At 73.5% G+C, this 82,852-nt stretch carries 69 protein-coding genes and 1 tRNA gene; 50 read left to right on the top strand and 20 right to left on the bottom strand.

Annotated features, from left to right (window positions below; all coding sequences use genetic code 11):
* Positions 1 to 72: 72 nt before the first annotated feature.
* A complete protein-coding gene (locus HCN08_RS20280) occupies positions 73 to 702 on the bottom strand; it encodes an ANTAR domain-containing response regulator (RefSeq protein WP_167984590.1) in 630 nt (209 codons plus the stop codon).
* A 159-nt stretch (positions 703 to 861) separates the two neighbouring features.
* Between HCN08_RS20280 and HCN08_RS20275 the strand changes: the two genes are divergently transcribed.
* Both HCN08_RS20275 and HCN08_RS20270 read left to right on the top strand, forming a co-directional pair.
* Positions 862 to 934 (top strand) — tRNA-Leu (locus HCN08_RS20275).
* Between the two features lie 110 nt (positions 935 to 1,044).
* On the top strand, positions 1,045 to 1,794 hold the full coding sequence (locus HCN08_RS20270) for a helix-turn-helix domain-containing protein (protein WP_167984571.1): 750 nt from the start codon (positions 1,045 to 1,047) through the stop codon (positions 1,792 to 1,794).
* A 10-nt stretch (positions 1,795 to 1,804) separates the two neighbouring features.
* Here HCN08_RS20270 and HCN08_RS20265 read toward each other — a convergent pair whose 3' ends face one another.
* Together HCN08_RS20265 and HCN08_RS20260 are read right to left on the bottom strand one after the other, a co-directional pair.
* Positions 1,805 to 2,278: a PaaI family thioesterase gene (locus HCN08_RS20265; protein WP_167984570.1), complete on the bottom strand. Its 474-nt coding sequence runs from the start codon at positions 2,276 to 2,278 to the stop codon at positions 1,805 to 1,807.
* Between the two features lie 132 nt (positions 2,279 to 2,410).
* Entirely contained in the window at positions 2,411 to 4,726 is a 2,316-nt protein-coding gene (locus HCN08_RS20260; RefSeq protein ID WP_167984569.1) for an FdhF/YdeP family oxidoreductase, read from the bottom strand.
* Positions 4,727 to 4,862: 136 nt separating this feature from the next.
* Here HCN08_RS20260 and polA point away from each other — a divergent pair, with 136 nt between their 5' ends.
* Entirely contained in the window at positions 4,863 to 7,532 is a 2,670-nt protein-coding gene (gene polA / locus HCN08_RS20255) for a DNA polymerase I (RefSeq protein WP_167984589.1), read from the top strand.
* Positions 7,533 to 7,768: 236 nt separating this feature from the next.
* Positions 7,769 to 9,016 (top strand): lytic transglycosylase domain-containing protein, encoded by a 1,248-nt coding sequence (locus HCN08_RS20250; RefSeq protein WP_167984568.1) that lies wholly within the window; start codon positions 7,769 to 7,771, stop codon positions 9,014 to 9,016.
* 40 nt (positions 9,017 to 9,056) lie between these two features.
* On the opposite strand, the gene HCN08_RS20245 is transcribed toward HCN08_RS20250, so the two are convergent.
* Together HCN08_RS20245 and HCN08_RS20240 are read right to left on the bottom strand one after the other, a co-directional pair.
* Entirely contained in the window at positions 9,057 to 11,666 is a 2,610-nt protein-coding gene (locus HCN08_RS20245; protein WP_206319012.1) for an ATP-dependent RNA helicase, read from the bottom strand.
* A gap of 157 nt (positions 11,667 to 11,823) precedes the next feature.
* Positions 11,824 to 12,654: a class I SAM-dependent methyltransferase gene (locus HCN08_RS20240; RefSeq protein WP_167984566.1), complete on the bottom strand. Its 831-nt coding sequence runs from the start codon at positions 12,652 to 12,654 to the stop codon at positions 11,824 to 11,826.
* A 287-nt stretch (positions 12,655 to 12,941) separates the two neighbouring features.
* On the opposite strand from HCN08_RS20240, the gene rpsA reads away from it, so the two are divergent.
* The 4 genes from rpsA to HCN08_RS20220 all read left to right on the top strand — a co-directional run bounded on the left by rpsA (position 12,942) and on the right by HCN08_RS20220 (position 16,700).
* The gene (gene rpsA, locus HCN08_RS20235) at positions 12,942 to 14,444 is read left to right on the top strand and encodes a 30S ribosomal protein S1 (RefSeq protein ID WP_167984565.1); all 1,503 of its coding nucleotides are present in this window, start codon (positions 12,942 to 12,944) and stop codon (positions 14,442 to 14,444) included.
* Positions 14,445 to 14,592: 148 nt separating this feature from the next.
* Positions 14,593 to 15,531 carry a proteasome assembly chaperone family protein gene (locus HCN08_RS20230; protein WP_167984564.1) on the top strand — a complete coding sequence of 313 codons (939 nt, stop codon included), beginning with the start codon at positions 14,593 to 14,595 and terminating at the stop codon, positions 15,529 to 15,531.
* A 50-nt stretch (positions 15,532 to 15,581) separates the two neighbouring features.
* The gene (coaE, locus tag HCN08_RS20225; RefSeq protein ID WP_167984563.1) at positions 15,582 to 16,199 is read left to right on the top strand and encodes a dephospho-CoA kinase; all 618 of its coding nucleotides are present in this window, start codon (positions 15,582 to 15,584) and stop codon (positions 16,197 to 16,199) included.
* 138 nt (positions 16,200 to 16,337) lie between these two features.
* The gene (locus HCN08_RS20220) at positions 16,338 to 16,700 is read left to right on the top strand and encodes a tetratricopeptide repeat protein (RefSeq protein WP_167984562.1); all 363 of its coding nucleotides are present in this window, start codon (positions 16,338 to 16,340) and stop codon (positions 16,698 to 16,700) included.
* Between the two features lie 22 nt (positions 16,701 to 16,722).
* On the opposite strand, the gene HCN08_RS20215 is transcribed toward HCN08_RS20220, so the two are convergent.
* Positions 16,723 to 17,253: a methylated-DNA--[protein]-cysteine S-methyltransferase gene (locus HCN08_RS20215; RefSeq protein WP_167984561.1), complete on the bottom strand. Its 531-nt coding sequence runs from the start codon at positions 17,251 to 17,253 to the stop codon at positions 16,723 to 16,725.
* Between the two features lie 88 nt (positions 17,254 to 17,341).
* Between HCN08_RS20215 and uvrB the strand changes: the two genes are divergently transcribed.
* From uvrB to HCN08_RS20190, 5 genes are all read left to right on the top strand, one after another.
* Complete coding sequence (gene uvrB, locus HCN08_RS20210; RefSeq protein ID WP_167984560.1) at positions 17,342 to 19,444, top strand: excinuclease ABC subunit UvrB; 2,103 nt, start codon at positions 17,342 to 17,344, stop codon at positions 19,442 to 19,444.
* A 175-nt stretch (positions 19,445 to 19,619) separates the two neighbouring features.
* Entirely contained in the window at positions 19,620 to 20,198 is a 579-nt protein-coding gene (locus HCN08_RS20205; RefSeq protein WP_167984559.1) for a TerD family protein, read from the top strand.
* 76 nt (positions 20,199 to 20,274) lie between these two features.
* Entirely contained in the window at positions 20,275 to 22,305 is a 2,031-nt protein-coding gene (locus HCN08_RS20200; RefSeq protein ID WP_167984558.1) for a TerD family protein, read from the top strand.
* Between the two features lie 105 nt (positions 22,306 to 22,410).
* Positions 22,411 to 23,430 (top strand): TerC family protein, encoded by a 1,020-nt coding sequence (locus HCN08_RS20195; RefSeq protein ID WP_167984557.1) that lies wholly within the window; start codon positions 22,411 to 22,413, stop codon positions 23,428 to 23,430.
* Between the two features lie 114 nt (positions 23,431 to 23,544).
* On the top strand, positions 23,545 to 24,582 hold the full coding sequence (locus tag HCN08_RS20190) for a cytochrome c oxidase assembly protein (protein ID WP_167984556.1): 1,038 nt from the start codon (positions 23,545 to 23,547) through the stop codon (positions 24,580 to 24,582).
* Positions 24,583 to 24,603: 21 nt separating this feature from the next.
* Here the strand turns inward: HCN08_RS20190 and HCN08_RS20185 are convergent, their stop codons facing one another.
* Complete coding sequence (locus HCN08_RS20185) at positions 24,604 to 25,554, bottom strand: helix-turn-helix transcriptional regulator (protein ID WP_167984555.1); 951 nt, start codon at positions 25,552 to 25,554, stop codon at positions 24,604 to 24,606.
* Between the two features lie 113 nt (positions 25,555 to 25,667).
* On the opposite strand from HCN08_RS20185, the gene HCN08_RS20180 reads away from it, so the two are divergent.
* Positions 25,668 to 26,120: a hypothetical protein gene (locus HCN08_RS20180; RefSeq protein WP_167984554.1), complete on the top strand. Its 453-nt coding sequence runs from the start codon at positions 25,668 to 25,670 to the stop codon at positions 26,118 to 26,120.
* 27 nt (positions 26,121 to 26,147) lie between these two features.
* Here the strand turns inward: HCN08_RS20180 and HCN08_RS20175 are convergent, their stop codons facing one another.
* Positions 26,148 to 26,804, bottom strand: coding sequence for an MBL fold metallo-hydrolase (locus HCN08_RS20175; RefSeq protein WP_167984553.1), 657 nt, complete (start codon positions 26,802 to 26,804; stop codon positions 26,148 to 26,150).
* A 4-nt stretch (positions 26,805 to 26,808) separates the two neighbouring features.
* Positions 26,809 to 27,543, bottom strand: coding sequence for a maleylpyruvate isomerase family mycothiol-dependent enzyme (locus HCN08_RS20170; protein ID WP_167984552.1), 735 nt, complete (start codon positions 27,541 to 27,543; stop codon positions 26,809 to 26,811).
* A 235-nt stretch (positions 27,544 to 27,778) separates the two neighbouring features.
* Between HCN08_RS20170 and uvrA the strand changes: the two genes are divergently transcribed.
* The 11 genes from uvrA to HCN08_RS20115 all read left to right on the top strand — a co-directional run bounded on the left by uvrA (position 27,779) and on the right by HCN08_RS20115 (position 40,724).
* The gene (uvrA, locus tag HCN08_RS20165; RefSeq protein WP_167984551.1) at positions 27,779 to 30,778 is read left to right on the top strand and encodes an excinuclease ABC subunit UvrA; all 3,000 of its coding nucleotides are present in this window, start codon (positions 27,779 to 27,781) and stop codon (positions 30,776 to 30,778) included.
* Positions 30,779 to 30,789: 11 nt separating this feature from the next.
* Positions 30,790 to 31,209, top strand: coding sequence for a Rieske (2Fe-2S) protein (locus tag HCN08_RS20160; protein WP_167984550.1), 420 nt, complete (start codon positions 30,790 to 30,792; stop codon positions 31,207 to 31,209).
* A 96-nt stretch (positions 31,210 to 31,305) separates the two neighbouring features.
* Complete coding sequence (uvrC, locus tag HCN08_RS20155; protein WP_167984549.1) at positions 31,306 to 33,453, top strand: excinuclease ABC subunit UvrC; 2,148 nt, start codon at positions 31,306 to 31,308, stop codon at positions 33,451 to 33,453.
* The gene (gene rapZ, locus HCN08_RS20150) at positions 33,450 to 34,511 is read left to right on the top strand and encodes an RNase adapter RapZ (RefSeq protein ID WP_240970253.1); all 1,062 of its coding nucleotides are present in this window, start codon (positions 33,450 to 33,452) and stop codon (positions 34,509 to 34,511) included. The genes uvrC and rapZ overlap by 4 nt, the downstream gene beginning before the upstream one ends.
* Positions 34,508 to 35,533, top strand: coding sequence for a gluconeogenesis factor YvcK family protein (locus HCN08_RS20145; RefSeq protein WP_167984548.1), 1,026 nt, complete (start codon positions 34,508 to 34,510; stop codon positions 35,531 to 35,533). The genes rapZ and HCN08_RS20145 overlap by 4 nt, the downstream gene beginning before the upstream one ends.
* Positions 35,524 to 36,501, top strand: coding sequence for a DNA-binding protein WhiA (whiA, locus tag HCN08_RS20140; RefSeq protein ID WP_167984547.1), 978 nt, complete (start codon positions 35,524 to 35,526; stop codon positions 36,499 to 36,501). Before HCN08_RS20145 ends, whiA begins: the two co-directional genes overlap by 10 nt.
* Before the next feature lie 165 nt (positions 36,502 to 36,666).
* A complete protein-coding gene (gene gap, locus HCN08_RS20135) occupies positions 36,667 to 37,671 on the top strand; it encodes a type I glyceraldehyde-3-phosphate dehydrogenase (protein WP_167984546.1) in 1,005 nt (334 codons plus the stop codon).
* A gap of 158 nt (positions 37,672 to 37,829) precedes the next feature.
* The gene (locus tag HCN08_RS20130; RefSeq protein WP_167984587.1) at positions 37,830 to 39,044 is read left to right on the top strand and encodes a phosphoglycerate kinase; all 1,215 of its coding nucleotides are present in this window, start codon (positions 37,830 to 37,832) and stop codon (positions 39,042 to 39,044) included.
* Between the two features lie 34 nt (positions 39,045 to 39,078).
* Positions 39,079 to 39,861: a triose-phosphate isomerase gene (gene tpiA / locus HCN08_RS20125; protein ID WP_167984545.1), complete on the top strand. Its 783-nt coding sequence runs from the start codon at positions 39,079 to 39,081 to the stop codon at positions 39,859 to 39,861.
* Between the two features lie 105 nt (positions 39,862 to 39,966).
* On the top strand, positions 39,967 to 40,194 hold the full coding sequence (gene secG / locus HCN08_RS20120; RefSeq protein WP_322974577.1) for a preprotein translocase subunit SecG: 228 nt from the start codon (positions 39,967 to 39,969) through the stop codon (positions 40,192 to 40,194).
* Positions 40,195 to 40,388: 194 nt separating this feature from the next.
* Positions 40,389 to 40,724, top strand: a complete 336-nt coding sequence (locus HCN08_RS20115) for an RNA polymerase-binding protein RbpA (RefSeq protein ID WP_078862516.1) — start codon at positions 40,389 to 40,391, stop codon at positions 40,722 to 40,724.
* A gap of 43 nt (positions 40,725 to 40,767) precedes the next feature.
* On the opposite strand, the gene HCN08_RS20110 is transcribed toward HCN08_RS20115, so the two are convergent.
* Positions 40,768 to 41,637 carry a MurR/RpiR family transcriptional regulator gene (locus HCN08_RS20110; RefSeq protein WP_167984543.1) on the bottom strand — a complete coding sequence of 290 codons (870 nt, stop codon included), beginning with the start codon at positions 41,635 to 41,637 and terminating at the stop codon, positions 40,768 to 40,770.
* 72 nt (positions 41,638 to 41,709) lie between these two features.
* Between HCN08_RS20110 and HCN08_RS20105 the strand changes: the two genes are divergently transcribed.
* The 3 genes from HCN08_RS20105 to pgi all read left to right on the top strand — a co-directional run bounded on the left by HCN08_RS20105 (position 41,710) and on the right by pgi (position 45,357).
* Complete coding sequence (locus tag HCN08_RS20105) at positions 41,710 to 42,729, top strand: N-acetylglucosamine kinase (protein WP_167984542.1); 1,020 nt, start codon at positions 41,710 to 41,712, stop codon at positions 42,727 to 42,729.
* Between the two features lie 108 nt (positions 42,730 to 42,837).
* The gene (locus HCN08_RS20100) at positions 42,838 to 43,602 is read left to right on the top strand and encodes a sugar isomerase domain-containing protein (protein ID WP_167984541.1); all 765 of its coding nucleotides are present in this window, start codon (positions 42,838 to 42,840) and stop codon (positions 43,600 to 43,602) included.
* 96 nt (positions 43,603 to 43,698) lie between these two features.
* Positions 43,699 to 45,357, top strand: a complete 1,659-nt coding sequence (pgi, locus tag HCN08_RS20095) for a glucose-6-phosphate isomerase (RefSeq protein ID WP_167984540.1) — start codon at positions 43,699 to 43,701, stop codon at positions 45,355 to 45,357.
* 92 nt (positions 45,358 to 45,449) lie between these two features.
* Here pgi and HCN08_RS20090 read toward each other — a convergent pair whose 3' ends face one another.
* Positions 45,450 to 46,394, bottom strand: coding sequence for a heme o synthase (locus tag HCN08_RS20090; protein WP_167984539.1), 945 nt, complete (start codon positions 46,392 to 46,394; stop codon positions 45,450 to 45,452).
* A 318-nt stretch (positions 46,395 to 46,712) separates the two neighbouring features.
* On the opposite strand from HCN08_RS20090, the gene tkt reads away from it, so the two are divergent.
* The 7 genes from tkt (at position 46,713) to HCN08_RS20055 (ending at position 54,895) form a co-directional block, all read left to right on the top strand.
* On the top strand, positions 46,713 to 48,800 hold the full coding sequence (gene tkt, locus HCN08_RS20085; protein WP_167984538.1) for a transketolase: 2,088 nt from the start codon (positions 46,713 to 46,715) through the stop codon (positions 48,798 to 48,800).
* Between the two features lie 36 nt (positions 48,801 to 48,836).
* Positions 48,837 to 49,955, top strand: a complete 1,119-nt coding sequence (tal, locus tag HCN08_RS20080) for a transaldolase (protein ID WP_167984537.1) — start codon at positions 48,837 to 48,839, stop codon at positions 49,953 to 49,955.
* A 1-nt stretch (position 49,956) separates the two neighbouring features.
* Positions 49,957 to 51,498, top strand: coding sequence for a glucose-6-phosphate dehydrogenase (gene zwf / locus HCN08_RS20075; RefSeq protein WP_322974576.1), 1,542 nt, complete (start codon positions 49,957 to 49,959; stop codon positions 51,496 to 51,498).
* Complete coding sequence (gene opcA, locus HCN08_RS20070) at positions 51,495 to 52,601, top strand: glucose-6-phosphate dehydrogenase assembly protein OpcA (RefSeq protein WP_167984536.1); 1,107 nt, start codon at positions 51,495 to 51,497, stop codon at positions 52,599 to 52,601. Before zwf ends, opcA begins: the two co-directional genes overlap by 4 nt.
* Entirely contained in the window at positions 52,598 to 53,377 is a 780-nt protein-coding gene (gene pgl, locus HCN08_RS20065) for a 6-phosphogluconolactonase (RefSeq protein WP_167984535.1), read from the top strand. The genes opcA and pgl overlap by 4 nt, the downstream gene beginning before the upstream one ends.
* 114 nt (positions 53,378 to 53,491) lie before the next feature.
* Positions 53,492 to 53,800 carry a hypothetical protein gene (locus HCN08_RS20060; protein ID WP_167984534.1) on the top strand — a complete coding sequence of 103 codons (309 nt, stop codon included), beginning with the start codon at positions 53,492 to 53,494 and terminating at the stop codon, positions 53,798 to 53,800.
* A 57-nt stretch (positions 53,801 to 53,857) separates the two neighbouring features.
* Positions 53,858 to 54,895: an amidohydrolase gene (locus HCN08_RS20055; protein ID WP_167984533.1), complete on the top strand. Its 1,038-nt coding sequence runs from the start codon at positions 53,858 to 53,860 to the stop codon at positions 54,893 to 54,895.
* A gap of 23 nt (positions 54,896 to 54,918) precedes the next feature.
* Here HCN08_RS20055 and HCN08_RS20050 read toward each other — a convergent pair whose 3' ends face one another.
* The 3 genes from HCN08_RS20050 to HCN08_RS20040 all read right to left on the bottom strand — a co-directional run bounded on the left by HCN08_RS20050 (position 54,919) and on the right by HCN08_RS20040 (position 57,766).
* Positions 54,919 to 55,926 carry a COX15/CtaA family protein gene (locus HCN08_RS20050; protein WP_322974575.1) on the bottom strand — a complete coding sequence of 336 codons (1,008 nt, stop codon included), beginning with the start codon at positions 55,924 to 55,926 and terminating at the stop codon, positions 54,919 to 54,921.
* Between the two features lie 116 nt (positions 55,927 to 56,042).
* Positions 56,043 to 56,843: an ABC transporter permease gene (locus HCN08_RS20045; RefSeq protein ID WP_167984532.1), complete on the bottom strand. Its 801-nt coding sequence runs from the start codon at positions 56,841 to 56,843 to the stop codon at positions 56,043 to 56,045.
* Entirely contained in the window at positions 56,840 to 57,766 is a 927-nt protein-coding gene (locus HCN08_RS20040; RefSeq protein ID WP_167984531.1) for an ABC transporter ATP-binding protein, read from the bottom strand. Before HCN08_RS20040 ends, HCN08_RS20045 begins: the two co-directional genes overlap by 4 nt.
* A 134-nt stretch (positions 57,767 to 57,900) precedes the next feature.
* Between HCN08_RS20040 and HCN08_RS20035 the strand changes: the two genes are divergently transcribed.
* From HCN08_RS20035 to HCN08_RS19995, 9 genes are all read left to right on the top strand, one after another.
* Complete coding sequence (locus HCN08_RS20035) at positions 57,901 to 58,746, top strand: helix-turn-helix transcriptional regulator (protein ID WP_322974574.1); 846 nt, start codon at positions 57,901 to 57,903, stop codon at positions 58,744 to 58,746.
* Positions 58,743 to 60,164, top strand: a complete 1,422-nt coding sequence (gene sufB / locus HCN08_RS20030) for a Fe-S cluster assembly protein SufB (RefSeq protein ID WP_167984529.1) — start codon at positions 58,743 to 58,745, stop codon at positions 60,162 to 60,164. Before HCN08_RS20035 ends, sufB begins: the two co-directional genes overlap by 4 nt.
* 68 nt (positions 60,165 to 60,232) lie before the next feature.
* A complete protein-coding gene (sufD, locus tag HCN08_RS20025) occupies positions 60,233 to 61,402 on the top strand; it encodes a Fe-S cluster assembly protein SufD (RefSeq protein WP_167984528.1) in 1,170 nt (389 codons plus the stop codon).
* Positions 61,399 to 61,728 carry a non-heme iron oxygenase ferredoxin subunit gene (locus tag HCN08_RS20020; protein ID WP_167984527.1) on the top strand — a complete coding sequence of 110 codons (330 nt, stop codon included), beginning with the start codon at positions 61,399 to 61,401 and terminating at the stop codon, positions 61,726 to 61,728. The genes sufD and HCN08_RS20020 overlap by 4 nt, the downstream gene beginning before the upstream one ends.
* 7 nt (positions 61,729 to 61,735) lie before the next feature.
* On the top strand, positions 61,736 to 62,500 hold the full coding sequence (sufC, locus tag HCN08_RS20015) for a Fe-S cluster assembly ATPase SufC (protein WP_167984526.1): 765 nt from the start codon (positions 61,736 to 61,738) through the stop codon (positions 62,498 to 62,500).
* 26 nt (positions 62,501 to 62,526) lie between these two features.
* Positions 62,527 to 63,774, top strand: a complete 1,248-nt coding sequence (locus tag HCN08_RS20010; RefSeq protein ID WP_167984584.1) for a cysteine desulfurase — start codon at positions 62,527 to 62,529, stop codon at positions 63,772 to 63,774.
* 13 nt (positions 63,775 to 63,787) lie between these two features.
* Positions 63,788 to 64,270: a Fe-S cluster assembly sulfur transfer protein SufU gene (gene sufU, locus HCN08_RS20005; protein WP_167984525.1), complete on the top strand. Its 483-nt coding sequence runs from the start codon at positions 63,788 to 63,790 to the stop codon at positions 64,268 to 64,270.
* Positions 64,267 to 64,605, top strand: coding sequence for a metal-sulfur cluster assembly factor (locus HCN08_RS20000; protein ID WP_167984524.1), 339 nt, complete (start codon positions 64,267 to 64,269; stop codon positions 64,603 to 64,605). The genes sufU and HCN08_RS20000 overlap by 4 nt, the downstream gene beginning before the upstream one ends.
* Before the next feature lie 101 nt (positions 64,606 to 64,706).
* Entirely contained in the window at positions 64,707 to 66,002 is a 1,296-nt protein-coding gene (locus tag HCN08_RS19995) for a hypothetical protein (protein ID WP_322974573.1), read from the top strand.
* A 33-nt stretch (positions 66,003 to 66,035) separates the two neighbouring features.
* Here the strand turns inward: HCN08_RS19995 and dapD are convergent, their stop codons facing one another.
* Positions 66,036 to 67,016 carry a 2,3,4,5-tetrahydropyridine-2,6-dicarboxylate N-succinyltransferase gene (gene dapD / locus HCN08_RS19990; protein WP_167984523.1) on the bottom strand — a complete coding sequence of 327 codons (981 nt, stop codon included), beginning with the start codon at positions 67,014 to 67,016 and terminating at the stop codon, positions 66,036 to 66,038.
* 178 nt (positions 67,017 to 67,194) lie between these two features.
* Between dapD and HCN08_RS19985 the strand changes: the two genes are divergently transcribed.
* The 6 genes from HCN08_RS19985 to HCN08_RS19960 all read left to right on the top strand — a co-directional run bounded on the left by HCN08_RS19985 (position 67,195) and on the right by HCN08_RS19960 (position 75,905).
* Positions 67,195 to 68,391 carry an Hsp70 family protein gene (locus tag HCN08_RS19985; RefSeq protein WP_167984522.1) on the top strand — a complete coding sequence of 399 codons (1,197 nt, stop codon included), beginning with the start codon at positions 67,195 to 67,197 and terminating at the stop codon, positions 68,389 to 68,391.
* A gap of 129 nt (positions 68,392 to 68,520) precedes the next feature.
* Positions 68,521 to 69,417, top strand: a complete 897-nt coding sequence (locus tag HCN08_RS19980; RefSeq protein WP_167984521.1) for a TRAFAC clade GTPase domain-containing protein — start codon at positions 68,521 to 68,523, stop codon at positions 69,415 to 69,417.
* Between the two features lie 101 nt (positions 69,418 to 69,518).
* The gene (locus tag HCN08_RS19975; protein WP_167984520.1) at positions 69,519 to 70,574 is read left to right on the top strand and encodes a hypothetical protein; all 1,056 of its coding nucleotides are present in this window, start codon (positions 69,519 to 69,521) and stop codon (positions 70,572 to 70,574) included.
* A gap of 5 nt (positions 70,575 to 70,579) precedes the next feature.
* Complete coding sequence (locus HCN08_RS19970) at positions 70,580 to 72,433, top strand: hypothetical protein (RefSeq protein WP_167984519.1); 1,854 nt, start codon at positions 70,580 to 70,582, stop codon at positions 72,431 to 72,433.
* Positions 72,430 to 74,391, top strand: coding sequence for a dynamin family protein (locus tag HCN08_RS36250; protein WP_167984518.1), 1,962 nt, complete (start codon positions 72,430 to 72,432; stop codon positions 74,389 to 74,391). Before HCN08_RS19970 ends, HCN08_RS36250 begins: the two co-directional genes overlap by 4 nt.
* Entirely contained in the window at positions 74,388 to 75,905 is a 1,518-nt protein-coding gene (locus tag HCN08_RS19960; RefSeq protein WP_167984517.1) for a GTPase, read from the top strand. The genes HCN08_RS36250 and HCN08_RS19960 overlap by 4 nt, the downstream gene beginning before the upstream one ends.
* A gap of 232 nt (positions 75,906 to 76,137) precedes the next feature.
* Here HCN08_RS19960 and HCN08_RS19955 read toward each other — a convergent pair whose 3' ends face one another.
* From HCN08_RS19955 to HCN08_RS19935, 5 genes are all read right to left on the bottom strand, one after another.
* Complete coding sequence (locus HCN08_RS19955; protein ID WP_167984516.1) at positions 76,138 to 78,093, bottom strand: dynamin family protein; 1,956 nt, start codon at positions 78,091 to 78,093, stop codon at positions 76,138 to 76,140.
* Positions 78,094 to 78,167: 74 nt separating this feature from the next.
* Positions 78,168 to 79,301: a hypothetical protein gene (locus HCN08_RS19950; protein WP_167984515.1), complete on the bottom strand. Its 1,134-nt coding sequence runs from the start codon at positions 79,299 to 79,301 to the stop codon at positions 78,168 to 78,170.
* On the bottom strand, positions 79,298 to 79,987 hold the full coding sequence (locus tag HCN08_RS19945; protein ID WP_167984514.1) for a Crp/Fnr family transcriptional regulator: 690 nt from the start codon (positions 79,985 to 79,987) through the stop codon (positions 79,298 to 79,300). The genes HCN08_RS19950 and HCN08_RS19945 overlap by 4 nt, the downstream gene beginning before the upstream one ends.
* A 170-nt stretch (positions 79,988 to 80,157) precedes the next feature.
* The gene (locus HCN08_RS19940; RefSeq protein WP_167984513.1) at positions 80,158 to 80,814 is read right to left on the bottom strand and encodes an RNA polymerase sigma factor; all 657 of its coding nucleotides are present in this window, start codon (positions 80,812 to 80,814) and stop codon (positions 80,158 to 80,160) included.
* Positions 80,815 to 80,994: 180 nt separating this feature from the next.
* Entirely contained in the window at positions 80,995 to 82,815 is a 1,821-nt protein-coding gene (locus tag HCN08_RS19935) for a DUF2264 domain-containing protein (RefSeq protein ID WP_167984512.1), read from the bottom strand.
* Between the last annotated feature and the right edge of the window lie 37 nt (positions 82,816 to 82,852).

Raw genomic sequence — 82,852 nt, 5'->3', positions numbered from 1 at the left:
CCTTCCGGGGGCGGCCCCTTCCGTACCGGCACCGTGCGGCACCAGTGCGGCGCCCGTGCGGCGCCGGGCGGGCTACTCGCCCGCGACCTCCTCGATCACGGCCTGCGCGACCGCCTGCATCGACATCCGGCGGTCCATCGACGTCTTCTGGATCCACCGGAACGCCGCCGGCTCCGTCAGCCCGTACTTCGTCTGCAGCACGCTCTTGGCCCGGTCCACCAGCTTGCGCGTCTCCAGCCGCTGCGACAGGTCCGCGATCTCCGCCTCCAGCGCCCGCAGCTCCTGGAACCGGCTCACCGCCATCTCGATCGCCGGCACCAGGTCGCTCTTGCTGAACGGCTTGACCAGATACGCCATCGCGCCCGCGTCCCTGGCCCGCTCCACCAGCTCGCGCTGCGAGAACGCGGTCAGCATCAGCACCGGCGCGAGCTTCTCGCCCGCGATCCGCTCCGCGGCGGAGATCCCGTCCAGCACCGGCATCTTCACGTCCAGGATCACCAGGTCCGGCCGGTGCTCCTCGGCGAGCTTGACCGCCGCCTCACCGTCCCCCGCCTCGCCGACGACCGCGTAGCCCTCCTCCTCCAGCATCTCCTTGAGGTCCAGCCGGATCAGCGCCTCGTCCTCGGCGATGACGACCCGGGTGGTCTGCGGAGGTACGTGCGACGGTGCGTCGGCCTGCTGCGCAGACCGCTCGTCGGGCATGTCGTTCGGCTCGCCGGACTGCGCGGCGGACTGCTCGGCGGACTCGTCGGGGGCGCTCACGGTGCTCCTCGGTTCAGGCGGGGGGCTGCTACTAGAGCCTATCCGGCTCCGCTAAGGTTGGACCACGGAGCCCCGCCACGGGCCTCCGTTTCGAAGGAAGCCCCGGTAGCCCAGCGGAAGAGGCAGTGCTCTCAAACAGCATCCAGCGTGGGTTCGAATCCCACCCGGGGTACTTGACCTTCGAATCGAAGTGAAAAGCTTCCTTTCGCAAGATCACTGCACGGAGTGAATCCTCGGCTGATCGCTCGCCCGCAGTCGAGGCGATCACCGATCCTCGGTCGTATGTACGACCTCGCGACCCGTCAGCGGGCTCTTGCGCTCCTTGCCGAAGGCCGCAGCCTCAACGCCACCAGCCGCGCCACCGGCATCTCCCGCGCGGCCATCCGCGGTTGGGCCGCCCGCGGACCCGAGCCGTCCGGCACCCGCACCAGGCCGCTGGTCACCGACGGCCCCGCGTACCCCTACCTGCTCGGCCTCTACCTGGGCGACGGCTGCCTCAGCCGCAACCGCCACGGCGTGTACGCCCTGCGGATCGCCTGCGCCGGCTCCTGGCCCGGCCTCATCGACGCGTGCGAGGACGCCATCCGCGCCGTCCGCCCCGGCGGAGCCGTCTGCCGCGTCCGGCAGCAGGGCTGCGTCCAGGTCACCTCGTGCAGCAAGCAGTGGCCGCTCGTCTTCCCCCAGCACGGCCCCGGGCGCAAGCACGAGCGCCGTATCGTGCTGGAGGCGTGGCAGCAGGAGGCCGTCGCGGCGCACCCGTGGGAGTTCATCCGCGGACTGGTCCACTCCGACGGCTGCCGGATCACCAACTGGACGGTCAGGACGGTCGGCGGCGTGCCCAAGCGCTACGAGTATCCGCGGTATTTCTTCAGCAACGTCTCCGCCGACATCTGCGCGCTCTTCTGCCGGACACTCGACGCCGTCGGTGTGGAGTGGAAGGCCGCGGGCGGCGGCGGACGGCCGTACAGCATCTCCGTCGCCCGGCGGGCCGCCGTGGAGCTCATGGATCGGTATGTGGGGCCCAAGCGCTGAGCCCCGGGCCTCAGGCGGTGGCTGCGGGGGCGGCGGGGCGGAGCATGCAGGTGAGGCGGGCGGTGCAGACGCGTTTGCCGGACTCGTCGTCGGTGATGACGACCTCGTAGGTCGCCGAGGAGCGGCCCCGGTGCACGGGGGTCGCCGTGCCGGTGACGAGGCCGGAGCGCATGCCGCGGTGGTGCGTGGCGTTGAGGTCGACGCCGACGGTGATCTTGCTGGGCCCGCCGTGCAGCATCGCCCCGACCGAGCCCAGCGTCTCCGCGAGCACCGCGGAGGCGCCGCCGTGCAGCAGCCCGTACGGCTGGGTGTTGCCCTCGACCGGCATCGTGCCGACGACCTTGTCCGGGGACGCCTCCAGGATCCGGATGCCCATGCGCTCGCCGAGGTGGCCGGCGGAGAAGAGCGCCTGGAGGTCGATGCCGAGCCCGGCGTACTGCTCCAGGATCTCCTGCGGGAAACGGGTGCTGGTCTGCTCGCCCATAGACGTCGGCTCCGATCGGCCTCGGTGGCTCACCACTGGTCGCTGCTCGCTGGCCGCCGCGCGCACCGGGCGCACCGGGCGTACTCGGTGTAGCGGACAGCTTTCTGCTGACTTTCTACCGCACGCCCACCCTCAGCCCGCCGCCGGGCCGGGGACGGGGCCGGAACCGGGGGCGTGGCCGGTCCGCTCCAGGCGGATGACGACCGACTTCGACGCGGGTGTGTTGCTGGTGGCGGCGGTGTGGTCCAGCGGGATCAGCACGTTCGTCTCGGGGTAGTAGGCCGCCGCGCAGCCGCGCGGGGTCGGGTAGTGGATGACCCGGAAGCCTTCCGCGCGGCGTTCGGAGCCGTCGGTCCACTCGCTGACGAGGTCGGTGTAGTCGCCGTCGGCGAGCCCGGCCGCGGCGGCGTCGTCGGCGTGCACGAGCACCACCCGGCGCCCGCCCTTGATGCCGCGGTAGCGGTCGTCGAGGCCGTAGATGGTGGTGTTGTACTGGTCGTGCGAGCGCAGCGTCTGGAGCAGCAGCCGGCCTTCGGGCACATGCGGGTATTCGACGGGCGCGGCGGTGAAGTTGGCCTTGCCGGTGGCGGTGGGGAAGGTGCGCGAGTCGCGTGGGCCGTGCGGCAGCGTGAAGCCGCCGGGGCGGCGCACCTTGGTGTTGAAGTCGTCGAAGCCGGGGACGACGCGGGCGATGCGGTCGCGTATGAGGTCGTAGTCCTGTGCGAAGTCCGCCCAGGGCACGGTGCTGCGGTGGCCGAGGACGGCGCGGGCGAGCCGGCAGACGATGGCCGGCTCGGAGAGCAGCTGCGGTGCGGCGGGGGGCAGTTTGCCGCGGGAGGCGTGGACCATGCCCATGGAGTCCTCGACGGTGACGAACTGCTCGCCGGTGGCCTGGACGTCCTTCTCGGTGCGGCCGAGGGTGGGCAGGATCAGGGCGCGGGCGCCGGTGACGACGTGTGAGCGGTTGAGCTTGGTCGAGACGTGCACGGTGAGCCGGGCGCGGCGCATCGCGGCCTCGGTGACGTCGGTGTCGGGGGCGGCGGCGACGAAGTTGCCGCCCATGGCGAAGAAGACCTTGGCGTCGCCGTCGCGCAGGGCGCGGATGGCGCGGACGACGTCCAGGCCGTGCTCGCGGGGCGGTTCGAAGCCGAACTCCTTGCGCAGGGCGTCGAGGAAGGCGGCGGGCGGCCGTTCGAAGATGCCCATGGTGCGGTCGCCCTGCACATTGCTGTGGCCGCGCACCGGGCACACGCCGGCGCCGGGGCGGCCGACATTGCCGCGCAGCAGCAGGAAGTTGACGACTTCGCGGATGGTGGGCACGGAGTGCTTGTGCTGGGTGAGGCCCATGGCCCAGCACACGACGACGCTTTTCGCGTCGAGCACCATGGTGTGCAGTTTCTCGATGTCGGCGCGGTCCAGGCCGGTCGCGCGCAGCGTCTCGTCCCAGTCGGCGGTGCGGGCGGCGGCCCGGTAGTCGGCGAAGCCGTGGGTGTGCTCGGCGATGAAGTCGTGGTCGAGGGCGTCGGCCTCGATGAGGAGCCGGCCCAGCGCCCGGAAGAGCGCCTGGTCGCCGCCGAGCCGTACCGGCAGGAAGAGGTCGGTGAGCGGGGTGCCGCCGCCGGCGAGGCCGGCTGCGGTCTGGGGGTTGCGGAAGCGTTCCAGGCCGGCTTCGGGCAGCGGGTTGACGGTGACGATCCGCGCGCCGCCGCGCTTGGCCTTTTCCAGGGCGGAGAGCATCCGCGGGTGGTTGGTGCCGGGGTTCTGGCCGGCGACGATGATCAGCTCGGCGCGGTGGAGGTCGTCGAGGAGCACGCTGCCCTTGCCGACGCCGAGGGTTTCGGTGAGGGCGGAGCCGGACGACTCGTGGCACATGTTGGAGCAGTCGGGCAGGTTGTTGGTGCCGAACTCGCGGGCGAAGAGCTGGAAGAGGAAGGCGGCTTCGTTGCTGGTGCGGCCGGAGGTATAGAAGACGGCCTCGTCGGGGGAGTCCAGTTCGTGCAGTTCGGCGGCGATCAGCTCGAAGGCCCGCTCCCAGGGGACGGCCTCGTACCGCTCGGCGCCTTCGGGCAGGTACATCGGCTGGGTGATCCTGCCCTGCTGCCCGAGCCAGTAGCCGCTGCGGCGGGCGAGGTCGGCGACGGGGTGCGCGGCGAAGAAGTCGGGGGTGACCCGGCGCAGGGTCGCCTCCTCGGCGACGGCCTTGGCGCCGTTCTCGCAGAATTCGAAGGTGTGCCGGTGCTCGGGCTCGGGCCATGCGCATCCGGGGCAGTCGAAGCCGTCCTTCTGGTTGACCTTGAGCAGGGTGAGCGCGGCCCGCCGGGCGCCCATCTGCGCCCCGGCGACGGCCATGGTGTGCCCGACGGCGGGCAGCCCTGCGGCGGCCTTCTTCGGCGCGCCGACACGCGGCGCGTCCTGGACGGGGTCGCTCGCGGGAGCTTTCTTCGCCATGGAGGGATCGTAGGACGGGCGGTGCGTGCGGCGCAGGGGCGGGGAGCGGGGGAATCCGGGATTGTCGGTGCTCCGTGGGAGGATCGCTTTCGTGGCAACGAACGCATCGCAGACGAAGACCGACCGACCCCGCCTGATGCTGCTGGACGGGCACTCGCTGGCGTACCGGGCGTTCTACGCGCTGCCCGTGGAGAATTTCAGCACCGCCACGGGGCAGCCGACGAACGCGATCTACGGCTTCACGTCCATGCTGTCGAACACGCTGCGTGACGAGCAGCCGACGCATCTGGCGGTGGCCTTCGACGTCTCGCGCAAGACGTGGCGTTTCGACGAGTATCCGGAGTACAAGGCGACGCGGACGAAGACGCCCGACGAGTTCCGCAGCCAGGTGGAGCTGATCGGCGAGCTGCTGGACGCGATGAACGTGAGCCGGTTCGCCGTCGAGGGGTACGAGGCGGACGACATCATCGCCACGCTCGCCACGCAGGCCGAGGAGCTCGGCTACGAGGTGCTGATCGTCACCGGGGACCGGGATGCGTTCCAGCTGGTCAGCGAGCATGTGACGGTGCTGTATCCGACCAAGGGCGTCTCGGAGCTGACGCGCTACACCCCGGAGAAGGTCGAGGAGCGCTACGGGCTGACCCCGCGGCAGTATCCGGACTTCGCGGCGCTGCGCGGCGACCCGTCGGACAATCTGCCGGGCATCCCGGGGGTGGGGGAGAAGACCGCCGCCAAGTGGATCATGCAGTTCGGGTCGTTCGCCGAGCTGGTCGAGCGGGTCGACGAGGTCAAGGGCAAGGCGGGGGAGAATCTGCGGGCCCATCTGGAGGCGGTCAAGCTCAACCGGCGGCTGACGGAGATGGTCAGGGACGTCGAGCTGCCGCTGCGCCCCGAGGGCCTGGAGCGCACGCCGTACGACCGGCTGGCGCTGACCGGGGTGCTGGATGTGCTGGAGTTCCGCAACGCGAACTTCCGGGAGCGGCTGTTCGCCGCGGACCCGGGGGCCGAGGAGGCGGAGCCGGAGGTCGCCGAGGGCGTCGCGGTGGACGGTACGGTGCTGGCGGCGGGCGATCTGCCGGACTGGCTGGCGGGGCACCGCGGCGAGCCGGTGGGCCTGGCCAGCGTGGACACCTGGGCGCTGGGGTCGGGCAGCGTGACGCAGATCGCGCTGGCGACGGCGGAGGATGCCGCGTGGTTCGACCCGGCGCAGCTGGACGAGACCGACGAGCGGGCGTTCGCCGACTGGCTGGCCGACCCCGACCGGCCCCTGGTGCTGCACAACGCCAAGAACGTGGCGCGGGTCTTCGCCGAGCACGGCTGGAGTGTCGCGGGCGTGACGATGGACACCGCGCTGGCCGCGTATCTGATCAAGCCGGGCCGCCGGTCCTTCGCCCTGGACGTGCTGTCGGTGGAGTATCTGGGCCGCGAGCTCGCGCCGGTGGGTTCCGGTGACGGCCAGCTGGCCTTCGGGGACGACGGGGACGAGGAGGGCGCGGCGGCGGCCGGCGCGCTGATGGTGCAGGCCCGTACGGTCCTGGATCTCGGCGAGGTCTTCGGGGAGCGGCTGCCCGAGGTCGGCGCGGCCGAGCTGCTGCACGACCTGGAGCTGCCGACGTCGGCGCTGCTGGCGCGGATGGAGCGGGCCGGGATCTCCGCGGACCGGGACCATCTGGCGGGCCTGGAGGAGCAGTTCGCGGCGGCGGTGGAGCATGCGACGCGGGAGGCGCACGCCTCGGTGGGCCACGAGTTCAACCTGGGCTCGCCCAAGCAGCTGCAGGAGGTGCTGTTCGGCGAGCTGGGCCTGCCCAAGACGAAGAAGACGAAGACGGGTTACACGACGGACGCCGACGCGCTGGCGTGGCTGGCGGCGCAGACCGAGCACGAGCTGCCGGTCATCATGCTGCGGCACCGGGAGCAGGCCAAGCTGCGGGTGACGGTCGAGGGCCTGGTCAAGTCGATCGCGCCGGACGGGCGGATCCACACCACCTTCAGCCAGATCGTCGCCGCGACCGGCCGGCTGTCGTCCACGGACCCCAACTTGCAGAACGTGCCGGTGCGTACGGACGAGGGCCGGGCGATCCGCCGCGGCTTCGTCGTCGGCGAGGGGTACGAGTCGCTGCTGACGGCCGACTACAGCCAGATCGAGCTGCGGGTGATGGCCCATCTGTCGCAGGACGAGGGCCTGATCGCGGCGTTCACCTCCGGCGAGGACCTGCACACCACGGTGGGCTCGCAGGTCTTCGGTGTGGGCCGGGAGTCGGTCGACGCGGAGATGCGCCGCAAGATCAAGGCGATGTCGTACGGCCTGGCGTACGGCCTGTCGGCGTTCGGGCTGTCGCAGCAGCTGGCGATCGAGGCGGCCGAGGCGCGGGCGCTGATGGAGACGTACTTCGAGCGGTTCGGCGGGGTGCGGGAGTATCTGCACCGGGTGGTGGAGGAGGCGCGCGGCACGGGTTATACGGAGACGCTGCTGGGCCGCCGCCGCTATCTGCCGGACCTGGTGAGCGACAACCGGCAGCGCCGGGAGATGGCCGAGCGGATGGCGCTCAACGCGCCGATCCAGGGGTCGGCCGCCGACATCGTCAAGCTCGCGATGCTGCGGGTGGACGAGGCGCTGGCGAAGGAGAAGCTGAACTCCCGGATGCTGCTCCAGGTGCACGACGAGATCGTGCTGGAGGTCGCCCCGGGGGAGCGCGAGGCGGTGGAGGAGCTGGTGCGGCGCGAGATGGCCGGCGCGTATCCGCTGCGGGCGCCGCTGGACGTGTCGGTGGGGGTCGGCCCCGACTGGGAGTCGGCCGCGCACTGAGCGCCGCGGGGGTGAGCCCCGCGGGGGCCTGGGGGGCGGCGTCCGGTGGCGCCGCAGGGCCGGCGACCCCCGGGTGACCGGCAGGGAAACACCCGGCGTTGAGCGTGCGACGGCGCCCGTTTGCGCACATTTTGAGTATGTCCGTACGGTGGTCCCTCATGGCAAGTTGCCGTAGGGTCGGTCGAGTTGTGGCGCCGGGAACGGCGCAACTCTCGCACCTGGGAGGGGACCGCCCTATGGCAGTGCGGCGTTACGGCCGAAGGCTTCGCAGGGGAGCGGCGGGCACGGCGGTGGCCGCCGCGGCGATGGCGGCGCTCAGCGCGTCCCAGGCACCGGGCTTCTTCCCGGTCGCCCACGCCGCCGCCGAGCAGCCCGACCGTCCGGCGGTGGCACCGCCGCCGGGGCAGGCCATCGACGGTGACACGCCCTACATCACCGACCTGCCGCCGCTGAACACCCCGACCGGGCCGCCGCTGGCGACGCCCACCCCGGGGGCGCCCACCGTGGACCTGCCGAGCGGCACCGGCCTGCCCGCGACGGTGCTGGCCGCGTACCAGCGCGCCGAGGCGTCCGTCGCGCAGAGCAACCCCGGCTGCCATCTGCCGTGGCAACTGCTCGCCGCCATCGGCCAGGTGGAGTCCGGCCAGGCCCGGCACGGCGCGGTCGACGCGAACGGCACGACGTACACCCCGATCCTCGGGCCGGTCCTCAACGGCAACGGGTACGCGGCGATCAGCGACACCGACGGTGGCCGCTACGACGGCGACCCGGTGTACGACCGGGCGGTCGGGCCCATGCAGTTCATCCCCTCCACGTGGGAGAACTGGGGCGCGGACGGCAACGGCGACGGGGTCGCCGACCCCAACAACGTCTACGACGCCGCGCTGGCCGCCGCCCACTACCTGTGCGCGGACGGCCGCGACCTCGCCGTGCCCGCCGACATGGACCGGGCGATCCTCGGCTACAACCACTCGCAGGCGTATCTGACGCTGGTACGGGCCTGGTACGAGCACTTCCTGCAGGGCGGCGCCGTGTCCGTCCCCGACAGCCCCGGTACGCCCGGCTCCGGCGATCCGGCGACGTCGCCGACCGGCACGCCGTCGCCGTCGCCCACCGCGCCGGGCACCGCCTCGCCGACGCCCACGCCGAGCGGCTCGACATCGCCGACCGGTACGCCCACGGGCACGCCGACGACGCCGGCCGGCACGCCGACGACCAGCGCGCCCGGCACCCCGACCGGCGACCCGACGACCTCGCCGACCGGCGACCCCACGGACCCGCCGACCGAGCCCGGCTGCGACCCGACGCCGACGCCCACGCCGACCGACACCGCTACCGCCACCCCGACGCCGGACCCGACGGACACGGGCACGCCCGAGCCGTGCGGCACCGGCACGCCGGACCCGACGCAGACCCCTACGGCCGCGCCGTCCGCGTCCCCGTCGGCCACCGAGGCGCAGACCGAGGCGGCCACGAACCCCTGACGCCGCCGCGCCGACGCCCGCCGGGCCGCCCCGCCGAGGGTCAGCCCCGGCGGGCGTTGACGCGCCGGGTCGGCTCGGCGGTCGCCGGGTCCTCCGGCCACGGGTGCCGCGGATAGCGGCCCCGCAGCTCGGCGCGCACCGCCCGGTAGCCCTCCCGCCAGAACGACGCCAGGTCCGCGGTCACCGCGGCCGGGCGCCCCGCGGGCGACAGCAGATGCACCAGCACCGGCATGCCCGCCACCCGCGGGGTGTCCGCGAGCCCGAACAACTCCTGGAGCTTGACGGCGAGTACGGGCTGCTCACCGGAGTAGTCCAGCCGCACCCGCGAGCCGCTGGGCACCTCGACCCGCTCCGGGGCCAGCCGGTCGAACCGCGACGCCTCACCCGACGCCCACGGCAGCAGCCGCGGCAGCGCGCCCCCGGCGTCGATCCGCTCCAGGTCCGCCCGGCGCCGGGCCGCCGCCAGCTCCGGGCCCAGCCAGCGCTCGGCCTGCTCCAGCAGCGCGCCCTCGGCGACATCCGGCCACGGCTCGCCCAGCACCCGGCGCACGAACGCCATCCGCTGCCGCAGCGCCACCGCCTCCCGGCTCCACCGCAGCAGGCCGGTGCCCTCCGCCGCGAGCCCGTCCAGCAGCGCGGCCCGCAGCGCCGCCGGGTCCGGCGACCGCAGCGGTACGGAGCCCAGCTCCACCGCCCCCAGCCGCTCCACCCGCCGGGCCACCACATCCCCCTGCGCCCAGCGCACCTCCCCGTACGCCTCCAGCACCCCGCCCGCCGCCGCCCGCGCGGTCTGCTCGTCCACCACCGCCGCCAGCCGCACCCGCGCCGCCGCCCGCCCCACGCCCCGGTCGGCCACCGCGACCGCGACCCACTCGGCCCCGCCCAGCGCGTCCCCGACGTCCGCGGCCGTCCCGGACACCATCAGATACCCGCCCTGCCCCCGCCGCCGCGCCACCCGCTCCGGAAACGCCAACGCCACGACCAGCCCGGCGACCTCGTCATCACCGAGCACCCCACCGCGCCCGCCGGCCGCCCGCCCGGACGGCGACGGCCCGCCCCTGGGGCTGCCGTCCGAGGCCAACGGTCCGCTGACACGGCCTTCCGCCTCCCGCGCGCGGCCACCCCGCAGCACGGCTGCGTCCCGCGCCGCCGCGCCCGCGCCGGCCGCCCCGCCCTCCGCCCCCAGCGCCGCCTCAAGCCGCCGGGCCTCCGTGCGCCAGCGGGTGGTGTACGCGTCGTCCGTACGGCGGGCGGTGTGCCAGGCGGCAGCCAGGTCCTGGCCGTAGGACGCGGGGAGCTCCTCCGAGAGCAGGGCCGTGACCTCGGCGGCGCGCCGGGCGCCGGTGTGCGGGGCGGCGTCCAGGAGGGCGCGGGCCAGCCGGGGGTGCAGGCCGAGGCGGACCAGCCGGCGGCCCCGGTCGGTGGCCCGGCCGGCGGCGTCCACCGCGCCCAGGGTGTGCAGCAGCGCCCGGGCGGCGGACATCGCGCCGGGCGGCGGCGGGTCGAGCAGCGCCAGGCCCGACGCGTCCGGCTCGCCCCAGCAGGCGGCCTGCAGGGCGAAGCCGGTGAGGTCGGCCAGCGCGATCTCCGGCTCGGGCTGCCGGGCCAGCCGCTCGTGCTCGGCCTCGGCCCAGCAGCGGTAGACCCGGCCCGGCGCCTCCCGCCCCGCGCGCCCGGCCCGCTGCTCGGCGGCGGCCCGCGACACCCGCACCGTGGTGAGCGCCCCGAGGCCGCGCGCATGGTCGGTGCGCGGCTCACGCGCGAGCCCCGCGTCCACCACCGCCCGCACCCCCGGCACGGTCAGGCTCGACTCGGCCACCGACGTCGCCAGCAGCACCCGGCGCCGCTCGCCCGGCGCGAGCGCCGCCTCCTGGACGGCCGCGGGCGCCCGCCCGTGCAGCTGGAGGACGTCCACGCCGAGCCCGCCGAGCCGGCCGGCCACCCGGGCGATCTCCCCGGCGCCGGGCAGGAAGCACAGCACGTCGCCGTCCGTCTCGCCCAGCGCCCGCCGCACCACCGCCGCGACATGGTCCAGCAGCGCCGGGTCCACGCTCATCCCGTGGGCCGGGCGCACCGGGCGCGGCGGCGGCGCCCACGTCACGGCGACCGGGTGCAGCACGCCCGCCGCCGCGACCACGGGCGCGCCGCCCAGCAGCGCGGACCACGCGGCGGTGTCGGTCGTCGCCGAGGCCGCGACCAGCCGCAGCTCGGGCCGCAGCGCCGCCCGTACGTCCAGCAGGAAGGCCATCGCGGTGTCGGCGTCCAGGTGCCGCTCATGGCATTCGTCGAGGACGACCGTGCCGACGCCGGCCAGCTCCGGGTCGCGCTGCAACCGCTGGAGCAGCACACCGGTCGTGACGACCTCCACCGCGGTCGCCGCGGACACCTTGCGCTCGCCGCGCACGGTGAAGCCGACCGTGCCGCCGACCCGCTCGCCCAGCAGCCACGCCATCCGCCGGGCCGCGGCCCGTGCCGCCATCCGCCGCGGCTCGGCGACCAGCACCCGGCCGGTCCCCGCCGCCGCGGCCGTACGGGCCAGCTCCAGCGGTACGAGCGTGGTCTTGCCCGTCCCCGGCGGCGCGGCCAGCACCGCGCACCCGCCCGCCGCGAGCACCCCCAGCAGCTCCGGCACCACCGCCCCGACCGGCAGCCGCGCCCCCTCGGCCCGTACGACGAACCGCCCGCCGGGCCCCGCGGCCGTACGCCCGTCCCGCGCACCCCCGCCGCCGGACGCCCCGCCCCCGCGCGCCGCGCCGCCCCCGCCCGCACGCCCGCTCACCGGCGCGACCCGCGGCGCACGCGCACGCTCACTCGGCCACGCACACGAAGACCGCCGTGCCCGGCAGCAGCCGGCCGCGCAGCGGCGACCAGCCGCCCCACTCCTGCTCGTTCCACGCCGGCCACTCCGGCTCGACCAGGTCCACCAGCCGCAGCCCCGCCGCCGCGATCTCCCGGACCCGGTCGCCCAGCGTGCGGTGGTGCTCGACGTAGACGGCCAGGCCCCGCTCGTCCTGCTCGACGTACGGCGTGCGGTCGAAGTACGACGACACCGCCGTCAGCCCCTCCTCGCCCGGCTCGTCGGGGAAGGCCCAGCGCACCGGGTGGGTGACGGAGAAGACCCAGCGGCCCCCCGGCCGCAGCACCCGGCGGACCTCGCGGTGCACCCGCGCGGTGTCGGCGACGAAGGGCAGCGCCCCGTACGCGGAGCACGCCAGGTCGAAGGAGGCGTCGGCGAACGGCAGGAAACCGGCGTCGGCCTGCACGAGCGGCAGCGCCGCCGCCCCGCCCGCCGCACGGGCCTCCTCGTCGAGGCGCCGGGCGTGCTGGAGCTGCCGCCGCGACAGGTCCAGCGCCACCGGCAGCGCGCCCCGCGCGGCCAGCCAGCGCGAGCACTGCGCGGCGCCCGCGCCGATCTCCAGCACCGAGCGCCCCTTGAGCTCCGCGGCCGGCCCCAGCAGCCCGGCGTCCGCCTCGTCCAGCCCCTCGGGGCCCCACACGAAGCGGTCGTCGCCGAGGAAGCCGCCGTGCTCGCGCTGGTAGTCGTCCGCGTTGCGGTCCCACCACCCCCGGTTGGCCCGGCTGCTCTCCGTGATCCCGGCCTTGCGCCGGGTCGCCTCTGGTTCAGGTCCTTGGATCATCGCGGCAGTCGTCGTACTCTCTGAAAAGACCTGCGGTCGGGGGACTTGCGCCGGTTCGGGCCGTTACGCGCCCAGGTACGGTCTTCGTGCATTGACCCTGCCCGGCTGCCCCCGTATGCTACAAGTTGCGCTGCTAGCCTGCGCGCCTCAGACGGAGCAGGCCACGCTCGACACTGCCGGACACTTCCGGGCCCTCTCGCAGGGCCCTCCGGAGCCATGGCAGGACGAAAAAGGCTTCGGCGTAGCATTACCTACGACTTACTGTCCGTACCGGAGTCCTTTCCCTAATGACGAGCAGCACCGAGGCCCCTCGTACCACCACTCCGCAGGTGGCGGTCAACGACATCGGCAACGAGGAAGCCTTCCTCGCCGCGATCGACGAGACGATCAAGTACTTCAACGACGGCGACATCGTCGACGGCGTCATCGTGAAGGTCGACCGGGACGAGGTCCTGCTCGACATCGGTTACAAGACCGAAGGTGTCATCCCCTCCCGCGAGCTGTCCATCAAGCACGACGTCGACCCCAACGAGGTCGTCGCCGTGGGCGATGAGATCGAGGCCCTTGTCCTCCAGAAGGAGGACAAGGAAGGCCGCCTGATCCTCTCGAAGAAGCGCGCCCAGTACGAGCGCGCCTGGGGCACCATCGAGAAGATCAAGGAAGAGGACGGCATCGTCACCGGTACCGTCATCGAGGTCGTCAAGGGCGGCCTCATCCTCGACATCGGCCTGCGCGGCTTCCTGCCCGCGTCGCTCGTCGAGATGCGGCGCGTGCGCGACCTCCAGCCGTACGTCGGCAAGGAGCTCGAGGCGAAGATCATCGAGCTGGACAAGAACCGCAACAACGTGGTCCTGTCCCGCCGCGCCTGGCTGGAGCAGACCCAGAGCGAGGTCCGCCAGACCTTCCTCACCACCCTGCAGAAGGGCCAGGTGCGCTCCGGCGTCGTCTCCTCCATCGTCAACTTCGGTGCGTTCGTGGACCTCGGCGGTGTCGACGGCCTGGTGCACGTCTCGGAGCTGTCCTGGAAGCACATCGACCACCCCTCCGAGGTCGTCGAGGTCGGCCAGGAGGTCACGGTCGAGGTCCTGGACGTCGACATGGACCGCGAGCGCGTGTCCCTGTCGCTGAAGGCGACCCAGGAAGACCCGTGGCAGCAGTTCGCCCGCACCCACCAGATCGGGCAGGTCGTGCCCGGCAAGGTCACCAAGCTTGTCCCGTTCGGCGCGTTCGTCCGCGTCGACGAGGGCATCGAGGGCCTGGTCCACATCTCCGAGCTGGCCGAGCGCCACGTGGAGATCCCGGAGCAGGTCGTCCAGGTCAACGACGAGATCTTCGTCAAGGTCATCGACATCGACCTGGAGCGCCGCCGTATCTCGCTGTCGCTCAAGCAGGCCAACGAGTCCTTCGGCGCCGACCCGGCCTCGGTCGACTTCGACCCGACGCTGTACGGCATGGCCGCCTCGTACGACGAGCAGGGCAACTACATCTACCCCGAGGGCTTCGACCCCGAGACCAACGACTGGCTCGAGGGGTACGACAAGCAGCGCGAGGAGTGGGAGGCCCAGTACGCCACGGCCCAGGCCCGCTTCGAGCAGCACCAGGCGCAGGTCATCAAGTCCCGCGAGGCCGACGAGCAGGCGGCTGCCGAGGCCGGCAGCACCGCTGCCGCGTCCGGCGGTGCGGGCACCGGCGGTTCGTACTCCTCGGAGTCGGACGACAACTCCGGTGCGCTGGCCTCCGACGAGGCGCTCGCGGCGCTGCGCGAGAAGCTGGCCGGCGGCCAGAGCTGACGCCACGCCCCGCGGCTGGTTCCCCAGCCGGTGCGGCCGTCGCGGCCCCGTACCCCTTCCGGGGGGTGCGGGGCCGCACCCGTTGCGGGCGGGAATGGCGGGCACGGGTTGTTCGTTGTGGTGACAGATAACGAGGAGGACGATCATCGTGCTGGATCCGCAAGGGCTGTACGAGTACGTACCGGGCGGGGCCGAGGCCGTGGACGAGGCGGTCGGGGACACCGGGCCGGTGCTGCTCTACCACTTCGAGGGGTTCATGGACGCCGGCGAGACCGGTGAACAGATCAGCCAGCAGCTGCTCGACCGGCTCGACAACCAGCTCATCGCGCGCTTCGACGCCGACCGCCTGGTGGACTACCGGGCCCGCCGGCCGCTGATGACCTTCGAGCGCGACCACTGGTCGGAGTACGAGGCGCCCGCCATCGACCTCTACCTGGTCCGCGACACCACCGGCACCCCGTTCCTGCTGCTCACCGGCGCCGAGCCGGACGTGGAGTGGGAGCGCTTCGCCACCGCCGTGCTCCAGGTCATCGAGCGGCTCGGGGTCCGGATCGCCATCAACTTCCACGGCATCCCCATGGGCGTGCCGCACACTCGCCCGGTCGGCCTCACCCCGCACGGCAACCGGGTGGACCTGATGCCCGGTCACCGCGCCTGGTTCGACGTGGCGCAGGTCCCCGGCAGCGCCTCGGCGCTCATCGAGCTGCGGCTCGCCGAGGCCGGGCGGGACGTACTGGGCGTCGCCGCGCACGTCCCGCACTACCTGGCCCGCTCCCCGTATCCGGACGCGGCGCTCGCCGTGCTGGAGGCGGTCACCGCGGCGACCGGCCTGGTGCTGCCCGAGATCGCCCACGCGTTGCGCAACGAGGCGCACACCGTGCGGGTCGAGATCGACCGCCAGGTCGCCGAGGGCGACGGCGAGCTGGTCTCGGTGGTGCGCGGCCTGGAGAGCCAGTACGACGCCGTCGCCGGCATGGGCAACCGCGACAACCTGATCGCCGAGCCCGTCGACCTGCCCTCGGCCGACGACCTCGCGGCGGAGTTCGAGCGCTTCCTCGCCGACCGCGAGGACGACGGCGGGCGCTGACCGGCCTGCCCCGCGCGGGCCCGGCCCGCCCCCTCGGTAGGCTGGCCGGCATGCTGACAGTGGGGCTGACCGGCGGCATCGGGGCCGGCAAGAGCGAGGTGGCACGGCTCCTGGCGTCCTACGGGGCGGTCCTGGTCGACTCCGACCGGATCGCCCGCGAGGTCGTCGCACCCGGCACGGAAGGGCTCGCGAAGGTCGTCGCCGAGTTCGGGCCGGGCGTGCTCGCACCCGACGGGTCGCTCGACCGGCCCAAGCTCGGCGCGATCGTCTTCGCCGACGAGGAGCGCCGCCGGGCCCTCAACGCGATCGTGCACCCGCTGGTCGGGGCCCGGTCCGCCGAGCTCCAGCGGGCCGCGGGCCCCGACGACATCGTGGTCCACGACGTGCCGCTGCTCACCGAGAACGGCCTGGCCCCCTACTACGACCTCGTCGTCGTGGTCGACGCCGCCCCGGACAGCCAGCTGGACCGGCTGGTGCGGCTGCGCGGCATGACCGAGGACGAGGCGCGCTCCCGGATGGCCGCGCAGGCCCGCCGGGAGGAGCGGCTGGCCATCGCCGACCTCGTCCTCCACAACGACGGGACGGTGGAGGAGCTGCGCGAGCAGGTCGCGGCGGTGTGGCGGGAGCTGAAGGCCCGGCAGGACGGCACGCAGCCCGCCTCCGGCTAGCACGCGGAGCCCCGGGGGCCCGGCGGGGCCCCGCCCGCCGGGCGGCGGCCGGCGCGGGAATGCGGTTGCGGGGCGCCGCGTTGGGTATGTCTGACCGGACGATAATTCGTCCCCGTGCCCGAAGTCAGGGAGGCGGACTTGCCCGAGCGCAGCCCGGAAACCCATGTGATCGACTTCCGCGCCGCCGAGCAGCTGCTGGCGGCGCGCGACCCGCGCGGCGCCGTCAAGCTCCTCGACCCGCTGATCGCCGCGCACCCGGAGAACACCGCGGCGCGGCTGCTGCGCGCCCGCGCGTTCTTCCTCGCCGCGCAGCTGCGGCCCGCCGAACTGGAGTTCCAGGTCGTCCTGGAGCGCGAGCCCGACAACGCGTTCGCGCACTTCGCCCTGGGCCGCACCCTGGAGCGCGCCGACCGGGCCGACGAGGCCAAGCGCCACTTCCGCCTCGCCGCCGCCCTCGACCCGCGCCCCGACTACGTCGCGGCTGCCCGCTTCGACTCCTAGCGGCCCAGCCGGTACCGGTGCCTCAGAACAGCGGGGCCGGGAGTACGCCCTCCAGCGCCAGCAGGGACCGCTTGATCTCCAGGCCGCCGCCGAAGCCGCCTATGCCGCCGCCGCTCTCGACCACCCGGTGGCAGGGCACGACCACCGGCAGCGGATTGGCCCCCATCGCGGCGCCGACCGCCCGCGCGGCGTCCGGCTCGCCGACCCGGTCGGCCAGGTCCTGGTAGCCGACCACCGTGCCGTACGGCACACCCGCGGCGAGCTCGCGCAGCACCCGCCGCTGGAAGCCGGTCACCAGCGACCAGTCCAGGTCCACGTCGAAATCCTTCAGCTCCCCGGCGAAATACGCCTCCAGCTGAACCGCCAGCGGCGCGAGCGGCCCGGCGTCGCGCACCGGCTCGCAGCCCAGCCGGCGCCCGACGGCCGCGACCGTACGCGCGGCCGTGCCCGGATCGGCCCGGAAGCCCACCAGGACCAGGCCCTGCTCCCCGGTCACCAGCAGCAGCGGCCCGATCGGCGCGTCGTACACCGTCCATGCAGCGCTCGTCGTCATACCCGAAAGCGTAGGGGCAGGGTACGACAGTCCCGGCCCGATCCCGGGTCCCGGCCGATTGTCGGTGGGTGGTCGTACCGTGGAGACCATGCGGCCCGTTTCAGACATCGAACGCAGTGTGGCGCCCTTCCAGGTCGTCAGCCCCTACCAGCCCAGCGGTGACCAGCCCGCGGCCATCGACGAGCTGGAGCGCCGGATCACCGCCGGCGAGCAGGACGTGGTGCTGCTCGGCGCGACCGGCACCGGCAAGTCCGCCACGACTGCCTGGATGATCGAGCGGCTCCAGCGCCCCACCCTGGTGATGGCCCCCAACAAGACCCTCGCCGCTCAGCTCGCCAACGAGTTCCGCGAGCTGCTGCCGAACAACGCGGTCGAGTATTTCGTCTCGTACTACGACTACTACCAGCCGGAGGCGTACGTCCCGCAGACGGACACCTACATCGAGAAGGACTCCTCGATCAACGAGGAGGTCGAACGGCTCCGCCACTCCGCCACCAGCTCCCTGCTGACCAGGCGGGACGTGGTCGTGGTCGCCTCCGTCTCGTGCATCTACGGCCTGGGCACCCCGCAGGAGTACGTCGACCGGATGGTGCGGCTGCGGGTCGGCGAGGAGATCGACCGCGACCGGCTGCTGCGCCGCTTCGTCGACGTGCAGTACACGCGCAACGACATGGCGTTCACCCGCGGCACCTTCCGGGTGCGCGGCGACACCATCGAGATCTTCCCGGTCTACGAGCAGCTCGCCGTCCGCATCGAGATGTTCGGCGACGAGATCGAGGCGCTCTACACCCTGCACCCCCTCACCGGCGAGGTCATCACCGAGGACCAGGAGATCTACGTCTTCCCCGCCACGCACTACGTCGCCGGCCCCGAGCGCATGGAGCGCGCCATCACCGGCATCGAGAAGGAGCTGGAGGAGCAGCTCGCCGTGATGGAGAAGCAGGGCAAGCTGCTGGAGGCCCAGCGGCTGCGGATGCGCACCACGTACGACATCGAGATGATGCGGCAGATCGGCACGTGCTCCGGCATCGAGAACTACTCGCGGCACATCGACGGCCGTGAGCAGGGCAGCGCCCCCGACACCCTGATCGACTACTTCCCGGAGGACTTCCTCCTGGTCATCGACGAGTCGCATGTCACCGTGCCGCAGATCGGCGCGATGTACGAGGGCGACGCGTCCCGCAAGCGCACCCTGGTCGACCACGGCTTCCGGCTGCCGTCCGCGCTGGACAACCGGCCGCTGAAGTGGGAGGAGTTCCTGAAGCGGGTCGGCCAGACGGTGTATCTGTCGGCGACCCCGGGGACGTACGAGATGTCCCGCGCCAAGGACGGCGTGGTCGAGCAGATCATCCGGCCGACCGGCCTGGTCGACCCGGAGGTCGTCGTCAAGCCCACCGAGGGCCAGATCGACGACCTGGTGCACGAGATCCGGCTGCGCACCGAGCGCGACGAGCGCGTGCTGGTGACCACGCTGACCAAGAAGATGGCCGAGGACCTGACGGACTACCTGCTGGAGCTCGGCATCCAGGTCCGCTACCTGCACAGCGACATCGACACCCTGCGCCGCGTCGAGCTGCTCCAGGAGCTGCGGGCCGGCGAGTACGACGTGCTGGTCGGCATCAACCTGCTGCGCGAGGGCCTGGACCTGCCCGAGGTGTCGCTGGTGGCGATCCTCGACGCGGACAAGGAGGGCTTCCTGCGCTCGGGCACCTCGCTGATCCAGACCATCGGCCGCGCCGCCCGTAACGTGTCGGGCCAGGTGCACATGTACGCCGACCGGATCACGCCGGGCATGGAGCGGGCCATCGACGAGACCAACCGGCGCCGCGCCAAGCAGATCGCGTACAACACCGAGCGCGGGGTCGATCCGCAGCCGCTGCGCAAGAAGATCGCCGGCATCCTGGACTCCTTCGCCCGTGAGGACGCCGACACCGACGAGCTGCTGGGCTCCGGGCGGCAGCGCTCCCGCGGCAAGGCGCCGGTGCCGGGCCTGTCCGGCAGCAGGAGCGCCGGCAAGCGCCCCGCCGGGGCGCTGCCCGCCGAGGAACTGGCCGACCTCATCGGCGAGCTGACCGACCAGATGCATGCTGCCGCGGCCGAGCTGCAGTTCGAGGTCGCCGCCCGGATCCGGGACGAACTGGGTGACCTGAAGAAGGAGTTGCGGCAGATGCGGGACGCCGGGGCGGCGTGAGCGAGGCATGAGCAGGGTGTGACGGGGGCCGGCCGGGCGGGGGCCCGGCCGGGGCGCGGGCGGGAATCGCAGCGGCAAGTAAGCCGGGACGAACCGGGATACGGTCGGCTCGCGTCTTGTTAGGGTGCGGGGCAACAACCGCACACATCAAGTGACGGGTGAGAGGGGCAAGCGCGTGACGGTCAACATGACCAAGGGCCAGAAGATCAGCCTGAGCAAGTCCGACGGGGGCTCGCTGACGGCAGTCAGGATGGGACTCGGCTGGCAGGCGGCTCCGCGGCGCGGCCTGTTCGGAAGCCGGACCCGGGAGATCGACCTCGACGCGTCGGCGGTGCTCTTCGCCGACAAGCAGCCGGTCGACGTGGTGTTCTTCCGCCACCTCACCAGTGACGACGGCTCGGTCCGGCACACCGGTGACAACCTGGTCGGCGGGGTCGGCCAGGGCGGCGACGACGAGTCGATCATCGTGGACCTGACGAGGGTCCCGGTGCATGTCGACCAGATCGTCTTCACCGTCAACTCCTTCACCGGCCAGACGTTCGCCGAGGTGCAGAACGCGTTCTGCCGGCTGGTGGACGAGACCAACGGCCAGGAGCTGGCCCGCTACACCCTCACCGGCGGCGGCGCGTACACCGCGCAGATCATGGCGAAGGTGCAGCGCGGGCAGGGCGGTTGGACGATGACGGCGATCGGCACGCCGGCCAACGGGCGGACCTTCCAGGACCTGATCCCGGCGATACTGCCCGCTCTCTGATCCGACGGAGCGCCGGGCAGGGCAGGCAGTAGGCGCACACAGCTCATCACACAACAGGAAGACGGGGGCGGCGGTCATGACGGCCGAACTGGTCCGCGGGCAGAACCATCCCCTGCCCGGCAACCGGTTGGAGATCCGGGTGTCGGCGGGCACACCGGTGGTGGCCGCGGTCACCCTCGGGGACGAGGCGGGCCGGGTCGTGGCGGACGGGCCCTGGCTCGCCCACCCCGGCGAGCCGCATCTGGTGGGGGTCGAGGTGCCGCGGCAGGCAGCCGCGGAGCACCGGCTCGCCGTCGACCTCGCGGCGATGCCGCCCGCGGTGCACCGGGTGCACGTCCTGCTCGCCCTGCCCGGCGCCGGCGCCCGCCCCGGCGCCCCCGCCGACTTCGGCGCCGCCCCCGCCCCGCACCTCGCGGTCACCACGCCGGACGGCACCGCGATCGCCGGCTTCACCATCACCGGCCTCAGCGCGGAGACCGCCCTGCTGGCGGTCGAGCTCTACCGCCGCCAGTCCGCCTGGAAGGTCCGCGCGGTGGGCCAGGGCTACCAGGGCGGCCTCCCCGCCCTCTTCCTCGACCAGGGCGTCCCCGACGCAACCGAGGCCGCCACCGCCATCCACACCGCCGCCCACCACGAACAATCCCGCTCCATCCCCGCGCCTGCCCCCGTGCCTCCCCGCAGCCCTGCGCCGGGCGGACGCCCGAGCCCCGGCGCCGCGGGCCCGCGGGACGGCGCGCCGGCGCCGGGCAGCCCGGGCGCCGCACACGGGGGAGCGATTGCCCCCGCGTCGGGCGCCGCGGCCGGCCGCGGCGGCGCAGAGAGCCGCGGGGGAGCGATCCCGCCGGCGCCGTCCGGCGCGGGATCCGCGGGCGGCACTCCTCCGGCCGGCGGTGGGGTGGACTACCGGCATCCCCGGCGGCACAGCTCGCCGCCGCCCGCAGGGCAGGGCGCGGTGCCGCCTGCACAGCCACCCGCAGGGCAGGCAACGCCCGCTCAAGCGCCGCAGGCGCGTGGGCCGGTCGCCGGGGACGCGGCCGGGGGGTCGATGGAGGAGCGGTTGTACAACCAGGTCTGGGGGATGTTCGAGGACCTGGCGCGGACGGTCGCGGCGTACCGGAGTGCCGCGGACTTCGCGGAGTCGCGGTTCGAGCAGGAGCTGGACCGGCTGCTCGCGGACCCGCGCACGCGGGGCGGGCCCGCGGCCGAGGCGGCCCGGGAGGAGGCGCAGGCGCGGCAGGCGGCGCTGGTGGACCAGGCCAGGCTGGTGCTGGACCGGGACCTGGCGCAGCTCGCCGCCGAGGCGGAGGTCGTGGACCCGGCGCTGCCGCCGGAGTTCGCCGGCTGGGAGAACCCGGCGTGGCACGCCTACCGCGTACCGGACACGCTGCCGCTGGCGGTGCGGCTCGGCAGCCTGAGCCTGCCGGAGGCGCCGGAGCTGCGGATACCGCTGCTGTCCCGGCTGCCGCTGGAGCGCGGCCTGTGGGTGGACAGCGCCGAGCACCGCCGCGCCGCGATGGACACCGCGGTCGCGGTCGCCGCCCGGCTGCTCGCCTCGCACCCGGTGGGCACCTTCGCGGTGCACGCCCTGGACCCGGCGGGCTCCGGCGCCGCCGCCTTCGCCCCGCTGTACGCCGGCGGCGCCCTCGTGCTGCCGCCGCCCGCCGCGGGCATGGCGGGCGTCAGCGGGCTGCTGACCCGGCTCACCGAGCGGGTGGACCTGATCCAGATGGCCCGCCGCGGCGGCGTCGCCGACGACCTGCCGCCCGGCTTCGACACCGCCGAGCAGCTGCTGATCGTCAACGAGTTCCCGTACGGCTTCGACGACCGCTCGGTCAACCAGCTGCGCTACCTCGCCGACGAGGGCCCCTCCGCGGGCGTGCACCTGCTGCTCGTGGCCGACCGCGAGGACGCCGCCGCCTACGGCCCGGTGCTTGACCCGCTGTGGCGTTCGCTGCTGCGGCTCACCCCGCTGCCCAGCGATCACCTGTGCGACCCGTGGGTCGGCCACGCGTGGACGTACGAGCCGCCGACCGTGCCGCCGGGCAGCCGCGTCCTCACCGACGTCCTCGGCCGGCTCGCCGCCGCCCGCCCCGCCTTCGGTCCCTGACCTGCGCACTTGAGGAGCGCTTTACTCTTTCTTGGTTATTCGTGTACGGTTCTTTGACGTGCTGCTATCGACGTATGCGCGGCATTCCATCCCGTCGGAGGACCTGTGGACGTCTCCCTCGCCCTCTGGGTGCTGACCATCGCCGGCCTGATCGCACTGATCGGCGCCGACTTCCTGATCGGCCGGACACCGCACGATGTTTCCCTGCGCGAGGCGGGCCTGTGGACCGCCGTCTGGGTGGTGCTCGCCGGACTCTTCGGCCTCGGCCTGCTGCTCTTCTCCGGCGGCCAGCCGGCCGGCGAGTTCTTCGCCGGCTACATCACCGAGAAATCCCTCAGCGTCGACAACCTCTTCGTCTTCGTGCTGATCATGGGCAAATTCGCGGTGCCCTCGCACTACCAGCAGCGCGTCCTGCTGGTCGGCGTGCTCATCGCCCTGGTGCTGCGCGCGGTCTTCATCGCCGCCGGCGCCACCCTGGTCGCCAGCTTCTCCTGGGTCTTCTTCCTCTTCGGCGGCTTCCTCATCTGGACCGCCTGGAAGCTGGTCAAGGAGGCCCGCAGCGAGCCCGAGGAGGAGGAGTTCGAGGAGAACCGGCTGCTGAAGGCGGTCGAGAAGCGGGTGCCGGCGACCGACCGCTACCACGGCACCCGGCTGGTCATCACCGAGAACGGCAAGCGCCTCATCACGCCGATGCTCATCGTGATGCTCGCGATCGGCACCACCGACGTGCTGTTCGCCCTGGACTCGATCCCGGCGATCTTCGGCCTGACCCAGGACCCGTACATCGTCTTCACCGCCAACGCCTTCGCCCTCATGGGTCTGCGGCAGCTGTACTTCCTGATCGGCGGGCTGCTGAAGAAGCTGGTCCACCTGTCCTACGGGCTGTCGGTGATCCTCGGCTTCATCGGCGTGAAGCTGGTGCTGCACGCGCTGCACGAGACCGGCGTCCACGTCCCCGAGATCTCCGTCCCCGTCTCGCTCGGCGTCATCGTCGCCGTCCTCGCCGTCACCACGGCCACCAGCCTGCTGGCCTCCCGCCGCACCGCCCGCGCCGCCGCCGAGCAGGCCGCCGGCCAGGGCGCCGACACGCCGTCCGCCTCGTCCGACCAGCACATAGGGGCCTGACCGCCCCCTGCGCGCCGCCCGCCGCCGCCCGGGGTCTACCGTGGCCCCGGTGGCGGGCGGCGAAAGCGCCGTCCCGCCCGGGTACGACAGTGACGGCGGCGGAAAGGCGCGGATGTGGCGAGCTCCCAGGCCCTCCCGGAGCTGACCGGGGCACGCTACCTGGACGCCTGGCAGCTCGACGGCGTCGCGCTCGCCGTCGTCGTGCTGCTCGGCGCCGGCTACGCCTACGGGGTGCGCCGCAAGCTGCGGGCCGGCGGCGGCTGGCCGCTGTGGCGCACCGCCGCCTTCTACGTCCTCGGCCTCGGCACCCTGGTCGTCGCCACGATGTCGTCGCTGGCCGTCTACGACCGGGTGCTCTTCTGGCCCGCGGCCGTGCAGAACATCCTGCTCGACCTGTTCGCACCGCTCGGCCTGGCCCTCGGCGACCCGCTGGGCCTGGCCGACCCGCGCGGCCGGCTGCACCGCGCCTTCTCCTCCCGGGCCGTGCGGGCGCTCACCTACCCGCTGGTCAGCTCGCTGCTGGTGCTCGCCTCCGAGCTGACGATTTACTTCACGCCCTACTTCGCCACCGCACTCGGCAACCCGGCGGTGCGGCAGCTGATGCATCTGCAACTGCTGCTGACCGGCTCGCTGTTCGTGCTGCCCATGCTCAGCCGGCAGGAGCTGCTGCCGCGCTGGTGCACCCATCCGGTGCGGGCCGCGCTGGTCTTCCTCGACGGCCTGTTCGACTCGGTCCCCGGCATCGTCGTGATGACCAGCGGCACGCTCGTCGCCGGCCACTGGTACGGCTCCCACCCGCGCACCTGGGGCCCGAGCCTGCACCGCGACCAGATGCTCGGCGGCGGCCTCATGCTCACCCTCGCCGAGCTCGTCGGGCTGCCGTTCATCCTGCTGGTCTTCCTCGAATGGTGGCGCGCCGAACGCCTCAAAACCGCCGAGCTCGACGCCCGCCTCGACCGCGAGGCCGCCCTCGCCGCGTCCGAGACCGCGGCCTCCGCCGCCCCCGCCGCGCAGGCCGCCCGCAAGCCCGCCGCCGGCCGGGAAGACCCCGCCCCCGCCGTGCCGGCGCCCGCCGCCGTGCCCGAGATGACCCGCCCCTGGTGGGAGACCGACCAGGGCGAGATCGGCGAGCGCTTCCGCCGCACCCGCTGAACCCCGCGGCGCTCCGGCACCTCACCCGTACAGCGCCCCCAGTGCCCGTACGCTCTCCGCCAGGCGCCGCCGCAGCTCCGGCGGCCCCAGGACCTCCACCTCGGCCCCCAGGCCCAGGAAGAGGGCATGTGCCTGCTCCGGCGACTCCACCGGCAGCACCGCCCGCCGCCAGCCGCCCGCCTCCGGCACCCCGGTGGCCTCCAGCGCCCGCGCCGCGGCGCCGCCCAGCAGCTCCGCGCCCCGCGGCGAGATCCGCACCTCGGCCTCCGCCCGGTGCAGCCGGGCGTGGAAGCCGGCCTGGTAGGCGCGCCAGTGCCCGGCGAGGTCGAAGCCGTCCGGCACCGCGAAGCGCTCGCCGCGCACCTCCAGCCGCAGGATCTGGTCCACGCGGTACGTCCGCGGGCCCGGCGCGGCCACGACGTACCAGCGGCCCGCCTTCAGCACCAGTCCGTACGGCTCCAGCCGCCGGTCGACGTCGGTGGGCTCCTTCCAGCGGCGGTAGCGCACGTCCAGCACCTTGCCCTGCCACACCGCGTCGGCGACCTGCGGCAGGAAGGGCACGTCGGCGTCGTCGGCGTACCAGCCGGGCGCGTCGAGGTGGAAGCGGGTCCGCATCCGGTCCGCCTGCTCGCGCAGCTCCGCCGGCAGCGCGGCCCGCAGCTTGAGCTGCGCCGCGCTCAGCGCCGGCCCGAGGCCCAGCTCCGCGGCGGGCCCCGGCATCCCGGCGAGGAACAGCGCCTCCGCCTCCCCGGCGTTCAGCCCGGTCAGCCGGGTCCGGTAGCCGGCGAGCAGCTGGTAGCCGCCGCGGTGCCCGGCGTCCCCGTACAGCGGCACCCCGGCGCCGTGCAGCGCCTCCACGTCCCGGTAGACCGTCCGCGGCGACACCTCCAGCTCCGCGGCCAGCTCGGCGGCGGTCATCCGGCCGCGGGTCTGGAGCAGCAGCAGGATCGACAGCAACCGGCCGGATTTCACTGACACAGGATGTCAGTGGAGCCGTCATAGCGTCCAGCCACGGCTTTCCGGCCTCCCGGAACGCCCGGCCACATCCACGACAGGCTGCCCGCGGGCAGCACGGGAGAACGCTCATGAACGACTTCGACTTCTTCACCGGCACCTGGGACGTCGCCAACCGGCGGCGTACCGACTTCCTGGACGCCGGCAGCGCCTGGGAGGAATTCCCCGGCGTCAGCACCGCCTCCCGGCACTTCGGCGGCGGGGCGCACTTCGACGAGGTCGTCTTCCCGACGCTGGGGAGCGCGGGGCTGACGCTGCGGCTGTACGACCCGGCGCGCGAGCAGTGGTCGCTGTACTGGTCGAGCAGCCGTACCGGGGTGCTCTTCCCGCCGGTGACCGGGCGCTTCACCGACGGCATCGGCATCTTCCACGGCGAGGACCATTACGACGGCAAGCCGGTGACGGCCCGCTTCGTGTGGTCGGAGATCAGCGCGGACAGCGCCCTGTGGGAGCAGGCGTTCTCCACCGACGGCGGCAGCACATGGCTGTCGAACTGGACCATGCGGCTGACCCGCCGCCCCTGAGGCGCCGGGCCCGCCGCGGGGGCCGGCTCACCAGCCGCGTTCGCGCCACTCCGCCAGGTGCGGGCGCTCGGCGCCGAGGGTGGTGTCGTTGCCGTGCCCGGGGTAGACCCAGGTCTCGTCCGGCAGGGCGTCGAAGAGCTTGCTGCTCACGCCGTCGAGCAGGGTGGTGAACGCCTCGGCGTCCCCGTGGGTGTTGCCGATGCCGCCGGGGAACAGGCAGTCGCCGGTGAACAGGTGCGGGTGGCCGTGCGGGTCGTCGTAGACCAGCGCGATGCTGCCGGGGGTGTGGCCGACGAGGTGGCGCGCGGTGAGGCGGATCCCGCCGACCGGGATCGTGCCGCCGTCGTCGACGGGGACCTCGGTCGCGACCGGGATGCCCGGGACGTCCTCCCGGCCGGCGTACGTCGTCGCGCCCGTCGCGTCGACGACCTCGCGCAGCGCCTGCCAGTGGTCGGGGTGGCGGTGCGTGGTGACCACCGCCGTCAGCCCGCCCTCGCCGATCAGGCTGAGCAGCGTCGCCGGCTCCGCGGCGGCGTCGATCAGCAGCTGCTCGCCGGTGGCGCGGCAGCGCAGCAGATACGCGTTGTTGTCCATCGGGCCGACCGCGACCTTGCTGATGATCAGGTCGGGGAGTTCGTGCACGTCGGCGGGCCCGCCCACCGTCACCTGTCCGCTGTACGCCATGGCGTCAGCCTAGCGGGGGCAGGGCCGGCAGCGGGTGTCCTGCGGGGCTGACGTCGAGCCCGTCGCCGGGGCCCCGCCCGCTGACCCAGGCGAGCAGCGCGTGCGCCGGGCCGGCCACGGTCAGCTCGGGCTCACCGGCCGCGCCGAGGTCCCAGGCCGCGCCCGAGCCGGTGTCGCGCAGCCGGACCGGGGCGATGCCCTCGTGGGCGGCCAGGCCGTCGACGACCCAGGCCAGCTCGCGGTCGGTGAAGTCGGCCGGCAGGTCGGCGGTGCCGTGGCCGGCGTCGAGGTCGACGTGGTGCAGCCGCACCTCGGTCAGCCGCCGCCAGGGGATCTCGGCCGCCGCGATCACCCGGCCGGAGCGCATCGCGACCTGCGCGGCCCACGCGGCGGGCGGCAGGTCGGCGACGGCCGCGGCGAAGCGGCCGGCGGAATCGCGCAGGTCGGCCAGGTGTTCCTCACCGGTACGGGCCGCGCCCGCCTCGATGTCGCGGTCGCGGGTGGCGGCGTCGGCGTACATCGGGGTCTCCTGGCCGGTCCTGGCCCAGGTGAGCAGGTTCACCAGCGCGTCGGCGTTGCGGGCCAGGTGGGACAGCACATGCCCGCGGGTCCAGCCGGGCAGCAGGGAGGGGCCGGCCAGCTCCTGCGCGGACAGTTTCGCCGCCGAGTCCAGCAGCTCCTCGGTGGCCCGCGCCACCTCGGCCGCATCGCGCTCGGGGTCGGGTCGTTGGACGGTCACGGGACGCTCCCTGGGGTCGGCGGCGGGGTACGGCCCCCAGGCTTGCGCATGGGCGCCGGTACGCACAGCGATGCCCGCCACACGATCGGGTGAACCTGGCGAAGCGATCCCGTAAATCGAATGCGCGTGCTATATGGTCGGTGTGTCGCAACTTTCGCGACAGGAAGAAAAGCCGAGTGCACCCCGTTTAGGCTGACTGGGGGGTGTCGACTCTTCCCCCCGCTTTCTAGGAAAGGTGCGCACTGGCGTGGCCGATCGACTCATCGTCCGTGGCGCTCGCGAGCACAACCTCCGGAACGTCTCGCTGGAGCTGCCCCGGGACTCGCTCATCGTGTTCACCGGCCTGTCCGGTTCCGGCAAGTCCTCGCTGGCGTTCGACACGATCTTCGCCGAGGGCCAGCGCCGGTACGTCGAGTCGCTCTCGTCCTACGCGCGGCAGTTCCTCGGCCAGATGGACAAGCCGGACGTGGACTTCATCGAGGGACTGTCGCCGGCGGTCTCGATCGACCAGAAGTCCACCTCCCGCAACCCCCGCTCCACCGTCGGCACGATCACCGAGGTCTACGACTACCTCCGGCTGCTGTTCGCCCGGATCGGCAAGCCGCACTGCCCCCAGTGCGGGCGCCCCATCTCCCGCCAGTCGCCGCAGGCCATCGTCGACAAGGTGCTGGAGCTGGAGGAGGGCAGCCGCTTCCAGGTGCTCTCGCCGCTGGTGCGCGAGCGCAAGGGCGAGTTCGTCGACCTGTTCGCCGATCTCCAGACCAAGGGGTACAGCCGCGCCCGGGTGGACGGCGCCACGATCCAGCTCACCGACCCGCCGAAGCTGAAGAAGCAGGAGAAGCACACCATCGAGGTGGTCGTCGACCGCCTGACGGTGAAGGACTCCGCCAAGCGCCGGCTCACCGACTCCGTCGAGACCGCGCTGGGCCTGTCCGGCGGCATGGTCATCCTCGACTTCGTGGACCTGCCCGAGGACGACCCGCAGCGCGAGCGGATGTTCTCCGAGCACCTGTACTGCCCGTACGACGACCTGTCCTTCGAGGAGCTGGAGCCGCGCTCCTTCTCCTTCAACTCGCCCTTCGGCGCCTGCCCCGACTGCACCGGCATCGGCTCGCGGATGGAGGTCGACCCGGAGCTGATCGTCCCCGACGACCAGAAGACCCTCCAGGAGGGCGCCATCGCGCCCTGGACCGGCGGCATGTCCAAGGGCTACTTCGAGCGCCTGGTCGACGGCCTGGCCGCCGAGCTGGGCTTCCGCACCGACATCCCGTTCGCCGGGCTGCCCGCGCGGGCCAAGAAGGCGCTGCTGTACGGCCACAAGTCCGAGGTCCGCGTCGCGTACAAGAACCGCTACGGCCGCGAGCGCGTGTACAACGCGCATTTCGAGGGCGCCGTGCCGTTCGTCAAGCGCCGCCACCAGGACTCCGAGTCCGACTCCAGCCGGGAGCGCTTCGAGGGCTACATGCGCGAGGTGCCCTGCCCGACCTGCGAGGGCAGCCGGCTCAAGCCGATCGTGCTGGCCGTCACCGTGCAGGACAAGTCGATCGCCGACGTCGCGGCCATGTCGATCAGCGACTGCGCCGAGTTCCTGGGCGCGATGAAGCTGGACGCGCGGGACCGCAAGATCGCCGAGCGGGTGCTGAAGGAGGTCAACGAGCGGCTGCGCTTCCTGGTCGACGTCGGCCTGGACTACCTGTCGCTCAACCGCGCGGCCGGCACCCTGTCCGGCGGCGAGGCCCAGCGCATCCGGCTGGCCACCCAGATCGGCTCCGGGCTGGTCGGCGTGCTCTATGTGCTGGACGAGCCGTCCATCGGCCTGCACCAGCGCGACAACCACCGGCTCATCGAGACCCTGGTCCGGCTGCGCGACCTCGGCAACACCCTGATCGTCGTGGAGCACGACGAGGACACCATCAAGACCGCCGACTGGGTCGTCGACATCGGCCCCGGCGCCGGCGAGCACGGCGGCAAGGTCGTGCACTCCGGTTCGCTCAAGGAGCTGCTGGCCAACGACGAGTCGCTGACCGGGCAGTATCTGTCCGGCAAGCGCGGTATCCCGGTGCCGGACATCCGCCGCCCGGTGGACCGCAAGCGGCAGCTGACCGTGCACGGCGCCCGCGAGCACAACCTCCAGGACATCGACGTGTCCTTCCCGCTCGGCGTGCTCACCGCCGTCACCGGCGTGTCCGGATCCGGCAAGTCCACCCTGGTCAACGACATCCTCTACACCCACCTGGCGCGCGAGCTGAACGGCGCGCGCAGCGTCCCCGGCCGCCACACCCGGGTCGACGGGGACGACCAGGTCGACAAGGTCGTGCATGTCGACCAGTCGCCGATCGGCCGCACCCCGCGGTCCAACCCGGCGACGTACACCGGCGTCTTCGACCACGTCCGGCGGCTGTTCGCCGAGACGATGGAGGCCAAGGTCCGCGGCTACCAGCCGGGCCGCTTCTCCTTCAACGTCAAGGGCGGTCGCTGCGAGAACTGCGCGGGCGACGGCACGATCAAGATCGAGATGAACTTCCTGCCGGACGTGTACGTGCCGTGCGAGGTCTGCCACGGAGCGCGCTACAACCGGGAGACCCTGGAGGTCCACTACAAGGGCAAGTCCATCGCCGAGGTGCTGGACATGCCCATCGAGGAGGCGCTGGACTTCTTCGAGGCGGTGCCCGCCATCGCCCGCCATCTGCGCACCCTCGACGACGTCGGCCTGGGGTACGTCCGGCTCGGCCAGTCCGCGCCGACGCTGTCCGGCGGCGAGGCCCAGCGCGTCAAGCTGGCCTCCGAGCTGCAGAAGCGCTCCACCGGCCGGACGGTCTACGTCCTCGACGAGCCGACGACCGGCCTGCACTTCGAGGACATCAGCAAGCTCATCAAGGTGCTGTCAGGCCTGGTCGACAAGGGCAACTCGGTGATCGTCATCGAGCACAACCTGGACGTCATCAAGACCGCCGACTGGATCATCGACATGGGCCCCGAGGGCGGCAGCGCCGGCGGCCTGGTCGTCGCCGAGGGCACCCCCGAGCAGATCGCCGCGGTCCCCGCCAGCCACACCGGCAAGTTCCTGCGGGACGTGCTGGGAGCCGAGCGGATCAGCGACGCGGCGGTGCCCGCGCCCCGCAAGCGCGCCGCGGCCCGTAAGACCACCGCGGCGTCCAAGTCCGCGGCGGCCACGGCGTCCAAGTCCGCGGCGGCGAAGACCACGGCGGCACGCAAGAGGGCCGCCAAGGCGTGACCGGAGAACGTATGACCAGCGAAGTGCCCGCGTGCCGCCGTACCGTCCTGCGCGGGGCGGCACTGGCCGGAGCCGCCGGGCTCGGGCTCGCCGCCTGCGGCGGGAAGACCGGCTCGGCGGACGGGCCCACCAAGCCCGTGCAGCTCGGCCCGGCCGGCGAGGTGCCGGTCGGCGGCGCCAAGCTCTACCGCGACGACAAGGTCGTCGTGTCGCAGCCGCAGCAGGGCACCTTCAAGGCGTTCAGCGCGGTCTGCACGCACCAGGGCTGCGTCGTCGACTCGGTCAAGGGCACCACGGTGTCCTGCCCCTGCCACGGCAGCCAGTTCGACGCCGAGACCGGGGCGGTCGTCCAGGGCCCGGCCACGAAGCCGCTGCCCGCCGTGCACCTCACGGTCACCGGCGGCACGATCACCGCGGGACCCGCGAGCTGACCAGCGGTCCGGCCCCGGCCCGCCACCCCGGATCCAGGGGTTCCGGGCCGGGAGCCTGACCGCGGTCCGCCGCGTCCCGCCAGTAGGGTGGGAGCCATGGCAGACCCCAGCAGCTACCGACCGAAGCCGGGCCAGATCCCCGACTCTCCCGGGGTCTACAAGTTCCGGGACGAGCACCGCCGGGTGATCTACGTCGGCAAGGCGAAGAGCCTGCGCCAGCGGCTGTCCTCGTACTTCCAGGACATCACCAACCTGCACCAGCGCACCGCCACCATGGTGACCACGGCCGCCTCCGTGGAGTGGACGGTCGTCACCACCGAGGTCGAGGCGCTGCAGCTCGAATACTCCTGGATCAAGGAGTTCGACCCGCGCTTCAACGTCAAGTACCGCGACGACAAGAGCTATCCCTCGCTCGCCGTCACCATGAACGAGGACTTCCCGCGCGTCCAGGTCATGCGCGGCCCCAAGCGCAAGGGCGTGCGCTACTTCGGCCCCTACGCCCACGCGTGGGCCATCCGCGAGACCGTCGACCTGCTGCTGCGGGTCTTCCCCGTACGCACCTGCTCCGCCGGGGTGTTCAAGCGCTCCGCGCAGATCGGCCGGCCCTGCCTGCTCGGCTACATCGGCAAGTGCTCGGCGCCCTGCGTGGAGCGGATCAGCCCGCAGGACCACCGCGAACTCGCCGAGGAGTTCTGCGACTTCATGGCCGGCCACACCGGCACGTACATCCGCCGGCTCGAACAGCGCATGAAGGACGCCGCGGCGGCCATGGAGTACGAGCAGGCCGCCCGGCTGCGCGACGACCTGGAGGCGCTGCGCCGCGCCATGGAGAAGAACGCGGTGGTGCTCGCCGACGCCACCGACGCCGACCTCATCGCGGTCGCCGAGGACGAACTCGAAGCCGCCGTGCAGATCTTCCACGTCCGCGGCGGCCGGGTGCGCGGCCAGCGCGGCTGGGTCACCGACAAGGTCGAGGCGGTCGACACCGCGGACCTGGTCGAACACGCCCTCCAGCAGCTCTACGGCGACGAGCGCGGGGACGCCGAGCAGTCCGGCGGCAGCGGCGGCGTGCCCAAGGAGGTGCTGGTGCCGGTGCTGCCCAGCCCCGTGGAGCCGCTGGCGCAGTGGCTGTCGGACCGGCGCGGCTCGCATGTGAGCCTGCGCATCCCGCAGCGCGGCGACAAGAAGGACCTGATGGCCACCGTGCAGCGCAACGCGCAGCAGGCGCTGGCCCTGCACAAGACCCGGCGCGCCTCGGACCTGACCACCCGCTCGCGCGCCCTGGAGGAGATCGCCGCGGCGCTCGACCTGGACACCGCGCCGCTGCGTATCGAGTGCTACGACATCAGCCACTTGCAGGGCGACGACGTGGTGGCGTCCATGGTGGTCTTCGAGGACGGACTGGCCCGCAAGAGCGAATACCGGCGCTTCCAGATCAAGTCCTTCGCCGGACAGGACGACGTCCGTTCCATGCACGAGGTGATCTCCCGCCGCTTCCGCCGCTACCTCCAGGAGAAGCAGCGCACCAGCGAATGGGAGCCCGACCAGCCCGACCGGCCGCAGGACGCGGACCCCGCCGGCGCCGCGTCCGACCCCACGGCCGACGGTACGGCCGACCACGCGGCCGACGGGTCCGACGAGCCCGCCGGCGGGCCCATCGACCCCGACACCGGCCGGCCGCGCAAGTTCGCCTACCCGCCGCAGCTCGTGGTGGTCGACGGCGGGCAGCCGCAGGTCGCCGCCGCCCGCCGGGCGCTGGACGAGCTGGGGATAGCGGACGTCTTCGTGTGCGGCCTCGCCAAGCGCCTGGAAGAGGTCTGGGTGCCCGGCGACGACGACCCGGTGATCCTGCCGCGCAGCAGCGAGGGCCTGTATCTGCTCCAGCGCATCCGTGACGAGGCGCACCGCTTCGCCATCACCTACCAGCGCAGCAAGCGCTCGAAGTCGATGAAGGCCGGCGCGCTGGACGCCGTGCCGGGCCTCGGCGAGACCCGCAGGCAGGCGCTGCTCAAGCACTTCGGGTCGCTCAAGCGGCTGCGCGCGGCCACGGTCGAGGAGATCTGCGAGGTCCCCGGGATCGGCCGCCGTACGGCGGAGACGGTCGCCGCGGCCCTGGCGTCCGCGGCGCCGGCCGCACCCGCGGTGAACACCGCGACCGGCGAGATCATCGAAGAGGACGGCCCTGCGGCAGCCGGCACCCCGCCGGTGCCGCCCGGCCGACGACCACGGGGGAACGGCACATGAGCGAGCGTCACGAACAGGACAGTGGGCATATGACCAGCGGCGGCGGACCGGACGGAGCGAACGGACCGGGCGGGCCGGGCGGCGTACCGGCCCCACAGGCGGCGGCCGTCCCGAGCCCGGCGACCGGCCCCGGCGGCCCCCTCGGCCCCGGCGCCCCCGGCGGCGCGGCCGACCCCGGCCAGGCCCCGGCCGGCCAGGCGATCCCGGAGCTCGTCATCATCTCCGGCATGTCCGGCGCCGGGCGCAGCACCGCCGCCAAGTGCCTGGAGGACCTGGGCTGGTTCGTCGTGGACAACCTGCCGCCCGCCCTCATCCCGACCATGGTCGACCTCGGCGCCCGCTCGCAGGGCAACGTGGCCCGTATCGCGGTCGTCGTCGACGTACGCGGCCGGCAGTTCTTCGACAACCTGCGCGAATCCCTCGCCGACCTGGAGACCAAGCACGTCAAGCGGCGGGTGATCTTCCTGGAGGCGTCCGACGAGGCGCTGGTGCGCCGCTTCGAGTCGGTCCGCCGCCCGCACCCGCTCCAGGGCCAGGGCCGGATCGTGGACGGCATCAGCGCCGAGCGCGACCTGCTGCGCGAGCTGCGCGGCGACGCCGACCTGGTCGTGGACACCTCCAGCCTGAACGTGCACGAACTGCGCGCCAAGCTCGACGCCCAGTTCGCCGGCGAGGAGGAGCAGGAACTCCGCGCCACCGTCATGTCGTTCGGATTCAAGTACGGCCTGCCCGTCGACGCCGACCTGGTGGTGGACTGCCGCTTCCTGCCGAACCCGCACTGGGTGCCGGAGCTGCGCCCCTTCACCGGGCTCAACGACGAGGTGGCGACATATGTGTTCAACCAGCCGGGCGCCAAGGAGTTCCTCGACCGCTACGCCGAGCTGCTGCACATCATCGCCGCCGGCTACCGGCGCGAGGGCAAGCGGTACGTGACGATCGCGGTGGGCTGCACGGGCGGCAAGCACCGCAGCGTGGCGATGTCGGAACGGCTGGCCGCACGGCTGGCGGCGGACGGAGTGGAGACGGTGACGGTGCACCGGGACATGGGGCGCGAGTGATCAAGGCGGGGCGGCGGTACGGCCGCCGCACCGGTCGTACGGCAGCCGGCCGCGGTCGCGGGGCGGCGCCCAAGGTGGTCGCGCTCGGCGGCGGCCACGGACTGGCGGCCTCGCTGGCCGCCCTGCGCCGGATCACCGGCGACCTGACCGCGGTGGTCACGGTCGCCGACGACGGCGGCTCCAGCGGGCGGCTGCGCAGCGAGATGGGCGTGCTGCCGCCCGGCGACCTGCGCAAGGCGCTCGCCGCGCTGTGCGGGGACGACGAATGGGGCCGCACCTGGTCCCGGGTCGTCCAGCACCGCTTCGTCAGCGGCGGCGAGCTGCACGGCCACGCGGTGGGCAATCTGTTGATCGTCGCGCTGTGGGAGCAGCTCCAGGACGAGGTGGCCGCGCTGGAGTGGGTGGGCCGGCTGCTCGGCGCGCACGGCAGGGTGCTGCCGATGTCCGCCGTCCCGCTGGACCTGCACGCCACCGTACGCGGCCACGACCCCGCCGAGCCGGACGCGATCAGCACGGTGCGCGGCCAGGCCACCGTCGCGCTGACCCCCGGCGAGGTGCAGGAGGTCATCGTGGTGCCGGCCGACCCGCCGGCGGTGCCGGAGGCCGTCCAGGCGGTGCTGGACGCCGACTGGGTGGTGCTGGGCCCCGGTTCGTGGTTCTCCTCGGTCATCCCCCACCTGCTGGTACCGGAGTTGGCGCAGGCGCTGATGACGACCAGGGCGCGCCGGGTCCTCACGCTCAACCTCGCACCCCAGCCCGGCGAGACGCCGGGATTTTCTCCGCAGCGTCACTTGGAGGTTTTGGGCCGACACGCCCCTAAACTCACCATCGACGTGGTTCTCGCCGACGAGGCCGCCGTGCCGGACCGCGACAGTCTCGAAGAGGCCGCACTGCGGTTGGGCGGCACGGTCGAGCTGGCGCCGGTCGCCGCCCCCGACGGGCCGCGGCACGACCCGGAGCTGTTGGCCGCCGCGTATGACCGGATTTTTCGTATGCGTGGAAGGATCGGCCCATGGCGATGACGGCAGCGGTGAAGGACGAGATCTCCCGGCTTCCCGTCACCCGGACCTGCTGCCGCAAGGCGGAGGTGTCGTCGATCCTGCGTTTCGCCGGTGGCCTGCACCTGGTGAGCGGCCGGATCGTGATCGAGGCGGAGCTGGACACCGGGATCGCCGCCCGGCGGCTGCGCAAGGACATCCTGGAGATCTTCGGCCACTCCTCCGACCTGGTGGTGATGGCGCCCGGCGGGCTGCGCCGCGGCAGCCGGTACGTGGTGCGGGTGGTCGCCGGCGGCGACCAGCTCGCCCGGCAGACCGGGCTGGTCGACGGCCGCGGGCGGCCCATCCGGGGCCTGCCGCCGCAGGTCGTCTCCGGCGCCACCTGCGACGCCGAGGCGGCCTGGCGCGGGGCGTTCCTGGCGCACGGCTCGCTCACCGAGCCGGGCCGCTCCTCCTCCCTGGAGGTGACCTGCCCCGGCCCGGAGGCCGCGCTCGCGCTGGTCGGCGCGGCCCGCCGGCTGCAGATCCCGGCCAAGGCCCGCGAGGTGCGCAATGTCGACCGCGTCGTGGTGCGCGACGGCGACGCGATCGGCGCGCTGCTGACCCGGCTCGGCGCGCACGACTCGGTCCTGGCGTGGGAGGAGCGGCGGATGCGCCGCGAGGTGCGCGCGACCGCCAACCGGCTGGCCAACTTCGACGACGCGAACCTGCGCCGCTCGGCGCGCGCCGCGGTCGCCGCGGGTGCCCGGGTCGCCCGCGCGCTGGAGATCCTGGGCGACGACGTGCCCGAGCACCTCGCCGCGGCCGGCCGGCTGCGGATGGACCACAAGCAGGCCTCGCTGGAGGAGCTGGGCTCGCTGGCCGAGCCGCCGCTGACGAAGGACGCGGTCGCGGGCCGGATCCGCCGGCTGCTCGCGATGGCCGACAAGCGCGCCTCCGACCTCGGCCTGCCCGGCACCGAGGCCAACCTCACCGATGAGATGGTCGGCTGACGATCGGCTCGCGGGCGTCCCGGCCGCCGGTGACGCGTTCCCCCCTTCGGGGGCCCGGGGGATGTCACCCCCGGGTCACGGGCGAGGTAGGGTCGGACGTGGTCGGGGACATCCCATATTTCGCAGCCGGAACGGATTCCGGCGACTGAGCGAGGAGATCGGTTCGTGACGATCCGGGTAGGCATCAACGGCTTTGGCCGCATCGGTCGTAACTTCTTCCGCGCCGCCCTGGAGCAGGGCGCGGACATCGAGATCGTGGCTGTCAACGACCTGGGTGACACCGCGACCACGGCGCACCTGCTGAAGTACGACACCATCCTGGGCCGCCTCAACGCCGAGGTCACCCACACCGCGGACTCCATCACCGTCAACGGCAAGACCATCAAGGTCCTCGCCGAGCGCGACCCGGCCGCCCTGAAGTGGGGCGAGCTGGGGGTCGACATCGTGGTCGAGTCCACCGGCATCTTCACCAAGGCCGCCGACGCGGCCAAGCACATCGCCGGCGGCGCGAAGAAGGTCATCATCTCGGCGCCCGCCACCGGCGAGGACATCACCATCGTGATGGGCGTCAACCAGGACCAGTACGACGCCGCCACCCACAACATCATCTCCAACGCCTCGTGCACCACCAACTGCGTGGCGCCGATGGCGAAGGTGCTGCTGGAGAACTTCGGCATCGTCAAGGGCCTGATGACGACGGTCCACGCGTACACCAACGACCAGCGCATCCTGGACTTCCCGCACAAGGACCTGCGCCGCGCCCGCGCCGCCGCGGAGAACATCATCCCGACCACCACGGGCGCCGCGAAGGCCACCGCGCTGGTCATCCCGCAGCTCAAGGGCAAGCTGGACGGCATCGCCATGCGCGTGCCGGTCCCCACCGGCTCGGTCACCGACCTGGTGGTCGACCTGGAGCGCGAGGTCACCAAGGACGAGGTCAACGCCGCCTTCCAGAAGGCCGCCGAGGGCCAGCTCAAGGGCATCCTGGAGTACACCGAGGACCCGATCGTGTCCTCCGACATCGTCAACTGGCCGGCGTCGTGCACCTTCGACTCCTCCCTGACCATGGCGCAGGGCAAGACCGTCAAGGTCATCGGCTGGTACGACAACGAGTGGGGCTACTCCAACCGCCTGGTGGACCTGACGGTCTTCGTCGGCAACCAGCTCTGATCCGCCGGCCACCACACCGGCCGGCAGCAGCAGCCGACACCCCACCAGCGAGGTGAGCGAACAGGGTCCGACCGGGCGCGACGGAGCGCCCCGGCCGGGCCCTGTCCGACGTGACGGCACCACGTGGCGAACCAGCAGACCAGGAGTATCCGGAGAAGATGAAGACGATCGACGACCTCATCGGCGAGGGACAGGTGGCGGGCAAGCGGGTCTTCGTCCGCGCCGACCTGAACGTCCCGCTCGCGGGCGGGACCATCACCGACGACGGCCGGATCAGGGCCGCCGTACCGACCATCACCAAGCTCGCCGCGGCCGGCGCGCGGGTGATCGTCGCCTCCCACCTGGGCCGCCCCAAGGGCGAGCCCGACCCGCAGTTCTCGCTCGCGCCGGTCGCCAGGCGGCTGGGTGAACTGCTCGGCCAGGACGTGGCCTTCGCCACCGACACCGTCGGCGACAGCGCCAGGGCCACCGTGGACGGCCTGGCCGACGGCCAGGTCGCGCTGCTGGAGAACCTGCGCTTCAACGCCGGCGAGACCGCCAAGGACGACGCCGCGCGCGGCGCCTTCGCCGACGAACTGGCCGCGCTCGCCGACACCTACGTCGGTGACGGCTTCGGCGCGGTGCACCGCAGGCACGCCTCGGTCTACGACCTGCCGGCCCGGCTGCCGCACGCCGCCGGCGGGCTGATCGCCACCGAGGTCGGCGTGCTCAAGAAGCTCACCGAGGACGTCGCCCGCCCGTACGCGGTGGTGCTCGGCGGCTCCAAGGTCTCCGACAAGCTCGGCGTCATCGACCACCTGCTGGACAAGGCCGACCGCATCCTGGTCGGCGGCGGCATGGTCTTCACCTTCCTCAAGGCCCAGGGCCACGAGGTCGGCAAGAGCCTGCTGCAGGAGGACCAGATCCCCGCGGTGCTGGACTACCTGGAGCGCGCCGAGGCCAAGGGCGTGGAGTTCGTGCTGCCGGTCGACGTGGTCGGCGCCACCGAGTTCCCGGACCTGAAGACCAAGGCGCCCGGCTCGCCGGTCACCGCCTCCGTCGAGGACATCCCGGGCGACCTGATCGGCCTGGACATCGGCCCGGAGTCCCGCAAGCTCTTCGCCGCCAAGCTCGCCGACACCGCCACGGTCTTCTGGAACGGCCCCATGGGCGTCTTCGAGCACCCCGACTACGCCGAGGGCACCCGCGCGGTCGCCCAGGCCCTCGTCGACTCCCCGGCCTTCACCGTGGTCGGCGGCGGCGACTCGGCCGCGGCCGTCCGCATCCTGGGCTTCGACGAGAACGCTTTCGGCCATATTTCCACCGGCGGCGGCGCGAGCCTGGAGTATCTGGAAGGCAAGACCCTGCCCGGCCTTGCCGCGCTTGAGGACTGAGACCGAGGACAGGGACCGAGGACCGGGAAAGCTGATGACTGAGCAGAGCCGCACCCCGCTCATGGCGGGCAACTGGAAGATGAACCTCAACCACCTGGAGGCCATCGCCCACGTCCAGAAGCTCGCCTTCGGGCTCAACGACAAGGACTTCGACGCCGTCGAGGTCGCCGTGCTGGTCCCCTTCACCGACCTGCGCTCGGTGCAGACCCTGGTCGACGGCGACCGGCTGCGGATCAAGTACGGCGCCCAGGACCTGTCCGCGCACGACTCCGGCGCCTACACCGGCGAGGTCTCCGGGCCGATGCTGGCCAAGCTGAAGTGCACCTACGTGGCCATCGGTCACTCCGAGCGACGGCAGTACCACGGCGAGGACGAGGAGATCGTCAACGCCAAGGTCAAGGCCGCCTACCGGCACGGCCTGACCCCCATCGTGTGCGTCGGCGAGGGCCTGGACGTCCGCAAGGCCGGCCGGCAGGTCCCGCACACCCTGGCGCAGCTCGACGGGGCCCTCAAGGGCCTGTCCGCCGAGCAGGCGGCGTCCGTCGTGATCGCCTACGAGCCGGTCTGGGCGATCGGCACCGGCGAGGTCGCCACCCCCGAGGACGCCCAGGAGGTCTGCGGGGCGATCCGCGGCCGGCTGGCCGAGCTGTACGACCAGCAGACCGCCGACGGCATCCGTATCCAGTACGGCGGCTCGGTCAAGGCCGGCAACGTCGCCGCGATCATGGCGCAGCCGGACGTGGACGGGGCCCTGGTGGGCGGTGCCGCGCTGGACCCGGACGAGTTCGTGAAGATCGTCCGCTTCCGCGACCAGTGAGGTCCACGGCGGCGTGAAGTACCCTGGCGGGGCCGGACCGGGCAGCCACCCGGGACGGCCCCGTGCCGTTGTCAGGTAGTCGAGAGAGTTGGTCCAGCCGTGGAAATCGGGTTCTCCATCGCCCTCATCATCCTCAGCCTGCTGCTGTTGCTGCTGGTGCTGATGCACAAGGGGAAGGGCGGCGGCCTGTCGGACATGTTCGGCGGCGGCATGCAGTCCTCCGTCGGCGGTTCGTCCGTGGCCGAGCGCAACCTCGACCGCATCACCGTGGTCGTCGGACTGCTGTGGTTCGCGTGCATCGTCGTCCTCGGTCTGGTGATGAAGTACAACTGACGCCCCGCTGACGGCACCCCGCCGCCCCCCGAAGCCAACCCCCTTCGTCCACAGGGAACTGACGCCCCGTCGCCTGTGCGGCTTACTATGAGGGAACGCCTTCGGGGGGCGGTTGTGCGCCTGCCACTGGACGCCACGTAAGGTCCCCGTAAACTGGCGAACCTCGCAGCACCATCACGCAGGGAGTTACGACCGTGGCAAGTGGCAACGCGATCCGTGGAAGTCGGGTCGGAGCGGGGCCGATGGGAGAGGCCGAGCGTGGCGAGTCCGCGCCGCGCCTCCGCATCTCCTTCTGGTGCTCCAACGGGCATGAGACCCAGCCGAGCTTCGCCAGCGACGCGCAGATCCCCGACACCTGGGACTGCCCGCGGTGCGGCTTCCCGGCCGGCCAGGACGAGGAGAACCCGCCGGCACCGCCGCGGACCGAGCCGTACAAGACGCATCTGGCCTACGTGCGCGAGCGGCGCTCGGCCGCGGACGGCGAGGCGATCCTCGCCGAGGCGCTGGCGAAGCTGCGCGGCGAGATCTGAGGCCGGCGCCGGCTCCGCCGGCCGGTACGGCGCGTGCCGCGTCTCAGTGGTGGCGCGGGCGCCCTGCCGTGTGCACGCCGGCGATATGGGCGGTCAGCGCGAGGGACGCGGTCGCCCGCTCGTAGGTGAGCTGCGCCACCCGCGCGTACAGGCAGTCCACGATCAGCAGCACCGAGTGCCGGGTGCCGAAGTTGCCGCGCCGGAAGCTGGTCTCGCCGGAGAAGGACGTGAGCGCCACGTCCGCGGCCCGGGCCACCGGTGAGCGCGGGTCGCCGGTCACGGCCACCGTGAACGCGCCGCGGTCCGCCGCGAGCCGCAGCGGGTCCACCGCCTCGCGGGTCGTGCCGGAGTAGGACACGCCGATCGCCACGTCCGCGGGCGTCAGCAGCGCCGCGGAGGTCTCCGCCGCGTGCACCTCGGTCCAGGCGTGGGCCGCGCAGCCGATGCCGAACAGCCGCGCCTGGGCCTCCCGCGCCACGATGCCCGAGCCCCCGACGCCGTAGACGTCGATCCTGCGGGCCCTGGAGAGGGCCTGCGCGGCCTTTTCCAGCCCGTCCCGGTCCAGGCGCTCGGCGGTGTGCCGCATGGCCGCCAGATCCGCCTGGGCGACCACGGCTATGACGTGCTCCAGCGGGTCGTCGGGCCCGATCCGCGGGCCGAGCGCGGTGTCCTGCGGCGCGGCCTGGCTGCGGCCCCGCTCCCGCGCGAGCTCCAGCAGCAGCTGCTGGTAGGACTCCAGGCCCAGCGCCCGGCAGAACCGCGTGACGGTGGCCTGCGAGGTGCCGGTCCGCCGGCCGAGCTCGGCCGCCGAGCCCCGGGTGGCCGCCGCCGGGTCGGCCAGCACCGCCGCGCCGACCTTGCGCAGCGAGTCCGACATCCGGGGGAGCTCGGAGCGGATCAGGTCGGTGATCATGGCTGCGCCTTTCTGTTCCCCGGGCCGGGCGGGGCTTGTGCGGCGTGAATCCGTCAACCACCATGCGTGGCGATGAACGAAACATACAACCGGCCGCTCGTCGTCGGGATCGACGCCGGCGGTACCCGGGTCCGGGCCGTGCTCGCCGAGGCCGCACCGGGCGGCGCGCTGCTCGGCCAGGGGGCCGGCGGGCCGGGCAACGCGCTGAGCGTCGGCCGGGCCGACCTGACCGCCCACCTGGCCGCCGCGCTCGGGCAGGCCGTGCCGCCGGCCGCCCGCGCCCAGGTCACCGCCGTGCACGGCGGCTTCGCCGGCGCCGCGCCCGGCCTCGGGCCCGACCGGGGGCACGACCTCGCGCTGTCCTGCCTGGCCGACGCGCTGGCCGCGCACGGCATGGCGCCGGGCGCCGTCGCGGTGGGCGGCGACACCGAGGTGATGCTGGCCGCCGCGCCCGGCGCCCCGCTGGACGGGCTGGTGCTGATCGCCGGGACCGGCGCGGTCGCCGCCCGGGTCGGGGCCGGGCGGCGGCTGCTGGTCACCGACGGGCACGGCTGGCTGCTCGGCGACGACGGCAGCGGCTTCTGGCTCGGGCAGCAGGCCGTCCGCGCGGCCCTCGCCGCCCTCGACGGCCGCGGCCCCGCGACATCCCTGGTCGCGGCGGTGCTGGCCCACTACGGGCTGCCGGAGGAGTGGGCCGGGGTGGCCGCGGCCCCGGCTGCCCCCTCGCCCGAGGCCCCCGCCGCGGACGTCCCCACCGTCGAGCAGGTCGCCGAGGCCGTCGTCGTACGGGCGTACGCGCGGCCCCCGGTGCAGCTGTCGCTGCTCAGCCCGGCGGTCGTGGCGGCGGCGGGGGAGGGGGACGCGGTGGCGGCCGGGCTGGTGGAGCGGGCGGCGGGGCTGCTCGCCGGGAGCGTACGGGCGCTGCGGCCACGGGCCGGGGAGCCGCTGGTGCTGGGCGGCGGGCTGATCGGGCCCGGCGGGCCGCTGCTGGGCCGGGTGGGCGACCTGCTCGCCGAGCACGGCCTGCGGATCTTCCCGGTCGCCGACGGCGCGGTGGGAGCCGTCGCGCTGGCCCGGGCGCTGCGCCCTTGACGCCCGCGCCCGGTTGGCTGGACCATCATGAGGGCACCGCTCCGGTTCACCGAACCGAAGATCACGCCACCCGTAGGCACACCTCACCCGCAGCAAAGGGGCCCGGCCATGGCCGAAGCACAGATCAGCGCCGCCACGTTCGCCGAGGCGGGCCGCGCCGCGGTGGAGCGGGCGATCGAGGTCAACAAGGACTCCGTGGCCGCCGCCGGCCGGCTCTTCGCCGACTGCGTCGCCGCCGACGGCGTCATCCACGCCTTCGGCACCGGCCACTCCCAGGCCACCGTCCTGGAGATCGTCGGCCGCGCCGGCGGGCTCGTCCCCACCAACCGGATCGGCCTGTCCGACCTCGTGCTGCGCGGCGGCGAGGACCGCTCGGTGCTCGCCGACCCGCTGCTGGAGCGCTCCCCGGGCCTGGCCCGCAAGCTCTACGACCTGGCGACCCCGCGCCCGCAGGACCTGTTCGTCATCGTCTCCAACTCCGGCGTCAACAACTCCGTCGTCGACATGGCCCTGCACGTCAAGGAGGCCGGCCACCGGCTGGTCGCGGTCACCTCGCTCACCCACACCCGGGCGGTGCCCGCCCTGCACCCCTCCGGCAGCCGGCTCGCCGACCTCGCCGACGCCGTCCTGGACAACACCGCGCCGGCCGGCGACGCGCTGCTGCCGCTGCCCGGCGGCGGCGCCCTATGTGGGGTCTCCACCCTCACCTCCGCGCTGCTGGTGCAGATGGTCCTGGCCGAGGCGGTCGGCCTGCTCACCGCCGAGGGCGTCACCGCGCCGGTCTACATCTCGGCGAACCTGCCCGGCGGCTTCGAGCGCAACGCGGTGCTGGAGGAGCACTACGCAGGCCGGATCCACCGCGGCGGCTTCTGAGCCGGACACCGCAGGCCGCGCCGGGTGCCGGGACCGCGTTCCGCCGGGTCATCAACTAGCGTTGATCCCGCAGCGAGGACGAGGAGAAGTGGACTGATGTCCGTAACCAACGCGCAGGGCAGCAACCGTCTCGACCAGCGCCCCGAGTGGCAGGCGCTCGCCAAGCACCGCGACGAGACGGCCGGCACCCACCTGCGGGACCTGTTCGACGCCGACCCCGGCCGGGCCGACCGCTACACCCTCCAGGTCGGAGACCTCCACCTGGACTACTCCAAGCACCTGGTGACCGACGAGACGCTGGAACTGCTGCGCGAACTGGCCGCGGCCACGGGCGTGTTCGAGCTGCGCGACGCGATGCTCGGCGGCGAGAGGATCAACGTCACCGAGGACCGCGCGGTCCTGCACACCGCGCTGCGCGCCCCGCAGTCCGCGACCATCGCGGTCGACGGATACAACGTCATGCCCGGCGTGCACGCGGTGCTGCTGAAGATGGGTGTCTTCGCCGACCGTATCCGCGGCGGCGAGTGGACCGGCCACACGGGCAAGCGCATCAAGAACATCGTCAACATCGGCATCGGCGGCTCCGACCTCGGCCCCGCGATGGCCTACGAGGTGCTGCGCTCCTACACCCGCCGCGACATGACGTTCCGTTTCGTCTCCAACGTCGACGGCGCCGACCTGCACGAGGCGGTACGCGACCTGGACGCGGCCGAGACGCTGTTCATCATCGCCTCCAAGACCTTCACCACCATCGAGACCATCACCAACGCCACCTCCGCGAAGAAGTGGCTGCTGGAGCAGCTCGGCGCGGGCGAAGAGGCGGTCGCCAAGCACTTCGTGGCGCTGTCGACGAACGCGGAGAAGGTCACCGAGTTCGGCATCGACCCGGACAACATGTTCGAGTTCTGGGACTGGGTCGGCGGGCGCTACTCCTACGACTCGGCCATCGGCCTGTCGCTGATGGTCGCGATCGGCCCGGTCGGCTTCCGCGAGATGCTGGCCGGCTTCCACCTGGTCGACGAGCACTTCAGGACCGCCCCGCCGGAACGGAACGCACCGCTGCTGCTCGGCCTGCTCGGCGTCTGGTACGGCGACTTCCACGACGCGCAGTCCCACGCGGTGCTGCCGTACAGCCACTACCTGACCAAGTTCACCGCGTACTTGCAGCAGCTGGACATGGAGTCCAACGGCAAGTCGGTGGACCGCGACGGCAACCCGGTGCACTGGCAGACCGGCCCGGTGGTGTGGGGCACGCCCGGCACCAACGGCCAGCACGCCTACTACCAGCTGCTGCACCAGGGCACCAAGCTCATCCCCGCCGACTTCATCGGCTTCGCCCGCCCGCTCGCCGACCTCGGCCCGCTGGCCGGCCAGCACGACCTGCTGATGGCCAACTTCTTCGCCCAGACCCAGGCGCTGGCCTTCGGCAAGACCCCCGACGAGGTCCGGGCCGAGGGCGTGCCGGAGGAGCTGGTCGCGCACAAGACCTTCCGCGGCAACCACCCGACGACCACGATCCTCGCCGGCGAGCTGACCCCGTCGGTGCTGGGGCAGCTGGTCGCGCTCTACGAGCACAAGGTGTTCGTGCAGGGCGCGATCTGGAACATCGACTCCTTCGACCAGTGGGGCGTCGAGCTCGGCAAGGTCCTCGCCAAGCGCGTCGAGCCCGCCCTCACCGAGGGTGCCGACGTCCCCGGCCTTGACCCGAGCACGACCCGCCTGGTCGCGAAGTACCGCGAACTGCGGGGCCGCTGAACCACGCCGAAGGGGCGCGGGAGACAGTCCCCGCGCCCCTGGAAGGCACTCCGCGGCCCCGCCGCAGCCCCCGAAAGGCCGCCCGCGAGGGACTAGTGGAGGAACGGGTCGATCGCGACCGCGGCGAACAGGAGGGTCGCGTAGGTGATCGACCAGTGGAAGAGCCGCATCTCCTTGAGCTTCGGCCCCGTCACCCCCGCCTTCGCCCGGGCGTGCAGCGCGTGCGCCTCCTTGAGCCAGAAGGCGCCGAGGGCCGCGGCGACGACCGGGTAGAACCAGGAGGTCTCGCCGAGGGGCCACCACAGGGCCAGGGAGGTCAGGACCATCACCCAGCTGTAGAGGACGATCTGCCGGGCCACGACCTGGTTGCCGGCCACGACCGGCAGCATCGGCACGCCGACCCGCTCGTAGTCGTCCTTGACCTTCATCGACAGCGGCCAGTAGTGCGGCGGCGTCCAGAAGAAGAGGACGAGGAAGAGCACGAAGGGCGCCCAGCCCAGCTCGTCGCGCACCGCGGACCAGCCGATGAAGACCTGGAGGCAGCCGGCGACCCCGCCCCACACGATGTTCTGGGCGGTGCGGCGCTTCAGGCCCAGGGTGTAGACGAAGACGTAGTAGAGGATCGCGGTGAGCGACAGCCCGGCCGACAGCGGGTTGACCAGCAGCGCGAACCACACCGTGGAGACCACCGTGAGGGTGATGCCGAAGACCAGGCCCTCACGCGGCGAGATCAGCCCCGTCACCAGCGGACGCTGCTCCGTGCGGTGCATCATCGCGTCGATGTCGCGGTCGATGTACATGTTCAGCGCGTTCGCGCCGCCCGCGCTCAGATAGCCGCCGATCATCGTGGCGACGACCAGCCACAGGTCGGGCACGCCGCCTGCCGCCAGGAACATCACCGGGACCGTCGTGATGAGCAGCAGCTCGATGATCCGCGGCTTGGTCAGCGCCACGAACCCCATGACACGGGCCGGCAACGGCCGATGCACCGGGCCTGTTCCGATGACCCCGGCGGGTCGGGATTCGACGGCCGTCACGAACACCCCAAGGAGATGAGTCCAGCAGGCCGGCGGGCACCAGGCCGCCGGCTGGACCAGCGGGCCGGCCACGGTGCGGCCTGCGCGTACCACGCCACTCTAGACGCAGGGAATACCTCGGCTGCTTCCGGGGTCCGATCGTGTTGCCCACCGGGGTTTTCCGGGTTCATCGGGCGTTAACGGCGCTCGGGAGGCGAATAAGGACGTAGGGGGGCAGGATCGAAAAGGTGCACGCCCTCGGCGGTAGGCTCAGCCGCGTCGGGTAGGCACCACGTCACCGGCGCGTTCGACTTTTGTTGAGAGGAGCCCTGACCCAGGGTGAGCAAGCAGCCGACCACCGCAGACCTTGACTGGACAGATCTGGACCGGCGGGCCGTTGACACCGCCCGCGTCCTGGCCGCCGACGCAGTGCAGAAGGTCGGCAACGGCCACCCCGGCACCGCGATGAGCCTGGCACCGGCCGCGTACCTGCTCTTCCAGCGGGTGATGCGGCACGACCCCGCGGACGCGGACTGGACCGGCCGGGACCGCTTCGTGCTGTCCGCCGGCCACAGCAGCCTGACCCTCTACACGCAGCTGTACTTCTCGGGCTACGGCCTGGAGCTGGACGACCTGAAGTCGTTCCGCACCTGGGGCTCGCGCACCCCCGGCCACCCCGAGTACGGCCACACGACCGGCGTGGAGACCACCACCGGCCCGCTCGGCCAGGGTGTCGCCAACGCGGTGGGCATGGCGATGGCCGCCCGCTACGAGCGCGGCCTGTTCGACCCGGACGCGGCCCCCGGCACCTCGCCGTTCGACCACAACATCTGGGCGATCGCCGGTGACGGCTGCCTCCAGGAGGGCATCTCCGCCGAGGCGTCCTCGCTCGCCGGCCACCAGAAGCTCGGCAACCTGACGCTGCTGTGGGACGACAACCACATCTCCATCGAGGGCGACACCGAGACCGCCGTCTCCGAGGACACCGTCAAGCGCTACGAGGCGTACGGCTGGCACGTCCAGCGGGTCGCCCCGCTGGACAACGGCGACCTCGACCCGCACGCCCTGTACGCGGCGCTGCTGGCCGCCAAGGCCGAGACCGAGCGCCCCTCCTTCATCGCGGTCCGCTCGATCATCGCCTGGCCCGCGCCGCACGCGCAGAACACCGAGGCCGCGCACGGCTCGGCGCTGGGCGAGGACGAGGTGCGCGCCACCAAGGAGGTGCTGGGGTTTGACCCCGACCAGCACTTCCAGGTGGCCGACGAAGTGATCGCTCACACCCGCGCCGTCGCCGACCGCGGCCGGGAGGCCCGCGCGGAGTGGGAGAAGTCCTTCGCCGCCTGGCGCACCGCGAACCCCGAGCGCGCGGCGACCTTCGACCGGATCAGCCGGGGCGAGCTGCCCGACGGCTGGGAGAGCCACCTGCCGGTGTTCGAGACCGGCAGCTCGCTGGCCACCCGTGCCGCGTCCGGCAAGGTGCTGGAGGCGCTCGGCGCGGTCGTGCCGGAGCTGTGGGGCGGCTCGGCCGACCTTGCGGGCTCCAACAACACCACCTTCGACAAGACGTCGTCGTTCCTGCCGGCCGGCAACCCGCTGCCGGAGGCCAAGCCGTACGGCCGCACGATCCACTTCGGCATCCGCGAGCACTCGATGGCCGCCGAGATGAACGGCATCACGCTGCACGGCAACACCCGGGTCTACGGCGGTACGTTCCTGGTCTTCTCCGACTACATGCGCAACGCGGTGCGGCTGTCGGCGCTCATGCACCTGCCGGTGACGTACGTGTGGACGCACGACTCGATCGGCCTGGGCGAGGACGGCCCGACGCACCAGCCGGTGGAGCACCTGGCGTCGCTGCGGGCCATCCCGGGGCTGAACGTGGTGCGCCCGGCCGACGCCAACGAGACGGTCGTGGCGTGGCGGGAGATCCACAAGCGCTGGACGAAGGAGTTCGGCAAGGGCGCCCCGCACGGCCTGGCGCTCAGCCGGCAGGGCCTGCCGACGTACGACCGCAACGAGGACGCGGCGCGCGGCGGCTATGTGCTCTTCGAGGCCGAGGGCGGCCCGGCGCAGGTCGTCCTGATCGGCACCGGCTCCGAGGTGCAGCTGGCCGTCGGCGCCCGCGAGCAGCTGCAGGCCGCCGGCATCCCCACCCGGGTGGTGTCGATGCCGTGCGTGGAGTGGTTCGAGGAGCAGGACCAGGCGTACCGGGACGGCGTGCTGCCGCCCTCGGTGAAGGCCCGGGTCGCGGTCGAGGCCGGCATCGCGCTGACCTGGTACCGCTACGTGGGTGACGCGGGACGCGTGGTGAGCCTGGAGCACTTCGGTGCCTCGGCGAGCGCCGGTGTGCTGTTCCGCGAGTTCGGGTTCACCGCGGAGGCGGTGGCCGCCGCGGCGCGGGAATCTCTCGCCGCCGCTGATCGCTGACGCAGGTAACACGACAATCCAGGAGATGCAATTCCCATGACAGACGCACTTGAGCGCCTCTCCGACGAAGGCGTCGCGATCTGGCTCGACGACATGTCCCGCCGGCGCATCACCACCGGCAACCTGCACGAACTGATCGACCAGCAGCACGTCGTCGGCGCGACGACCAACCCGTCGATCTTCCAGAAGGCCATCTCCGGCGACGAGCTGTACGACCCGCAGGTCAGCGACCTCGCGGCGCGCCGGCTGACCCCGGACGAGGCGGTGCGGATGATCACCACCGCCGACGTACGGGACGCCGCCGACATCTTCCGCCCGGTCTTCGACGCCACCGGCGGCCGGGACGGCCGGGTGTCGATCGAGGTGGACCCGCGGCTGGCGCACGACACCCGGGCCACGGTCGCCGAGGCCAAGCAGCTGGCGTGGCTGGTGGACCGGCCGAACACGCTGATCAAGATCCCGGCGACGAAGGCGGGCCTGCCGGCCATCGCCGAGGTCACCGCGCGCGGCATCAGCGTCAACGTCACGCTGATCTTCTCCCTGGAGCGGTACCGCGAGGTCATGGACGCGTACCTGACCGGCCTGGAGAAGGCGGACGCCGCGGGCCTGGACGTCTCGCAGATCCACTCGGTCGCGTCGTTCTTCGTCTCCCGGGTGGACACCGAGATCGACAAGCGCCTGGAGAAGATCGGCACCGACGAGGCCAAGGCACTCAAGGGCAAGGCCGCCGTCGCCAACGCCCGGCTGGCCTACCAGGCGTACGAGGAGGTCTTCGGCTCCGAGCGCTGGCTGGCGCTGGAGCGCAAGGGCGCCAACAAGCAGCGCCCGCTGTGGGCCTCCACCGGCGTGAAGGACCCGGCCTACCCGGCGACGCTGTACGTCACCGAGCTGGTCGCGCCGAACACCGTCAACACCATGCCGGAGGCGACCCTGGAGGCCACCGCCGAGCAGGGCCGCGTCACCGGCGACACCATCCACGGCACGTACGAGCAGTCGCGTGCCGAGCTGGACGCCATCGGGGCGCTCGGCATCTCGTACGACGACGTGGTCCAGCAGCTGGAGGACGAGGGCGTCGAGAAGTTCGAGGCGGCCTGGAACGAACTGCTGGACTCCACCAAGGCGGAACTCGAACGGCTCGCTCCTGCGGAGGCCTGAGGTGAGCACTGAGACCCCGGAGCGCCGCGAGAACCCGCTGCGCGATCCGCTGGACCGGCGGCTGCCGCGTATCGCGGGGCCGTCCGGACTGGTCATCTTCGGCGTGACGGGCGACCTGTCGCGCAAGAAGCTGATGCCGGCGGTGTACGACCTGGCCAACCGCGGGCTGCTGCCGCCGGGCTTCGCGCTGGTCGGCTTCGCCCGCCGCAGCTGGGAGGACGAGGACTTCGCGCAGGAGGTGCACGACGCGGTCAAGGAGCACGCGCGCACCCCCTTCCGCGAGGAGGTCTGGCAGCAGCTCGCCGAGGGCTGCCGGTTCGTGCAGGGCGACTTCGACGACGACACCGCCTTCGAGACGCTCAAGACCACGATCGAGGACCTGGACAAGGCGCGCGGCACGGGCGGCAACTTCGCCTTCTACCTGTCGGTGCCGCCGAGGTTCTTCCCCAACGTGGTGCAGCAGCTCAAGAAGCACGGGCTGTCGCAGGGCAACGGCGACTCGTGGCGGCGCGCCGTCATCGAGAAGCCGTTCGGCCACGACCTGGCGAGCGCGCAGGAGCTCAACCGGATCGTGCACGACGTCTTCCCGCCCAACGAGGTCTTCCGGATCGACCACTACCTGGGCAAGGAGACCGTCCAGAACATCCTGGCGCTGCGGTTCGCCAACACGATGTACGAGCCGATCTGGAACCGGTCCTACGTCGACCACGTCCAGATCACGATGGCCGAGGACATCGGCATCGGCGGCCGGGCCGGCTACTACGACGGCATCGGCGCGGCCCGTGACGTGATCCAGAACCACCTGCTCCAGCTGCTGGCGCTCACCGCGATGGAGGAGCCCGGCTCCTTCCACCCCAAGGCGCTCACGGCGGAGAAGCTCAAGGTGCTCTCGGCGGTGGAGCTGCCGGACGACCTGGGCAAGCACACCGTGCGCGGGCAGTACGCGCACGCGTGGCAGGGCGGCGAGGAGGTGCTGGGCTACCTGGAGGAAGACGGCATCGACCCGAAGTCCAAGACCGACACCTACGCGGCGGTCCGGCTGACGATCAACAACCGCCGCTGGGCGGGCGTGCCGTTCTACCTGCGCACCGGCAAGCGGCTCGGCCGCCGGGTCACCGAGATCGCGGTGATCTTCAAGCGCGCGCCGTATCTGCCCTTCGAGTCCGGGGCCACCGAGGAGCTGGGGCAGAACGCCCTGGTCATCCGGGTGCAGCCGGACGAGGGCGTCACGGTGCGGTTCGGCTCGAAGGTGCCGGGCACCTCCACCGAGGTGCGGGACGTGACGATGGACTTCGCGTACGGCGAGTCCTTCACCGAGTCCAGCCCGGAGGCGTACGAGCGGCTGATCCTGGACGTGCTGCTCGGCGATGCCAACCTCTTCCCGCGGCACCAGGAAGTAGAGCTGTCCTGGAACATCCTCGACCCCATCGAGAGCTACTGGGAGCGGCACGGCAGGCCCGCGCAGTACGAGGCGGGCACCTGGGGCCCGGTCGAGGCGGACGAGATGCTCGCACGAGACGGCAGGAGCTGGCGCCGGCCATGAAGATCGACCTCACGGACACCACGTCCGCACGCATCAACGCCGGGCTGATCGAGGCCCGGCGGGCCAGCGGCACCCCCGCGGTGGGCATGGTGCTGACGCTGGTCATCGTCACCGACGAGGGCAGCGCCTACGACGCGCTGCGGGCCGCGCACGAGGCGTCGCGCGAGCACCCCTCGCGCATCCTCGCGGTCATCAAGCGCCCGGGCCGTTCCCCCAGGGAGCGGGCCGGGGCCCGGCTGGACGCCGAGGTGGTGGTGGGCGACGAGGCGGGGACCGGCGAGACCGTGCTGCTGCGCATGCACGGCGAGCTGGCCAACCACGCCGAGTCCGTCGTGCTGCCGCTGCTGCTGCCGGACGCGCCCGTCGTGTGCTGGTGGCCCGACCAGGCGCCGGACGTCGCCGGCAAGGACCCGCTGGGCCGGCTGGCGCAGCGCCGGATCACCGACGCGGCCTCCGCGGAGGACCCGGTCGGCTCGCTGAAGGTCCGCGCCGACGGCTACACGCCGGGCGACACCGACCTGGCCTGGACCCGCATCACGCCGTGGCGCTCGATGCTGGCGGCGGCGCTGGACCAGAAGCACGCGAAGATCACCGCGGCGGCCGTGGAGGGCGAGGCGTACAACGCCAGCACCGAGCTGCTGGCGCTGTGGCTCGCCGAGCGGCTGGGCGTCGAGGTGGAGCGCAAGGTCTCGGACGGCCCCGGCATCACCGGGGTGCACCTGTTCACCGAGGGCGGCGACATCTGCCTGGACCGGCCGGACGGGCGGCTCGCCGAGCTGTCGGTGCCGGGGCAGCCGGACCGGCATGTGGCGCTCAAGCGGCGGGAGACCTCGGAGCTGATCGCCGAGGAGCTGCGCCGGCTCGACCCCGACGACATATACCGCATGACGATCGACTTCGGCGTCAACCACCTCGTGGGCGGCGCGAAGGGCGGCAAGGACGCGAAGGAGGCGCCCAAGGGCGCGGCCGGGGCGACCCCGACGGCGCAGAAGAAGGCGGCGGCCTCGGCTGCGAAGTCCTCCTCTTCGTCGGCCTCTTCGTCGTCGTCGGCCTCTTCCTCCGCGTCCTCGTCCGGGTCGGGCGCGGCGGGGTCGTCGAAGTGAGTACGCCCCAGGTCGTCGTGCACCGCGACAAGGAGCTGATGGCCGAGGCCGCCGCGGCCCGGCTCATCACCCGGGTCGTCGACGCGCAGGCCGCCCGTGGCACCGCCTCGGTGGTGCTCACGGGTGGCCGCAACGGCAACGCGCTGCTCGCCGCGCTCGCCGGGTCCCCCGCGCGGGACGCGGTGGACTGGGCGCGGCTGGACGTGTGGTGGGGCGACGAGCGCTTCCTGCCGGACGGCGACCCGGAGCGCAACGCCACGCAGGCCGCGACGCTGCTGGACGCCGTGCCGCTGGACCCGGCGCGGGTCCACACGATGGCGCCGTCCGACGGCCCGTACGGCTCCGACGTGGAGGCGGCGGCCGAGGCGTACGCGGCGGAGCTCGCCGCGGCGGCCGGGCCCGAGGGCCATGGCCGGGTGCCGGCCTTCGACGTGCTGCTGCTCGGCGTCGGGCCGGACGCGCATGTGGCCTCGCTCTTCCCCGAGCACCCGGCGGTGCGCGAGGAGACCCGTACGGTCGTCGGCGTCCACGGCTCCCCGAAGCCGCCGCCGACCCGGATCTCGCTCACGCTGCCCGCGATCCGGGCGGCGCACGAGGTGTGGCTCCTCGCGGCGGGCGAGGACAAGGCGGGCGCGGTCGCGCTGGCCCTCTCCGACCCGGGCGCCCTCCAGGCCCCCGCCTCCGCCGCCCGCGGCCTGACCCGCACGCTCTGGCTGCTGGACGCCACCGCCGCGGCGAAGCTCCCGCGCGACCTGTATCCGGCGGCGTCGGCGTAGGTGCCGCGGCATGCCCACCAGGGGCGCGGGGACTTCACCCGCGCCCCTGCCGGCTGTCGTACGAAGGGCCCCGGGACGCGGACGCGTGGGGCTACTCGCGGGTAGCATAGGCGCATGGCTGAGAGCAGAGTGGTCGGGCGGCTGGTGCGGGACGTCGAGCGGTTCGCGCGGGGGCATGGCGGGGCCGAGGCGTGTGTGGAGTACGTCGGGGCGCGGGGCAGCCGCATCGTGCTGGTGGGGGCCGACGGGGCCTGGGGGGATCTGTTCGCGCCGACGCATGCGGCGGCGGAGGCCGCGGTCGAGGGCGCGGGCGTCACGCGCCGGGAGGGCTTCGACGGGGAGATGGCCGGGCGGGTCGTCACCGGGCCCTACGAGTGGAAGCGGATGGCCGGAATTCAGATCGGCGGTGGCACCCGCCCCTGACGATGCCGTGGGCCGTCGGGCCCGGCACAGCGCGGGACGGCGGCGAGGGAGCGGTGGATGGCCGGCGGGCGGGGGCTGCTGGTGGACGCGTACGGCCACGGGGTGGAGCCCGGCGACCTCGGCATCGGGGCGTTCGAGGCCCGCTTACCGGGCGTGGCCGCGCCCCGCACGACGCTCTTCGACAGCCCCGCCGGCTTCGCGGTACGCCGCTGGTGCCCGCCGCTGCTGGGCCTGGAACCGCACTGCACCCCCGCCCGCTACCTGGCGAGGCGCCGCGAGCTGGGCGCGTACGAGGCCGTACGGCTGCTGCTGCGCGGGACGGGCATCGGCGCGTACCTGGTGGACACCGGCGCGCCCGGGGAGTTGACGCCGCCCGAGGAGCTGGGCGGGGCGGGCGGCGCGGCGGCGTACGAGATCGTGCGGCTGGAGCAGCTCGCGCAGCAGGTGGCCGACACCTCCGGGACGGTAGGGGGTTTTCTGGCCAATCTCGCGGAGTCCGTGCGCGGCGCCGCCCTCGGCGCGGTCGGCTTCGCGTGCGAGGCGGAACCCCTCGGCGTCGCGCCCGCGCACGGCCCGCCCGGTCTCGTGCCGCTGCGCCGCGCCGCCGCGGGCTGGCTCGCCCGGCGGCGGGTGGGGGAGCGGCCCGCCGACCCGGTCCTGCTGCACCACCTGGCCTGGCAGGCGCTCGCCGCCGGCCGGCCGCTGGCGCTGCGGTACGCGCAACACGGCCCCGGCGAGGGCTTCCTGCGGGCCACCGCGGGGCTCGGCGCGGACGTCGTGCTGCTGCCCGGGCCCGCGCACGAGGCCGCCGCCGCCCGGCTGGCCGCCGAGCTGCCGCACGTCTACCTCGCCGTCGGCGCCGACCCCGCCCCGGCCCTGGCCCGCGCGCCCTTCGGCAAGGTGCTGTACGCGGGCGGCGCGGCGGGCCTGCCCGAGCTGTACGTCACGGCCGCGCGCGGCTTCCTGGCCGCCCTGGACCGCCTGGTCGCCGAACGGGTCGCCGCGGGGGAGTGGTCCGCGCCGGACGCGGCCCGGGTCGCGGCCCTGGTCCGGGCGGGCAACGCCCGCCGCGTCTACGGCCTCCCGGGCGCCTGAGGGCCCGGCTCGGCGCAGGAGGCTCAGCGCAGGACGCCCTCCTGCGCCTGCTGCCGCGTCACCGCGGGCGCGGGCACGGCGCCGGGCTCGTACACCGGCCGCTCGCGCATCGCGAGCAGCACCCGCAGCAGCGCGATCCACACCAGGCTCGCGCCGAACATGTGCAGGTCCACCAGCGCGGCCGGCAGATGCGTGAAGTACTGGACGTAGCCGATGACGCCCTGGCCCATGAGCACCCCGAACAGCTCGGCGACCCGGCGCTGCGGCCCGCGCGGGGCGTCCACCGCGCGCAGCACGAACCACAGCGCGACGGTCAGGCCCACGACCACCCACGCGAAGTCGGCGTGCAGCTGGGCGATGGTCTTCCAGTCGACGTCGATGCGCTGCACCTTGTGCGCGGTGCTGGAGTCGCCGGGGTGCGGGCCGGCGCCGGTGACCAGCGTGCCCACCACGATGAGCACCGCGGTCGCGCCGGCCAGCACCTGGCCCAGCTGCCGTACCGGCTTGCCGACCAGCGGCCGGGGCGAGGCGTCGCCCTCGTCGACCCGCTGCCAGGTCAGCACGGCCACCGTGATGAGCGCGGCGGACAGCAGGAAGTGCAGCGAGACGACGTACGGGTTGAGCTTGGTCAGGACGGTCAGGCCGCCCCACACCGCGTTGCCGACCACGACCCAGAACTGCGCCCAGGCCAGCCGGTAGAGCCCGGTGCGGCGCGGCTCCATCGCCCGGATCGCGATGATCGCCCAGCCGACGGCGGCGCACAGCACGTACGTCAGCATGCGGTTGCTGATCTCGATGGCGTGGTGGACGCCCATCTCGCGGGTGCCCAGCAGGCTGTCGCCGCTGCATGTGGGCCAGGTCGGGCAGCCCAGGCCCGAGGCGGTCAGCCGGACCGCGCCGCCGGTGACCACGATGACCACCGACATCACCAGGGCGGCGAGCGCCGCCCGGCGGACCGTCACGGGGTCCGGCGTCCACCTGGCGGCGATGAAAGCGAGCGGGTTTCGCGCGATGTCGGGCAGTTTCGGCACGCAGCCATGGTAGGCGCCCCCTTGTGCGCGTTTTCACGAGGGGGCCGCACCCGCCCGCGCAAAGGAGCCGCGCCCTCCCTCGTACGGGTTCTTACGAGGCCGGTCCCCGCGCGGGCCTACTCCCAGCGGAAGAAGCGGCTCGCCGCCGCGAGCCCCACCACCGCCCACACCGCGAGGATGCCGAGGTCCCCCCACGGCATCCCGGCGCCGTGCTGGAGCACGTCCCGCAGCCCGTCCGACAGCGCCGAGACCGGCAGCAGCTTGAGCAGGTCCTGCACCCCGCCGGAGAACTTGTCCATCGGCACGATCACCCCGCCGCCGATGAGCAGCAGCAGGAAGACCAGGTTCGCCGCCGCCAGCGTCGCCTCGGCCCGCAGCGTGCCGGCCATCAGCAGCCCGAGCCCGGAGAAGGCCGCGGTGCCGAGCAGCAGCAGGACCAGCACCGCCAGCGGGTTGCCGTGCGGCGACCAGCCGAGCGCGAAGGCGATGGCGGTGAGCAGCACGACCTGGAGCAGCTCGGTCACCAGCACCGAGCACGTCTTGGCGGTCAGCAGCGCCCAGCGCGGCAGCGGCGAGGCGCCCAGCCGCTTGAGGACCCCGTAGCGGCGCTCGAAGCCGGTGGCGATGGCCTGCCCGGTGAAGGCGGTGGAGAGCACCGCGAGGGCGAGGATGCCGGGGGCGAGGAAGTCCACCGACCTGCCCGCGCCGGTGTCGACGATGTCGACCGCGCTGAAGACGACCAGCAGCAGCGCCGGGATGACCACGGTCAGCAGCAGCTGCTCGCCGTTGCGCAGCAGCATCTTCGTCTCCAGCACCGCCTGCGCGCGGATCATCGCGCCGGTACGGGCCGGGCCGGGCGCCGGGGTGAAGGTGCCGCCACCGGTGCGGTCCGCGGCGGCGGTGGTGGTGGCGGTCATCCGCGCAGCTCCCTGCCGGTCAGTTCCAAGAAGACGTCCTCCAGCGTGCGCCGCTCGACGGCGAGGTGGTCCGGCATGACGCCGTGCTGGGCGCACCAGGAGGCGACGGTGGCCAGCAGCTGCGGGTCCACCTTGCCCTCGACGCGGTAGCTGCCCGGGCTCAGCTCGGCCGCCGCGGTGTCGGCGGGCAGCGCCTTGAGCAGCGAGGCCAGGTCCAGGCCCGGGCGGCCGGTGAAGCGCAGGGTGCCCTCGGCGCCGCCGCGGCACAGCTCCTCGGGGGTGCCGCGGGCTATGGACCGGCCGCCGTCGATGATCACGACCTGGTCGGCGAGCTGCTCGGCCTCGTCCATGAAGTGCGTGGTCAGCACGACGCTGACGCCGTCGGCCCGCAGCTCGCGCACCAGGTCCCAGGTGGCGTGCCGGGCCTGCGGGTCGAGCCCGGCGGTGGGCTCGTCGAGGAAGACCAGCTCGGGGCGGCCGACCACGGCCATCGCGAGCGCGAGCCGCTGCTGCTGCCCGCCGGACAGCCGCCGGTAGGCGGTACGGCCGCAGGACTCCAGGCCGAGCCGTTCGATGAGCAGCGCCGGGTCCACCGGATGGGCGTGCAGCGCGGCGGTGTGCCGCAGCATCTCCTCGGCGTAGGCGCCGGGGTAGACGCCGCCCGACTGGAGCATCACGCCGATCCGGGGCCGCAGCCGCGCGCCCTGGGTCACCGGGTCAAGCCCGAGGACCCGTACGCTCCCGGCGTCGGCGCGCCGGTAGCCCTCGCAGATCTCGACGGTGGTGGTCTTGCCCGCGCCGTTGGGGCCGAGGACGGCGGTGACGCTGCCGTGCGGCACCGCGAGGTCCAGGCCGTCGACCGCGGCCTTGGTCCCGTACCGCTTGACCAGACCGGTCACCTGGACGGCGGGCTCGTTTCGCATGGGGTCGAGTCTAGGGAGCCGGCGGAGCGGTCCGGGCCGCGGGGCGAGATTAGGTGACCCTTAGTGACGTAACGCACCGCCGCCGGTGCGGGCGTCGCTTGCCCGCGCCTGACGAATTACGCAACAATGTGCTTGTGAAATACGTCGGTGGTGCCGCCCCTGAGGCGGCGGAGGAGCAGACGACCGGGGAGCGGTCCACCCGCAACCGCGTCGCCCGGTCCATCCTGGACCACGGACCCTCGACCGCGGCGGACCTCGCCGAGCGGCTCGGGCTCACCCAGGCAGCCGTACGCCGGCACCTCGACGCGCTCGTCGCCGAGGACGTCGTGGCGCCCCGCGAGCCGCGGGTGTACGGCCACCGCGGTCGCGGCCGGCCCGCCCGGGTCTTCGCGCTCACCGCGTGCGGCCGGGACGCCTTCGACCAGGCCTACGACGCGCTCGCCGCCGACGCCCTGCGCTGGATCGCGCAGACCGCGGGCGGCGGGACCGAGGGCCAGGCCGCGGTGTCGGCCTTCGCCAGAGCCCGCGTCGCCGCGCAGGCCGAACGCTACCGCGCCGCCGTCGAGGCGGCGGCACCGGAGGACCGCACCAGGGCGCTGGCCCGGGCGCTGTCCGCGGACGGCTACGCGGCCACCACCCACAGCACCCCAGGACCCGCCGAGGGAGCCTCCTCGCGTAGCGTCGAGGGGGAGCAGCTGTGCCAGCACCACTGCCCGGTCGCCCATACGGCCGAGCAGTTCCCCGAGCTGTGCGAGGCGGAGGCGGAGGTCTTCTCCCGGCTGCTCGGCACCCACGTCCAGCGGCTGGCCACCATCGCCCACGGCGACGGCGTGTGCACGACCTTCGTGCCCAGGCCCCCGCACCACCCGGCCCGACCGGCACCCGCCGGCGGCACCGGCCCGAACCATCCCCACGCCTCGACCGCCGAGGCGGACACCGACCAGGCATCAGCCAGCACGTCCGGGAGGAAGCCCGCATGACTGCACCCACGGAGACCACTCACCCGGAGCTGGAAGGCATCGGCACCTACGAGTACGGCTGGGCCGACGCCGACGTCGCGGGTGCCTCGGCCCGGCGCGGACTGTCCGAGGAGGTCGTCCGCGACATCTCCGCGAAGAAGAACGAGCCCGAGTGGATGCTCAAGCTCCGGCTCAAGGGCCTGCGGCTGTTCGAGAAGAAGCCCATGCCGACCTGGGGCTCGGACCTGACCGGCATCGACTTCGACAACATCAAGTACTTCGTGCGGTCCACCGAGAAGCAGGCCGAGAGCTGGGAGGACCTGCCGGAGGACATCAAGAACACCTACGACAAGCTCGGCATCCCCGAGGCGGAGAAGCAGCGCCTGGTCGCCGGCGTCGCCGCGCAGTACGAGTCCGAGGTCGTCTACCACCAGATCCGCGAGGACCTGGAGGCGCAGGGCGTGATCTTCCTGGACACCGACACCGCGCTGCGCGAGCACCCGGAGCTGTTCCAGGAGTACTTCGGCACCGTCATCCCGGCCGGCGACAACAAGTTCGCCTCGCTCAACACGGCGGTGTGGTCGGGCGGCTCGTTCATCTACGTGCCGAAGGGCGTGCACGTCGACATCCCGCTGCAGGCCTACTTCCGGATCAACACCGAGAACATGGGCCAGTTCGAGCGGACGCTGATCATCGTCGACGAGGACGCCTACGTCCACTACGTCGAGGGCTGCACGGCGCCGATCTACAAGTCCGACTCGCTGCACTCGGCGGTCGTGGAGATCATCGTGAAGAAGGGCGGTCGCTGCCGCTACACGACGATCCAGAACTGGTCGAACAACGTGTACAACCTGGTCACCAAGCGCGCGGTCGCCTACGAGGGCGCCACGATGGAGTGGGTCGACGGCAACATCGGCTCCAAGGTCACCATGAAGTACCCGGCCGTCTACCTGATGGGCGAGCACGCCAAGGGCGAGACGCTGTCCATCGCCTTCGCCGGCGAGGGCCAGCACCAGGACGCCGGCGCCAAGATGGTGCACATGGCGCCCAACACCTCCTCGAACATCGTGTCGAAGTCGGTGGCCCGCGGCGGCGGCCGTACCTCGTACCGCGGCCTGATCGAGATCGGCGAGGGCGCGGCGGGATCGAAGTCCAACGTGCTGTGCGACGCGCTGCTGATCGACACGGTCTCCCGCTCCGACACCTACCCGTACGTCGACGTCCGCGAGGACGACGTGTCCATGGGCCACGAGGCGACCGTCTCCAAGGTCTCGGACGACCAGCTGTTCTACCTGATGAGCCGCGGTCTGACCGAGTTCGAGGCGATGGCGATGATCGTGCGCGGCTTCGTCGAGCCGATCGCCAAGGAGCTCCCCATGGAGTACGCCCTGGAGCTCAACCGGCTGATCGAGCTCCAGATGGAAGGCGCCGTCGGCTAGCCGCCGGCCCCGCCTCCCGACCCCACCCGCGACGACGTACTTCCTGAGAGAGAGCTGTACCAATAGCCATGGCTGACATCACCCCTGCGGGCAGCACCACGGACGGTGCCATCACGGTGGGACAGCCCGCCGACGCCCGGGTCAGCGCGGCCCCGTCGTACGACGTGGCCGACTTCCCGGTGCCGCACGGACGCGAGGAGGAGTGGCGCTTCACTCCGCTGGAACGGCTGCGCGGGCTGCACGACGGCACCGCCGAGGCCACCGGCGCCCTGCGCGTCGAGGTGACCGCGCCCGACGGCGTCACGGTGCAGACCGTGGACCGCACCGACCCGCGGGTCGGCAGGGCCGGCAAGCCCGTGGACCGGGTCGCCGCGCAGGCGTTCAGCTCCTTCGAGAAGGCGTCGGTCGTCAGCATCCCCAAGGACACCGTGCTGACCGAGCCGGTCCGGATCGCGCTGCACGGCGAGGGCGGCACCGTCTACGGCCACCAGGTCGTCGAGGTCGGCAGCTTCGCCGAGGCCGTCGTCGTCATCGACCACACCGGCGACACCACGCTCGCCGCCAACGTCGAGTACCTGATCGGCGACGGCGCCAAGCTCACCGTCGTCTCCGTCCAGGACTGGGACGACACCGCCGTGCACGCCGCCCAGCACACCGCCCTCATCGGCCGCGACGCGACCTTCCGGTCCGTCGTGGTGACCTTCGGCGGCAACCTGGTCCGGCTGCACCCGCGGGTCGTCTACGGCGGCCCCGGCGGCGAGGCCGAGCTGTTCGGGCTGTACTTCACCGACACCGGCCAGCACCAGGAGCACCGGCTGTTCATCGACCACGACACCCCGCACTGCCGCTCCAACGTCGCCTACAAGGGCGCGCTGCAGGGCGAGGACGCGCACGCGGTGTGGATCGGCGACGTGCTCATCCGGGCCGCCGCCGAAGGCACCGACACCTACGAGCTCAACCGCAACCTGGTCCTCACCGACGGCGCCCGCGTCGACTCGGTGCCGAACCTGGAGATCGAGACCGGCGAGATCGTCGGCGCCGGCCACGCCTCCGCCACCGGCCGCTTCGACGACGAGCAGCTGTTCTACCTCCAGTCCCGCGGCATCCGCGAGCAGGAGGCCCGCCGGCTGGTCGTCCGCGGCTTCTTCGGCGAGCTGGTCCAGCAGATCGGCCTGGCCGACCTGGAGGAGCGGCTGATGGCGAAGATCGACGCCGAACTGGAGGCGTCCGTCGGATGACCGCCACCGACTCGTTCGTACGCGTCTGCGCCGTCGCGGACCTGGCCGACGACACCCCGCACCGGGTGGAGATCGACGGCCTGCCGGTCTCGGTGGTCCGTACCGAGGGCGAGGTCTTCGCCATCTACGACATCTGCTCGCACGCCAACGTCTCGCTGTCCGAGGGCGAGGTCGAGGACTGCCAGATCGAGTGCTGGCTGCACGGCTCGACCTTTGACCTGCGCACCGGCAAGCCCTCCGGACCGCCCGCGACGCGGCCCGTGCCCGTATACCCCGTCAAGATCGTTGGGGACGACGTGCTCGTCTCCGTCACCCAGGAGTCCTGAGTCACCCATGGCAACGCTTGAAATCCACGACCTGCACGTCACCGTCGAAGCCGACAACTCCACCAAGGAGATCCTCAAGGGCGTCGACCTGACCGTGAAGCAGGGCGAGACCCACGCCATCATGGGCCCCAACGGCTCCGGCAAGTCCACCCTCGCCTACTCGCTGGCCGGCCACCCCAAGTACACGATCACCGGCGGCACCGTCACCCTCGACGGCGAGGACGTCCTCGCCATGAGCGTCGACGAGCGCGCCCGGGCCGGCCTGTTCCTGGCCATGCAGTACCCGGTCGAGGTCCCCGGCGTGTCGGTCTCCAACTTCCTGCGCACCTCCGCGACCGCCATCCGCGGCGAGGCCCCCAAGCTGCGCACCTGGGTCAAGGAGGTCCGCGAGACGATGGAGCGCCTCCAGATGGACCCCTCCTTCGCCGAGCGCAACGTCAACGAGGGCTTCTCCGGCGGTGAGAAGAAGCGCCACGAGATCCTGCAGCTCGAACTGCTCAAGCCGCATATCGCGATCCTCGACGAGACCGACTCCGGCCTCGACGTCGACGCGCTGCGCGTCGTGTCCGAGGGCGTCAACCGGGTCCGCGAGTCCGGCGAGGTCGGCACCCTGCTGATCACCCACTACACGCGCATCCTGCGGTACATCAAGCCCGACTTCGTCCATGTCTTCGCGGCCGGCCGGATCGCCGAGTCCGGCGGCGCGGAACTGGCCGACAAGCTGGAGGAAGAGGGCTACGAGTCCTATGTGAAGGGCGGCGCTGCAGCGTGACACTCCCCCCGCCGACCCGGCGGCCCCTGCCCGGTCTGCTGGACACCGAGGCCATCCGGAAGGACTTCCCGGCCCTGGACCGGGTCGTCCACGACGGCAAGAAGCTGGTCTACCTGGACAACGCGGCGACCTCCCAGAAGCCGCGCCAGGTCCTGGACACGCTGCACTCCTACTACGAGCGGTCCAACGCCAACGTCCACCGCGGTGTGCACGTCCTCGCCGAGGAGGCCACCGCGCTGTACGAGGGCGCCCGCGACAAGGTCGCCGCGTTCGTCAACGCGCCCAGCCGCGACGAGGTGATCTTCACCAAGAACGCCTCGGAGTCGCTGAACCTGGTGGCGAACATGCTCGGCTGGGCCGACGAGCCCTACCGGGTGGACCGCGACACCGAGATCGTCATCACGGAGATGGAGCACCACTCCAACATCGTGCCGTGGCAGCTGCTCTCGCAGCGCACCGGTGCGACGCTGAAGTGGTTCGGCCTCACCGACGACGGGCGGCTGGACCTGTCCGACATCGAGCAGGTCATCACCGAGAAGACCAAGATCGTCTCCTTCGTGCTGGTCTCCAACATCCTCGGCACCGTCAACCCGGTCGAGGCGATCGTCCGCCGCGCCCAGGACGTCGGCGCGCTGGTGCTCATCGACGCCTCGCAGGCCGCCCCGCACATGGCCCTGGACGTACAGGCGCTCGGCGCGGACTTCGTGGCCTTCACCGGCCACAAGATGGTCGGCCCGACCGGCATCGGCGTGCTGTGGGGCCGCCAGGAGCTGCTGGAGGACCTGCCGCCCTTCCTCGGCGGCGGCGAGATGATCGAGACCGTCTCGATGCACTCCTCCACCTACGCGCCCGCGCCGCACAAGTTCGAGGCCGGCACCCCGCCGATCGCCCAGGCCATCGGGCTGGGCGCGGCGGTGGACTACCTCAGCGCGATCGGCATGGACAAGATCGCCGCGCACGAGCACGCGCTCACCGAGTACGCGCTGGAGCGGCTGCGCGAGGTCCCCTCGCTGCGGATCGTCGGCCCGGAGACCGCCGTGGACCGCGGCGCGGCGATCTCCTTCACGCTCGGCGACATCCACCCGCACGACGTGGGCCAGGTGCTCGACGAGCAGGGCATCGCGGTACGCGTCGGCCACCACTGCGCGCGGCCGGTGTGCCTGCGGTACGGAATTCCCGCGACCACGCGAGCGTCGTTCTACCTGTACTCGACCCCCGCCGAGGTGGACGCCCTCGTCGACGGACTCGAGCAGGTCAGGAACTTCTTCGGGTGAGGGTGGTGCTGCTGTGAAGCTCGACTCGATGTACCAGGACGTGATCCTGGACCACTACAAGCACCCGCACGGGCGCGGGCTGCGCGACGGCCAGGCCGAGGTCCACCACGTCAACCCCACCTGCGGCGACGAGATCACCCTGCGGGTTCGGATGGACGGCGACGTCGTCGGCGACATCTCCTACGAGGGCCAGGGCTGCTCCATCAGCCAGGCCAGCGCCTCCGTGCTCAACGAGCTGCTGGTCGGCAAGGACGTCGCGGACGCGCAGAAGATCCAGGAGACCTTCCTGGAGCTCATGCAGTCCCGCGGCCGGATCGAGCCCGACGAGGCCATGGAGGAGGTGCTGGAGGACGCGGTCGCGTTCGCCGGCGTCTCGAAGTACCCGGCACGCGTGAAGTGCGCGCTGCTGAGCTGGATGGCCTGGAAGGACGCGACCGCCAAGGCGCTGTCCACCGCGCCGGACCCGTCCGGCACCACCCCCGAGGAGACCGCATGACCGACGGCACCGGGGCCGCGCTGAAGCCGGCCTCCGAGGAAGAGATCCGCGAGGCCCTCTACGACGTCGTCGACCCCGAGCTGGGCATCGACGTCGTCAACCTGGGCCTGATCTACGGGATCCACATCGACGACTCCAACGTCGCCACCCTCGACATGACCCTCACCTCGGCGGCCTGCCCGCTCACCGACGTGATCGAGGAGCAGGCGCAGACCGCGACCGAGGGCATCGTGTCCGACCTGAAGATCAACTGGGTCTGGATGCCGCCGTGGGGCCCGGAGAAGATCACCGACGACGGGCGCGAGCAGCTGCGCGCGCTGGGCTTCAACGTCTGACCGCTGTACGTGCCCGACGCGCAGGGGCGCGGGGCTGCTCCCTTCCGGGGGCGGGCCCCGCGCCCCTGCGCGTCGTCCCCGGGGCGGCATACCCTGGGCCCGTGGCCGACGACGGGGGACGGGAAGCGGTGGCGCGGGCGCACAGCGCCGCGGTGGGCACGCGGCAGCGGTTCAGCGCCGTCCTGCCGGTCGCGCTGGCGGCCGACCCGCCCTGGGCGGCGGGCCCGCTGCCCTACCCCAACGCCGGCCGTACCGCCGACGCGGCCCGCCGGCGGGGGCTGTTCACGCCCGCCGCGGGACGGGCGCTGTACGAGGGCCGCTGGCACACCTGGGGCTCCGCCGCGGAGGGGCCGCTGCGGCTGGAGGGCATGGAGCTGCTGCGCGTCCCCACCGCCCGGGCGCCGTACGGGGCGCTCGCCGTGCTGCACCTCGCCGTGGCGCCCGGCACGCCGCTGCTGCCGCTGCTGCGGGCGATCAGCCACCGCCGCCAGGTGGGCCGCGGAGACCCGCTGGGCGGGGCGCTCGCGCCGGGGGAGCTGCTGCGCGGGGTCGCCGACACCGCGGCGCCCGCCGGGCCCTTCGCGCCGACCGGGCCGTACACCGTGGTCTTCGTCGCGCCCGGCGCGGACCTCGGGGCGCTCGCGCTGCGCGACCCGGCGAGCGGCGAACTCGCCCCCGGCGCGGACGTGTTCCTGCGCTCGCTGGCCTCCCGCTCCTCACCGCAGGACCTGCCCCTGGCGCCGGAGGCCCTGCCGCAGCTGCGGGCGCAGGTGTGGCGGATATCCACCGACTGGAGCGCGCTGGTGCTGCGCCAGGGCGCCGCCTTCCTCGGCCACCGCCCCGACACCGGACCCGGCGACTTCTACGACTGGGCCGAGCAGAGCTCCCGTACGGTCTACCTGGACGCGCTGCTGCTGGGCATCGCGCAGCGCCTGCACATCGACGAGCTGACCGACGACCTGTCCGCGGTGTTCGAGGGGCCGGGCCTGGCCCGCCGGGTCGCGGACCTGGAGCAGCGCATCGCCCGCTTCCGCAGCACCTACTGGCGCCAGCACCTGGCCGCCCACGGCCCGGCCAACGACCTGCTCGTCGCCTACCAGGCCACGCACCGGCTGCCCGAGCGCTTCGCGCAGGTCCTCGCCGAGGCAGCCGACCACGCGCGGCTGGTGCAGACGCAGGAGAGCCAGCAGATCGCGGGCGCGCTCGGCGTGCTGACCGTTCTGGGGCTGCCGCTCGGCACCGCCCTGTCCGTCCTCCAGGTCCTCGGCGACTCCGACCCCTGGCATCTGGTGGGCGCCCTGGCCGCCGCCTTCGCCGCCACGGGCGCGGCGCTCACCACCCGCTACGGGCGGCTCGTGCTGTCCTCGCTGCGCGCGGGCGGGGTGCGGCGCCGCTGAGGCGGCGGGGCCTGCCGGGGCCCCGCCGGGGGCTCAGTTGTGGCTGTGCAGCACCGAGTTCAGGCCGCCCCACGAGCCCTTGCGCGGCAGCGCCTCGACCGTGCCGGTCGTGGAGTTGCGGCGGAAGAGCAGGTTGTCCGCGCCGGACAGCGCCAGGGCCTTGACGATCTCGCCGTCCGGCAGCGAGACCCGGGTGCCGGCGGTGACGTACAGGCCGGCCTCCACGACGCAGTCGTCGCCGAGCGCGATGCCCAGGCCCGACTCCGCGCCGAGCAGGCAGCGTTCGCCGACCGAGACGATCTGCGTACCGCCGCCCGACAGCGTGCCCATGATGGACGCGCCGCCGCCGATGTCGGAGCCGTCGCCGATGACGACGCCCTGCGAGATGCGGCCCTCGACCATGGACGTGCCGAGCGTGCCGGCGTTGAAGTTGCAGAAGCCCTCGTGCATCACCGTCGTGCCGGACGCCAGGTGCGCACCGAGCCGCACCCGGTCGGCGTCGGCGATCCGCACACCGGACGGGACGACGTAATCGGTCATGCGGGGGAATTTGTCGACGCCGTACACCGACAGGTGCAGCCCGGCCGCGCGGGCGGCCAGCCGGGCGGCCTCCAGGTTCCCCACCGGCACCGGGCCGATCGAGGTCCAGGCGACATTGGCCAGCACGCCGAACAGCCCTTCCAGGTTCTGCTCGTTGGGCTTGACCAGGCGGTGGCTGAGCAGGTGCAGCCGCAGGTACGCGTCATGCGCGTCGAGCGGCTTGTCGTCGGTGGACGCGATGACCGTACGGACGGCGACGACCTCGACGCCGCGGCGCGGGTCGGGGCCGAGGGCGGCGGGGGCGGGGCTTCCCAGGGCCTGCGCGGCCTCCTCCGCCGTCAGCCGCGTGGTCCCCGCGGGCCCGGGCTCGGCGCTGAGCTGCGGGGCCGGGTACCAGGTGTCGAGCACGGTGCCGTCGCCGGCGACGGTCGCAAGTCCGACGCCGAGGGCGCCGGAGGCACGGGAGTCATTCATACGCAAGACGCTAACGCCTCCCGCGCCGCCGGCCGAACCCGGCCCGCCGTCCGCCCGGCCGGTCCGGGACCGGCCGGGGCCCGGCGGCAAGGCCCTATGATCCGTGCCATGTGCGGCCGTGGGCCCGCCCGGTGGGCGCTCGCGGCGGGTCGGTGCGGACGGGGAGGGTGTGCACACGATGGCCACGCGAAGGGGAGGGTGGTCGCTCGCGATCGACCTCGGCACCTGCCGTACCGCCGCGGCCACGGCGGGCGGCGGGCCGGGCGCGGCGCCGGCGGTCCTGCCCGTGGGCGACGGGGAAGAAAGCTACCTGGGGTCGCCGGTGTGCCTGGGCACCGACGGCCGACTGCTCACCGGGCAGGCCGCGTCCGCCGCCGCCGACCGGTGGCCGGAGCGGGCCGAACGGGGCGTGCGGCGCGCCCTGGTGGAGCAGGAGCGGGTGCTGCTCGGCGGCCGGCCGGTGCCCACCGTCGACCTGGCCGCGGCGGTGCTCTCCCGGGTGCTGGCCCGGGCCCAGGAGGCGCACGGCGGTACGGCGCCGGCCCGTACCGTACTGACCCATCCCGCGCACTGGACGCCGCGGCAGGTGGACCGGCTGCGTGACGCGGCCGTGGCGGCCGGTGTCGCCGAGCCCGGCTTCCTGGCCGAGCCCCTGGCCGCCGCCCACTGCTACCGCGAGGTCCACGGCCTGCGGGACGCCGCGACGGGGGGAGAGCTGCCGGCCGGCGCCCGGGTCGCGGTGCACGACCTCGGCGGCACCTTCACGGCGGCCGTACTGGCCTGGGACGGGCGGGAGTTCACCGTCGAGCGGGCCGGCGCGCAGGAGGACCTGGGCGGCGCCGACCTGGACGAGTGCCTGCGCGGGCTGCTGGCCGAGCGGGCGGCGGACCGCGACCCGGGGCCGTGGCAGGAGCTGTGGGAGGGCACGTCGCCGGACGCCGCGGCCCCGCGTGCCGCCCTGCGCCGGACGCTGGCCGCGGCGCGGGAGGCGCTGTCGGCCGGCGCGAGCACCGATGTGCCGGTGCCGGGCTACGCCGAGCCCTTCCTGGTCCGGCGCCGGGAGTTCGAGGCCGCCGCGGAACCGGTCGTCGAGCGCGGCTACGAGGTGCTGGGCGAGCTGCTGCGCCGGGACGGCCGGGAGCCGGGCGGCCTCGCGGCCGTGCTGCTCGCGGGCGGGGCGGGGCGTACGCCCCTGGTCTCCGACCTCATCGCGGCCAGGACCGGGCGGCTGCCTCTGCTGGCGCCCGACCCGAAGGCGGTGGTGGTGCTGGGGGCGCTGGGGCGGCAGGAGCCTGCGGCGGGCGGGACGCAGCCGGGCCCTGCGGCGGGCGGGACCAAGCACTTCGTGCCCCACGATCCCGGCTTCGAGTTCTGACCGCCGGGCCGGTTGCGGGGATTTCCCGCAAGAGCCGCGGTTCGGCCGGCACAGTCCGGCCCGCGCCGCCGTCCAACGAGAGTGCCGATGTGTTCGGCACCCGCCTCCTCACCACACCGGGGGACTCGTATGGACATCGTGATGCTCGGCCACACCGCGGCGGGCAAGACCACCTACGTCAGCCTCATGTACGCGGTCATGCGCGAGGGCATCGAGGAACTGAGCCTGCGCGCGGAGGACCCCTTCGCCCACAGCAACCTGATGGGGGCCGCCGAGGCGGTGCTGTCGGGCCGCTACCCGCCGGCCAGTGACCAGCGGGCCGTGTTCGACTTCGTGCTCCAGCACCGCGGCCAGGACGTCTTCCCCTTCCGGTGGCGCGACTACCGCGGCGGGGCGCTGGCGGAGCGGGTCGCCGGCAGTGTGCAGGCCAGGCAGCTGCACGAGGACCTCAAGCAGGCCCAGGGCATCATCCTGTTCGCCGACGCCCAGCGGCTGCTCGGCAACCGCGCGGCGCCCGGTGAGGTCCGCCGGATGACGGTGCACGTCCAGCACGCGCTGGAGGCCCGGGGCGACGCCCTGACGCCCGTCGTGGTCGCCATCACCAAGTGCGACCTGGTCGACATGGAGTCCGACCACGTCGTGGAGCAGTTGGTCGCGCCCTTCCAGCAGCTCGTCGACGGCATCGCCGCCACCCAGCACCTGCACGGCGCGCTGGTCCCGCTGGCCTGCGGGCCGGAGCCGGTGAACGTCGCGCTGCCGGTGCTGTGGAGCCTGCACTTCGGCATCCTCGGGCGCGGCCTGGAACTCCAGGCCGCGGTGGACGGCCGGCTCGCCGCGGCCCGCGAGGCGGCGGCCCGCGACACCCTGGGCGACCGCATCAGCAGCTGGTGGAAGGGCGAGCAGTCCTGGGCCGCGGTGAGCGCGACCCACCAGCGGGCCGCGCACGCCGAATACGCCCGCCTGGAGCCGCTGGTGGCGCCCGCCGAACGGCTCGGCGCGCTGCTGGAGGGCGTGACCTCCTTCTGACTTCTGACTGCGGTCGGTCCGCACCGCCGCGGACCACCTCGTGACCAGTCCGGATCGCATCGCCGCCGGCACCGCGGGCGGCGGAGAGGAACCCGTTACCGATGAGCGTCCCCCGCATCACCCTGACCATGCTGGGAGCCACGGGCTCCGGCAAGACCACCTATCTGCACGGTATGTACGCCACGCTCTCGTCCGGGGTGAACGGCTACTTCATGTACGCCGCCGACCCCGACGTCGACCTCGATCTGGCCGAGGCATGGGGGGAGCTGTGCACCGAGGGCACCCTGCCGATACCCACCGTCGAGGTTCCCACCAGCTGGGACTTCCGCTTCCTGCACGGGGTGCTCCCGCTGCTGGAGATCGACTGCATGGACTTCCGCGGAGGTGCGGGCACCCAGCGCGGCAACCGCGAGGACTCGCCCGAGGACATCGCGCTGCTGCGGGCCCGGATCGCCGTGTCGGACGCCGTCTTCCTGGCCCTGGACGGCCAGCACGTCGCCCAGTGGATCGCCGACGGTGCGTACGGGAACCGCAACCGGGCCACCGACCCGATGAAGATCGCCGGGCTCTCCCGGGCGATCAGCGGTGTCGTCGGCGAGCGGCTGGAGGCCGGGGAACCCGCTCCCTCGCTCGTCATCCTGGTCACCAAGGCCGACCTGATCAGCCAGGGGACCGGTATGACGGTCCGTGAGGCGCTGGCGGTGGCGGGCAAGAACCTCGCCAATCTGGTGCCGGTCGTGGCGTCCGAAGGGGTCTCGGCGATGCTCTGCCCGGTCCAGCTGGGGAAGTTCCCCGGCGCGGACCTGACCACCGTCGATCCCGGGGCGGTCAACCCCAAGAACCTGCACCAGCCGATCATCTTCGCGCTGCTGCACTACCTCACCGAGGGCATCGTCCGGCACGAGGACCAGATCCGGCAGATCAGCGGGCAGATGGACGAGCAGAGCCAGGAGCTGGCCAGGCTCAGCGCCGGCGCCTTCGGCGGCTTCTTCAAGCGCGGCACGATCCAGGCCGGCGGCCAGCGGCTGCACGACTGGCAGAACCAGCTCGCCCGGACCCGGGACGAGGTGTCGGAGAGCCGCCGGCGCGTCGACCTGCTCGCCGAGCAGCTGCGCGGTATGGCCAAGTACCGCTCCGGCAAGCTGCTGGAGGGCTGACCGCTGTGGACACCGACACAACGGCACCCGGCGGCTGGTCGGCCGTCGTGTACGGCCGTACGTACCAGGTCGACCACTGGTGGCGGGCCCGCCCGGACGGCCTCGGCGAGAGCAGCCCGGTGGGGAGCATGGTCCGGGCCACCGTGGCCGGCGGGCGCCGGCTGCGCACGGAAGAGCCCCGGTTCGTCCTGGGCCGGGGAGCGCACGGGCTGCTGGTGGGCGGCGCGTGCATGCTGTCCCTGCTGGACGACACCATGGACAAGGACGAGCACGGGCGCCCGCTGTACGGCTTCGTCGGCTGGCACACCCCGGACCGGTCCGCCGCCGTACCGTCCCTGGAGGCGCTGCACCGGGAGTTCGCGGGCTGGGCCGGGCCGGTCTACCGGGAGTGGACGGCCCTCACCTGGAACGCGCGGACCCAGCGCGCGGCCGACCCGCGGATCAGCGTCTCCGGTCCGGCGCCATGGGCGGCGGCATCCGGCCGGGCCGCTCCTGCCGCGGACGGCACGGTGGCGGACGGGCTCGCCGAGGGCGCTCTCGGGAGCGTGCGGGAGCCTGCGGAGCCGGGCGACGCGCCCGCGTCTCCCGCGGGGAGCGTGTGGCTGCCCGCGGAGCCGTACTCCGTGCACCTTCTGCCCGGTTCCGAGGCCGGGCAGGTGTGGGCGGCGGCGCGGGAGCGGCCGTGGGAGCGTGCGGTGCTGGTCACCGGCTGGCGCGAGACCCGTGACGCGGACTTCGCCGCGCTGACCCATCTGTGCAGCGCGGACATCACGCACTACCGGCGCGAACGCGTGCCCGTTTCGCCGCCCGTGGCCCCGCCGCCCCTGCCGCCGAGGCCGCCCGCCCGTGCCGTCCCGTACGACCGGCCCACCGCGCCGGACCCGGAGGAGGGCGAGGACGACGGATTGCACAACCTGTTCGGGCTCGGCCCCGCGGTCCGCGGGTTCCTCGGCGACGTCCGCCGGACCTTCTCGTCCCCGGACGCCCCGCGCCCCGCACGCGGCGCATCCCGCCAACAGCCCTCGGCCCCCGGCGGGATGCGCCGGGCGAGCGCGTACGAGGAGGACTCCGACCGCGACCGCGAGCGTGACCGCACCCGGCGCCGGGGCGGCGATGCGGGCGGCTTCCAGCCGGGGCGGGCCGGGGGGCCCGAGACGTACGGGGGGCGTACGGGGGACCCCGATCCGTACCGGGGAGGCGCCGGGAGTCCTGGCCGGCCCGGGCGTACGGGGGACCCCGATCCGTACCGGGGAGGCGCCGGGAGTCCTGGCCGGCCCGGGCGAACGGGGGACCCCGACCCGTACCGCGGTCGGGCCGGGAGGCCCGATCCGTACGGCGGGCGTACCGGAGACCCTGACCCGTACGGGGGGCGGGAGTTCGAGGGGGCGTACGCGGAGCCGGACCCGGCGGGGGCGGGTCCTGGGCCGGCGCCGGTGGTCGGCTGGACGCACGACGTCGCCGCCGACCAGTCCGACTACAGCGACTACTTCGGCGGGTTCGACGACGAGCCGGAGCCTTCGCCCCGCCCGCCGCGGGCGACCGCGGCTCCCGAGCCGTCTGCTGCCGCGGCCCGCGAGCCGGACGCTGCCCCTGCTGCCGAGCCGGAGGCCGCCTCCGACCCCGAGTCGGGCGCCGCCGCGGCTCGGCAGCCGGACGCGGCGCCCGCCTCCGAGCCGGATGCCGCCCCCGCGGGGGAGTCGGGCGCCGACCCGGCCCGTGAACCCGTGCCCGAGCCCGCCTCCGACGCCGGGCCCGCGCCCGCCCCCGGAGCGGACACCGCGCCCGGCGACCAGGGCGTACCGCACGACGACGCCGGGCCCGCTGCCGGCCCGGACCCCTACGCAGGAGGTGGCGTATGACCGCCGACGCCACGCCCGCGCCCCGGGCGCCCGAGCATCCGTTGCAGCCCGCGGTGCTGCGGCTGGCCGCGGACGCCGCCGGGCTGCTGGAGCGTGCCGCCCGCGCCGGCGGCGATGCCGGGCCGGACGGCGGCCGGGACGCCGGGGCCGCCGGCGCCGCCCGCGCTGTCGAGGAAACCCCCGTGCCGCCCGAACTCGCCGAGGCCGTCCGCGCCGAGGCGGCCCGGGTGCGCGGCGGGGCGGCCGTGCTGGTCGTGGTCGGGGAGAAGAAGCGCGGCAAGAGCTCGCTGATCAACGCCCTGGTCGCGAGCCCCGGCCTGCTGCCGGTCGAGGTCGATGTCGCCACCGGGGTGCACCTGGTGGTCCGGCACGCCGAGGAGCCGTACGCCGTCGCCTTCCTGGAGGGCGACACCGCCGGGCAGCCGGTCCCGGTCGGCGCGATCGGCGAGTACGCGGCCCTCGACCCGGTGACCCAGGAGCCGTACCGCCGCGACGTGCGCCATGTGGAGGTCGGGGTCCCCTCGGCGCTGCTGTCCTCGGGGCTCGTCCTGGTGGACACGCCCGGCGTCGGCGGGCTGGTGTCCGGGCACGCCCGGATCACCATGGCGACGCTCACCCGCGCGGACGCGCTCGTCTTCGTCGTCAACGGGCAGAGCGAGTTCACCGCGTCCGAGCTGCGTTTCCTGGAGCAGGCCACGGAGCGGATCGCCGAGGTGGTCTTCGTCCTCACCCAGACCGACAAGTACGGCAGCTGGGAGCAGGTGCTGGAGCGCAACCGGCAGCTGCTCGCCGAGCACGCGCCCCGCTACGCCGGCGCCGCCTGGTTCGCCGTCAGCAGCAGGGCCAAGGAGGACGCCGACCTCGCCGCCGCGAGCGGTGACCCGGTCGCCGGGCAGCGCCTGGCGGCCAGCGGGTTCCCGCCGCTGCTGGCGGCGCTGTCCGACCGGGTCGCCGCGCGGGCGGCCGAGCTGCGGCTGGCCAACTGCCTGCGCGCCGTCACGTCGGTGGTCGCGCCGCTGGCCGCCGCCCAGGAGCGCCGGCTGCGGTCGCTGCGGCAGGACCCGGCGCTGCAGGAGGAGGTGCAGCAGCGCCGGGACGCGCTGCGGGCGCTCCAGGGCGAGGACGCGGCCTGGCGCCGTACCCTCACCCGGTCCAGCCGGGCGCTGGAGCGGCGGCTGCGGCTGGGCTTCCAGCGCAACGTCAACGACCTGCGGCAGCTGGCCGACGAGAAGATGGCGTCCGCGCCGCCCGCGGTCCTGGCCGCCGAGCTGTCCCGCGACCTGGAGGCCGGCGTCGAGGCGATCTGGCTCGACCTGGACACCGCCGCCCGGCAGGGCACCGCCGAGCTGGCCGCCGAGATGGAACGGGCCTGCGGGGTGACCGCGCAGGACGCGGCCGTCGCCGAGCTCGCCCTCGCCAGGCCCCGGCGGCTGGAGGCGCTGCCCACCGCGCTGCGCAGCGAGGACCTCAACGGCGGGGTGCTCGGCTTCGTCGAGCGGGTGGTGCCCTCGTGGGGCGCGGGCGGCCTGGCCGCGGGCGTCACCATGCTGTTCACCAGCAGCGTCGCGGCCCCGCTCGTCGCGGGCTTCGGCATGGTGGCGCTGCTGACCAACCGCCGCCGGCGCCGCCAGGAGCTGATCAGGGCGCGCGGCGACGCGGCCCGGTTCACCGCCCGGCTGATCGCCGAGCTCACCACCGAGATCCCGCCGGAGATCAGCCGCACCGTCGAGGAGATCACCGAGAACCTCGCCGCGCGGCTCACCGAGCGGCTGGCCGCCCAGCGGGCCGCGCTGGAGGACGAACTGGCCCTCCACCAGAAGAACCTGGCGACCGCCGCCGAGCAGCTGGGCCGGGAGCGCGAGCGGACCCGGCGCCGGGTGGAGGCGCTGGAGGACCTGCTCGCCAGGAGCCGGGACCTGGGCGCCCGGCTGGAGCCGGCACAGGCCGGACCGCGGTGAGCGCCGCGGCACCGGGCCCCGCCGGGACCGCCACCGCGGGCGGCCCCGCGCTGGGGGAGCTGTGCGCGCGGGTCATGGCGCTGTGCGACACGGCCGCCCCGCTGCTGCCGGCCGGCCCGGCGGCCGACGCGGTCGCCGCGGTGCGGCAGCGGCTCGGTGAGCGGACGTTGCGGGTCGCGGTCGGCGGGCGGATGAACGCCGGCAAGTCCACGCTGGTCAACGCCCTGCTGGGCCGCCGGCTCGCGGCCACCGCGGCGACCGAGTGCACCATGCTCGTCGCCTGGTTCCGCCGCGGCGTGCAGAACGGCATCGAGGTGCGGCGCGTCGACGGGCGCACGTACCGCGTACCGGGTGTGCCCGGCGGGGGTGTCCCGCGCGATCCGGTGCTGCTCGGCTCACCGCGCGAGGAGATCGCGGAGATCGTGGTGGAGGTCACCGACAACCTGGGCGCCGACCTCTACACCCTCGTCGACACCCCGGGCATGGACACGTTGAGCGGCCTGGACGAGGTGGCGATGCGGGCCCTCGGCCAGGCCGACGCGCTGCTGTACGTCATGCCGCACCCCGGGGCCGGCGACCTGGAGGCGCTGCAGGCGCTCCGGGCGAAGGCCGACGCCCGGATGACCGCGCTCAACGTGGTCGGCGTGCTCAGCCGGGTGGACGAGCTGGGCAGCGGCGTGGGCGACCCCTGGCCGGCGGCCCGGCGGGTGGCCGCCACGTACGGCCGCCGGCTCACCGGCATCGTCACCGAGGTGGTCCCGGTCGCCGGGCTGCTGGCCCAGACCGCGCTCGGCGACGAGTTCGGCGAGCAGGACGCCGCGCTCGTCTGGCGGCTCGCGGCGGTGGAGCCCGCGGCGCTGGAGCGGGCGCTGTATTCCCCCGACGACTTCCTGCGCTGGGCGGACGGCCCGCTCACCGCGGAGCAGCGGCAGCGGATCTTCGGCCTGCTGGGGCGGTACGGGATCGCCGCGGCGGTGGCGGCGGTGTCCGGCGGCGTGCGGGGCACCAGCGCGCTCCTGCGCGAACTGCGCCGGGCGAGCGGCATCGACCCGCTGCTCGACCATGTGCAGCGGCGCTTCGTCGACGCCGCGGACCGGCTGCGCGCCGCGACGGCACTCGGGGCGCTGGAGGCCGTCGCCGACCCCGGGCCTGCCCTGCCGCCGCCGGCCCGGGCGGCACTGGACGCGATGCGGGCCGGCATCGCGGCCGTGCGGCGCCATCCGCTGATGCGGCAGCAGGACCTGGCCGCCGCCCTCGCCGATCTGGCCGGCGGGCGGCTGGTCCTGGCCGAGCCGGACACCGCCGCCCTGGTGGCCCTGGCCACCGGGACCACCACCCTGGCCTGCCTGTCCCTCACCCCCGGCACCCCGCCCACCACCGTCGCCGCGACCGCCGCCACGCACGCCACCCACTGGCGCACCCTCGAATCCACCGCCGCCTCCCCGCAGGCCCGGCGCCACGCCCGCACGGCCCGCGAAATCTGCGAGGCCCTCCTCTTCGACGCTTTGCCCTGACCGCCCGCGGGCCGCCGGCGGGCGGGCGGTGCGCTGCGGGGCCGCCGGTGCTCGGCGCCCCGCGTCGGGGCGGCGGTTCCGTCGCGGGCCGCGCCGGTGGCGTGCTCGGGCGGTGCGCTGCGGGGCTGTCGGTGCCGGGCCCCGCGGCTTGCGTCGGGCCTTCCGCCGCGCCCGGTGGGTCCTGCGCAGGACCGGCCGGGGGCGCCGGTGCGGTTCGACGGGCGGGCGGGGGTCAGTGGTCCAGTTGCCGCAGCAGGTCCTTGCCCTCGGCCAGGAGGCCGCCCAGCTCCTCGCGGTCGGCGCGGGCTTCCTCGCGGAGGGGGGCGAGTTCCGCCGCGCGGCGGGCGCGGTTGGCGTGGAGGGCCGCCAGGGCCGTGCCGGTCTCGTGGGCGCGTTCGGCGATCTCGCCCTCGGCCTGGCGGAGCAGGTCCGCCTCGACGGCACGCAGCATCGCGGTCACCGTCGGGGGCAGCTCCTCGGCGCACGCGTCCAGCAGCCGGGCCGCCTCGTTCAGCGCCTGCTGCCGGGTCAGCTGGCTCCGCTGCTGGGTGCGCAGCTTCCACACGGCCGCCCCCATCGCGACCACCCCGGCCGCGAGCCCCAGCGGAACCGCCACCTTGGTCACCCGGTTCGCCGTACGGTACGCGGCCGTCGCCTCGCTCATCGCCCGCCACACCAGCTGGCTCGGGGTCTGCGGCGCGGCCGGCCGCCCGGTCAGCCGGTCCAGCCAGCTGGTCGGGGCGGCCGGGAGCGGCAGCCGCTCGGCCGACAGCGTGAGGGTGTCCACCATCTTGCGTGCCCGCTCACCCACCTGGCGGAGGTCGAGCTCCGCGCCCATCACCCGGCCCTCCAGCGGTTCCCGCTGCGGCCCGGCGTCCCCCAGCGCCGGGGTGAGCACCTCAAGGCCCTGCACGGAGCACTCCTCGGCCAGCCGCTCCGTCAGCACGCCGCATTCCCGGTACGCCTCGTTCTCCAGCTCCAGCCGCAGCGCGTCCAGCCCGTCCCGTACGGTGCGGGCGACGGCCTGCTGGACGTCAGGGCCGCCCTCGTGCACCCGGACCTCCACCAGCCGCCGGACGTCCCGCAGGGACTGCCCGACCTCGGCCCGCAGCCGGTGGTCCGCGGACTCCACCCGGGTGGCCAGCCGCTGCCGCCAGCGGGCCTGCGGCGCGGCCAGCCGCTCCAGCTCCCGCTGCTGCCGGAGCAGCTCCTCCTCGTCGCCGGGGCCGGCCGCGAGCTCCTTCTCTCGCCGCGCGAGCACCGCGTCCCGCTCGGCCAGCGACGCCCCGGCCGCGGCCAGCAGCCCGGCGAGCCGGTCGCGTTCGGCGCGCCGGACGATCCGCAGCCGCAGCTCCTCCTCCAGCGGCCGGAAGCCGCTGCGCTCGTACAGCTCGTCGGCCCACTCCCCGTCGCCCTGCGCGCGGGCCCGGATCGCGTCCAGCCGGTAGCGGCTGCTGACGGGGTACCAGGGGGCGCGGGCGAAGGCGCCGGCGTGCTCGGCCAGCAGGCCGCGGTTGCGGTTGAGGACGGCCCTCCAGTGCGGGTAGGTGTCGGTCTGGGTCAGGACGAACACCACCGTCGCGACCTGCTCGGCGGCCTTCTCCAGAAAAGCCAGCTCCGACTTGGTCAGCTCGCTGGAGCCGTCGACGACGAAGAGCAGCGCGTCCGCCCGCGCCAGCGTGGCCATGGTGATCGCGGCGTGGCCCGAGACCAGGCCGCCCACCCCGGGCGTGTCGATCAGCGTGAGCCCGTCCTCCAGCAGGGCGGCCGGCACCCCCACGGCGACGCCGGTCACCTCCGGATGCCGGCTGTCGCGGGTCTGCGGGTCGACGGCGGCGTACTCCGCGATCTCGTCCAGCGGCACCTCCTTGCCGCCGGGGCGGTCGTCGCTGAGCACCCGCGCGCAGTCGACGGGCTCGTGCCGTACCGACAGGTACACCGCGGTGGCGACATCGGCGTCCACCGGCAGCAGGTCGGGGCGCTCCAGCAGCGCGTTGATCAGTGAGCTCTTGCCGCGCTTCTTCTCCCCGACCACGACGACCGCGGACGGGGCCGAGCCGGCGCCGGCCGCCTGCGCGCGCAGCGCCGCCGCCCGGGAGCCGGCGCCGAGCCGTTCGGTGGTGTCGGCGCACCGCAGGAGGTGGTGGACGACGGCGTCGGTCAGCGGGTGCCCTTCGGAGCTGCTCATATGACGGTCCTCTCAGGTGTCTGCCCTGCACCTGTTCAGACGTCGCCGGGCCCGCGACTGTGCCGGCGCGGGCGTCACCAGATGGTGTCGCCGCCGTGGTCGGTGGACGGGGGGTCGGGCTCGTAGCCGTTCTCGCCCGCCACGTAGTCGGACACGGAGGTGTAGCCGGTGTGGTCCGCGGACTCGATGACGTCGTGCTCGGTGAGGTTGCCGTCGTCCCAGGTGGGGTCGGTGTCGGTCATCAGGGCGTCTCCCTCCGCCACGGGGTGGAAGTCCTCGTGGTGCGGGTCAGGTTGGGGTTGGTGCGGGTCCTCGTGGTACGGGTCGTGGTGGGCCTCGTCGTGGTACGGGTCGGGTTGGGGTTCGTCGTGGTACGAGTCGTGGTGCGGCTCGTAAGGCTTCGGGTCCTCGTGATGCTCCGGCTCGTGGGGCCGCGGCTCCTCGCCGGGCCGGTGCCCCTCCGTCGGACGTGCGGCGGACGCCGCATGTGCCGTGTCGCCCTCGTCGGGCAGCAGCAGGGTCAGCCCCGCGCCGGCCGCCAGGGCACCGGCGACGATCCGGCCGCCCCGCCCCCCGGCGGGCCGCCGCGGCTGCGTGGGCCCGAGCGCGGCGGGTGTCCCGGGAGGCAGCGCGCTGATCCAGGCGTCCGCCGTGAACCGCTTCTCCGGGATGTCGATCCGCACCCGCCGGAAGGCCGCCGCCGGCACTCCGCCGGCGCCCGTCGCGAAGACGTCCGCGTACAGGTCGGCCGGCACGATCAGCGCCATGTCGCTGTCCTTGGCCGACGCCAGGTCCTTGCGCAGGCTCGCCGAGTCCAGCAGCCGGCAGGCGAGTTCGACCGACCAGGCGACGTAGCCCAGCGGCGCGCGCTGCACCGACCCCTGCGCGAGCGCGGCCCGTAACCGTACGGCTTCGGCGGCGGCACCGTGGGCGTTGAGCGTGAACAGCGCGTCCCGCAGCCCCAGGACGAGCCCGGGGACGACCCGGCCCTCGTCGGCGCCCGGCGGAAGCAGCAGCAACTGGCCGTCGCCGCGGTCCTGCAGCTCGCACGAGCGGCGGCTCACCCCCGCCAGCTCGCACGCGTGGTCCAGGGCCCGCGCCAGCCGGGACTGGGCGCTCTGCTGGGCGGCGTAGGGGCGGCCACTGTACGCCTCGATGTCCACCACCAGGCACAGCCGCCGCTGCCGCGGGCCCCGGCCGCCGGTCATGACGCCACCCCGCGCGCCTCGGGCGCTTCGGGCGGGAAGTCCCCGGCGGCCGTGGCCCGCAGCGCCGCCAGGTCCCGCACCAGGACGCTGCGGTATTCGGTACGGATCGCGCCGTCGGCCCGCAGTGCCCGCAGCGCCCGCTGGACGCTCGCCGACGACAGCCCGGCCAGCGCCGCCAGGTCGGCGTTGCTGAGCGGCACGTCGATCCGCAGGCCCTGCGGCGTCGGGCGCCCGTAGGAGCGGACCAGGCTGTCGAGGGTGCGGGCGAGGCGGACCGGCACGGCGGCGCTGGTGGCGTCGATCCGGTAGCGGATCGCGGCCCGCAGCTTGCCGGCGACCGAGCGCTGCAACTCGGTGGCCACGTCCGGGCGTTCGCGCAGGCAGGCGCGGAAGGCGACGCCGCTGACCACATGCGCGGAGATCCCCCGGGCGGCCACCACGGTCGCCGAGCGCGGCCTGCCGTCCAGCGCGGCCAGTTCCCCCACCACGTCACCGGGGGCGCGGATCGCGAGCAGGACCGTACTGCCGTCGTCGGCCGACACCAGCACCTTGGCGCAGCCGTCGAGGATGAGCATGACGTCGGTTTCGAGGCCGCCCTCCACGATCAGCATCTCGCCGGGCGCGTACTTGCGGAAGCTGCCGAGCCTGAGCAGGGCGTCCCGATCGGGCCCACTGAGATTGGACATGAGGCTGCCAGTCGGCCAGTTCCGGCCGGCGGCATCCTGACGGTGCATGCGGCGCCCCTCCCCCAGGATCTGTGATCCTGAGGGGGAAAATAGCGTATGGATAGGGCGAGTTGAAGGCGGACCTCCGCATACGGTGCATCCCCTTTCGATGGCCGTGGGCACAGGGCCGGTCAGCGCCGCGGGCCGTCGTGGCCGTCGTAGGTGCCGGGGGCGCTGTGGCCGTCGTGGGCTCCATGGCTTCCGTGGGTGAGGAGTCGGCGCAGTGTCCTGCGGCCACGGCTGAGCCGGCTGCGTACCGTCGGCTCGCCGATTCCGCACACCCTCGCGGTCTCCGCGGTGCTGCAGCCGATCAGGTCGATCAGCGTGACCACCGCCCGCTGGTGGACCGGGAGTTCGGCCAGGGCCCGGCCCAGGTCCACCGACTCCACGACCACCCGCTCCGGCGTCGGGGCCGCCGAGGCCATGAGGCTCCCGGTGTCCACCGCGACGAGCTTGGTCTCCTGCGGCCGGCGCGCCCTGCGCCGCGCCTCGTCGGCCGCTGCGTTCACCACGATCCGGTACAGCCAGGTGCGCACATCCGCGGTGCCCAGGAATCCCGGCGCCCCCCGCCAGGCCCGCAGCAGCGTCTCCTGCCGCAGGTCGTCCGCCTCCGCCTGGGTACGGGACCGCGCCGCGCACCACTTGCGCAGCGCGGCCCGGTGCCGTGCCTCCAGCTGGGCGAACGCCCCCTCGTCCCCTTCCCCTGACCTGCGGACCAACTCGGCGTCGCTGTACGGCCGCTGGGTTGATCCGGATATGACGCCGCGATGCTCGACGGTGATGGACACAGGCCCCGACCCCCCTGACTCACCCGCCCTCCAAGCGGGACGAATCGGTCCACGCCGGGCGGGTTGCCAGATTAGGGTCGAGGTGGGCGATCAGACCTGATCCCGGGATCGGATTCCGACAACCGGGAAGTGACGATCGTGCGACGGGCGGCTCGGACACGCCGGCCCATTGACGGTGGCTCAGATACGCGCGGCCGGCGGCTCCTCCTGCCACGCCGCCGCCTGCGCGGGCCCGGCGCCCAGCACGGCGCAGCGCAACCAGTGCTCGCCGGGCGGGAGTTGGGCCAGCAGGGTGGGGAGGGCGGTGCGGCGGGCCAGGACGTTGGTGCCGGGGAGTACGTCGACGACCTGGCCGGCGCGGGGCTGCGCGCCAGGGGTGCCGAGGTCGAGCAGGCCGCTGAGGTCGCCGGCGGCGCTCACGGCGAGGGCCCGCCCGGCGGTCTCCTCCCGGCGGGTGCCCTCGCCCTCGCGGTCGACGGCGAAGCCGCCCTCGGCGGTGTGCAGGGCGCGGCCGGTGCGGATGCGGTGGGTGCGCAGGTGCCAGGGCGCGGCGGCGGTCAGCCAGGTGGTGATCTCGACGTCGGGCCAGGGGCGCCAGGTGCTGCGTACGGTGCCTTCCTCGGTGACCTGGTCGGTGCCGGTCTGCTCGCCGGTCGCCGCCGGGGCCTCGCACGTCTCGCGGACCCGGAAGTGCACCGGCTCGTCGCCGGCGTCGTCGCTGACGGCGAGGACGGAGTCGTACGCCCCGTGCACCAGGCCGAGTTCGCCGGCGGGGAGGCTGAAGCCGAAGCGCGTGGAGTAGGCGAACTTGGCGTATTTGGCGGGGCCGCCGCGCGCCCAGGTGTTGTGCTGGCGCCCGCTGAGCAGCGTCACGTCGCCGCCGGAGCGCAACAGGACGGCGCCGGCGGGGGGTTGGACGAGGGTGGCGGGCAGGTCGGCGGGCAGCGGCTGCTCGTCCGCCGTCCAGAAGGGGGCGTCGGCGGGCAGCGCGAGCGGCAGGAACGCCTTCATGGCCCAGTACGGCGAGGCCGGGCCGTTGTACTGCTCGGCGACGGCGGGCTGCGGGTAGCCGTAGCCGATGCTCAGCAGGCCGCCGGGCGAGGTCGTCGCCGAGCGGTCGCGCCACCAGCGCACGTGCCGCATGAGCAGGCCCTTGACCTCGCCGGCGGGCAGCGCGTCGGAGCCGGCGTAGGCGAGGGCGCCCCAGAACGACCCTTGTGCGAAGCGGTAGATGAGGCTGCGCCCGTACGGCACCGCCGAGCCGTCATCGGCGAACCAGTGCCGGAAGCCGCGGGCGAACTCCCCTGCCCGGTCGCGGAACCGGGCGGTGCGGGCGGCGTCCTCGACGCCGGCGAGGGCCGCGTAGATCAGGCCGTAGAAGTGCATGGCCCAGGGGATGTAGTAGTCGCGCTGCTCGGTGGGGCCGTCGCCGTACCAGCCGTCGGCGAGCGCGTACGTCTCCAGCCGGTCCAGCCGGGCGTGGCGGGCGGCGCGGTCGTGGGCGTAGCCGACCCGGTCCAGGCCGAGGGAGACCATGACCGGGAAGAAGTTCCAGTTGTTGTCCGGGGTGCGGGCCTCGATGAAGCGGGTGAGCCAGGCGCCGGCGCGGTCCTTCTCGGCGCTGCCGAGCGGGTCCCACAGCTTGTCGGGGGCGAGCGCGAGGGCGAAGCCGAGGGCGGCGGACTCGACCGTGCGCTGGTCGATGCCCTCGGGGGCGCCCCAGTATTCGGGGTGGCCGGGGTCGGTGCCGGCGGCCAGGCCGCGGGCCCACACGTCCCAGTGCGCGAAGTCGCCGCCGCCGGCCGCGAGCGGTGCCAGGCCCCACAGCGGGCGGGCGTAGCCCTCCAGGTCGGCGGCGGTGTCGTCGTGGTGCGCGATGTTGACGCCGAGCCGGATGCGGGCGCCGCCGGGGCTCGCGTACGGCGGCAGGGCGTCCGCCAGTTCCGTCGCGTACGCCCGCATCTCGTCGCGTGCCGACTGCTCGCTCGTGCCGCCGCTCATGACCGTGTGGCCCTCCGTCGAAGTTTGCGACAACTTT

The sequence above is a fragment of the Actinacidiphila epipremni genome (assembly GCF_012034175.1).
GTDB lineage: Bacteria > Actinomycetota > Actinomycetes > Streptomycetales > Streptomycetaceae > Actinacidiphila > Actinacidiphila epipremni.
Note: the sequence above shows the minus strand (reverse complement) of the source record. Positions and strands in the feature narration are given on the sequence as shown.

Coding starts and splice junctions, on each gene's coding strand:
- HCN08_RS20280 (WP_167984590.1), bottom strand. CDS start 702: ATGCCCGACGAGCGGTCTGCGCAGCAGGCCGACGCACCGTCGCACGTA.
- HCN08_RS20270 (WP_167984571.1), top strand. CDS start 1,045: ATGTACGACCTCGCGACCCGTCAGCGGGCTCTTGCGCTCCTTGCCGAA.
- HCN08_RS20265 (WP_167984570.1), bottom strand. CDS start 2,278: ATGGGCGAGCAGACCAGCACCCGTTTCCCGCAGGAGATCCTGGAGCAG.
- HCN08_RS20260 (WP_167984569.1), bottom strand. CDS start 4,726: ATGGCGAAGAAAGCTCCCGCGAGCGACCCCGTCCAGGACGCGCCGCGT.
- polA (WP_167984589.1), top strand. CDS start 4,863: ATGCTGCTGGACGGGCACTCGCTGGCGTACCGGGCGTTCTACGCGCTG.
- HCN08_RS20250 (WP_167984568.1), top strand. CDS start 7,769: ATGGCAGTGCGGCGTTACGGCCGAAGGCTTCGCAGGGGAGCGGCGGGC.
- HCN08_RS20240 (WP_167984566.1), bottom strand. CDS start 12,654: ATGATCCAAGGACCTGAACCAGAGGCGACCCGGCGCAAGGCCGGGATC.
- rpsA (WP_167984565.1), top strand. CDS start 12,942: ATGACGAGCAGCACCGAGGCCCCTCGTACCACCACTCCGCAGGTGGCG.
- coaE (WP_167984563.1), top strand. CDS start 15,582: ATGCTGACAGTGGGGCTGACCGGCGGCATCGGGGCCGGCAAGAGCGAG.
- HCN08_RS20215 (WP_167984561.1), bottom strand. CDS start 17,253: ATGACGACGAGCGCTGCATGGACGGTGTACGACGCGCCGATCGGGCCG.
- uvrB (WP_167984560.1), top strand. CDS start 17,342: ATGCGGCCCGTTTCAGACATCGAACGCAGTGTGGCGCCCTTCCAGGTC.
- HCN08_RS20200 (WP_167984558.1), top strand. CDS start 20,275: ATGACGGCCGAACTGGTCCGCGGGCAGAACCATCCCCTGCCCGGCAAC.
- HCN08_RS20180 (WP_167984554.1), top strand. CDS start 25,668: ATGAACGACTTCGACTTCTTCACCGGCACCTGGGACGTCGCCAACCGG.
- HCN08_RS20175 (WP_167984553.1), bottom strand. CDS start 26,804: ATGGCGTACAGCGGACAGGTGACGGTGGGCGGGCCCGCCGACGTGCAC.
- HCN08_RS20160 (WP_167984550.1), top strand. CDS start 30,790: ATGACCAGCGAAGTGCCCGCGTGCCGCCGTACCGTCCTGCGCGGGGCG.
- uvrC (WP_167984549.1), top strand. CDS start 31,306: ATGGCAGACCCCAGCAGCTACCGACCGAAGCCGGGCCAGATCCCCGAC.
- rapZ (WP_240970253.1), top strand. CDS start 33,450: ATGAGCGAGCGTCACGAACAGGACAGTGGGCATATGACCAGCGGCGGC.
- whiA (WP_167984547.1), top strand. CDS start 35,524: ATGGCGATGACGGCAGCGGTGAAGGACGAGATCTCCCGGCTTCCCGTC.
- HCN08_RS20130 (WP_167984587.1), top strand. CDS start 37,830: ATGAAGACGATCGACGACCTCATCGGCGAGGGACAGGTGGCGGGCAAG.
- tpiA (WP_167984545.1), top strand. CDS start 39,079: ATGACTGAGCAGAGCCGCACCCCGCTCATGGCGGGCAACTGGAAGATG.
- HCN08_RS20110 (WP_167984543.1), bottom strand. CDS start 41,637: ATGATCACCGACCTGATCCGCTCCGAGCTCCCCCGGATGTCGGACTCG.
- HCN08_RS20105 (WP_167984542.1), top strand. CDS start 41,710: ATGAACGAAACATACAACCGGCCGCTCGTCGTCGGGATCGACGCCGGC.
- HCN08_RS20100 (WP_167984541.1), top strand. CDS start 42,838: ATGGCCGAAGCACAGATCAGCGCCGCCACGTTCGCCGAGGCGGGCCGC.
- pgi (WP_167984540.1), top strand. CDS start 43,699: ATGTCCGTAACCAACGCGCAGGGCAGCAACCGTCTCGACCAGCGCCCC.
- tal (WP_167984537.1), top strand. CDS start 48,837: ATGACAGACGCACTTGAGCGCCTCTCCGACGAAGGCGTCGCGATCTGG.
- opcA (WP_167984536.1), top strand. CDS start 51,495: ATGAAGATCGACCTCACGGACACCACGTCCGCACGCATCAACGCCGGG.
- HCN08_RS20060 (WP_167984534.1), top strand. CDS start 53,492: ATGGCTGAGAGCAGAGTGGTCGGGCGGCTGGTGCGGGACGTCGAGCGG.
- HCN08_RS20055 (WP_167984533.1), top strand. CDS start 53,858: ATGGCCGGCGGGCGGGGGCTGCTGGTGGACGCGTACGGCCACGGGGTG.
- HCN08_RS20045 (WP_167984532.1), bottom strand. CDS start 56,843: ATGACCGCCACCACCACCGCCGCCGCGGACCGCACCGGTGGCGGCACC.
- HCN08_RS20040 (WP_167984531.1), bottom strand. CDS start 57,766: ATGCGAAACGAGCCCGCCGTCCAGGTGACCGGTCTGGTCAAGCGGTAC.
- sufB (WP_167984529.1), top strand. CDS start 58,743: ATGACTGCACCCACGGAGACCACTCACCCGGAGCTGGAAGGCATCGGC.
- sufD (WP_167984528.1), top strand. CDS start 60,233: ATGGCTGACATCACCCCTGCGGGCAGCACCACGGACGGTGCCATCACG.
- HCN08_RS20020 (WP_167984527.1), top strand. CDS start 61,399: ATGACCGCCACCGACTCGTTCGTACGCGTCTGCGCCGTCGCGGACCTG.
- sufC (WP_167984526.1), top strand. CDS start 61,736: ATGGCAACGCTTGAAATCCACGACCTGCACGTCACCGTCGAAGCCGAC.
- HCN08_RS20000 (WP_167984524.1), top strand. CDS start 64,267: ATGACCGACGGCACCGGGGCCGCGCTGAAGCCGGCCTCCGAGGAAGAG.
- dapD (WP_167984523.1), bottom strand. CDS start 67,016: ATGAATGACTCCCGTGCCTCCGGCGCCCTCGGCGTCGGACTTGCGACC.
- HCN08_RS19985 (WP_167984522.1), top strand. CDS start 67,195: ATGGCCACGCGAAGGGGAGGGTGGTCGCTCGCGATCGACCTCGGCACC.
- HCN08_RS19980 (WP_167984521.1), top strand. CDS start 68,521: ATGGACATCGTGATGCTCGGCCACACCGCGGCGGGCAAGACCACCTAC.
- HCN08_RS19975 (WP_167984520.1), top strand. CDS start 69,519: ATGAGCGTCCCCCGCATCACCCTGACCATGCTGGGAGCCACGGGCTCC.
- HCN08_RS36250 (WP_167984518.1), top strand. CDS start 72,430: ATGACCGCCGACGCCACGCCCGCGCCCCGGGCGCCCGAGCATCCGTTG.
- HCN08_RS19955 (WP_167984516.1), bottom strand. CDS start 78,093: ATGAGCAGCTCCGAAGGGCACCCGCTGACCGACGCCGTCGTCCACCAC.
- HCN08_RS19950 (WP_167984515.1), bottom strand. CDS start 79,301: ATGACCGGCGGCCGGGGCCCGCGGCAGCGGCGGCTGTGCCTGGTGGTG.
- HCN08_RS19945 (WP_167984514.1), bottom strand. CDS start 79,987: ATGTCCAATCTCAGTGGGCCCGATCGGGACGCCCTGCTCAGGCTCGGC.
- HCN08_RS19935 (WP_167984512.1), bottom strand. CDS start 82,815: ATGAGCGGCGGCACGAGCGAGCAGTCGGCACGCGACGAGATGCGGGCG.